At 74.3% G+C, this 111,623-nt stretch carries 101 protein-coding genes and 1 riboswitch (1 of these 102 running past the window's edge); of the genes, 47 read left to right on the forward strand and 54 right to left on the reverse strand.

Annotated elements, in window-relative coordinates; genetic code table 11:
* Positions 1–90 precede the first annotated feature (90 nt).
* Positions 91–282 carry a hypothetical protein gene (locus ACFWU6_RS09060; RefSeq protein ID WP_383812843.1) on the reverse strand — a complete coding sequence of 64 codons (192 nt, stop codon included), beginning with the start codon at positions 280–282 and terminating at the stop codon, positions 91–93.
* On the opposite strand from ACFWU6_RS09060, the gene ACFWU6_RS09065 reads away from it, so the two are divergent.
* Together ACFWU6_RS09065 and ACFWU6_RS09070 are read left to right on the forward strand one after the other, a co-directional pair.
* Positions 269–646, forward strand: a complete 378-nt coding sequence (locus tag ACFWU6_RS09065; protein ID WP_383979677.1) for a hypothetical protein — start codon at positions 269–271, stop codon at positions 644–646. The two genes, ACFWU6_RS09060 and ACFWU6_RS09065, sit on opposite strands and share 14 nt — an antisense overlap.
* 202 nt (positions 647–848) lie before the next feature.
* Positions 849–1,523, forward strand: a complete 675-nt coding sequence (locus ACFWU6_RS09070; RefSeq protein ID WP_383979681.1) for a pyridoxal 5'-phosphate synthase — start codon at positions 849–851, stop codon at positions 1,521–1,523.
* 142 nt (positions 1,524–1,665) lie between these two features.
* Here ACFWU6_RS09070 and ACFWU6_RS09075 read toward each other — a convergent pair whose 3' ends face one another.
* Positions 1,666–2,325, reverse strand: coding sequence for a TetR/AcrR family transcriptional regulator (locus ACFWU6_RS09075; protein WP_383812848.1), 660 nt, complete (start codon positions 2,323–2,325; stop codon positions 1,666–1,668).
* Between the two features lie 126 nt (positions 2,326–2,451).
* Between ACFWU6_RS09075 and ACFWU6_RS09080 the strand changes: the two genes are divergently transcribed.
* Complete coding sequence (locus tag ACFWU6_RS09080; RefSeq protein ID WP_383979685.1) at positions 2,452–3,396, forward strand: alpha/beta fold hydrolase; 945 nt, start codon at positions 2,452–2,454, stop codon at positions 3,394–3,396.
* 117 nt (positions 3,397–3,513) lie between these two features.
* On the opposite strand, the gene ACFWU6_RS09085 is transcribed toward ACFWU6_RS09080, so the two are convergent.
* Both ACFWU6_RS09085 and ACFWU6_RS09090 read right to left on the reverse strand, forming a co-directional pair.
* The gene (locus ACFWU6_RS09085; RefSeq protein WP_383979688.1) at positions 3,514–3,972 is read right to left on the reverse strand and encodes a Zn-ribbon domain-containing OB-fold protein; all 459 of its coding nucleotides are present in this window, start codon (positions 3,970–3,972) and stop codon (positions 3,514–3,516) included.
* Entirely contained in the window at positions 3,927–4,379 is a 453-nt protein-coding gene (locus ACFWU6_RS09090) for a DoxX family protein (RefSeq protein ID WP_383812852.1), read from the reverse strand. The genes ACFWU6_RS09085 and ACFWU6_RS09090 overlap by 46 nt, the downstream gene beginning before the upstream one ends.
* Positions 4,380–4,549: 170 nt before the next feature.
* Here ACFWU6_RS09090 and ACFWU6_RS09095 point away from each other — a divergent pair, with 170 nt between their 5' ends.
* The 3 genes from ACFWU6_RS09095 (at position 4,550) to ACFWU6_RS09105 (ending at position 8,961) form a co-directional block, all read left to right on the forward strand.
* Positions 4,550–5,728, forward strand: a complete 1,179-nt coding sequence (locus ACFWU6_RS09095; protein ID WP_383979693.1) for a flavin-containing monooxygenase — start codon at positions 4,550–4,552, stop codon at positions 5,726–5,728.
* 155 nt (positions 5,729–5,883) lie between these two features.
* Positions 5,884–8,118 carry an acetate--CoA ligase family protein gene (locus ACFWU6_RS09100; protein WP_383979700.1) on the forward strand — a complete coding sequence of 745 codons (2,235 nt, stop codon included), beginning with the start codon at positions 5,884–5,886 and terminating at the stop codon, positions 8,116–8,118.
* A 54-nt stretch (positions 8,119–8,172) separates the two neighbouring features.
* Entirely contained in the window at positions 8,173–8,961 is a 789-nt protein-coding gene (locus ACFWU6_RS09105) for an enoyl-CoA hydratase/isomerase family protein (RefSeq protein WP_383979705.1), read from the forward strand.
* Between the two features lie 191 nt (positions 8,962–9,152).
* Here ACFWU6_RS09105 and ACFWU6_RS09110 read toward each other — a convergent pair whose 3' ends face one another.
* Positions 9,153–9,938 (reverse strand): VOC family protein, encoded by a 786-nt coding sequence (locus ACFWU6_RS09110; protein WP_383801585.1) that lies wholly within the window; start codon positions 9,936–9,938, stop codon positions 9,153–9,155.
* A gap of 306 nt (positions 9,939–10,244) precedes the next feature.
* Here ACFWU6_RS09110 and ACFWU6_RS09115 point away from each other — a divergent pair, with 306 nt between their 5' ends.
* A complete protein-coding gene (locus tag ACFWU6_RS09115) occupies positions 10,245–10,868 on the forward strand; it encodes a flavin reductase family protein (RefSeq protein WP_383979948.1) in 624 nt (207 codons plus the stop codon).
* A gap of 107 nt (positions 10,869–10,975) precedes the next feature.
* On the opposite strand, the gene ACFWU6_RS09120 is transcribed toward ACFWU6_RS09115, so the two are convergent.
* From ACFWU6_RS09120 to ACFWU6_RS09130, 3 genes are read right to left on the reverse strand one after another with little or no spacing between them, the layout of a single operon-like run.
* The gene (locus ACFWU6_RS09120; RefSeq protein ID WP_383979709.1) at positions 10,976–12,043 is read right to left on the reverse strand and encodes a Zn-dependent alcohol dehydrogenase; all 1,068 of its coding nucleotides are present in this window, start codon (positions 12,041–12,043) and stop codon (positions 10,976–10,978) included.
* Positions 12,040–13,242, reverse strand: a complete 1,203-nt coding sequence (locus tag ACFWU6_RS09125) for an acyl-CoA dehydrogenase family protein (protein WP_383979730.1) — start codon at positions 13,240–13,242, stop codon at positions 12,040–12,042. The genes ACFWU6_RS09120 and ACFWU6_RS09125 overlap by 4 nt, the downstream gene beginning before the upstream one ends.
* Positions 13,243–13,299: 57 nt before the next feature.
* Entirely contained in the window at positions 13,300–14,220 is a 921-nt protein-coding gene (locus tag ACFWU6_RS09130; RefSeq protein WP_383979739.1) for an SDR family oxidoreductase, read from the reverse strand.
* A 109-nt stretch (positions 14,221–14,329) separates the two neighbouring features.
* Here ACFWU6_RS09130 and ACFWU6_RS09135 point away from each other — a divergent pair, with 109 nt between their 5' ends.
* Both ACFWU6_RS09135 and ACFWU6_RS09140 read left to right on the forward strand, forming a co-directional pair.
* Positions 14,330–15,256 carry a cyclase family protein gene (locus tag ACFWU6_RS09135; RefSeq protein WP_383801574.1) on the forward strand — a complete coding sequence of 309 codons (927 nt, stop codon included), beginning with the start codon at positions 14,330–14,332 and terminating at the stop codon, positions 15,254–15,256.
* A gap of 120 nt (positions 15,257–15,376) precedes the next feature.
* Positions 15,377–15,796, forward strand: coding sequence for a hypothetical protein (locus ACFWU6_RS09140; RefSeq protein ID WP_383801571.1), 420 nt, complete (start codon positions 15,377–15,379; stop codon positions 15,794–15,796).
* 295 nt (positions 15,797–16,091) lie between these two features.
* Here the strand turns inward: ACFWU6_RS09140 and ACFWU6_RS09145 are convergent, their stop codons facing one another.
* The 4 genes from ACFWU6_RS09145 to ACFWU6_RS09160 form a co-directional block, all read right to left on the reverse strand.
* Positions 16,092–16,556: an ATP-binding protein gene (locus tag ACFWU6_RS09145; RefSeq protein WP_383801568.1), complete on the reverse strand. Its 465-nt coding sequence runs from the start codon at positions 16,554–16,556 to the stop codon at positions 16,092–16,094.
* 362 nt (positions 16,557–16,918) lie between these two features.
* Positions 16,919–17,821, reverse strand: a complete 903-nt coding sequence (locus tag ACFWU6_RS09150) for an acyl-CoA dehydrogenase family protein (protein WP_383801599.1) — start codon at positions 17,819–17,821, stop codon at positions 16,919–16,921.
* Between the two features lie 5 nt (positions 17,822–17,826).
* On the reverse strand, positions 17,827–18,981 hold the full coding sequence (locus tag ACFWU6_RS09155) for an acyl-CoA dehydrogenase family protein (RefSeq protein WP_383979753.1): 1,155 nt from the start codon (positions 18,979–18,981) through the stop codon (positions 17,827–17,829).
* Complete coding sequence (locus tag ACFWU6_RS09160) at positions 18,981–20,177, reverse strand: amidohydrolase family protein (RefSeq protein ID WP_383801563.1); 1,197 nt, start codon at positions 20,175–20,177, stop codon at positions 18,981–18,983. Before ACFWU6_RS09160 ends, ACFWU6_RS09155 begins: the two co-directional genes overlap by 1 nt.
* A gap of 116 nt (positions 20,178–20,293) precedes the next feature.
* On the opposite strand from ACFWU6_RS09160, the gene ACFWU6_RS09165 reads away from it, so the two are divergent.
* Positions 20,294–21,841 carry an AMP-binding protein gene (locus tag ACFWU6_RS09165; RefSeq protein ID WP_383979759.1) on the forward strand — a complete coding sequence of 516 codons (1,548 nt, stop codon included), beginning with the start codon at positions 20,294–20,296 and terminating at the stop codon, positions 21,839–21,841.
* Positions 21,842–22,202: 361 nt separating this feature from the next.
* On the opposite strand, the gene ACFWU6_RS09170 is transcribed toward ACFWU6_RS09165, so the two are convergent.
* Positions 22,203–23,513: a zf-HC2 domain-containing protein gene (locus ACFWU6_RS09170; RefSeq protein WP_383979769.1), complete on the reverse strand. Its 1,311-nt coding sequence runs from the start codon at positions 23,511–23,513 to the stop codon at positions 22,203–22,205.
* Positions 23,510–24,088 (reverse strand): sigma factor, encoded by a 579-nt coding sequence (locus ACFWU6_RS09175; RefSeq protein WP_383801554.1) that lies wholly within the window; start codon positions 24,086–24,088, stop codon positions 23,510–23,512. Before ACFWU6_RS09175 ends, ACFWU6_RS09170 begins: the two co-directional genes overlap by 4 nt.
* Before the next feature lie 301 nt (positions 24,089–24,389).
* On the opposite strand from ACFWU6_RS09175, the gene ACFWU6_RS09180 reads away from it, so the two are divergent.
* A complete protein-coding gene (locus ACFWU6_RS09180; protein ID WP_383801551.1) occupies positions 24,390–24,908 on the forward strand; it encodes an EF-hand domain-containing protein in 519 nt (172 codons plus the stop codon).
* Positions 24,909–25,148: 240 nt separating this feature from the next.
* Here the strand turns inward: ACFWU6_RS09180 and purU are convergent, their stop codons facing one another.
* Positions 25,149–26,033: a formyltetrahydrofolate deformylase gene (gene purU, locus ACFWU6_RS09185; RefSeq protein WP_383801549.1), complete on the reverse strand. Its 885-nt coding sequence runs from the start codon at positions 26,031–26,033 to the stop codon at positions 25,149–25,151.
* 14 nt (positions 26,034–26,047) lie between these two features.
* Positions 26,048–26,494, reverse strand: a complete 447-nt coding sequence (locus ACFWU6_RS09190; protein WP_383801597.1) for a hypothetical protein — start codon at positions 26,492–26,494, stop codon at positions 26,048–26,050.
* Between the two features lie 209 nt (positions 26,495–26,703).
* On the opposite strand from ACFWU6_RS09190, the gene ACFWU6_RS09195 reads away from it, so the two are divergent.
* Positions 26,704–27,978 carry an ABC transporter substrate-binding protein gene (locus ACFWU6_RS09195; RefSeq protein ID WP_383979776.1) on the forward strand — a complete coding sequence of 425 codons (1,275 nt, stop codon included), beginning with the start codon at positions 26,704–26,706 and terminating at the stop codon, positions 27,976–27,978.
* 31 nt (positions 27,979–28,009) lie between these two features.
* Here the strand turns inward: ACFWU6_RS09195 and ACFWU6_RS09200 are convergent, their stop codons facing one another.
* Entirely contained in the window at positions 28,010–29,521 is a 1,512-nt protein-coding gene (locus tag ACFWU6_RS09200) for a hypothetical protein (RefSeq protein ID WP_383979786.1), read from the reverse strand.
* A 124-nt stretch (positions 29,522–29,645) separates the two neighbouring features.
* Complete coding sequence (locus ACFWU6_RS09205; protein ID WP_383801539.1) at positions 29,646–31,028, reverse strand: transcriptional regulator; 1,383 nt, start codon at positions 31,026–31,028, stop codon at positions 29,646–29,648.
* Between the two features lie 214 nt (positions 31,029–31,242).
* Here ACFWU6_RS09205 and ACFWU6_RS09210 point away from each other — a divergent pair, with 214 nt between their 5' ends.
* The 3 genes from ACFWU6_RS09210 (at position 31,243) to ACFWU6_RS09220 (ending at position 34,540) form a co-directional block, all read left to right on the forward strand.
* The gene (locus tag ACFWU6_RS09210; RefSeq protein WP_383801536.1) at positions 31,243–31,929 is read left to right on the forward strand and encodes a bifunctional DNA primase/polymerase; all 687 of its coding nucleotides are present in this window, start codon (positions 31,243–31,245) and stop codon (positions 31,927–31,929) included.
* Positions 31,930–32,057: 128 nt separating this feature from the next.
* Positions 32,058–32,900, forward strand: coding sequence for an ABC transporter ATP-binding protein (locus tag ACFWU6_RS09215; protein WP_383801533.1), 843 nt, complete (start codon positions 32,058–32,060; stop codon positions 32,898–32,900).
* Positions 32,897–34,540: a transporter gene (locus ACFWU6_RS09220; protein ID WP_383979797.1), complete on the forward strand. Its 1,644-nt coding sequence runs from the start codon at positions 32,897–32,899 to the stop codon at positions 34,538–34,540. Before ACFWU6_RS09215 ends, ACFWU6_RS09220 begins: the two co-directional genes overlap by 4 nt.
* A gap of 127 nt (positions 34,541–34,667) precedes the next feature.
* Here ACFWU6_RS09220 and ACFWU6_RS09225 read toward each other — a convergent pair whose 3' ends face one another.
* Both ACFWU6_RS09225 and ACFWU6_RS09230 read right to left on the reverse strand, forming a co-directional pair.
* Positions 34,668–35,624: an alpha/beta fold hydrolase gene (locus ACFWU6_RS09225; protein WP_383979810.1), complete on the reverse strand. Its 957-nt coding sequence runs from the start codon at positions 35,622–35,624 to the stop codon at positions 34,668–34,670.
* A 277-nt stretch (positions 35,625–35,901) separates the two neighbouring features.
* Complete coding sequence (locus ACFWU6_RS09230) at positions 35,902–36,594, reverse strand: metal-dependent transcriptional regulator (protein ID WP_383801524.1); 693 nt, start codon at positions 36,592–36,594, stop codon at positions 35,902–35,904.
* Between the two features lie 364 nt (positions 36,595–36,958).
* On the opposite strand from ACFWU6_RS09230, the gene ACFWU6_RS09235 reads away from it, so the two are divergent.
* Positions 36,959–37,714 carry an SIS domain-containing protein gene (locus ACFWU6_RS09235; protein WP_383801522.1) on the forward strand — a complete coding sequence of 252 codons (756 nt, stop codon included), beginning with the start codon at positions 36,959–36,961 and terminating at the stop codon, positions 37,712–37,714.
* Positions 37,715–37,731: 17 nt separating this feature from the next.
* On the opposite strand, the gene ACFWU6_RS09240 is transcribed toward ACFWU6_RS09235, so the two are convergent.
* On the reverse strand, positions 37,732–39,066 hold the full coding sequence (locus tag ACFWU6_RS09240; RefSeq protein ID WP_383801519.1) for a PAS domain-containing protein: 1,335 nt from the start codon (positions 39,064–39,066) through the stop codon (positions 37,732–37,734).
* A 440-nt stretch (positions 39,067–39,506) separates the two neighbouring features.
* A complete protein-coding gene (pdxH, locus tag ACFWU6_RS09245) occupies positions 39,507–40,178 on the reverse strand; it encodes a pyridoxamine 5'-phosphate oxidase (protein ID WP_383801516.1) in 672 nt (223 codons plus the stop codon).
* A 200-nt stretch (positions 40,179–40,378) separates the two neighbouring features.
* Here pdxH and ACFWU6_RS09250 point away from each other — a divergent pair, with 200 nt between their 5' ends.
* A complete protein-coding gene (locus ACFWU6_RS09250) occupies positions 40,379–41,485 on the forward strand; it encodes a citrate synthase 2 (protein WP_383801514.1) in 1,107 nt (368 codons plus the stop codon).
* 134 nt (positions 41,486–41,619) lie between these two features.
* Here ACFWU6_RS09250 and ACFWU6_RS09255 read toward each other — a convergent pair whose 3' ends face one another.
* From ACFWU6_RS09255 to ACFWU6_RS09285, 7 genes are all read right to left on the reverse strand, one after another.
* Positions 41,620–42,216: a TetR/AcrR family transcriptional regulator gene (locus ACFWU6_RS09255; protein WP_383801511.1), complete on the reverse strand. Its 597-nt coding sequence runs from the start codon at positions 42,214–42,216 to the stop codon at positions 41,620–41,622.
* Positions 42,204–42,941 carry an enoyl-CoA hydratase family protein gene (locus ACFWU6_RS09260; RefSeq protein ID WP_383979822.1) on the reverse strand — a complete coding sequence of 246 codons (738 nt, stop codon included), beginning with the start codon at positions 42,939–42,941 and terminating at the stop codon, positions 42,204–42,206. Before ACFWU6_RS09260 ends, ACFWU6_RS09255 begins: the two co-directional genes overlap by 13 nt.
* Before the next feature lie 300 nt (positions 42,942–43,241).
* The gene (locus ACFWU6_RS09265) at positions 43,242–44,402 is read right to left on the reverse strand and encodes an acyl-CoA dehydrogenase family protein (protein ID WP_383979836.1); all 1,161 of its coding nucleotides are present in this window, start codon (positions 44,400–44,402) and stop codon (positions 43,242–43,244) included.
* On the reverse strand, positions 44,399–46,315 hold the full coding sequence (locus tag ACFWU6_RS09270; RefSeq protein ID WP_383979859.1) for a biotin carboxylase N-terminal domain-containing protein: 1,917 nt from the start codon (positions 46,313–46,315) through the stop codon (positions 44,399–44,401). Before ACFWU6_RS09270 ends, ACFWU6_RS09265 begins: the two co-directional genes overlap by 4 nt.
* 8 nt (positions 46,316–46,323) lie before the next feature.
* Positions 46,324–47,922: an acyl-CoA carboxylase subunit beta gene (locus tag ACFWU6_RS09275; RefSeq protein ID WP_383801499.1), complete on the reverse strand. Its 1,599-nt coding sequence runs from the start codon at positions 47,920–47,922 to the stop codon at positions 46,324–46,326.
* Complete coding sequence (locus ACFWU6_RS09280; protein ID WP_383801594.1) at positions 47,919–49,658, reverse strand: acyclic terpene utilization AtuA family protein; 1,740 nt, start codon at positions 49,656–49,658, stop codon at positions 47,919–47,921. Before ACFWU6_RS09280 ends, ACFWU6_RS09275 begins: the two co-directional genes overlap by 4 nt.
* Positions 49,659–49,726: 68 nt before the next feature.
* Complete coding sequence (locus ACFWU6_RS09285) at positions 49,727–50,527, reverse strand: TIGR03084 family metal-binding protein (protein WP_383979863.1); 801 nt, start codon at positions 50,525–50,527, stop codon at positions 49,727–49,729.
* A gap of 340 nt (positions 50,528–50,867) precedes the next feature.
* Here ACFWU6_RS09285 and ACFWU6_RS09290 point away from each other — a divergent pair, with 340 nt between their 5' ends.
* A complete protein-coding gene (locus ACFWU6_RS09290; RefSeq protein WP_383979873.1) occupies positions 50,868–52,511 on the forward strand; it encodes a CocE/NonD family hydrolase in 1,644 nt (547 codons plus the stop codon).
* A 66-nt stretch (positions 52,512–52,577) separates the two neighbouring features.
* On the opposite strand, the gene ACFWU6_RS09295 is transcribed toward ACFWU6_RS09290, so the two are convergent.
* A complete protein-coding gene (locus ACFWU6_RS09295; protein WP_383801490.1) occupies positions 52,578–53,564 on the reverse strand; it encodes a DMT family transporter in 987 nt (328 codons plus the stop codon).
* A 53-nt stretch (positions 53,565–53,617) separates the two neighbouring features.
* Positions 53,618–56,404, reverse strand: coding sequence for an FAD-binding and (Fe-S)-binding domain-containing protein (locus ACFWU6_RS09300; RefSeq protein WP_383979879.1), 2,787 nt, complete (start codon positions 56,402–56,404; stop codon positions 53,618–53,620).
* A gap of 85 nt (positions 56,405–56,489) precedes the next feature.
* Here ACFWU6_RS09300 and serC point away from each other — a divergent pair, with 85 nt between their 5' ends.
* Positions 56,490–57,608 carry a phosphoserine transaminase gene (serC, locus tag ACFWU6_RS09305; RefSeq protein ID WP_383801485.1) on the forward strand — a complete coding sequence of 373 codons (1,119 nt, stop codon included), beginning with the start codon at positions 56,490–56,492 and terminating at the stop codon, positions 57,606–57,608.
* A gap of 383 nt (positions 57,609–57,991) precedes the next feature.
* Positions 57,992–61,135, forward strand: a complete 3,144-nt coding sequence (locus ACFWU6_RS09310) for a sacsin N-terminal ATP-binding-like domain-containing protein (RefSeq protein ID WP_383801591.1) — start codon at positions 57,992–57,994, stop codon at positions 61,133–61,135.
* A gap of 53 nt (positions 61,136–61,188) precedes the next feature.
* Here ACFWU6_RS09310 and ACFWU6_RS09315 read toward each other — a convergent pair whose 3' ends face one another.
* On the reverse strand, positions 61,189–63,654 hold the full coding sequence (locus ACFWU6_RS09315; RefSeq protein ID WP_383801483.1) for an HAD-IC family P-type ATPase: 2,466 nt from the start codon (positions 63,652–63,654) through the stop codon (positions 61,189–61,191).
* Positions 63,655–63,775: 121 nt separating this feature from the next.
* On the reverse strand, positions 63,776–64,090 hold the full coding sequence (locus ACFWU6_RS09320) for a DUF2530 domain-containing protein (RefSeq protein ID WP_383979885.1): 315 nt from the start codon (positions 64,088–64,090) through the stop codon (positions 63,776–63,778).
* A gap of 128 nt (positions 64,091–64,218) precedes the next feature.
* On the opposite strand from ACFWU6_RS09320, the gene ACFWU6_RS09325 reads away from it, so the two are divergent.
* Positions 64,219–65,673 (forward strand): NCS2 family permease, encoded by a 1,455-nt coding sequence (locus ACFWU6_RS09325; RefSeq protein ID WP_383801478.1) that lies wholly within the window; start codon positions 64,219–64,221, stop codon positions 65,671–65,673.
* A 28-nt stretch (positions 65,674–65,701) separates the two neighbouring features.
* On the opposite strand, the gene ACFWU6_RS09330 is transcribed toward ACFWU6_RS09325, so the two are convergent.
* Positions 65,702–65,884: a hypothetical protein gene (locus ACFWU6_RS09330; RefSeq protein ID WP_030010567.1), complete on the reverse strand. Its 183-nt coding sequence runs from the start codon at positions 65,882–65,884 to the stop codon at positions 65,702–65,704.
* A gap of 119 nt (positions 65,885–66,003) precedes the next feature.
* Here ACFWU6_RS09330 and ACFWU6_RS09335 point away from each other — a divergent pair, with 119 nt between their 5' ends.
* The 3 genes from ACFWU6_RS09335 (at position 66,004) to thpR (ending at position 68,580) form a co-directional block, all read left to right on the forward strand.
* On the forward strand, positions 66,004–66,441 hold the full coding sequence (locus ACFWU6_RS09335) for a MarR family winged helix-turn-helix transcriptional regulator (RefSeq protein ID WP_383801475.1): 438 nt from the start codon (positions 66,004–66,006) through the stop codon (positions 66,439–66,441).
* A 25-nt stretch (positions 66,442–66,466) separates the two neighbouring features.
* Positions 66,467–67,831 carry an MFS transporter gene (locus tag ACFWU6_RS09340; RefSeq protein ID WP_383801473.1) on the forward strand — a complete coding sequence of 455 codons (1,365 nt, stop codon included), beginning with the start codon at positions 66,467–66,469 and terminating at the stop codon, positions 67,829–67,831.
* A gap of 164 nt (positions 67,832–67,995) precedes the next feature.
* Entirely contained in the window at positions 67,996–68,580 is a 585-nt protein-coding gene (gene thpR / locus ACFWU6_RS09345) for an RNA 2',3'-cyclic phosphodiesterase (protein ID WP_383801470.1), read from the forward strand.
* Between the two features lie 207 nt (positions 68,581–68,787).
* Here thpR and ACFWU6_RS09350 read toward each other — a convergent pair whose 3' ends face one another.
* Both ACFWU6_RS09350 and ACFWU6_RS09355 read right to left on the reverse strand, forming a co-directional pair.
* The gene (locus ACFWU6_RS09350) at positions 68,788–69,777 is read right to left on the reverse strand and encodes an aldo/keto reductase (protein ID WP_383801467.1); all 990 of its coding nucleotides are present in this window, start codon (positions 69,775–69,777) and stop codon (positions 68,788–68,790) included.
* A gap of 59 nt (positions 69,778–69,836) precedes the next feature.
* A complete protein-coding gene (locus ACFWU6_RS09355) occupies positions 69,837–70,529 on the reverse strand; it encodes a GDSL-type esterase/lipase family protein (protein WP_383979891.1) in 693 nt (230 codons plus the stop codon).
* A gap of 76 nt (positions 70,530–70,605) precedes the next feature.
* Between ACFWU6_RS09355 and ACFWU6_RS09360 the strand changes: the two genes are divergently transcribed.
* The gene (locus tag ACFWU6_RS09360) at positions 70,606–71,625 is read left to right on the forward strand and encodes a WD40 repeat domain-containing protein (RefSeq protein WP_383979896.1); all 1,020 of its coding nucleotides are present in this window, start codon (positions 70,606–70,608) and stop codon (positions 71,623–71,625) included.
* A 7-nt stretch (positions 71,626–71,632) separates the two neighbouring features.
* Here ACFWU6_RS09360 and ACFWU6_RS09365 read toward each other — a convergent pair whose 3' ends face one another.
* Positions 71,633–72,550, reverse strand: coding sequence for a DUF3027 domain-containing protein (locus ACFWU6_RS09365; RefSeq protein WP_383801457.1), 918 nt, complete (start codon positions 72,548–72,550; stop codon positions 71,633–71,635).
* Between the two features lie 334 nt (positions 72,551–72,884).
* Here ACFWU6_RS09365 and ACFWU6_RS09370 point away from each other — a divergent pair, with 334 nt between their 5' ends.
* The 4 genes from ACFWU6_RS09370 to ACFWU6_RS09385 all read left to right on the forward strand — a co-directional run bounded on the left by ACFWU6_RS09370 (position 72,885) and on the right by ACFWU6_RS09385 (position 76,581).
* Positions 72,885–74,246, forward strand: coding sequence for an MFS transporter (locus ACFWU6_RS09370; protein ID WP_383801455.1), 1,362 nt, complete (start codon positions 72,885–72,887; stop codon positions 74,244–74,246).
* Between the two features lie 264 nt (positions 74,247–74,510).
* Complete coding sequence (locus ACFWU6_RS09375) at positions 74,511–75,002, forward strand: DUF2771 domain-containing protein (RefSeq protein WP_383801452.1); 492 nt, start codon at positions 74,511–74,513, stop codon at positions 75,000–75,002.
* Positions 75,003–75,014: 12 nt separating this feature from the next.
* A complete protein-coding gene (locus tag ACFWU6_RS09380; protein ID WP_383801449.1) occupies positions 75,015–75,740 on the forward strand; it encodes a futalosine hydrolase in 726 nt (241 codons plus the stop codon).
* The gene (locus ACFWU6_RS09385; RefSeq protein WP_383801446.1) at positions 75,727–76,581 is read left to right on the forward strand and encodes a 1,4-dihydroxy-6-naphthoate synthase; all 855 of its coding nucleotides are present in this window, start codon (positions 75,727–75,729) and stop codon (positions 76,579–76,581) included. Before ACFWU6_RS09380 ends, ACFWU6_RS09385 begins: the two co-directional genes overlap by 14 nt.
* Positions 76,582–76,662: 81 nt before the next feature.
* Here ACFWU6_RS09385 and ACFWU6_RS09390 read toward each other — a convergent pair whose 3' ends face one another.
* The gene (locus ACFWU6_RS09390; protein WP_383801443.1) at positions 76,663–77,046 is read right to left on the reverse strand and encodes a cold-shock protein; all 384 of its coding nucleotides are present in this window, start codon (positions 77,044–77,046) and stop codon (positions 76,663–76,665) included.
* Positions 77,047–77,224: 178 nt separating this feature from the next.
* On the opposite strand from ACFWU6_RS09390, the gene ACFWU6_RS09395 reads away from it, so the two are divergent.
* Complete coding sequence (locus ACFWU6_RS09395; protein WP_383801440.1) at positions 77,225–77,476, forward strand: hypothetical protein; 252 nt, start codon at positions 77,225–77,227, stop codon at positions 77,474–77,476.
* Positions 77,477–77,516: 40 nt separating this feature from the next.
* Here ACFWU6_RS09395 and ACFWU6_RS09400 read toward each other — a convergent pair whose 3' ends face one another.
* On the reverse strand, positions 77,517–78,134 hold the full coding sequence (locus ACFWU6_RS09400; RefSeq protein ID WP_383801437.1) for an HAD family hydrolase: 618 nt from the start codon (positions 78,132–78,134) through the stop codon (positions 77,517–77,519).
* A gap of 158 nt (positions 78,135–78,292) precedes the next feature.
* Positions 78,293–79,372, reverse strand: coding sequence for a hypothetical protein (locus ACFWU6_RS09405; RefSeq protein WP_383979900.1), 1,080 nt, complete (start codon positions 79,370–79,372; stop codon positions 78,293–78,295).
* Positions 79,373–79,457: 85 nt separating this feature from the next.
* On the opposite strand from ACFWU6_RS09405, the gene ACFWU6_RS09410 reads away from it, so the two are divergent.
* The 3 genes from ACFWU6_RS09410 to ACFWU6_RS09420 all read left to right on the forward strand — a co-directional run bounded on the left by ACFWU6_RS09410 (position 79,458) and on the right by ACFWU6_RS09420 (position 84,511).
* Positions 79,458–81,965: a helicase-associated domain-containing protein gene (locus ACFWU6_RS09410; RefSeq protein ID WP_383979905.1), complete on the forward strand. Its 2,508-nt coding sequence runs from the start codon at positions 79,458–79,460 to the stop codon at positions 81,963–81,965.
* A 67-nt stretch (positions 81,966–82,032) separates the two neighbouring features.
* A complete protein-coding gene (locus ACFWU6_RS09415; RefSeq protein ID WP_383801428.1) occupies positions 82,033–82,623 on the forward strand; it encodes a DUF4291 domain-containing protein in 591 nt (196 codons plus the stop codon).
* Between the two features lie 244 nt (positions 82,624–82,867).
* Positions 82,868–84,511: a DNA repair helicase XPB gene (locus tag ACFWU6_RS09420; RefSeq protein WP_383801426.1), complete on the forward strand. Its 1,644-nt coding sequence runs from the start codon at positions 82,868–82,870 to the stop codon at positions 84,509–84,511.
* Here ACFWU6_RS09420 and ACFWU6_RS09425 read toward each other — a convergent pair.
* Positions 84,477–85,346: a glycosyltransferase family 87 protein gene (locus ACFWU6_RS09425; protein ID WP_383801423.1), complete on the reverse strand. Its 870-nt coding sequence runs from the start codon at positions 85,344–85,346 to the stop codon at positions 84,477–84,479. The two genes, ACFWU6_RS09420 and ACFWU6_RS09425, sit on opposite strands and share 35 nt — an antisense overlap.
* Before the next feature lie 172 nt (positions 85,347–85,518).
* Entirely contained in the window at positions 85,519–85,704 is a 186-nt protein-coding gene (locus ACFWU6_RS09430; protein ID WP_383801420.1) for a hypothetical protein, read from the reverse strand.
* A gap of 389 nt (positions 85,705–86,093) precedes the next feature.
* On the opposite strand from ACFWU6_RS09430, the gene ACFWU6_RS09435 reads away from it, so the two are divergent.
* The gene (locus ACFWU6_RS09435; protein WP_383801588.1) at positions 86,094–88,070 is read left to right on the forward strand and encodes a HelD family protein; all 1,977 of its coding nucleotides are present in this window, start codon (positions 86,094–86,096) and stop codon (positions 88,068–88,070) included.
* 361 nt (positions 88,071–88,431) lie between these two features.
* Here ACFWU6_RS09435 and ACFWU6_RS09440 read toward each other — a convergent pair whose 3' ends face one another.
* Positions 88,432–89,118 (reverse strand): copper homeostasis protein CutC, encoded by a 687-nt coding sequence (locus tag ACFWU6_RS09440; RefSeq protein ID WP_383807064.1) that lies wholly within the window; start codon positions 89,116–89,118, stop codon positions 88,432–88,434.
* Positions 89,119–89,271: 153 nt separating this feature from the next.
* Between ACFWU6_RS09440 and ACFWU6_RS09445 the strand changes: the two genes are divergently transcribed.
* Both ACFWU6_RS09445 and ACFWU6_RS09450 read left to right on the forward strand, forming a co-directional pair.
* Positions 89,272–89,931, forward strand: coding sequence for a hypothetical protein (locus ACFWU6_RS09445; protein ID WP_383807066.1), 660 nt, complete (start codon positions 89,272–89,274; stop codon positions 89,929–89,931).
* A gap of 200 nt (positions 89,932–90,131) precedes the next feature.
* Positions 90,132–91,355, forward strand: coding sequence for a Cmx/CmrA family chloramphenicol efflux MFS transporter (locus ACFWU6_RS09450; protein WP_383979951.1), 1,224 nt, complete (start codon positions 90,132–90,134; stop codon positions 91,353–91,355).
* Between the two features lie 27 nt (positions 91,356–91,382).
* On the opposite strand, the gene ACFWU6_RS09455 is transcribed toward ACFWU6_RS09450, so the two are convergent.
* Together ACFWU6_RS09455 and ACFWU6_RS09460 are read right to left on the reverse strand one after the other, a co-directional pair.
* Positions 91,383–91,649, reverse strand: coding sequence for a DUF4031 domain-containing protein (locus ACFWU6_RS09455; protein ID WP_383979909.1), 267 nt, complete (start codon positions 91,647–91,649; stop codon positions 91,383–91,385).
* A 7-nt stretch (positions 91,650–91,656) separates the two neighbouring features.
* Positions 91,657–92,034 carry a hypothetical protein gene (locus ACFWU6_RS09460; protein ID WP_383979912.1) on the reverse strand — a complete coding sequence of 126 codons (378 nt, stop codon included), beginning with the start codon at positions 92,032–92,034 and terminating at the stop codon, positions 91,657–91,659.
* A 106-nt stretch (positions 92,035–92,140) separates the two neighbouring features.
* On the opposite strand from ACFWU6_RS09460, the gene ACFWU6_RS09465 reads away from it, so the two are divergent.
* The 4 genes from ACFWU6_RS09465 to ACFWU6_RS09480 all read left to right on the forward strand — a co-directional run bounded on the left by ACFWU6_RS09465 (position 92,141) and on the right by ACFWU6_RS09480 (position 96,351).
* A complete protein-coding gene (locus ACFWU6_RS09465) occupies positions 92,141–93,205 on the forward strand; it encodes a MurR/RpiR family transcriptional regulator (protein ID WP_383979955.1) in 1,065 nt (354 codons plus the stop codon).
* A complete protein-coding gene (gene murQ, locus ACFWU6_RS09470) occupies positions 93,202–94,125 on the forward strand; it encodes an N-acetylmuramic acid 6-phosphate etherase (RefSeq protein WP_383979917.1) in 924 nt (307 codons plus the stop codon). The genes ACFWU6_RS09465 and murQ overlap by 4 nt, the downstream gene beginning before the upstream one ends.
* A gap of 38 nt (positions 94,126–94,163) precedes the next feature.
* Positions 94,164–95,669 (forward strand): PTS transporter subunit EIIC, encoded by a 1,506-nt coding sequence (locus ACFWU6_RS09475; protein ID WP_383979920.1) that lies wholly within the window; start codon positions 94,164–94,166, stop codon positions 95,667–95,669.
* 94 nt (positions 95,670–95,763) lie between these two features.
* The gene (locus ACFWU6_RS09480) at positions 95,764–96,351 is read left to right on the forward strand and encodes a GNAT family N-acetyltransferase (protein ID WP_383979922.1); all 588 of its coding nucleotides are present in this window, start codon (positions 95,764–95,766) and stop codon (positions 96,349–96,351) included.
* Positions 96,352–96,418: 67 nt separating this feature from the next.
* Here the strand turns inward: ACFWU6_RS09480 and ACFWU6_RS09485 are convergent, their stop codons facing one another.
* Positions 96,419–97,156, reverse strand: a complete 738-nt coding sequence (locus ACFWU6_RS09485; RefSeq protein ID WP_383807083.1) for a beta-glucanase — start codon at positions 97,154–97,156, stop codon at positions 96,419–96,421.
* Between the two features lie 69 nt (positions 97,157–97,225).
* Positions 97,226–97,843 (reverse strand): phosphoribosylanthranilate isomerase, encoded by a 618-nt coding sequence (locus ACFWU6_RS09490; protein WP_383979926.1) that lies wholly within the window; start codon positions 97,841–97,843, stop codon positions 97,226–97,228.
* A 276-nt stretch (positions 97,844–98,119) separates the two neighbouring features.
* Here ACFWU6_RS09490 and ACFWU6_RS09495 point away from each other — a divergent pair, with 276 nt between their 5' ends.
* Both ACFWU6_RS09495 and ACFWU6_RS09500 read left to right on the forward strand, forming a co-directional pair.
* Positions 98,120–98,557 carry a Uma2 family endonuclease gene (locus ACFWU6_RS09495; RefSeq protein WP_383979929.1) on the forward strand — a complete coding sequence of 146 codons (438 nt, stop codon included), beginning with the start codon at positions 98,120–98,122 and terminating at the stop codon, positions 98,555–98,557.
* Positions 98,558–98,619: 62 nt separating this feature from the next.
* Entirely contained in the window at positions 98,620–99,045 is a 426-nt protein-coding gene (locus ACFWU6_RS09500; protein ID WP_383979931.1) for a GNAT family N-acetyltransferase, read from the forward strand.
* Between the two features lie 104 nt (positions 99,046–99,149).
* Here ACFWU6_RS09500 and groL read toward each other — a convergent pair whose 3' ends face one another.
* The 4 genes from groL to thrC all read right to left on the reverse strand — a co-directional run bounded on the left by groL (position 99,150) and on the right by thrC (position 103,298).
* On the reverse strand, positions 99,150–100,772 hold the full coding sequence (gene groL / locus ACFWU6_RS09505; RefSeq protein ID WP_383807094.1) for a chaperonin GroEL: 1,623 nt from the start codon (positions 100,770–100,772) through the stop codon (positions 99,150–99,152).
* Between the two features lie 335 nt (positions 100,773–101,107).
* Positions 101,108–101,314, reverse strand: a complete 207-nt coding sequence (locus ACFWU6_RS09510; RefSeq protein ID WP_003967346.1) for a cold-shock protein — start codon at positions 101,312–101,314, stop codon at positions 101,108–101,110.
* A 397-nt stretch (positions 101,315–101,711) separates the two neighbouring features.
* On the reverse strand, positions 101,712–101,990 hold the full coding sequence (locus tag ACFWU6_RS09515) for a MoaD/ThiS family protein (RefSeq protein WP_383807097.1): 279 nt from the start codon (positions 101,988–101,990) through the stop codon (positions 101,712–101,714).
* A gap of 33 nt (positions 101,991–102,023) precedes the next feature.
* Positions 102,024–103,298: a threonine synthase gene (thrC, locus tag ACFWU6_RS09520; protein ID WP_383807100.1), complete on the reverse strand. Its 1,275-nt coding sequence runs from the start codon at positions 103,296–103,298 to the stop codon at positions 102,024–102,026.
* Between the two features lie 17 nt (positions 103,299–103,315).
* Positions 103,316–103,472, reverse strand: a riboswitch (SAM riboswitch).
* 186 nt (positions 103,473–103,658) lie between these two features.
* On the opposite strand from thrC, the gene ACFWU6_RS09525 reads away from it, so the two are divergent.
* Together ACFWU6_RS09525 and ACFWU6_RS09530 are read left to right on the forward strand one after the other, a co-directional pair.
* Positions 103,659–104,609, forward strand: a complete 951-nt coding sequence (locus ACFWU6_RS09525; protein ID WP_383807103.1) for a glucosyl-3-phosphoglycerate synthase — start codon at positions 103,659–103,661, stop codon at positions 104,607–104,609.
* Between the two features lie 46 nt (positions 104,610–104,655).
* The gene (locus tag ACFWU6_RS09530) at positions 104,656–106,131 is read left to right on the forward strand and encodes a trehalose-6-phosphate synthase (RefSeq protein WP_383807106.1); all 1,476 of its coding nucleotides are present in this window, start codon (positions 104,656–104,658) and stop codon (positions 106,129–106,131) included.
* Between the two features lie 62 nt (positions 106,132–106,193).
* Here the strand turns inward: ACFWU6_RS09530 and otsB are convergent, their stop codons facing one another.
* The 3 genes from otsB to ACFWU6_RS09545 all read right to left on the reverse strand — a co-directional run bounded on the left by otsB (position 106,194) and on the right by ACFWU6_RS09545 (position 108,747).
* Positions 106,194–107,042: a trehalose-phosphatase gene (otsB, locus tag ACFWU6_RS09535; RefSeq protein ID WP_383807109.1), complete on the reverse strand. Its 849-nt coding sequence runs from the start codon at positions 107,040–107,042 to the stop codon at positions 106,194–106,196.
* 74 nt (positions 107,043–107,116) lie between these two features.
* Entirely contained in the window at positions 107,117–107,353 is a 237-nt protein-coding gene (locus ACFWU6_RS09540; RefSeq protein ID WP_383807112.1) for a DUF3263 domain-containing protein, read from the reverse strand.
* A 92-nt stretch (positions 107,354–107,445) separates the two neighbouring features.
* Positions 107,446–108,747 carry an extracellular solute-binding protein gene (locus ACFWU6_RS09545; protein ID WP_383807115.1) on the reverse strand — a complete coding sequence of 434 codons (1,302 nt, stop codon included), beginning with the start codon at positions 108,745–108,747 and terminating at the stop codon, positions 107,446–107,448.
* Positions 108,748–108,959: 212 nt separating this feature from the next.
* Between ACFWU6_RS09545 and ACFWU6_RS09550 the strand changes: the two genes are divergently transcribed.
* From ACFWU6_RS09550 to ACFWU6_RS09560, 3 genes are all read left to right on the forward strand, one after another.
* Complete coding sequence (locus tag ACFWU6_RS09550) at positions 108,960–109,892, forward strand: ROK family protein (RefSeq protein ID WP_383807179.1); 933 nt, start codon at positions 108,960–108,962, stop codon at positions 109,890–109,892.
* Positions 109,892–111,043, forward strand: a complete 1,152-nt coding sequence (gene nagA, locus ACFWU6_RS09555) for an N-acetylglucosamine-6-phosphate deacetylase (protein WP_383807118.1) — start codon at positions 109,892–109,894, stop codon at positions 111,041–111,043. The genes ACFWU6_RS09550 and nagA overlap by 1 nt, the downstream gene beginning before the upstream one ends.
* Positions 111,044–111,163: 120 nt before the next feature.
* On the forward strand, positions 111,164–111,623 hold the 5' portion of the coding sequence (locus tag ACFWU6_RS09560; protein ID WP_383979934.1) for a 1-phosphofructokinase family hexose kinase. It continues 506 nt past the right edge of the window; 460 of the gene's 966 nt are visible here — the first part of the coding sequence; the start codon lies at positions 111,164–111,166; its stop codon lies off the right edge, out of view.

Genomic DNA, 111,623 nt, shown 5'->3' on the forward strand with positions numbered 1-111,623 from the left:
ACTCCCCCCCCCCACCGCGCGCCGGGGGCGGGTGTTTGCGGGGCGCGCGCCCGGGCCCGGCCCCCGCCCCCCCCGCCTCCGGTCGGGGCGTCAGTACTGCCAGCGCGGCTGGCTGCCGTCCAGACGGCAGTTGATCGTGCGCCCGTTGGCGGCGCGCGTGGAACGGCCGAGGTCGGCCTTGCGGCAGAACTGGCCCGCGTTGTAGCAGTTGCCGGCGTTGGAGACGATCTCGCACTCGACCGCGGCCGGCCTGGTCGGCGCCGTGGTCGTGGGCTGCGCCACCGGCTTCGTCGCGGGCCTGGGCGCCTGGGTGGGGGCCTGGGTCGTGGCGGGCGGCTTCGGATCGGCGGCCGGGGCGGCACTGCGCGTGGGCGCCGGGGCCCGCGTCGTCGCCGCGGCCGCGGGACTCGCCACGGCCGTCGGCGAGGCCGGCTCCGCGGCGGGGGGCGTAGGCGACGGGGAGGGGGTCTCGGCCGTCGGCGACGGGGCCGCCGAGGAGGTCGTCGGCGGGGGCGGGTCGGCGGGCCCCCCGCCCCCCGTCGGCCCGCAGGCCACGGCCGCTCCCGCCACCAGCAGGGCGACCAGCGCCCGCCGGACGGGACCGCCCGTGCGTCTTCCGTCTCTCTTCATCGGTACCCCCACCTGAAGCCGTTCCCGTACGCGTACGCGCGTCCCCGCATGCGTCCGTACCCGCCCGCGAGGAGCCCGCAGCCGCTCGAATGGAGGGTCATCATATGAACGGACGCCCGTAGCGGATGGGTTTCTCCCAGATCGTGACCAACGGCCGGTGGCCCGAGTCGACCGCCGGATCGCGCCGGGCGCCGAACGGCAGCCTTTAGCCTGGCGCAATGACCGGTGAGACCAGCAGTGAAGACTTCCGCGCCACCCTGCGCTCCCTGCGCGTCTGGGACGGGCCGCTCCCCGCGTTCGACCCCGGCGCCGCACCGGACGAACCGGTGGCGCTGTTCCGCACGTGGTTCACGCACGCCGCCGGGGCCGGACAACCGGAGCCGCACACCATGAGCCTGGCGACGGCGGACGGCGAGGGCCGGCCCGACGTGCGCACCCTGATGCTGCACGACGTCGACGCCCGCGGCTGGCACTTCGCCTCGCACTCCACCAGCGCCAAGGGAGTACAGCTGGCCGGGCGGCCGGACGCCGCACTGGGCTTCTACTGGCCGGCCGTGGCCCGCCAGGTCCGCGTCCGGGGCCGGGTCACCGCGTGCGGCCCGGAGGAGAGCCGCGCCGACCTGGCGGTCCGCTCGCGGGGCGCGCTCGCCGCCGCGCTGACGGGACGCCAGAGCGAAGTGCTCGCCTCCGAGGAGGAGTTGACCCGGGCTTCGGCGGCGGCCTGGGAGCGGGCGGGGGCCGAGCCGGACGCCCCGGTGCCCACGTGGACCCGGTACGTCCTCGCCGCCGCCGAGGTCGAGTTCTTCCAGGGCGACCCGGCCCGCCGCCACACCCGGCTCCGCTACCGCCTCGCACCCGAGGGCGCCTGGACCCGCGAACTGCTCTGGCCGTAGGGCGAATCAGCGGAACGGGCCGACGCGAACGAGCCGAAGCGAACGGCCCGACGCGCACGGTACGGGTCCGGCACGCGACCGGTACGGGTCCGGCACGCGGCCGCCCCGACGAGCCGGGACCTCCGGGATCGCCGCGGCCGCCTCACCGGTTCCCGGCGTCCCGGTCGCGCTCCCGCGGACCGGCGGACCCGCCTCGCCCCGGCGTCGTGAAGATGCGGTCCAGGTGGTGGCGCAGGACCGCGACGGCCGACTCCGGACCCCGCTGTCCCACGAGGATGCTCGTACCCATCGTCGCCGTCATGGCGAGCAGGCTGATCGCCTCCGTGCGCGCATCGACGCCGGGGTCGGCCAGTCCGGTCTCCTGTGCCCGGACGAGGAGGCCGGCCAGGGCGTTCTCGGCGGCGTCGGGCTTCTCGACGAAGGGCTGGGCGGCCAGGGCCTCGTCGGTCACGGACAGGATCGAGTACGAGCTGTAGAGGAGGTGGAAGGTACGGCTCTCCTCGTCCGTGGGGAGGGAGGCCAGGAGCAGCGCCTCGACGGTGGCGCGCGGGCCGGGCTCCGGGCCGGCGGCGGCCAGGCGGGCGCCCACGCGTGCGGTGAAGCGGTCGGTCAGGTGCTGGAGCCCGTAGAAGAGCAGCTTCTCCTTGGTCTGGAAGTAGTACTGGACCAGCCGGAGTGACACTCCCGCCTCGGCCGCCACGTCGCGCATGCCGACCGCGTGCAGTCCGCGCCGTCCGGCGACCTGGATGAGGGCCTCGGCGATCTGGGCGCGCCGTTCCTCGTGGTCCACGCGCTTCGGCATGTGCCGGGCCTCCGCCTGTCGGTGGTGAGTTCGCGGTCCGGTCGTCCCGGACCCGTTCATGATACCGCCGTACCAACATCGTGATACGGTCGTACCACGAAGAACGGATCTTCCCGGAGGTGCCCCGTGCCCGAGAACACGACCCGAGTACGACGCGACATCGGCCGCTACGTGAACGACGAACTGCGCGACCGCTACTTCGCCACCTGCGACGTGCTCTACGCGATGGGTGCGCCCGCCCGCTCCGAGACGGACGTCGAGACGAGCTTCGGCACCACGCACGTCTACCGCTACGGCCCCACGGACCCGGCCGCCGAGGAGCGCACGCCGATCGTCCTGATCCACGGCTCCGGCTACTGCTCCGCGATGTGGTACCCCAACACCCCGGCGCTCAGCGCGGAGCGCCCCGTCTACGCACTCGACACCCCCGGCGACGCCGGCCGCAGCGTCCAGCGCGAGCCGATGTGGCAGCCCGAGCGGGCCGCCCAGTGGCTCGACGAGGCCCTCGACGCGCTGGGCCTGGACCGGGTCCACCTCGTGGGCGCCTCCTACGGCGGCTGGCTGGTCATCAACCAGGCGCACCTGCGGCCCGGCCGGATCGCCTCGGTCACCGCCCTCGACCCCGGCGGCCTGGAGAAGGTGGGCCTGCGCTTCTTCGTCTGGATCTTCGCCAGCCTGTTCGCGAGCTACGCGCCGAAGGCGCTGCGGCCGCGCCTGGCCTCCTGGCTGGAGCAGCCGGTCATCGTCGTGCCCGAGATGCGCGCGTGGATCCAGGCGGGCGCCCGCGCCTTCCGGATACGCCGCCCCGCGCCGCTGCCGCTGACCGATGCCGAGCTGGGTTCCATCCGGACGCCGTTCTACCTGGTCATGGGCAAGCGGAGCCTGCTCGTACACCCGAAGCGGCAGGTGGAGCGGGTGCCGCGGCTGATTCCCGGGGCCCGCGCCGAGATCATCGCCGCGACCGGCCACGGGCCGCAGATCGACCATCCCGACCTGGTCAACGCCCGGATGCTGGCCTTCATGGAGGACATCGACTCCCTCGACCCGGCCGGGGCCCGCGGCGCGGCGTAGAGCCTCCCGCGCACCCCCACCGCCCGGCACCGCCGGCACCCCCCACCGCCCCGCACTCCGGTAGGCCCCGGCACCCCCGGGCCCGGGGTGCCGCCGGGCCCCGGGTGCCGCCGGGGCCTACCGGGCCGCCGGGCGGAAGACCGCCACCGCCACCCCGGCCTCCGCTTCGCGGAAGGTCACCGCCAGCGGCATGCCGACCGCCAGGTCCGCCGCCTCGCAGTCGACGACCTCGGTCATCATCCGCGGCCCTTCCGCGAGGTCGACCACCGCCGCCGTGTACGGGACGCGGCAGCCGAAGGGCGGGAGGTCGTTCCGGTGGACCACCGACCAGGTGTAGAGCGTCGCGGCGCCGCTCGCCGCCTCCCACGCTACCTGCTCCTCCCCCGCCCAGCAGAAGGGGCAGAACTCGCGCGGGTAGTGGTGCGCGCGCCCGCACGCGGCGCAGCGCCGCACCAGCAGCCGGCCCTCCGCGGCCGCGTCCCAGTAGGGGCGGGTGAAGTCCTCCGCCTCCGGGAGGTCGTAGCGGGCGCTCACAGGAAGAGCCCGAGCGCCGCGTCGAGGGACCACGCCTGCCATCCCACGGCGAGGAGGGCGACGAGCGAGATGAGCGCCATCATCGCGTTCTGGCCCTGCTCGGCCCAGTCGTGGATCATCAGCACCAGGTAGAGCAGATTGAGCAGCAGGCCTCCCACCAGTGCGATCGGCGTCAACAGGCCGAGCACCAGGCCCAGTCCCAGGGCCAGTTCGGCGTAGACGACGACGTACGCCATCACCTTCGGCCGCGGTGCGACCACGGTGTCGAAGCCGCCCTTCACGAACGCCCAGCGGTGCTTGCCCGCGATGTCGGCGGCCCACGCGATGCCGGTGCCGCGCTCGAACCAGCCCTTCCTGTCCTTGTGCCGCCAGCTCTCCAGCCACCACAGGCCGAGGCCTATCCGGAGCACGGCGAGCCATTCGGCCCCACTGAGCCAGACGGTCTGCATCGGCAGCCCTCCACCCCTCGACCCCTCGACCACTTGATCTGACGGTACGTCAGTTGAGCGGATCGGGGGCGTTCCCGCAAGGCCCCCGCACCCCGGCCGTGATCGATCCGCAATCGATTCCCTCCTTGTCCGAGACCCATCAACCCAGCGTGGCGATACGCTCACACCTCATGCCCGAAGTCCCCGCAGCACCCGACATGACCACCCAGCCGCGCCCCGTGTACGTCATCGGCGCCGGCCCCGGCGGCCTCGCCGCCGCCGCCGCCCTGCGCGCCCGCGGCGTCCGCGCCGTCGTCGTAGAGAAGTCCGACGGGGTCGGCGCGTCGTGGCGGGGGCACTACGACCGGCTGCGCCTGCACACCACGCGCCGCCTCTCGGCCCTGCCGGGCCTGGCGATACCGCGCCGCTTCGGGCGCTGGGTCTCCCGCGACGACGTCGTGCGGTACCTGGAGGGGTACGCCGAGTTCCACGAGCTGGAGCTGGTCACCGGCGTCGAGGTGACCCGGGTCGAGCGGGCCGCCGAGGGCGACGGCTGGACCCTGCACGCCAGCGGCGGCCGCGTGCTCACCGCCGGGGCGGTGGTCGTCGCCACCGGCTACAACCACACCCCCGCGGTGCCCGAGTGGCCGGGGCGGGACGGCTACAGCGGGCGGCTGCTGCACGCGGCGGACTACCGCAACCCGCGGCCGTACGCGGGGCAGGACGTCCTCGTCGTCGGCGCCGGCAACACCGGCGCCGAGATATCCGCCGACCTCGCGGCGGGCGGGGCCGCGCGGGTCCGGCTCGCCGTCCGCACCGCCCCGCACATCGTGCGGCGCTCCACGGCGGGCTGGCCGGCCCAGCGCACGGGAATCCTCGTACGGCGCCTGCCCGTGCGCCTGGTCGACCGGCTGGGCGCGCTCGTCGCGAGGGTCTCGGTCCCGGACCTGTCGGCGCAGGGCCTTCCGCGCCCTGCGACCGGCCTCTACAGCAGGGTCAACGAGGGCGCCATCCCGGTGCAGGACGTGGGGCTGATCGACGCGGTCCGCCGGGGCGCGGTCGAGCCCGTCGCGGCCGTGGACTCCTTCGACGGCGCCGAGGTGGTGCTTGCGGACGGCTCGCGGATCGCTCCGGACACGGTGATCGCGGCCACCGGCTACCGGCGCGCCCTGGAGGGGCTGGTCGGCCACCTCGGCGTGCTCGACGCGCGGGGCCGGCCCCGCGCGCTCGGCGCCCGCACCCCGGCCGAGGCGCCCGGCCTGTACTTCACCGGCTTCTCCAGCCCCATCAGCGGCATGTTCCGGGAGATGGCCCGCGACGCCGAGAAGATCGCCCGAACCGTGGCGCGAGAGCAGCGCAGGACGGCCTGAACCGCACCCTGGACCCGATGCGCGGGGATCTGACACCGTTCACCACACCACCTCCACCACTTTCCCCGCGCAGGCCTGTTCCTGACGGCTCGTCAGTTCAGTAATCTGACTACGCGTCAGTTATTGAGGTTCATCGAGCAGGAGCGGGCGGAACGATGCTTGGATCTACTCACGGCACCCTCACCACCGACTTCCGCGCACGTGTCGAGGCCTGCGGGGAGACCCCCAGGACGGCCGTCCACTCGACGGCGACACCGTCCGCCGGGGCCGCCGCCGCGCTGGACGTCAGCGGGCGGCCCCTGCACTCCGATGTGCCCGACCTGGACCGGTTCTTCCGGCCCGAGTCCGTGGCCGTCATCGGCGCCTCCGACGCCGAGGGCAGACCCAACACCGGCATCACCCGCCGGCTCATCGCCTGGGCCGGGCGCGTCGGCGCCCGCATCCATCCGGTGCACCCCACCCGTCCGACCGTCTTCGGACTGGCCTGCCACGCCTCCGTCGCCGACCTGCCCGAACAGGTCGACCTCGCCGTCCTCCTCGTCGCCGACCCCCTCCCCGTCATCGAGGAGCTGGCCGAGACCAAGGTGAAGTTCGCCGTCGCCTTCGCCTCCGGCTTCGCGGAGACCGGGGACGCGGGCGCCGCCGCCCAGGAGCGGCTCGGAGCAGCCGTACGGCGCTCCGGACTGCGCCTGCTCGGCCCCAACACGAACCTCAACGCCTTCGAGGAGTTCCGCCAGGACCTCGACGGGCCCGCCATCGCCCTCATCACCCAGTCCGGCCACCAGGGCCGCCCCGTCTACACCCTCCAGGAGCTGGGCATCCGCCTCTCCCACTGGGCGCCGACCGGCAACGAGGCCGACCTGGAGACCTCCGACTTCATCTCCTACTTCGCCGAGCAGCCCGAGGTCGGGGCCATCGCCTGCTACGTCGAGGGCCTCAAGGACGGCCGCTCCTTCCTGCTCGCCGCGGACCGGGCCGCCCGCGCCGGCGTCCCCGTCGTCGCCGTCAAGGTCGGCCGCACCGAGACCGGCGCCCGGACGGCCGCCTCCCACACCGGCAAGCTGACCGGCGCCGACACCGTCGTGGACGCCGCCATGCGCCAGTTCGGCGTCATCCGCGTGGACGGGCTCGACGAGCTCCAGGACACGGCCGCCCTGCTCGCCCGCGCCCGCAAGCCCAAGGCCGACGGGGTCGTCGTCTACTCCATCTCCGGCGGCACCGGCGCCCACTTCTCCGACCTGGCCACCGAGGCGGGCCTCACCCTGCCCGCCCTCTCCGAGGCCAAGCAGCGGGAACTGCACCAGTGGATCCCCGACTACCTCGACGTCGCCAACCCCGTCGACAACGGCGGACACCCCGTCGGCGACTGGCGCGGCCGCAAGATCATCGACGCGATCCTGGCCGACCCCTCCGTCGGCGTCCTCATCTGCCCCATCACCGGCCCCTTCCCCCCGATGAGCGACAGGCTCGCCCAGGACCTGGTGGAAGCCGCCGAGGCCACGGACAAGCTGATCTGCGTGATCTGGGGCTCTCCCGTGGGCACCGAGGACGCCTACCGCACCACCCTCCTCGGCTCCTCCCGGGTGGCCACCTTCCGTACGTTCGGCAACTGCATCACCGCCGTCCGGGCCTACCTCGGCCACCACCGCTTCGCCGCCGCCTACCGCTCGCCCTTCGACGAGGCCCCCCGCACCCCCTCCCCCTCCTTCCGCAAGGCCCGGGCCCTGATGCGCCCCGGCCAGCAGCTCAGCGAGCACGCCGCGAAGCAGCTGCTGCGGGCGTACGGGATACGGGTGCCGCGGGAGCAGCTCGTGACCAGCGCGGCGGCCGCCGTCCGGGCGGCCGGCCTGGTCGGCTACCCCGTCGTCATGAAGGCCTCGGGCCCCCAGCTCGCCCACAAGACCGAACTCGGCCTGGTCAAGGTCGCCCTGACCTCGGCGAGCCAGATCCGCGACGCGTACCGGGAGCTCACCGACATCGCCCGCTACGAGAACGTCCCGCTGGACGGCGTCCTCGTCTGCCAGATGGTCGAGCGGGGCGTGGAGATGGTCGTCGGCGTCACCCAGGACGACCTCTTCGGCCCCACGGTCACGGTCGGCCTGGGCGGGGTCCTCGTCGAAGTCCTGCACGACGCGGCGGTCCGCGTCCCGCCCTTCGGGGAGGACCAGGCCCGCGCCATGCTGACCGAACTCCGCGGACACGCCCTCCTGGAGGGGGTCCGGGGCGCTCCCCCCGCGGACGTGGACGCCCTGGTGGAAGTGGTCCTGCGCATCCAGCGGATGGCACTGGAGCTGGGCGACGACCTGTCCGAGCTGGACATCAACCCCCTGATGGTCCTGCCGCGCGGCCAGGGGGCGGTGGCACTGGACGCCCTGGCCATCTGCCGCTGACCTCCGCGCGGCCCGACCCCGGTGCGGGCCGCGCCACCACGAACGGGAGTCACCATGACCCGAGAGATCCTCCACCGCACGGACAACGGCGTCTCCTGGATCACCCTCAACCGCCCCGAAGCCATGAACGCCGTCACCCGGGAGCAGCGCGAGCGCGTCATCGCACTGCTCGGGGAGGCCGACGCCGACCCGGCCGTCCGGGCCGTGGTCATCACCGCCACCGGCAAGGGGTTCTGCGCCGGCGCCGACCTCCGCGGCGCCCCCGCCGCCGGCGACCGGGTCGCCGGCGACGTGGCCCGCATGATCCGGCTCGGCGCGCAGCGCCTGATCAGCGCGGTGCTCGACTGCGAGAAGCCCGTCATCGCCGCCGTCAACGGCACCGCCGCCGGCCTCGGCGCCCACCTCGCGTTCGCCTGCGACCTCGTCGTCGCCGCGGAGCCGACCCGTTTCATCGAGGTGTTCGTGCGCCGCGGCCTGGTCCCGGACGGCGGGGGCGCGTACCTGCTGCCCCGCCTCGTCGGCCCGCAGAAGGCCAAGGAGCTGATGTTCTTCGGCGACGCCGTCCCGGCCGCCGAGGCCGAACGCCTGGGACTCGTCAACAAGGTGGTACCGGCCGAGGAGCTGGAGGAGACGGTCCGCGCCTGGGCCGAGCGGCTCGCCCAGGGCCCGACCAGGGCCCTCGCCCTGACCAAGCGGCTGGTCAACGCCTCCCTCGACGGCGACCGGGAATCCGCGCTGGCCGCCGAGGCCGCCGCCCAGGAGATCAACATGACCACGGCCGACGCCAACGAGGGCGTGGCCGCCTTCGTGGAGCGCCGCACGCCGAAGTACACGGGCCGCTGAGCGGGGGCGGCACGGCGGCGGCAGCGGCAGCGGCGCAACGGACCCGGGCGGCGGCCCCGCGGCACGGGGGCGTCCGCCCGGCGGCGGACCCGCGCCGCCCCACGGCGGACGGCCCGCGGCGGACGGCCCGGCCCGCCCCGAGCCCGGCCCGCCACGCCCCGCGCTGCCCGCGCCGCGCCGCGCCCGGGCCCCTACCCCTGCCGGGGATTCGGCTTCAGCAGCGCGAACACCGCCCCCGCCGGGTCCGCGGCCCAGGCGATCCGCCCGACCTCCGGCACGTCCGCCCCGGGCATCAGCACCGAACCGCCGTTGCGGTCCACCAAGTCCGTGGTGGCGTCCACGTCCGGGACGTTGAAGTACGGGACCCAGCGCGCCTCCTCCGCGCCCCCCTCCGACAGCGGTGCGACCCCGCCGAAGGACCCGTCCTCCTGGTCGCCGTCGGCGATGCTCAGGACCCGGTACGTCATTCCGGGCGCCTGCATCTCCGCGTGCCGCCACCCGAACAGCCCGGCGTAGAAACCGATGTCCGCGACCGGGTCGGGTACGTGGAGCTCCGCCCACACCAGCGTGTTGTCGGCCGAGGCGAGGTCCAGCCCGGCCGTCCTCCCGGGCTGCCAGCACGCGAACTGCGCGCCCTGCGGGTCGGTGAACTGCGCCAGCCACCCCTCGCCCATGACGTCCACCGGCTCCATCCGCACGGTCCCGCCGCCCGCGCGCACCGCGTCGGCGGTGGCCCGGACGTCGGAGGTCATGAAGTGCAGCATCCAGGCGGACGCGGCGCCCTCCTCGGTGAGTTGACCGATCGCGGCGACGGTCTTGCCGTCGAGCCGGAAGAAGCCGTAGCCGCCCGTGTCGGGTCCGGCCGGGACGAACTCCCAGCCGAAGACGGCTCCGTAGAAGGCCGTCGCCGTCCCGATGTCGGGACTGCCGAGGTCGAGCCAGTTGGGCGAGCCGGTACGGAAGTCGGTGCCGAGCATGGGGTCCTCCCGGAAGTACGGCGGTACGCGGTCGCAGCCACGATGCCCAGCCCCGCGACGGGACGGGCGTACGGGCCTCCCCCGGGACCCCAGGTTCACCCGTTCGACGGTATGCCGCCGCGCCGGGCCCGGCGCCGGTCCACCGCGCCGTTCCACCGCACCGGGTCCACCGCACCGGGTCCACCGCGCCGGCCCCGGCGCCACCCACCGCACCCGGCACGCACAGGGCCCGCCGCACCGGGGCCGCACCCCTTCCCATCTGACGATCCGTCAGCTTCAATCACGAGTGTGATGGGACATGCAGGGATGGCGGCCACCGTCGTCCGATACCTCAGGTCGGCCGGCACCTCCGCCCCCGCTCCGGCCGGACCGGGCGCGGGGGCCGGGCCCGTCGACGCCCTCCCGCGCCCCGAGCTGCGCGCGGTCGGGGCGGACGAGCGCGCGCCGGTGGACCCCGCGCAGTTCCGGGCCGTCCTGGGGAACTTCGCCAGCGGGGTCACGATCGTCACGGCGCCGCCCGGCGGGGACGAGGGCGGCCCGGCGGGCTTCGCCTGCCAGTCCTTCGCCTCGCTCTCCCTCGTTCCGCCGCTGGTCACCTTCATGGTGGCCCGCACGTCGACCACCTGGCCGCGGATCGCCCGCGCCGGGGTGTTCTGCGTCAACATCCTCGGCGCCGACCAGGGCGCCCTGTGCCGGTCCTTCGCCGTGAGCGGCACGGACAAGTTCGCCGGCGTGGAGCACACCCCGGCCCCCGTCACCGGATCACCCCTGCTCGACGCCGTGCCCGCCTGGATCGACTGCCGCATCCACGCGGTCCACACCGGCGGGGACCACCTGATCGTCGTCGGCCGCGTCGAGGCCCTGGGCGCGGCGGGCGAGGGCGATCCGCTCCTCTTCCACAAGGGCCGCTTCGGCCGCTTCACCGGCTGAACCGCGAGCCGCCGCCCCGGCCCCGCCGGGGCGGCCTCGTACGCCGCAGGCCCGGCAACGGGCCGGCAGGGGTCCCGCCGCGGCGGGACCCCTGCCCGCGCCTCCCGTCAGAAGCGGAGCACCCCGCGCGCCACCCGGCCGTGGCGGGCGTCGTCGACCGCCTTCGCGAAGTCCTCGACCGGGTAGACCTCCGTCACGAGCTCGTCCAGCAGCAGCCGCCCCTGGCGGTACAGCTCGGCGTACAGGGCGATGTCGCGCTGCGGCCGCGAGGACCCGTACCGGCAGCCCATGACCGTCTTGTCCAGGTACAGGGAGGAGACGAGGAAGGACGCCTCCTCCTTGAAGCCGGGCACGCCCAGCAGGACCGCCTGCCCGTGCCGGTCCAGGAGGTCGATCGCCTGGCGGATCAGCTGCACGCTGCCCACGCATTCGAAGGCGTGGTCGGCGCCGGTCGCCAGGACCTCCCGGACGGCGGCCGAGGTGTCGGTGACCGCCGAGGCGTCGATGAAGTGCGTGGCGCCGAACTGCCGGGCCACCGCCTCCTTCGCCGGATTCGCGTCGACCGCGACGATCGTCGTGGCGCCCGCGATCCGGGCCCCCTGGAGCACGTTCAGCCCGATGCCGCCCGTGCCGATGACGAGGACCGAGTCGCCGCGGTCCACCCGGGCCCGGTTCAGCACCGCGCCCACCCCCGTCAGCACCCCGCAGCCGATCAGCGCGGCCGAGGTCATCGGGATGTCGTCCGGGATCTTCACGGCCTGCACGGCCCTGACGATCGTGCGCTCCGCGAAGGCCGAGTTCGAGGCGAACTGGTAGAGCGGCTCGCCGCCCCGCGCGTAGGGCCGGCCGGGCATCCCGATCGCCTTGCGGCACATCGTCGGCCGGCCCCGGTCGCAGTCCGCGCACGTCCCGCAGTTGGCCAGCGTGGACAGCGCCACGTGGTCGCCGGGCACCACGTGCGCGACCCCCGGGCCGACCGCCTCGACGACGCCGGCGCCCTCGTGCCCCAGCACCACCGGAGACGGGAAGGGGATCGTCCCGTCGATCACCGACAGGTCGCTGTGGCAGAGCCCGGCCGCCGCTATCGCGACCAGCACCTCCCCCGGTCCCGGATCACGGATCTCCAGGTCGTCGACCACCCGGGCCTGCTTGCCGTCGAACACGACGCCTCTCACCTGGACTCCTTAGGCAGGCCGAGCACGCGCTCGGCGATGATGTTCCGCTGGATCTCGTCCGAGCCGCCGTAGATGGTGTCGGCCCGGGTGAACAGGAACAGCCGCTGCGCCTCGTCGAGCCCGAGCTCGTAGGGCAGTCCGGGCTCCCACGCCCGCGGCCCGGCGGTGGCCGCCGCGCCCCGCACGTCCACCGCCAGCTCTCCGAGCCGCCGGTGCCAGCCGCCCCACAGCAGCTTCGCCACGCTCGGCGCGCCCGGGCCGCCCGCGTCCCCCAGGGTCCGCAGCGCGTTCCACCGCATGGTGCGCAGCTCGGCCCACTGCCGTACGAGGCGTGCGCGCAGGACCGGGTCAGCGGCCTGCGCCGAAGCCGCGTACGCCGCGACGACCCGCTCCAGCTCGGCGGCGAACCCGATCTGCTGGACCAGGGTCGACACGCCCCGCTCCAGGGCGAGCAGGCCCATGGCCACGGTCCAGCCCCCGCCTTCCGGGCCGACGACCTCGTCCGCCACGGCCCCGTCGAAGAACACCTCGTTGAACTCGGAGGTCCCCGACATCTGCCGGATCGGCCGGACCTCGACGCGCCCCGGCTGGTCCATCCGCACGAGCAGGAAGGACAGCCCCCGGTGGCGCCGGGAGCCGGGCTCGGTGCGGGCCAGCACGAAGCACCGGTCGGCGTCGCGGGCCAGGGAGGTCCAGGTCTTCTGCCCGGTGACCCGGAACAGCCCGTCGGCCGGGTCGCGCACGGCGGCGGTGCGGATGCCCGCCAGGTCGGAGCCGGCGCCCGGCTCGCTGTAGCCCTGGCACCACAGCTCCTCGCCCCGCGCGATCCCGGGCAGGAAGCGCTCCTGCTGTTCCGTACTGCCGTAGGCGATCAGCGTGGGCGCCAGGAGGTTCTCCCCGATGTGCCCGACCCGGCCGGGTGCGCGCAGCGCGGCGTACTCCTCGGCCCACACCACCTGCCCGGTCAGCGAGAGCCGCTGCTGGCCGTAGGCCCCGGCGGGCACGTCCCAGCCCTGGCCGATCCAGCCGCCGCGGCCCAGTTCGCGCTCCCATGCGCGCCGCGCGCCGACCTCCTGGTGCTCGCTGCCCGGACCGCCGAGTCCGACCGCGCCGGCGTACGGGCCGGCGAGGCGCCCGGCGAGCCAGGCCCGGGCCCGGCCGCGCAGCTCCTCGTCCCCCGCCCCTAAGCTGAAGTCCACACGCTGCTCCCTCGGTCGTGTCCGCCCCGCCGGGTGCCGTCGGGCGCGGTCCCCGCACTAGGCGTTGGGCCGGTCCTTCGCCGCCGCCGCCCGTGCCATCGCCTCCAGTTGCGCCAGCATCGGCATGGGGTCGGTGCCCACCGTCCCCGGCAGGAAGTCGGCGATCTTCTCGGGCGTCCAGGAGCCTTCCGCGTACGCGGCGCGCAGTTCGCGCGGCTGCGCCCAGACGGCGATCTTCGGACCGGCGATCGTGTAGACCTGGCCGGTGATCCTCTCGCCCGTCGCGGCCACGGCCCGGTCGCTCAGCAGGTACGTCACGAGGGCGGCGACGTCCTCGGGCTCGCCGATCTCCTTGAGCTCCATGGGGACCCCGGCCGACATGCGGGTGCGCGCCACGGGTGCGACGGCGTTGGCCGTGACCCCGTACTTGGCCAGTCCCAGGGCGGCGGAGCGGACGAGCGAGATGATCCCGCCCTTGGCGGCGCTGTAGTTGGCCTGGGCGACGGAGCCCTGGTGGTTGCCGCTGGTGAAGCCGATCAGGGTGCCGCCACCCTGGCGCCGCATGACGGCGGAGGCGGCGCGGAAGACGGTGAAGGTGCCCTTGAGGTGGGTGGCGACCACGGGGTCCCACTCCTCTTCGGACATGTTGAACAGCATCCGCTCGCGCAGGATGCCGGCGACGCACACGACGCCGTCGACGCGCCCGTACCGCGCGAGGGCGGTGTCGACGACGCGCTGCCCGCCCGCCATGGTGGAGATGTCGTCCGCGACGGCGACGGCCTCCCCGCCCGCGGCCTGGATCTCCTTGACCACGCCCTCGGCTATCTCGCTGGCGGGCTCTCCGCCCCCGATCCCCACGCCGTGGTCGTTGACGACGACCTTGGCGCCCTCGGCGGCCGCGGCGAGTGCCACGGCCCGCCCGATGCCCCGGCCGGCGCCGGTGACGGCGACGACCCTGCCTGCCAAGAAGTTCCCCACGTCCGGCCCCTTCCCGCATTTTCTGACGGTCCGTTAGATTCTATGGGCAGTCAGTCGCACCTGCACAAGACCCGGTCGCGTCCGCGTTCGCAAGGAGCTGATGAGGTCCATGGCCCTGCCCCCCGAGTTCCACGACATCGCCAAGCGCGTCAACAACTGGGGCCGCTGGGGCGCCGACGACGAGACCGGCACCCTCAACCTCGTCACCGACGAGGTGGTGCGCGCCGCCGCGCGGGAGGTCCGGACCGGGCGGCGCGTCCCGCTCGCCCTGCCGCTCCACGAGGGAGGAGTGCAGGCCGGCATGATCCCCGGCCGGATCAACCCCCTGCACACGATGGTGCAGATCAACCAGGAGATCTTCGGCCCTGGCACGGTGGCCTGCAGCGACGACGCCGTGACCATGGGCCTCCAGGCGGGCACCCACTGGGACGCCCTCACCCACGTCTCGCACTCGGGGCGGATCTACAACGGCCGCCCGGCCTCCTCGATCACGGCGCACGGCCGCGCCGAGTTCAGCGGCATCGACAAGGCGGGGCACATCGTCTCGCGCGGCGTCCTGCTGGACGTGGCCCGGGCGAAGGGCGTGGACCGGCTGGCGGCGGGCCACGCCGTGACCCCCGAAGACCTCGCCGAGGCGGAGGAGTTCGGCGGGACCACGGTCCGGGCAGGCGACATCGTCCTCGTCCGCACCGGCCAGGTCCAGGTCTACCTGGCGGGCGACAGGCACGGGTACGGCTTCCCCTCGCCGGGCCTGTCGATCCGCACACCGGAGTGGTTCCACGCCCGGGACGTGGCGGCCGTCGCCAACGACACCCTGACCTTCGAGATCTTCCCGCCGGAACACGAGGACCTGTGGCTCCCCGTCCACGCCCTCCACCTGGTCGAGATGGGCATGCACCAGGGCCAGAACTGGAATCTCGAAAAGTTGTCCACAGCCTGTGCAGAAGTGGGCCGCTACACCTTCCTGCTCTCCGCGATGCCCGAGCCCTTCGTCGGCGCCGTCGGCACCCCGGTGGCCCCGGTGGCCGTCCTGTGACCCCGCCGCCGCGCCCCCGCTCCCGGCCGCCGCCCCCTGCCCCGCCCGGTCCGGGGACGGGCCGGTAGCCTGCGGTGCCCCCGACCGCCGGGGGCCTCGCCGTTCCGCTCAGGAGTCCCCATGGCCGTCAAGAAGGCCACCATGCAGCAGCAGGTGGCGGAAGCCATCGCCCTCATCAACCCGGCCGACCGCCCCCTGGTCACCCTCCACGTCGCCGCGGGTCCCAGCGTGTGGCTGATGTCCATGCTCGGCGCCCTCGGCCAGCTCTTCATCACGCCCTACTTCATCACCGTCACCGAGCAGGCCGTGGTGGTGCACAAGGCCAGCCGGTGGAGCAACCGCCCCCAGGAGATAGCCTTCGCGATCCCCGCGAGCCAGGCCGGCGGCCTGGTCTCGGGCATCAACCGGAACGCCATCTGGAGCAACTTCCGGCTCCAGCTCCCGAACCAGCCCAAGCCCACCCGCATGAACGTCCACCGCATCTGGCGCGCGGAGATGGACCAGGTCCTCACCACCCTCACGGCCCAGCCCGCCGTCTGACATCCACGGGAGCATCCCCTTCGCCGGCGCGGCCTTCCCCACCCGCGCCGGCGACGCGGTCCGGTGGCCGGAGCGGCGATGGGCGTCAGGCGAGCTCGCGGCGGCCCGCGCACGCCGTCCGGACGGGCGGCGGCGCCGGGGGCTGCGGGTGGCGGCGGCGCGCGTGCACGCCCCGAGCGCGGCACGGCAGCCGCCACCCCGCGACCCGCACTCGTCAAGGCGTACCCTTGGCGTCCCCTCGCGTCGAATCGCTCCCACCAGGGTGGTCAAAAGGTGACGGAACGTCAACACCTCGTTAGAGGTACACGCGCGGTTCCCGCCCCTGGGCGCGCATCTCGTGCGGCCCGGCCCCCGCGCAGGCGCCCGCCGCCTTCTCGGCCCGGTCGACCTCGCACCAGATCCGTTTGCCCGCACCCTCGCGCTGCCAGCCCCAGCGGTCCGCCAGGCCGTCCACCAGCTCCAGTCCCCGCCCGCCCGTGTCGTCCCCGGCGGCCTGCCGGGGCGCGGGCGCCCGGTCGCTGGCGTCCGCGACCTCGACCCGTACGCCCGGCTCCCCGAAGAGCATCCGCAGCACGGCCGGACAGCCCGTGTGCACGACCGCGTTCGTGACCAGCTCGGAGATCAGCAGGATCAGCGTCTCGGCGAGCGGCTCGTCGTCCCCTATGCCCGAGCCGGCCAGCCGGGAACGGGCCCACCGGCGCGCCCGGCCGACCTCGGCGGGATCGGGTCCTACCTCGAGCTGAACCTGAAGCACCTGCACCGCTCACACCATCCGAACCGGCGGACACTTCGCCTCGCGAAAGGGCGGGATCACCCACTGTGATCCCCTTGCCGAGGAGCATGGTTGACGTACAGTCACCACAACAAGCGCTTCGGGCATATTCCCGCGCGAAGGAGTAGGCGTGGTGCATACTGTGCGACGCCCTCGCCGCTCAACCGCTCGCATTCGTGGGAGCGTACCGGAGCAGGCCCCCGACTCCGGTCCGTAAGGAGTCGGGCGCAGGACACAAACCGATATCAACTCTCCGTAATCGGACATGCGTCCCGCACCGTCCCTCCCGTTGCCCCTCCCACCCCGCCCCGCCTCCCACGGCGCCCGCTCCCCGCCCCCGTCACGCCGGGCTACGGCGCCGACCCCGCCAGCAGCTCCTCGGCCAGCAGCTCCTCCGCCGCCGCCGCCGTGCACCACTGCTCGGCCCGCACCCACGCCCGCTTCAGGTGCAGGTGCACGTCCGCCTCCCAGGTGAAGCCCATCCCGCCGTGCACCTGGAGGCAGTCCCGGGCATTGCCCACGGCCGCCTCGTCCGCCAGCAGTTTCGCCGCCGCGACCTCTCCCGCGTCCGCCGTCACCGACGCCGCGTAGACCGCCGTACGGGCCACCTCCGCCCGCACCAGCATCCGCGCGCACAGGTGCTTGACCGCCTGGAAGCCGCCGATCGGCTGCCCGAACTGCTCCCGCTCCCCCGCGTACCGCACCGCCAGCTCCACCGTCCGCAGCGCGCTCCCGAGCTGGAGCGCCGCCGTCAGCAGCGCCCCCTCCCACCGGTGCTCCGACCCGACCCCGGGGGCGGCCGCCACCCGGTACAGCGGCGTCAGCGGGTCCGCCGAGCGCACCGGCGTCCCCGCGGGCACCCCGGGCGACCCCAGGACCGCGTCCGCCCCGCCCAGGTGCGCCACCAGGCCCCCGCCCAGGTCGAAGGCGGTCACCACCGCCTCCCCCGACGCGGCGCCCGCCACCGTCCCGGCGGCCAGGTGCGTGGCCACCAGCGGCCCCGGCAGCAGGACCCGCCCCGCCTCCTCGAAGACCAGCGCCGCCTCCGGCAGCCCCAGGCCGACCCCGCCCCCGGCCTCCGGCAGCCGCAGCGCGAAGAACCCGGCCTCGCCCAGCTCCCGCCACAGGGCCCGGTCCGGCACCGGCCCGGCGTCCACGGACGCCCGCAGCGCCTCGCGCCCGTACCGCCCCGCCAGGAGGTCCCGTACGCCCGCGCGCAGGGCCTCCTGGTCCTCGGTCGGCTGGAAGTGCACGCCGCTCACCGGCCCTTCGGGAGGCCGAGGATTCGCTCGGCGACGATGTTCCGCTGGATCTGCGAGGTGCCCGCCGCGATCGTGTACGAGAGCGAGGAGAGGCGGTCCCGCGTCCACTCCTCGTCCAGCACCAGCGAGTCCGCCCCCAGGACCTGCGCCGCCGCGTCGTACAGCTCCTGGCGGGCGTGCGAGTAGGCGAGCTTGAAGACCGAGCCGCCGACGCCGGGGACCCCGCCCGAGAGCTCCGCGCCGCTGACGTTCCACTGCGTGAGCCGCCACAGCGCGCCGAACTCGCCGTACAGCCGCCCCAGCCTGCGCCGCAGCACCGGGTCGTCCCAGCGGCCGTTCTCCTTCGCCGTACGGGCCAACTCGCCCAGGGTGCGGCGGCAGGCGACGACCTCACCGACGAAGGCGGTGCCCCGCTCGAAGGAGAGCGTGACCATGGTGACCCGCCAGCCGTCGTTCTCCGCGCCGACCCGGTGGGTGACCGGGACCCGCACCTCGTCGAGGAACACCTCGGCGAACTCGGTGGACCCGGCGAGGGTGCGCAGCGGCCGCACCGTCACCCCCGGCGCGTCCATCGGCATGGCCAGCCAGGAGATCCCGCGGTGCCTGGGGGCGTCCGGGTCGGTGCGCACCAGCAGCTCGCACCAGTCGGCCACCTCGGCGTGCGAGGTCCAGATCTTCGAGCCGGTGACCACGTACGCGTCGCCGTCCCGGACCGCCCGCGTCCGCAGGGAGGCCAGGTCGGAGCCCGCGTCCGGCTCGCTGAAGCCCTGGCACCACACCTCGTCGCCGCGCAGCACCGGCGGCAGCCAGCGCGCCCGCTGCTGCGCCGTGCCCTCGGCCGCGATGGTGGGTCCCGCGTGCAGCAGGCCGACGAAGTTCGCGCCGACGTACGGGGCCCCCGCGCGCTCCGTCTCCTCCAGGAAGATCAGGTGCTGGGTCGGGGTGGCCCCGCGGCCCCCGGCGTCCACCGGCCAGTGCAGGCCCGCGTACCCGGCGTCGTACAGCCGCCGCTGCCAGCCCGCGTCGTAGGCGCGCCGGGCCGGCCAGTCGTCCGGGGACGGCTTGGCGGGCAGTGCGGGCAGGGTCCGGGCGAGCCAGGCGCGCAGCCCCGCCCGGAAGTCCCGCTCCTCCTCGGTGCACGTCAGGTCCATCAGCGGTCCAGGTCGAGGCCGAGCATGCGGATGGCGTTGCCGCGCATCAGCTTGTGGACGGTCTCCTCGTCGAGGCCCTTGACGTGGTCGAGGGCGACCTCCTTGGTGTGCGGGAAGGTCGAGTCGACGTGCGGGTAGTCGGTCTCGAAGGTGGCGTTGTCGCGGCCCACGACGTCCAGCGAGGCGATGCCGTGCTTGTCCCGGAAGAAGCAGCAGAACATCTGCCGGTAGTAGTAGGTGGACGGCGGCTCGGGGATCAGGTCCCTGACCCCGCCCCAGGCGCGGTGCTCCTGCCACACGTCGTCCGCGCGCTCCAGGGCGTAGGGGATCCAGCCCATCTGGCCCTCGCTGTAGGCGAGCTTGAGGGTCGGGAACTTCACCAGCACACCGCTGAAGAGGAAGTCCATCATCGAGGCCATCGCGTTGTTGAAGCTGAGCGCGGCCTGGACCGCGGGCGGCGCGTCGGGGGAGGCCGCGGGCATCTGGGAGCTGGACCCGATGTGCATGTTGACCACCGTGGCGGTCTCCTGGCAGACGGCGAAGAAGGGGTCCCAGTAGCCGGAGTGGATCGACGGCAGCCCGAGGTGGGTGGGGATCTCGGAGAAGGTGACCGCCCGCACCCCGCGGGCCGCGTTGCGCCGGATCTCCGCCACCGCGAGGTCGATGTCCCACAGCGGGATGATGCACAGCGGGATCAGCCGGCCGCCGCTGTCGCCGCACCACTCCTCGACCATCCAGTCGTTGTAGGCGCGCACGCAGGCGAGCGCCACCTCCTTGTCGCGGGCCTCGGCGAAGGTCTGCCCGCAGAAGCGCGGGAAGGTCGGGAAGCACAGGGAGGCCTCGACGTGGTTGAGGTCCATGTCCAGCAGCCGCGCCGTGGGGTCCCAGCAGCCGCGGCGCATCTCCTCGCGGGTGATCCCCTCCAGGGTCATGTCGTCGCGGTCGAAGCCGACGGCGGCGATGTTCCTCTTGTACGGGAACTTCAGGTCCTCGTAGATCCACCAGTCGGTCGGCGGGCCGTCCGGGTCCATGGAGATGACGTACTTGCCTCCCGTGTACTGGAGCTCCCCGATGCCGGCGGTGAGCGGCTTGGGCCCGCGGTCGCGGTACCTGGCGGGAAGCCACACGTCGAACAGGTGGGCGGGCTCGATCACGTGGTCGTCGACGCTGATGATCCGAGGCAGTTCCACAGGCATCCCCAATCTGATGGATCGTCAGAAACAAGCTAGCCCCGCCACCCCTGGACCGACAAGCGCCGGAGCCCTACGCTCTGCGCTGGATCTGACTGTCCGTCAGTTAAGGGAGGTCTGGGATGCCGGACACCGCGACAGAACTGAGCCGGTCCCGCACCCTGTGGGAACTGATCGACCGCCGGGCCGCGCTCACCCCGGACACCACCGTCCTCATCGAGGCCGCCGAGGACCCCGCGCACGACCGCCGGCTGACCTTCGGCGAGCTCCGCGACCGCTCCGAACGCGTGGCCGCCGGACTCCACGCCATGGGGGTGCGCCCCGGCACGGTCGTCGCCTGGCAGCTCCCCACCCGCATCGAGACCGTGCTGCTGTCCGTCGCCCTCGCACGGATCGGAGCCGTCCAGTCCCCGGTCATCCCCTTCTACCGGGACCGGGAGGTCGGCTTCGCGCTGCGCGAGTCCACGGCCGAGTTCTTCGCCGTCCCCGGCGTGTGGCGGGGGCACGACTACCCGGCGATGGCCGAGCGGCTCGGCGCCCGCGGGGTCTTCGAGGCGTACGCGGACCTCCCGGAGGGCGACCCCGCCGTCCTCCCCCCGCCCCCCGCCTCCGGCACCGACGTCCGCTGGATCTACTGGACCTCCGGCACCACCTCAGACCCCAAGGGCGTCCTGCACACCGACCGCTCCCTGATCGCGGGCGGCTCCTGCCTCGCCCACGCCCTGCACCTGACCCCGGCCGACGTCGGCTCGATGGCCTTCCCCTTCGCACACATAGCCGGGCCGGACTACACCGTCATGCTCCTGCTGTACGGCTTCCCGGCGGTCCTCTTCGAGAAGTTCGCGATGCCCGACGCCCTGGACGGCTACCGCCGCCACGGGGTCACCGTGGCCGGCGGCTCCACCGCCTTCTACTCCATGTTCCTCACGGAGCAGCGCAAGGCCCCCGGCACCCCGCTCATCCCCACCCTCCGCCTCCTGGCGGGCGGCGGCGCCCCGAAACCGCCGGAGATCTACCACGCGGTCGTACGGGAGATGGGCTGCCAGCTGACCCACGGCTACGGCATGACCGAGGTCCCGATGATCACCATGGGCGCCCCGGACGACACGGCGGACCACCTCGCCACCACCGAGGGCCGCCCTCCGGCCGGCATGTCCATCCGCATCACCTCCCCCGACGGCACCCCGCTGCCCCCGAACACGGACGGGGAGGTCCGGCTGCGCGGCGAGGCGGTCTGCCGGGGATACCTGGACCGGGAGCAGTCCGCCGAGGTCTTCGACGCCGACGGCTACCTGATCACCGGCGACCTCGGACACCTGACGCCCGACGGCTACCTGGTCCTCACCGGCCGCAGCAAGGACGTCATCATCCGCAAGGGCGAGAACATCTCCGCCAAGGAGATCGAGGACCTCCTGCACCGCCTCCCGTCCGTCGCGGACGTGGCCGTCGTCGGCCTCCCCGACCCGGAACGGGGCGAGCGGGTCTGCGCCGTCGTGGAACAGCCTCCGGGGGCGGCCCCGCTGACCCTGCCGCAGCTGACGGCATACCTCCGGTCCGAGGGCCTGGCGCCCCACAAGCTGCCCGAGCAGCTCGAACTCCTGGAGTCACTGCCCCGCAACGAGGCCCTGCGCAAGATCCTGAAGTACCGCCTCCGCGAACGCTTCGCCTGACCCCGCCCGGGGGGCGCGGGGGCCGCGCCACTCCGGCCTCCCCGGCCCGGGACCCGGCTGGGGCCGCTCCGAGCACGGCCCGGGACCCCGGCAGCAGTCCGCCCCCGCCCCGCCCGCACGGGGCCCCGGCAGCGCCGCTCCCACGCCGGCCCGTGACCCCGGCAGCGGTCCGCCCCCCGCCCCGGTGCCCGGCGCCCGCCCCTGACCCCGGCGGCGCCGCTCCCGCCCCGGCGCCGATGCCCGCTCCGGACAACCCCGCCGGGAGGCCACGGCCCGCGCCGACCACCCGCCGGATGGCCACTGCCCGCGCCAACTACCCCGCCGGGAGGCCACTGCCCGCGCCAACTACCCCGCCGGAAAGCTACAGCCGGCTCAGCGACGCCGCCGCGAACAGCACGTCCCGGATCGCCTCCCGGTCGCCGTGCTGCCCGGCGGCCGCCTCCTCCGGCGGGATGCGGCCCGCGGCCAACTGGCAGAACTCCACGCCGTCCAGCGCGATCTCCGCCACCGTCCGCTCCGCCGACGGCGCGGCCGCCGGCGAGTCCAGCGCGATGTCCCAGCCCCCGCCGCCCGCACCCTCGATTTCCAGGCGCAGCGTCCGCCCCGGCGTCCCCGCGGCGACCAGCCCCCGCGCCGGCGCGGCCAGCCCGGCCCTGCGGCGCTCCGCGAGCGCCCCCGGCAGCAGCCTGGCCGCCAGGTCGATCATGCGGTGCAGGTCCGGTCCGGACGGCGGCCCGTACGGATAGTCCACCGCCTCCGCGATGTCCCCCGCGTGGATCCAGCACTCGAAGGCCCGCTCCAGGAGCGCGTCCCCGAGCGGCAGCTCGAAACCCCCGTACCCCACGGCCAGTTCCGCCACGCCACGGCCCGCGAAGGACACCGTACGGACCAGGGTGTGGCTCTGCTCCCGCCACGGGTCGCGGACCTCGCGCGTGACCGGCTGCCCCGAGGCGTTCCAGAACCGCTGCGTCCGCCCGGCCGGGCCGGCGCCCGGCGGCGCGTCCGCCCCCAGCGGGTCGTCCAGCCCCAGGGCCGCGGCGACCAGCCCGTCCACCGTCAACAGGTGCCCGATCACCCCGGCCACCGTGGTCCGCTGCGAGCGGCTCCGCTCCTCCTCGAACCACTTCAGCCGCACCGGGGTGTGCCACTCCGCGTCGCCGAAGTCCTGGAGCAGCGCGTCCAGCCGCGCGGTCTCGGTGTCGTACGGACCAGCCCACGACGGCACCGGGATGCGGGGCGGGCGCTTGCCCAGGCAGTCCTCCAGCACCCGCGACCGCAGCAGCGGCTTCAGGTCGAGGTTCTCCTGCGGGTGCAGCAGCCCCACCGCGTCGCGCAGGCGCAGGGCCTCCTCCGCGCAGGGCGCGCACTCGGTGAGGTGCTCCTCCACCGCCTGCGTCTCCTCGGCGGAGCACGCGGCCAGCGCCCACGCCCCCAGCAGGGACTTCAGCACGGCGTGCGTGGGCCGGAGCACCACCCGGGCCGCTTCCGGGGCGGGCTCCGGGGCGGGCTCCGGAAGCGGCGGCGGGCCCGGCGGCGACTCCGGGAGCGGCTCCGGCATCCGGGGCGCGTGCTGCGGGTCCAGATCGTCCGCGGGTCCGCGCGGACCGGGTATCCGGGCGGGTCCGTCCGGCCGCCGGTATCCGTCCCCGGGCCACTCGGCGGGCCCGCTCACCGGTCCGTCCCGTAGTCGCGCGGGCCGTATCCGGGGCGGGCGGAGTCCTCCTGCGGGAGCGTGTTGGCGGTCGACAGCAACTGCAGCCCGAGCCGCAGCCGGCGCCGTGCCTCGTCCTCGCTGATCCGGAGGTCGGCGGCGGCCTGCCGGTAGTCGCGCCGCTTGAAGTAGGCCAGTTCGAGCGCGGCGCGCAGCGGCGCGGGCATCGAGGTGACGATGTAGTCCGCGCGGGCGGCGGCGTTGGCGGTGCGCACCTTCTGCTCCAGTTCCTCGCGCGAGCCCCGGCCCAGCTCGACCTGGCGCAGCCGGGCCACCGCACGGCCCTGGGTGACACGGGCGACCCACGCGCGCATGGACCCCTGCTTGGGGTCGTAGGCGTCCGGGTTCTCCCAGATGTAGCCGAAGACCTCGCGGGTGATCCGGTCCGCGCCCTTCTCGTCGCCGAGGACCCGGTGCGCCAGGCCGTGCACGAGCGAGGCGAAGCGGTCGTACAGCTCTCCGAGCGCGGCGGCCTCGCCGCGCGCGAGTCGCTGCTGCATGCGGCGGTCCCAGCGCGGTGGTACGTCCTTCGGCATCGTGCCCCCAGCCGTGTGTCGACACATCGAATGTAGTGGGCACATGGCCTTGTGCGCCTGTTTTGGGGGAAGCGGGCCTCGCAAACACGCCCAGCGTGCTAGAGGCGTGACGGGGCGTGAAGGCCGGTGCGGCCGGGAGCACATGGGTACAGGCGTACGCGCCCCACCGCGCTCCCCGTGCGCGGGTTCGATGTCGCCACCTCCTTGACCGCTTCGCTTAACGCGCAGGCCACGTAGGCCGTACGCTCCTGCATTGTCTTGATCTGAACTCCACCGCACACGTGAAGGCGGAACGCCGAACATGGACAGCGCAGCATACGAGCGCAAGATCGCCGCCCGATTCGCCACCTTCGACCAGGACGGGTCCGGCTATATCGACCGGGAGGACTTCAGCGCGGCCGCCAAGGCGGTACTGGCCGAATTCGGCACCACCGCCCGGTCCGACAGGGGTCAGGCCGTCTTCGCGGGCGCCGAGGCGTTCTGGCAGGGGATGGCCGGCATCGCGGACGTGGACGGGGACCAGCGGGTGTCCCGGGACGAGTTCATCACCGGGGCGGCGAAGCGGCTGCGGGACAGCCCGCAGCGGTTCGCGGAGATCGCCCGGCCGTTCCTGCGGGCCGTGATCGCGGTTGCGGACGAGGGCGGCGCCGGCGCGACGCCGGCGGCGACCGCGCGGGTGCTGCGCGTGCTCGGCACCGACCCGGAGCGGGCCGAGCGGGTGGCGGCGGCCCTGGACACCGACGGCGACGGGCGCATCTCCGAGGAGGAGATCCTGGCGGCGTTCGCGGGGTACTGCGGGGTAGAGGCCCCGGACGCCTGAGGGGACGCCCCGCAGCGGCCCCGGCCCCCGGGACCCCCGGGACCCCCGGCGGGCCGCCCGGGTCCCCGGCGGGTGGGGGGGCGGGGACGCTGTGGGGCGTCCCCGCCGGACGAGCGAACCAACCCCGCCCCGCCCACCGGCCCGGCCCGAGGTTCGCGAGCCGAGGAGACGCCCCGCAGCGGCCCCGCCCCACGCCCGCCCCGCCCCGGCCCCCGGGCCCCCCGGGCCCCCCGGCAGGGGTCAGGCGAAGACGACCGTGCGGGCGCCGTTCAGGAGGACGCGGTGCTCGCTGTGCCACTTCACGGCCCGCGCCAGCGCCTGGCACTCCACGTCCCGCCCGACCGCCACCAGCTGGTCCGGCGTCACCTCGTGACCCACCCGCTCGACCTCCTGCTCGATGATCGGCCCCTCGTCGAGGTCGGCCGTCACGTAGTGGGCGGTCGCGCCGATCAGCTTCACACCGCGCGCGTGCGCCTGGTGGTACGGCTTCGCGCCCTTGAAGCTCGGCAGGAAGGAGTGGTGGATGTTGATGATCCGCCCGCTCAGCTCCTTGCACAGCGTGTCCGACAGCACCTGCATGTACCGGGCCAGCACCACCAGCTCGACGTTCTCGGTGCGGACCAGCTCCAGCAGCCGGGCCTCGGCCGCCGCCTTCGTGTCCTTCGTCACCGGGATGTGCACGAAGGGGACGTCGTAGGAGCCCACGAGCTCGGCGAAGTCCGTGTGGTTGGAGACCACCGCCGCGATCTCGACCGGCAGGGCCCCGATGCTGGAGCGGAACAGCAGGTCGTTCAGGCAGTGGCCGAACTTCGACACCATCAGCACGATCCGCATGCGCTCGTCGGAGCGGTGGATCTGCCAGTCCATCCGAAACGAGTCGCCGATCGCCGCGAAGCTGGCCCGGAGCTTCTCCAGGGTGACGCCGGACTCGGCCTCGAAGTGCACCCGCATGAAGAAGAGCCCGGTCGCCCGGTCTCCGAACTGCTGGCTGTCCACGATGTTGCAGCCGGTCATGAAGAGGTAACTCGACACGGCGTGCACGATGCCCTGCTTGTCCGGGCATGACACGGTCAGTACGTACTGCTGGGGTTGGGCCTGGGCCTCGGGCTGCGGGTCGTCGCTCATGACCCGACAGCCTTTCACACCGCGCGGGTGAGCATCCTCAGCACGTCCAGCGACCGGGGCCGCACGTCGGGGTCGTCCCCGTCCGCCGAGGCCAGGCGTACGTGCGCCTCGCGCGCCGCCCGCACCGCCTCCGGCCAGGCGTGGTGCTCCAGGTACGCGGAGACCGGGGCGTCCGGGCCGACCTGGTGCAGAATCCGCAGCACCCGCAGCACGGCGAGGTCGACCAGGGCCGCCTCCTGCGAGTCGCGGAAGATCGTGCCGACGTACTTCTCCGCGGACCAGCTGTCGAGCCAGGTGTCCTCGACGAGCCGGTACACCGCGTCGGTGATGTCTCCGTACCCTTCGACTCCGGCCAGCCAGACCTCCTCGTGGAAGACGGGGTCGGAGATCATGTGCAGCGCCGAGCGCACGTTGCCGCGCCAGCGCCACCACGGCATGTCGTTGAGGGGCATGCCGCCCATGGTGGAGGAGCGGCCGCCGCGGCGGGAAGAGTTCTTCGAACCTTGGGCGAATGTCACGCTTTCGATCGTACGTTCCAGCCCGGGGCGATCTTGAGGCGCCCGCACACCGACGGGCACGGCCGCACGCCCCGGCCGTTCACCTCGATGTCGCCGAATGTTGTGTACACCTCATACCCCCAGTTCCCCGGGGGGCGGAATGGTGCGTGGACATGACCGACCGGCGACGTGCAGCGACCCTTACCCGCACCCTCCTGGCCACGGCGCTGGGTGCGTGTCTCGTCACCGCGTGCGGGGTGGTCCCCGGAGGCCCGGGGGGCTCCGGGGACACCATCACCGTCATGACCTTCGCTCCCGAGGGGACCAAGGCGACCAACATGCCGGGCATGACCGGCATGGCCAAGGCGTACGAACGCTGGGTGAACGCCAAGGGCGGCGTCAACGGCCGCAAGCTGCGGGTGCTGACCTGCAACGAACACAACACGCCCACCGGCGCCGCCGACTGCGCCCGCCAGGCCGTCGCCCAGAGGGCCGTGGCCGTCGTCGGCTCCTACAGCCAGCACGGACGCGCGTTCATGGCCCCCCTGGAGGCCGAGCGCATCCCCTTCATCGGCGGGTACGGGGTCTCCTCGGAGGAATTCCAGTCCACGCTCTCCTACCCCGTCAACGGCGGCCAGCCCGTCCTGCTCGCCGGCGCCGGCCACCAGCTCGGCCGGGCCTGCAGCCAGGTCGCCCTGGTCCGCCCCGACACCCTCGCGGGCGACTCGCTGCCGGTCCTGCTCAACGCGGGACTGCGCGCCAACAAGATGGGCGACGCCGCCGACATCCGGGCCGCCGAGGACTCCGCCGACTTCTCCCTCCAGGCCCGCGAGGCCCTCTCCCGCACCAGCGGGGGCAAGGAGAAGGGCTGTGTGACCGCAGTGCTGGGCGAGCGCACGGAGACGTTCTTCGACGCCTTCCGGCGAGCCGACGCCCAGCACAAGAACCCGCAGATCTCCTCGGTCCTGGGCAGCGTCAGCCAGGCACTGGTGGACCGCACCGGCGGCCGGGAGAGCCCCTTCGAGGGCGCGTACCTGACCAGCTGGTACCCGGTGTCCACCGATCCGCTCTGGACACCGATGCGCAAGGTGATCTCCGAGCACGCCTTCGGCGACGACGGCGTCGACCCCGACGACAGCGGGACGCAGACCACCTGGATCGCGTACACCGTGCTCAACGAGGTCCTGAGCCGCTTCCGGCCGGACGAGGAGGTCACCGCCCGCAAGGTCACGCGCGTGCTGAACCAGTCCGAGGCCGTCGAGACCGGCGGCCTCACCCCGGACCTGAGCTGGCGCTACCAGGACATGCGGGCGGTCGGCGGCTTCCCCCGCATCGTCAACGGACGGGTCTCCTTCCAGGTCGTCCAGTCCGGCCGCCTCGTCGCCCAGCAGGGCGAGCAGGCGATGGACATGACCCCGACGCTGGAGCAGGCCCCCCGGGCGGCCTGAGCCGCCGCCCGGCCGGCACCGGGACGGCGGCTCACAGCTGCGACTTGTCCCGTTTGGTGAGGGAGTACTTGGCCGCGATCCGGTTCCACAGGACCGCGGCCTGCTCCTTGGACTTCGTCGCCTCGCCGCTCGCCTTGTTGGCCGCGGAGGCGTTGTCGGTGGACTTCGCCTTCCCGTCCTTGCAGCCCTTGTCGCCGCTCACGTCCTGCGCCCAGGCCGCATAGCTGTTGTCGGCCGACGCCGACGACTGCCAGGCCTTGGTGAGGGCGGCGCTCAGCTTCGCGTGGTCCGGGAGCTGGTCCAGTTTCAGTTCCTTCAGGCGCGTGACGAGCTCCTGGCGCTGGCGGGCCGCGTCGCGCAGGTCGCCGGCGGCCTGGTCGAGGTTGGCGCAGACCTTGATGTCCTCCACGGCCTTGATCACCGCGGCCCGGCTGTCGTTGCTGTCCGCGAGGAGCTTGTCCAGCTGGGCCGCCTGGGGGCTGCCCGGGTCGACGTGCGCCTCGCCGCCCGGGGCGGCGGGGGCACCGGACGACGACGGGGCCACGGGGACGGCGCCCGGATCGGAGTTCTTCGGCTTCCCGTCACCGAGCAGCGCACCGACCCCGAGCCCGACGACGGCCAGGCCGATGACCACCGCGGCGATGACCCCCGGCGAGATGCCGCGCGGAGCCTCCGGCGGCGGGGGCGGCGCGAACTGCGGGTGCGGCTGCGGGTGCGGCTGCGGGTGCGGCTGCGGGTGCTGGGGATGCGGTACGGGGCCCTGCGCGCGCGGCGGGTGGGGGCGCGGGCGCGGCTGCTGCCGCAGCACGGGCTCCTGCACGGGCGGCAGTTGCCGGGTGTGCCCGGCGGATTCGCCCCCGTCGCGGAACAGGCCCTCGAACTCGGCACCGGGGCCCGCGGGGACGGGCGGGATGTGCTGCGTGGGCGCCTCGTGCCGCGCGGGGGCCGCGGGCACCGGCGGAATGTACTGCGTCGCGTCCTCACCCGGACCACCCGGACCGGCCGGCACCGGCGGAATGTACTGCGTCGCCGCCTCGTGCTGCGCCGGAGCCGCGGGCACCGGCGGAATGTACTGCGTCGCGTCCTCACCCGGACCACCCGGACCGGCCGGCACCGGCGGCATGTACTGCGTGGCCGCCTCGTGCTGCGCCGGAGCCGCGGGCACCGGCGGAATGTACTGCGTCGCGTCCTCACCCGGGCCGGCCGGCACCGGCGGGATGTACTGGGTGACCGCGTCGGGCAGCGGCGGGTAGCCGTAGCCGTGCGGATCGCCCGGCCCCTCGTACCCGGGGCCCACCACGTGGCCGGAGCCCGTCGGCCCCGGCTGCGGATAGCCGTAGCCCGGCGCGGGATAGCCGTACGCGTCCTCCACCCGGCCCCCGGGCTGCGGGTAGCCGTACGCGGGCCCGCCCGGCTGCGCGGGCTGCCCCCCGGGGTCGGGGTACGCCTGGGCCGGGTCGGGGTCCGGCTGCGCCGGGTAGGCGGGGTCCGGACCCCACGGGGCACCCGGCTGGGGGGTGCCCCCTCGTCCGCTCTCCGACACCGGGACTCCTTCTCCGACTCGCCCGAACCTACGGAACCGTCGGCTCACGCTACCCGGTCGCCCGGGGCTACCGTCAGGCCACCCGGCATCCCGCCCGAGATCGTCGCGGGCCGCCGGGCGGCGGTCAGGCGGCGCTGGCCTCCAGCCGGGCCCCGAACGCGCGGACCGCCGCCTCCTCCCGGTACGGCACCAGCCGCGAACGGAAGTCGTCCAGGTACTCCGCACCCCGCGTCGAGCGGAGCCCCTCCAGCAGCTCCGCCGCCTTCGTGGCCGTACGGCAGGCCTCCTCCACCTCCCGCTGCTGGACCCGCGCCGCCGCCAGCAGCAGCAACCCGATCGCCCGGCGGCGCGCCTTGCCCTCGGGCAGCCCCCGCAGCGCCTCCTCGGCCCGCAGGGCCGCCGCGTCCGCCTGGCCCAGGTCCCGGTGGCAGTGGGCCAGTTCGTCCGCGAGGTACGCCTGGTCGAAGTGCCGGATCCACGCCGGGTCGTCGCCCGATTCCGGCTCCGCCCGCTCCAGCGCGGTCACCGCCCGTCCGGACAGCACCGCCGTGGCCCGGGTGTCGCCCAGCATCGCGTGCCCCCGCGCCTCGGCCGCGTAGAACATCGCCTCCACCCGCGGGGTGACCTGACCCCGCGTCCCCTCCTGCGCGGCCCGCGCCAGCTGCGCGATCTCCCGCGGATTGCCCAGCTCGGCGGCGAGGTGGCTCATGGACGCCGCCAGCACGTACCCGCCGTACGCCCGGTCGCCGGCCGCCTGGGCGAGGCGCAGCGCCTGGATGTAGTAGCGCTGCGCGAGGCCGGGCTGGCCCGTGTCCACCGCCATGTACCCCGCGAGTTCGGTCAGCCGGGCCACCGCCGCGAACAGGGCGCGCCCCACCGGCTCCCGGTACGCGCCGCCGATCAGCCCGGACACCACCGAGTTCAGGTAGTGCACGACCACCGGCCGCACGTGCCCGCTGCCGAAGCGGTGGTCGAGCTCCTTGAGGGCCTCGGTGGTGGCCCGTACCGCCTCCACGTCGGACATCCCGACCCGCGCGCCGCCGCTGCGCGCCACCTGCACGTCCGCGCCGGTGACCAGCCAGTCGCGGCTCGGTTCGACCAGCGCCGAGGCGGCCACGCTGGACCCCGTCAGGAAGTCCCGGCGCCCCACGTCGCTGCGCCACAGCTCGCTGACCTGCTCGATCGCGCCGACGACGGTCGGGGAGAACTGCAGGCCGATGCCGGAGGCCAGGTTCTTGCCGTTGGCCATGCCGATCTCGTCGATGGTGACGGTCCGGCCCAGCTTGCGCCCGAGCGCCTCGGCGATGATGCCGGGGGCCCGGCCCCGCGGCTGCTGGCCGCGCAGCCAGCGCGCCACGGAGGTCTTGTCGTAACGGAGATCGAGACCGTGTTCGGCCCCGCACATGTTCACGCGCCGGGCGAGTCCGGCGTTGGAGCATCCGGCTTCCTGGATGAGCGCCTGCAGCCGTTCGTTCGGCTGGCGGGCGACGAGAGGCCTGGCTGCCATGAAAACCCCCTGTGGCCGCGGGTGATCGTAGGAATGATCACTTCCCGCCTGATGTGCGGGGAATCTTCCGCTCTGCGGGGTGTCGCTACCCAACTCCCGCGCCCCGGGCTCCTACGCGCCCCCACGCGTGCACCGGTGCGCCCCGTATGCAGGATCGATGCTCCGCCCACGGGCCGGTTCACGCCCGTAACCCCGGGTGACGCGGGCAGTTGTGATGGGCGTGGAAGAGACCATCGGAGTCACCGAGACCGCACCCCCCGTCCCCGTGCAGCGCGGCGAGCAGCTGCTGGACCATGCCGTGCGGTACACGGAGGAACGGCACTGGGACGTCTTCGCCGGCACCTGGCTGGAGTCCGCGGACGGGCGGGAGGTCTGCTCCTGCGGGGCGGCGGACTGCGCGGCGCCCGGCGCGCACCCCGCCGTGAAGGACTGGGCGGCGCAGGCCACCGGCAGCGCGGTGCAGGTCCGCCGGATCTGGGCGAAGCACCCGCAGGCCTCGATCCTGATGCCGACGGGCCGTACGTTCGACGCGCTGGACGTGCCGGACTCGGCCGGGTTCCTCGCGCTGGCGCGGTTGGAGCGGATGCAGCGCACGGTCGGGCCGGTCGTCCTGAGCCCCGACCACCGGATGCTGTTCTTCGTCCTGCCGGGCGGCGGGGCCAAGGCGGCGGACCTCGTGCGGAAGCTGGGCTGGTCGCCGGCCTCGATCGACCTGGGCGCGCGGGGCGAGGGCGAGTACGTGGCGGCCCCGCCCACCCGTTTCGGCGGCCGGGGCGCGGCCCAGTGGGCGCGGCGCCCCACCCCGGCCAACCGGTGGCTGCCGGACACCGAGGAGCTGATCGACGCGCTGGCGTACGCCTGCGGGCGCGAGGCGGCGGCGGCGCGGGCCCGCAAGGGCTGACCGGTTGACCGGCTGACCACGGCGGCCTTCGCGGCCGCACATTCATGACATACGTAATGGCCCCGCCCCCTCCCCGCCCTCCTATGGTGAAGAAGAACGACCAACGGGGACCAACGGGAGGCGGGCGCATGCCGGACCAGGGCAATGCGACGGGCGGGACGTACGGGACGGGTGGTGCGCGATCCGCGCCGGCCGCCGTGCGGGTGGAAGGACTGTGGAAGCGCTTCGGCGAGCAGGTGGCGGTCGCGGGGATCGACCTGGAGCTGCCCGCGGGCCAGTTCATCGGACTGGTCGGCCCCAACGGCGCCGGCAAGACGACGACCCTGTCGATGGTGACCGGGCTGCTCCGCCCGGACATGGGGCGGGTCGTCGTCGCCGGGCACGACGTGTGGGCGGACCCGGCCGAGGTGAAGTCCCGGATCGGCGTCCTGCCGGAGGGGCTGCGCCTCTTCGAGCGGCTGTCCGGCCGTGAACTCCTCGGCTACATGGGCCGCCTGCGGGGGCTGCCGGGCCCCGAGACCGACAAGCGGGCGACGCAGCTGCTGGAGGTCCTGGACCTGGCGGGCTCCCAGCACAAGCTGGTCGTCGACTACTCGACGGGCATGCGGAAGAAGATCGGCCTGGCGGCCGCGCTGCTGCACAACCCGGAAGTCCTCTTCCTCGACGAGCCGTTCGAGGGCGTCGACCCGGTGTCGGCGCAGACCATCCGCGGTGTCCTGGAGCGCTACACCGCGTCCGGCGCCACCGTCGTCTTCTCCTCCCACGTGATGGAGCTCGTCGAGTCCCTGTGCGACTGGGTGGCCGTCATGGCCGCCGGGCAGATCCGCGCCGCGGGCCCGCTGGCCGACGTACGGGGCTCCGCGCCCTCGCTGCAGGCCGCCTTCCTCGAACTGGTCGGCGCGCACGGGCGCGACGCGGCCGGCGACTCCCTGGACTGGCTCGGCGGCGGCGCCGGGGCGGTGTCCCGATGACCGCGCCCGCCGCTTCCGCAGCCGCCTTCGCGCCGGCGGCCGTCGCCGCGGCGCCCGTCCCCCTCACCCCGGTCTTCGTCCGGCTGAAGCTGTCGCTGCTGCGCAACGGCCTGAAGGGCTCCTCGAAGCGCAAGGCCGTCTGGATCACCACCCTGGTCTTCGCGCTGGTCGTCGCCTTCTTCACCACGCTCGGCCTGGCCCTGCTGCACGGCCACGCCCACGCGGGCACCGTCGTCGTCCTGCTCGCCGCGATCCTGGCGCTGAGCTGGACCTTCATGCCGCTGTTCTTCCCGACCGGGGACGAGACGCTCGACCCGAGCCGGCTGGTGATGCTGCCGCTGCGCCCGCGCCCCCTCGTACGGGCGCTGCTCGCCTCCTCCCTGGTCGGCATCGGCCCGCTGTTCACCCTGTGCCTGGCCGCCGGCTCGGTCATCGCGGTCGCGCGGGGCGCGGCCGGCGCGGTGGCCGCGGTGGTGGGCGCCCCGCTGCTGCTGCTCGGCTGTGTGACGCTGGCCCGGGCGGTCGCCACGGCCAACGTCCGGCTGCTGTCCAGCCGCAAGGGGCGCGACCTGGCGCTGCTGAGCGGCCTGCTGATCGCGGTGGGCGCGCAGGTGGCCAACTTCGCCAGCCAGCGGCTCTTCGAGTCGGGCGGGCTGTCCCGGCTGGAGCCGGCCGAGGCGGTGGTGCGGTGGCTGCCGCCGGCGACCGCCGTCGGCATGGTGGACTCGGTGAGCCGGGGCTCGTACGGGGTGGCGGCGGCTCAGCTCGCCCTGACGCTGGGCGCGCTGGCCCTGCTGATGTGGTTCTGGGAGCGGAGCCTGACCAAGCTGATGGTCACCCCGGACGGTTCGACGATCGCCGCCTCGGCGCCCGTCAAGGAGCGCGGTGCGGGCGGTGTCTGGTCGCTGCTGCCGGAGGGCCGCACGGGCGCGGCCGTGCAGCGCACGCTGCGGTACGCGGTGCGCGATCCGAAGACGAAGTCGGCGTGGGTGAGCGCACTCGCCATCGGCATGATCATCCCGGTGTTCAACGCCCTCCAGGGCAGCGGCTCCCTCTATCTCGCCTGTTTCGGCGCGGGGATGCTCGGCGTGCAGATGTACAACCAGTTCGGGCAGGACACCTCCGCGTTCTGGATGGTCGCGCAGACCATCTCGACCCCGCGCGACGCGTACATCGAGCTGCGGGCCCGGGCCTTGGCCCTGGGGCTCGTCGCGGTCCCGTACACGGTCCTGGTCACCGCGGTCACCGCGGCGCTGCTCGGCGACTGGGACACCTTCCCCGCGGCCCTGGGACTGGCGATTGCCCTGGTCGGCGCGATGATGTGCACGGGGGCGCTGGCCTCGGCCCGCTTCCCGTACTCGATCCCGACGGAGGGCGCGTTCAAGAACGTCGCCCCGGGGCAGGCCGGACTCGCCTGGCTGGGCATCTTCGGCGGCATGGCGGTATCGGCGCTGATCTGCGCCCCGGTGATCGCCCTGACGGTCTACCTCAACGTGGCGGACCACCACGACCTGACGTGGGCCCTGCTCCCCCTGGGCGTGGCTTGGGGTGCCCTGGCCACGTGGGCGGGGCTGCGGCTGGCGGCGCCGACCGTGGCCCGCAAGCTCCCGGAGATCCTCCACGCGGTGAACAAGGGCTGACGCCCGCCGCCGGATCAGACGGACGGAGCCCGCCCGGGACCCCCGGGCGGGCTCCGGCGTCCCCGGGCCCGCGCATACCCGGTCCCCGCGTCCCGGGGGCGGGGGCGCCCCGCGGGCGGTCGGCGCGTCAGCCCGCCTTCGCCCGGATGCCGTCCAGGAAGGGTTCCAGGGCCGCCCGCAAGGCCGCGGGCTGGTCGTAGTGGAGGTAGTGGCCGGCGTCGGGGACCTCCGCGTACGCACCGGCCGGGAGGACGCGGACCATCTCCTGGGCCTCCGCCCGGCCCAGCTCGCCGTCCAGGCCGCGGACCACCAGCGTCGGGCAGCGGACCTGGGCCAGCTCCTCCCAGTGGGCGTCGTGCACCCAGGTCTCGCGGGCCGTCAGCATCTGGCGCCGGGAGAACAGCGGGCGCCAGCCGTCCTGGGCCTCGTGCATGACCTCGGCGAAGAAGGCGCCCCGGCCGGGGTCGGGGCGCTCGACCCGGGGGTCGTCCTCGCCGAACCAGCGGCGGGCCGCGTCCTGGGTGGGGAAGGGCAGGGGCCAGCGGTGGAACCAGTCCTCCCACTCCTGCTGGGAGGCCTCCCCGAGGGCCGAGGCGCGCATGTCGCAGATGACCACGGCTTCGACCAGATCCGGACGCCGGGCGGCGAGCTGCCAGGCGGTGAGCGCCCCCATGGAATGGCCGATCAACGTCACGGGGGCAAGGCCCAACTGCTCGACGACGGCCTCGGCATCCGCCACGAACGCCTCGCGGCCCAGGGAGGTCAGGATGCCCGGACCCGGGGGCGGACGGTCGCTCTGGCCGTGGCCGCGCTGGTCCAGGGCCACCACGCGGCGGTCCTCGGCGAGCCAGCGGGCGGTGCCGGCCCAGTGGAAGGCCCGCCCCATGAGGCCGTGCAGTAAGAGGACCCCGGGGCGCTCGGGCCCGGGGGCGGCGCCGTCGGCGGCCCCGGCGCCGTCGTGCGCGTCGGCGGGCGTGGTCTCGGAGGGTGGAGCGGTTCCGGCGGGCTCCGGGCGCGGTTCGCGGAACTCCCAGGCGGCCAGGCGCACTCCGTCGGCCCCCGTCACATCGATGCGCTGTACCACCGCGGACGCACCCCCTTCGCTCCCGGCCAGAGTATCGAACCTGCATTCGAAAGCGGGGGTCTGGCCGAGAACACCCCTCTTTCGAGTGACCTTGCTCAAGGATTGGCTGCCGCGGCCGATGGAGATCCTTTCACCAGGGAGGCGGGCCGCTCGGGGAAGACGGTCCGAAGGGGACGACCTTGAGAGCTCGGGGCTCCAGGTCACCAGGGGAGGACCGGTCCCGGCGCCGTGCGGCGCCGGGACCGTCCGCATCCGGAAACTGAACGGCCGGGGTGGATCAGCGCTTCGCCACGAACACGTGCGAGGCGATCTCCTCGTCGAGCTCGGCCGCCTCGCCGCCGCTGCCGACCAGCACCCCGCCCGGGGACTCCGTCACGCTCACCACCGAGCCGGGCTGCACGCCGGCCCGCCGCAGCGTGTACATCAGCTGGGCGTCCGTCTGGATCGGCTCGCCGATCCGGCGCACGACCACGGTCTTGCCCTCGGTGCCCGGGTCGAGCTCGGACAGGCTGACCATCCCCTCCTCCAGGAAGGGGTCCGCCTCGGCCTTCTCGCCCAGCTCCTCCAGCCCCGGGATCGGGTTCCCGTACGGCGACTCGGTCGGGTGGCGCAGCAGCTCCAGCACCCGCCGCTCCACCGCCTCGCTCATCACGTGCTCCCAACGGCACGCCTCGGCGTGCACGTGCTCCCACTCCAGGCCGATGACGTCGACGAGCAGGCACTCGGCGAGACGGTGCTTGCGCATCACCCGCGTCGCCAGCCGCCGCCCCTCGTCCGTCAGCTCCAGGTGCCGGTCGCTGGCGACGGCCACCAGGCCGTCCCGCTCCATCCGCGCCACCGTCTGGCTCACCGTCGGGCCGCTCTGGTCGAGCCGCTCGGCGATACGGGCGCGCATGGGCACCACACCTTCCTCTTCCAGCTCGAGGATGGTGCGGAGATACATCTCCGTGGTGTCGATCAGTCCGGACATTCGTGCCCCTCGGATTGCGTGCGCTGGCCCTGCCCCCAATTCTGACGCATCGGGCCCACAACCGTCCCGTACCGGGGGTGAGGCGGCTCCAGGACATGTCCGCGACACCCGCGGGTCATCCGGCGGGCCGCCGGCGGGCGGCCACCCGGCGCCGCGCCCCCGCCCTCCCCGCCCCTCCCGGTGGTCCCCCGCCGCCGCCGGGTGATCCACGGGAGCCCACGCCCGGACAACCCGGGACATCCCCCCGGGGCCGTCCGTCCCGGGATTGACGTTCGTATTGACACGCCCTTGGTCCAGACCGCACGGTGAGCGGCGGACACCGACGCACCCCACCCCACCCCACCTCCGGAAGGGCCCTCGGCGTATGAGCGAGAGCAAGCTGGCCGGTCAGTTCTTCGACGCCGCCATCGGCCTGCTGGAGCGGGTCCGGGACGAGGAGGGCTCGCACATCGCCGAGGCCGGCTCCCTCCTCGCCGACGCCGTGGCCGCCGGCAACCGGCTCTTCGCCTTCGGCGCCGGACACTCCTCGCTGCCCGCCCAGGACGTGGTCTACCGGGCCGGGGGACTGGCCCTGATGAACTTCCTCGCCGTCCCCGGCACCGTCGGCATCGACGTCATGCCCGCGACGCTGGGCAGCGCCCTGGAGCGCGTCGGCGGCCTGGCCGGAGCCGTCCTCGACAGCAGCCCCGCGTCCGACGGCGACGTCCTCGTGATCATCTCCCTCTCCGGGCGCAACGCCCTTCCGGTCGAGATGGCCATGAACGCCCGCGCGATCGGCCTGAAGGTGATCGGCGTGACCTCGGTGGCGTACGCGACGGAGACCAGGTCCCGCCACGTCTCCGGCACCTTCCTGAAGGACCACTGCGACGTCGTCCTCGACAGCAAGATCGCCGTCGGCGACGCCGAGCTGACCCTCGACGGCATCGACGCCCCCTTCGCCCCCGCCTCCACCGTCGTGACCAGCGCGATCATGCAGGCGGTCATGGCGGCCGCGGCCGGCGAACTCGCCGCCCGCGGGGTCGAGCCCCCGCTGCTGCGCTCGGGCAACGTCGACGGCGGCCACGAGTGGAACGGCCGCGTGATGCGGGAGTACGGGGACCGGATCTTCTTCCGCCACTGACGGGCGGCGATGAGCCCTCAGTCCGCCCCCGGCGCGACCGGGCCGCCGCCACCCGCCGCCGCCAGGTCGAGATCGGCCGCGACCCGGGCGGCGACCTCCTCCGCGTAGGCCGCGTCCGGGCGCTCGAAGGCCTCGCGCGCGGTCCCGCGCAGGAAGGTCAGCGTGCCCAGGGTCCGCCCCCGGCTGCGCAGCACCGCGCACAGCGCGTGGGCGGCGTCCGCGGGCCACTGGCGGGCCCGCGCCCACGCGGCGTCGGCCGCACCGAGCGGGGCGCTCGTCCGCACCGAGCCGATCCGGTCCAGGGCCTGCAGTGCCGGGTGCCCGGCCCCGTACCGCACGGGGATCGACCCCGGTCCGGGCAGCGCCGGCGGCGACGCGGCGGACCGTACGAGCCGGGGCCCCCCAGGACCGGCCGAGGGGTCCAGTACGTCCAGCAGCACGTGGTCGGCGAAGCCCGCGAGGGCGAAGTCCAGGCGCAGGGCGGCCGCCTCGGCCGGGTCCTCGCACTCGGCGGCGGCGCGCCCCGCGCGGTACAGCTGGTGGGACCGGAACCGCAGCCGGGAGGTCTCCAGCTGGGCCTGCCGGGCCTCGGTGACGTCCTGGAACAGCCAGCCCACGCCGAGCGGCACCGGCTCCTCCGCGAGCGGCGAGGCCAGGCGCAGGAATCCGCACCGCCAGCAGCGCCGCCGCAGCCCCTCCGCCGTGTGCACCGACACCCACAGCTCCACCGGCGCGGGCGGCGCCCCCTCGGCGAGCACGTGCTGGAGGGCGCCCTCCAGCTCCTCCACGCCCTGGGCCAGCAGCTCCCCCAGCGGCCGCCCGAGGAGGGCGCCGGGGCCGGCGGCGAAGGCGCGCGCGGCGTGTGCGTTGACCACGGCGGGCCGGAGGTCGACGTCGACGAGGACCACGCCCCACGAGGCGTCCTCCATCAGGGCCTCGCTCAGCGCGATGGACCGCTCCAGGTCGATCTGGGCGTGCACCTCGGTGAAGGCGCAGTACACCCCGGAGGGTTCGCCGTCCGCGCCGGGAACCGCGGCGGACTGGGTGCGCACGAGGACGCGCCCGCCGTCCTTGGTCAGCAGCGCGAACTCGTGGACCTGTCGGCCGGTCCCGTCCTGGGCGCCCATCAGCCGGTCCTGCACGTCCTGGGCGTCGGCGTCCCGGGCCGCCCACCCGGCGAAGCCCTTGCGGCCCACGGCCTCGGCGGCGGACCAGCCCAGGATGCGCTCGGCCTCGCGGTTCCAGTGGGTGACCACCCCGTCGGAGTCGAAGGCGCACAGGGCCGCGTCCATCCCGTCCAGCAGCGCTGCGAGCAGGTCGTCGGTGGTCTCGTCCCGTCCGGAAGCACTCACCTGGCACCCCCCGCAGGTGTTCGCGTGTGCGGCACGTCAGATCATTGAACTGGAACGTGACGGAGCACACACGGTGTTCCCCCGATTACCCCGGAATGTTCCGGTTTCGACCGGGGGTGCCCGTACGGCGATCCGTCGCCGTAATTCGATTGAACGGCGGGCCGGGGCCTGCCTACAGTGGTCGCACACTGAAAGGAGGTGGTCCCGGAAATGTACGAACTCCGGACGCGTGAGGTGACTGCGGGCTAAGCGCCCGTCGTCGCACGCACCCAGTGCGGTGCCCGGCGGTCGCCAGGCGCCAATCCACAGCAGTCACCCGACCCGCGGGCTCGCCGGTACGTCCGGCCGGCTCCTCTCACTGCAGGAGAGGAACCCGAGCCCGCGGGTCGCCTGTTTTCCCGGCGCGCCGCACGCGGGACCCGCCGGCCCGCGCCCCGGCCCTACGGGCACAGGCGCTCGACGCGCCACTCCCCCGCGGCCGAGGCGTCCCTGGCGTAGCGCAACCGGTCGTGCAGGCGGTTCTCGTGGCCCTGCCAGAACTCCACCTCGTGCGGGGTGACCCTCAGGCCGCCCCACTGGGGCGGGACCGGGACCTGCTCGCCCTCCGGGTAGCGGGCGGCGAGCTCGGCGTAGCGGCGGTCCAGCTCCTCGCGGGAGCCGATCACGCTCGACTGCTCGCTCGCCCAGGCGCCCAGCTGCGATCCGTGCGGGCGGGAGCGGAAGTACGCCGCCGTCTCGTCGCGGCCGATGCGGGCGGCGGTGCCGGTGACGACGACCTGGCGGGCGATGGGGTGCCAGGGGAAGAGCAGCGCGACGTGCGGGTTCTCCGCCAGTTCCCGGCCCTTGCGAGATGCGTAGTTGGTGAAGAAGACGAAGCCCCGCTCGTCGAACTGCTTCAGCAGCACCGTGCGCGAGCTGGGGCGGCCGCCGGGGGTCGCCGTCGAGACGACCATGGCGTTCGGCTCGAAGAGGTGCGCGTCCGCGGCCTGCTGGAACCAGCGGGCGAACTGCCCCATCGGGTCCTCGGCGAGGCTGCGCTCGTCGACGATCTCCGAGCGGTACTGCTTGCGCATGACGGCGGGGTCAAGGTCCTGAGGGGTCACGTCCGCCATCCTGCCGCAGACCGCGCGACGAGGGTGTGCCGTATGTCACGCTTCCGCAGTCCACCGGGAACGGACAAAATCTTGGGGCCGGTCCGAGAGCCCCCGCACGGGTGACCATCGACCGTGCCGGGCATCAACGGGGATGACCGCGCCGGGCCGCGAATCACGCCGGGAGCCGCGCGTGTTCGCACTATTTGAGGAGCCGCCTGATGTCCGACTTCGTACCCGGGCTCGAAGGGGTCGTCGCGTTCGAGACCGAGATCGCCGAACCGGACAAGGAAGGCGGGTCGCTCCGGTACCGCGGTGTCGACATCGAGGACCTCGTCGGCCACGTCTCCTTCGGCAACGTGTGGGGCCTGCTCGTCGACGGCGCCTTCAACCCCGGCCTGCCCGCCGCCGAGCCCTTCCCCATCCCGGTCCACTCCGGGGACATCCGCGTCGACGTCCAGTCCGCGCTCGCCATGCTCGCCCCCGTGTGGGGTCTGAAACCGCTCCTCGACATCGACGAGCGGACCGCGCGCGACGACCTCGCGCGGGCGGCCGTCATGGCGCTCTCGTACGTCGCCCAGTCCGCCCGCGGCCAGGGCCTGCCGATGGTGCCGCAGAAGGAGATCGACAAGGCCGAGTCCGTGGTCGAGCGGTTCATGATCCGCTGGCGGGGCGAGCCCGACCCGCGCCACGTCAAGGCCGTCGACGCCTACTGGACCTCGGCCGCCGAGCACGGGATGAACGCCTCGACGTTCACCGCGCGCGTCATCGCCTCCACGGGGGCGGACGTGGCCGCTGCCCTGTCCGGCGCCGTGGGCGCCATGTCCGGGCCGCTGCACGGCGGTGCGCCGTCCCGCGTCCTCGGCATGATCGAGGAGATCGAGCGCACCGGCGACGCCGTGGCGTACGTGAAGAAGGCCCTCGACAAGGGCGAGCGGCTGATGGGCTTCGGGCACCGCGTCTACCGCGCCGAGGACCCCCGGGCCCGCGTCCTGCGCCGCACCGCCAAGGAGCTGGACGCCCCGCGCTACGAGGTGGCCGCGGCGCTGGAGAAGGCCGCGCTGGAGGAGCTGCACGCGCGCCGCCCCGACCGGGTCCTCGCGACGAACGTGGAGTTCTGGGCGGCGATCATGCTCGACTTCGCCGAGGTCCCGGCGCACATGTTCACCTCCATGTTCACCTGTGCCCGCACGGCGGGGTGGTCGGCGCACATCCTGGAGCAGAAGCGCACGGGCCGCCTGGTCCGCCCCTCGGCCCGCTACACCGGGCCGGGCGCGCGGGACCCCCGGGAGATCGAGGGGTACGGCGAGATGGCCGAGACCGCCTGACCGGTCCTGGGGCCTGACCGGTCGGGCCCCAGGGCCGGGCCGGCCTGCCTCGGGCGACGGGCGCCGCACTCCTGCCGGGGTGCGGCGCCCGCGTGCGTCCCGGGTCGGGCGGGCGTCGGGTCGGGCGTGGCGGGTCAGGCGGGGCGGGTCAAGGTGGCCTCGACGATCCGGGACCACTGGGCCACCACGCGGTCGCGACGGGCCGCGTCGTCGGTCAGCAGATTGGCCAGGCCCAGGCCCCGGGCCATGTCGAGGAGGCCCTGCACGGTCTCCCGTACGCCCGGTACGGACTCGTCCGCGCCCAGCAGCTCGACGGCGATGCGGTGGGTCTCGCGGCCGACTCGGGCCTCCAGTTCCGACACCCGGGGGCGCAGCTGCTCCTCGTTGGAGGCGGCCACCCACAGTTGGAGGGCGGCCCGGAAGAGGATGCCGGTGTACATGTCCACGAGGGCGGCCACGACCTCCGGGCGGGCGGCCGGGCGGGCGTGGAACAGCTCCCGCAGCGCCGTGGACCGTTCCTCGGCCACGTACTCGACGGCGGCCGTGAAGAGGTCCTCGCGGGTGGGGAAGTGGTACTGGGCCGCGCCGCGGGACACGCCGGCCCGTTCGGCGACGACGGAGACGGTCGAGCCCGCCCAGCCCTGTTCGGCGAGGCAGGACACGGCCGCCTCCAGCAGGTGGCGGCGGGTGACGCGGCTGCGCGCCTGCTTGGGGCCGGTCACAGCGCCCATGCGGGGTCCCGGCGCTCGAAGCGGGCGGTGATGCCCTCGCGGGCGTCGGCGGAGGCGAAGAGCCCGGCGGACAGTTCCGTGAGGCGGGCGCCGTCGCGGTCCAGGGCTTCGCGCACGGCGGCGGCGGTGAGCGCCTTGGTGGCGGCCAGGGCCTGCGGGGAGGCTTTGCGGAGGCCGTCGAGGACGGGGGCGAGGGCCTGGTCGACGTCCTCGGCGTGCAGGGTGAGGAGGCCGATGCGGGCGGCCTCGGCGGCGTCGAACCGCTCCGCGGTGAGGAAGTAGCGGGCCGCGGCGCGCGGGTCGAGGCGCGGGAGCAGCGGCATGGAGATCACCGCGGGAGCGAGGCCGAGGTGGGTCTCGGTGAAGGCGTACGAGGACCGCGGCCCGGCGGCGGCGATGTCGCAGGCGCCGAGCAGGCCGAGGCCGCCGGCCCGGACGTGGCCGGTGACGCGGGCGAGGACGGGCTTGGGCAGCCCGGCGACCTCCCGGAGCAGGGCGACGAAGTCGGCGGGGTCGCAGGGGGACGTGAGGTCGGCGCCGGAGCAGAAGGTGGTGCCGGTGTGGGTGAGGACGACGGCCCGGACCGCCGGATCCGCCGCGGCCTCGGCGAGCGCGGCGCGCAGCGTTGCGACGAGGGCGGCGGAGAGGGCGTTGCGGTTGGCCGGGGAGTCGAGGGTGAGGGTGGTGACGCCGGTCGCCTGGGCGGCGTGCACGAGTGGTGCCATGTCTCCTCCGGAGGGGGTGCGGGGTCGGGTGGGGTCCCCTCCGGGGAGGGTATGCGGGGCGCCTCCGGCGGGGGTGGGCAGGTGGGGAACGTCCCCCGTGCGGGTACCCGTGCCGGGGGCTTGGCGGGGGTGGTGCGGGCGCGGGTACCCGTGCCGGGCGGCCAGGCAGGGGGTGGGGCGGGGCCGTACAGGTCCCGTGCGGGTACCCGTGCCCGGGGCTTGGAGGCGGGGCGGCTCCCGGGCCCGGCTTGGGGTGGGGTGGGATGAGGCGGGGGCCGGGACGGGTCGGGGTGGGCGGGGTCAGTAGGACTTGGGGAGGCCCAGGGTCTGGTGGGAGATGAAGTTGAGGATCATCTCCCGGCTGACCGGGGCGATCCGGGCCACGCGCGAGGCGGTGATGAGGGAGGCCAGACCGTACTCGCGGGTGAGGCCGTTGCCGCCGAGGGTGTGGACCGACTGGTCCACCGCCCGGACGCAGGCCTCGGCGGCGGCGTACTTGGCCATGTTCGCCGCCTCGCCCGCCCCCGCGTCGTCGCCCGCGTCGTACAGCGCCGCGGCCTTCTGCATCATCAGGCGGGCCAGTTCCAGCTCGATGTGGGCGGCCGCCAGCGGGTGGGCGATGGCCTGGTGGGCGCCGATGGGGTCCTTCCACACCTGGCGGGTCGTGGCGTAGTCGACGGCCTTCGCGAGGGCGTGGCGGCCCATGCCGATCGCGAACGCCGCGGTCATGATGCGTTCGGGGTTGAGTCCGGCGAAGAGCTGGAGCAGGCCCGCGTCCTCGTCGCCGACGAGGGCGTCGGCGGGCAGCCGGACCTCGTCCAGGGTCAGTTCCCACTGCTTCTCGGCGGCCTGGAGCTCCATCTCGATGAGGGAGCGGGAGAAGCCGGGGGTCTCCCGGGGGACGATGAACAGACAGGGCTTGAGACGGCCGCTCCTCGCGTCCTCGGTGCGGCCGACGATGAGGGTGGCGTCGGCGATGTCCACGCCCGAGATGAAGACCTTGCGACCGGTCAGGACCCATGCGTCGCCGTCGCGGCGGGCCGTGGTGGTGATGCGGTGGGAGTTGGAGCCGGCGTCCGGCTCGGTGATCCCGAAGGCCATGGTGAGGCTGCCGTCGGCGAGGCCGGGGAGCCATGCCTGCTTCTGGTCCCCGGTGCCGAAGCGGGAGATAACCGTGCCGCAGATGGCGGGTGAGACCACCATCATCAGGAGCGGACAGCCGGCCGCCCCCAGTTCCTCCAGGACGATGGAGAGTTCGGCGATGCCGCCCCCTCCGCCGCCGTACTGCTCGGGGAGGTTGACCCCGAGGTAGCCGAGCGCGGCGGCGTCCGCCCACAGCTCGTCCGGGTGGCCGCCCTCGCGGGCGACGCGGGCGAGGTACTCGCGGCCGTACTTCCGGCCGAGGGCGGCGACCGCCGCGCGCAGGGCCTTGTGTTCCGGGGTCTCTATGACGGAGCTCATGCGTGCGGTTCCTCCTGGACTACGGCGAGCAGGGCGCCGAACTCGACCTGTTGGCCGGTGGCGGCGTGGAGCGCGGTGAGCGTGCCGGAGGCGGGCGCGAGGATGCGGTGTTCCATCTTCATCGCCTCCAGCCAGAGCAGGGGCTGCCCGGCGGTGACCGGGGTGCCGGGGGCCAGGCCCTCGGCGACGCGGACGACGGTGCCCGGCATGGGGGCGAGCAGGGAGCCCGGTTCGGTGCGGTCCTGGGGGTCGGCGAACCGGGGGACGGGGGTGAGGGTGTGGGCGCCGAGGGCGGAATCGACGTGGACCTCGGCGGTGTTCGGATGGTGTTTCACGTGAAACCGGCGGCGGACGCCCTCGACTTCGAGGGTGACGAGGTCCGGTTCGGCCGCCAGGACGCGGACGCCGGGGTGGTTCACGGGTGCGTACTGGACCTCGTACTCGGCGCCGGCAGCGGTATAGCGGCGGGTCTGCGGCTGGGAGCGGACGTTGCGCCAGCCGCCGAGACGGCGGGCGAGCGGGGCTCCCGGGGCCGGGGCGGAGCCGGCGAGGGCCGCGGCGAGGGCCGCCAGGGCCGCGTCGGGGGCGCCTTCGGTGAGGGCGGCGAGGTGGCGGTCGTAGAAGCCGGTGTCGGGCTGCCCGGTGGTGAACTCCGGGTGCCCCAGGGACCGTACGAGGAGTTCGCGGTTGGTGGTGAGGCCGTGGATGCGGGCCGTGGCCAGGGCGTGGGCGAGGGTGCGGACGGCCTCGGCGCGGGTGGGGGCGTGGGCGACGACCTTGGCGAGCATGGGGTCGTAGTGGACGGACACGGTGTCGCCGTCGGTGAAGCCGGTGTCCACGCGGACCGCGCCGGAGACGGCGAGGGTCTGCAGGACGCCGGTCTGGGGGCGCCAGTCCCGGGCGGGGTCCTCCGCGTAGAGGCGGGCCTCGACGGCGTGGCCGGTGGGCTCGGGCGGGGTCAGGGGCAGGGCCGCGCCCTCGGCGACGCGCAGTTGGAGGGCGACGAGGTCGAGGCCGAAGACGGCCTCGGTGACGGGGTGTTCGACCTGGAGGCGGGTGTTCATCTCCAGGAAGTAGGGGCGCCCGTCGGCGGTGACGAGGAATTCGACGGTGCCCGCGCCCTGGTAGGAGACGGCTCGGGCGGCGGCGACGGCCGCCTCGTGGAGGGTGGTGCGCAGGGTCTCGGGGAGGCCGGGTGCGGGAGCCTCCTCGATGACCTTCTGGTGGCGGCGCTGGAGGGAGCAGTCGCGGGTGCCCAGGGCCCACACGGTGCCGTGGGCGTCGGCGAGGATCTGTACCTCGACGTGGCGGCCCCGCTCGACGTAGGGCTCGGCGAAGACCTCCGCGTCGCCGAAGGCGGAGAGGGCCTCGGCGCGGGCGCCGTCGAGGGCTTCCGGGAGGCCGGCGAGGTCGCGGACCACGCGCATGCCGCGGCCTCCGCCGCCGGCGGCGGCCTTGAGCAGGAGGGGGAGGTCGGCGGGGGTGGCCGCGGCCGGGTCCACGGGGTCGAGGAGCGGGACCCCCGCGGCGCGCATCAGCTCCTTGGCCCGGGTCTTGGAGGCCATGGCCTCGATGGCGGCGGGGGGCGGGCCGATCCAGGTGAGGCCGGCGTCCTCGACCTCCCGGGCGAAGGCGGCGCTTTCGGAGAGGAAGCCGTAGCCGGGGTGGACGGCGTCGGCCCCGGCGGCCAGCGCTGCCTTGATGACGAGGTCGCCGCGCAGGTAGGTGTCGGCGGGGGCGGAGCCGGGCAGGCGGACGGCCGCGTCTGCCTCGCGTACGTGCAGGGCGTGCTCGTCGGGGTCGGAGTGGACGGCGACGGTGGCGAGGCCGAGGGCGCGTGCGGTGCGCATGACGCGTACGGCGATCTCGCCGCGGTTGGCGACGAGGAGCGAGTGCAGGGTCTTGTCGGTCATGTGGGCGCTCACATCCGGAAGATGCCGAAGCCGCCGCGGGCGCCCTCGACGGGGGCGTTGTGGACGGCCGACAGGCACAGGCCGAGGATGGTGCGGGTGTCGCGCGGGTCGATGACCCCGTCGTCGTACAGCCGCCCGGACAGGAACATCGGCAGCGATTCGGACTCGATCTGCGCCTCGACGAAGGCGCGCATCCCGGCGTCGGCCTCCTCGTCGTAGGGCTGCCCCTTGGCCGCCGCGGACTGCCGGGACACGATGGACAGCACGCCGGCGAGTTGCTGGGCCCCCATGACGGCGGATTTGGCGCTGGGCCAGGCGAAGAGGAAGCGGGGCTCGTAGGCACGTCCGCACATGCCGTAGTGCCCGGCGCCGTAGCTGGCCCCGATGAGGACGGAGAGGTGCGGGACGCGGGAGTTGGAGACCGCGTTGATCATCATCGAGCCGTGTTTGACGATGCCGCCCTGCTCGTACTCCCTGCCCACCATGTAGCCGGTGGTGTTGTGCAGGAACAGGAGCGGGATGTCGCGCTGGTTCGCGAGCTGGATGAACTGGGCGGCCTTCTGGGACTCGGCGCTGAACAGCACGCCCTGGGCGTTGGCGAGGATGCCGACCGGGTAGCCGTGGAGGGTGGCCCAGCCGGTGACCAGGCTGGTGCCGTAGAGGGGCTTGAACTCGTCGAAGTCGGAGGCGTCGACGATGCGGGCGATGACCTCGCGCGGGTCGAAGGGGGTTTTGAGGTCGGGCGGGACGATCCCGAGGAGCTCTTCGGGGTCGTACAGCGGGTCCTGTGCCTTCGGCGGGTCCGCGTGCGGCTTGCGGTGGTTGAGGCGGGCGACGATGCGGCGGGCCTGGCGGATGGCGTCGTGCTCGTCGAGGGCGTAGTGGTCGGCGAGGCCGGAGGTGCGGGCGTGCATGTCGGCGCCGCCGAGGGATTCGTCGTCGCTCTCCTCGCCGGTGGCCATCTTGACCAGCGGCGGACCGCCGAGGAAGACCTTGGAGCGGTCCTTGATCATGACGGTGTGGTCGGACATGCCGGGGATGTACGCGCCTCCGGCGGTGGAGTTGCCGAAGACGACGGCGACGGTCGGGATGCCGTCGGCGGAGAGCCGGGTGATGTCGCGGAAGACGGCCCCGCCCGGGATGAAGATCTCCTTCTGGGAGGGGAGGTCGGCGCCGCCGGACTCGACGAGGCTGATGCAGGGCAGGCGGTTCTGCCGGGCGATCTCGTTGGCGCGCAGGGCCTTCTTCAGGGTCCACGGGTTGCTGGCCCCGCCACGGACCGTGGGATCGTTGGCGGTGACCAGGCATTCGACGCCCTCGACGGTGCCGATGCCGGTGACCATGGAGGCGCCGACGGGGTAGTCGCTGCCCCAGGCCGCGAGCGGGGACAGCTCCAGGAAGGGCGTGTCCGGGTCGAGGAGCAGCTCGATGCGCTCGCGGGCGAGGAGCTTGCCGCGCTCCTTGTGCCGGGCGGTGTACTTCTCGCCGCCGCCCCGCAGGGCCTTGGCGTGCTCGGCGTCGAGGGCGGCGAGGCGTTCGAGGGCGGCGGTACGGGCCTGCGCGTGCTCGGGGGCGCGGGGGTCGACGGTGGTGCCGAGGCGGGTCATGGTCCGACCTCCGGGTCGTGGGTGCCCCGGGCGGGGGCTTCGGTTTCGGTCGGCGGGAGCAGGTGGGTCGGGATGTCGAGGTGGCGGGCGCGGAGCCATTCGCCGAGGGCTTTGGCCTGGGGGTCGAAGCGGTGGCCGGAGGCGACGCCGTCGCCGAGGATTCCGGTGACGGTGAAGTTCAGGGCGCGCAGGTGCGGGAGTTCGTGGCGGGCGACGGGCAGGTCCCGGGTCTCCGGGAGCAGCGCACGGAAGGCGTCGACGGTCAGGGTGCGGTGCAGCCACTCCCAGGCGGGGGCCGATTCGACCCACACGCCGACGTTGGCGTCGCCGCCCTTGTCGCCGCTGCGGGCCCCGGCCAGTGCGCCCAGGGGGGCGCGGGCGGTGGGTCGGCCCCGGTCACCTTCGGGGGCTCCGCCCCCCGGCCCCCGTGCTTCGAACGCCGGCGGGACTGGCGGGACCGGGGGTGCGGCGGCGGGTGCGGGTCGGGTGGCGGTGGGCGCCGCCGGTGGGGGTGCGGCGGCGGGTGCCGGTGGGGGGACGGGGTGGCGGGTGCCGTCCGGGAGGACCGCCGTGTGGGGGACCGCGGCCGCGGGGACCAGGGCGGAGGTGAAGACCCCGTACGGCTGGGCGGGGCCCGGCGGGGCCGTCACGTGGAAGCCGGGGTAGCTGGCGAGGGCCAGTTCGATCGCCGCCGAGGTCAGGGCGCGGCCGACCCGGTCCGGTGAGGGGTCGCGGACCACCAGGCGCAGCAGGGCGCTCGCCGTCTCCTGCGTCCCGGCGTCCTCGTGGTCCGTGCGGGACAGGGTCCACCGCGCCGACGCCACCTCGCTCAGGGCCTCGGCGAGTTGGGACCGGACCAGGGCGGCCTTCGCCTCGATGTCGAGGCCGGTCAGGACGAAGACCACCTCGTTGCGCCAGCCGCCGATGCGGGTGACGCCCACCTTGAGGGTGTCGGGCGGTGCCTCGCCGCGCACGCCCGAGACCCGGACCCGGTCGGGGCCGTCCCCGGAGAGCCGGACCGTGTCCAGCCGGGCGGTGACGTCGGGGCCCAGGTAGCGGATGCCCTGGGTCTCGTAGAGGAGCTGGGCGGTGACCGTGCCGGTGGTGACGGCCCCGCCCGTGCCCGGGTGTTTGGTGATCACCGCGGAGCCGTCCTCGGCCACCTCCGCCAGCGGGAAGCCGGGACGGCGGACGTCGTGCCGCCCGAAGAACGCGTAGTTGCCGCCGGTGGCCTGGGTGCCGCACTCCAGGACGTGGCCGGCGACCACCGCTCCCGCCAGCCGGTCGTAGGCGTCCGGCGCCCAGTCGAACCACCAGGCCGCCGCCCCGCTGACCAGGGCCGCGTCCGTGACCCGGCCCGTGACGACCACGTCGGCCCCGGCGCGCAGGCAGGCCGCGATCCCGGCGCCGCCCAGGTAGGCGTTGGCCGTGAGCGCCCCCTCCTCGTACGGCATCAGGTCGTCGCCCTCGACGTGCGCGACGCAGACCGGTACGCCCGTCTCGGCCGCGAGCGTCCGCACGGCGGCGGCGAGTCCGGCGGGGTTCAGGCCGCCGGCGTTCGCGACGATGCGCACGCCCCGCTCCCGCGCGAGCCCGAGCACGTCCTCGAGTTGGCGCAGGAAGGTCCTGGCGTAGCCGAGGTCCGGGTCCTTCAGGCGGTCGCGGCCGAGGATGAGCATCGTCAGCTCGGCGAGGTAGTCCCCGGTCAGCACGTCCAGCGGGCCGCCGGTCAGCATCTCGCGCGGGGCGTCGGCGCGGTCCCCGTAGAAGCCGGAGGCGTTGCCGATGCGCAGCGGCCGGCGCGTCACCGGGAGGTCCGCGGCGTGCGGCCGGCGCCCGGCGGGCCCGCGAAGGCCTGGGCGATGTCGAGCCAGCGGTCCGCGTCGGGGCCGGTGGCGGTCAGGGCCAGGTCGGCGCGGTGGGCGCGTCGGGTCACCAGGAGGCAGAAGTCCAGGGCCGGTCCGGTGATCCGCTGCGGGGCGTCGGCGGGGCCGTACGCCCACTCCCCCGCGCCGCCGGGGGCGGTCAGCTCCAGCCGGAACTCCTCGGAGGGCGCGGGCAGTCCGCGGACCGCGTGGGCGTAGTCGCGGGCCCGGACGCCGATCCTGGCCACGTGCCGCAGCCGGGCGGTCGGGGTGCGGTGCACGCCGAGGGCGTCGGCCACGTCCTGGCCGTGCGCCCAGGTCTCCATCAGCCGGGCGCTCGCCATCGAGGCGGCCTTCATCGGCGGCCCGTACCAGGGGAAGCGGGTGTCGGGGGACGCGGCGGCCAGGGCTTCGCCGAGAGCCGCGCGCCCGGCCCGCCAGCGGGTCAGGAGCTCGGCGGGCGCCCACCGCGCACCCTCCTGCGCGCCCTCGTCGACGAAGGTGTCGGGGGCCTTCAGGGCCGCCTCGGCCATGGCCGCGAAGCCGTCGGCGTCGGTGAGGGAGAGGAGCGCGGCCCGGTCGGTCCAGTGCAGGTGGGCGATCTGGTGCGCGATGGTCCAGCCGGGCGCGGGGGTGCCGCGGGCCCAGTCGGGACCGGGCACGTCCCCCACCAGGGAGTCCAGTTCGCGGCTCTCCTGGGCAAGATCGGTGAAGACGGCGGCGGCGGACGGATCGGGCACGGTGCGCTCCCCTCTCGGCGTGAGGGGAAGACTGGCAGCCGCCACCAAAACAATCAAGCATGCTTGCATGATTTTCTCGCTCGACGGCGCCTTCCCGCCAGTGGACCCAACCCGGCCGCGGGAAAGGCGACTTGGCGTGCCGTGCGGCCGCCCGCAGGTCCGGGGGGCCGCCGGCCGGACTGCGGGCGGGGGCGATTCAGGCCGTACGCCGCAAACCCCCAGAACGTCCCTGCATGTCCGGTCGATACTGGACGTTCCGCTCCGGGCCCGGGCGAGCGCACGACCCACCACCCACCACGTTCATGTCACTCGACGCACTCGACGAAGAGGATGAACCGACGTGACCCCTACCCCTGCTCCCCGCCCCGCCGCCCCCGCCGCCCCGCGCTCCCTCTACCCCGAACTCGACGCGACCGCCCTCGGCGCCTTCGTCACGGCGCTGGAGAGCGGCGACACCACCGGACTCGCCCCCGCCCGCGTGGCGGAGGTCGATGAGGTCCGCTCCGTGGCCGTCTTCTCCCGCGGCAAGGTGGCCGGCGCCGAAGGGGACATGCTCGACGCCGCCCTGTGGCGCCGCACCGGCGCCGCGCCGCGGCCGGTCGTCGTGATGCCCTCGCCCTGGACCGACCTGGGCTGGCTCGCGTACGCCGTCCAGGCCACCCTCTTCGCGGCCCGCGGCTACGACGTGCTCGCCTACAGCACCCGCGGCTTCGCCGGATCCGAGGGCCGGGTCGACGTGGCGGGCCCGCTCGACGTCGCGGACGGCAGCCGCGCCCTGGACCACCTCGTCGAGCGCTCCGCAGGGCCGGTCACGAAGATCGGCTTCCTCGGGGACTCGTACGGCTCGGGCATCAGCCAGCTCGTCGCCGCGCACGACACCCGTGTGGACGCCGTGGTCGCGCTCAGCACGTGGGGCGACCTCGGGGAGGCCTTCTACGAGAACTCCACCCGCCACCTCGCGGCCGTACGGGCCCTGCTCGGCGCGGCGTCGAAGGCGCGGCTGAGCCCGCAGACGCAGAGCGTCTTCGACAACGTCCTCGCCGGCCGTGACGTGCTGGGCACCCTGCGGTGGGCCGAGGCGCGCTCGCCCTTCAGCCACATCAAGGAGCTCAACCGGCGCCAGGTGCCCGTCTACTTCGCGCACGCCTGGCACGAGACCCTCTTCCCGGCCAACCAGACGCTCAAGATGTTCAACGAGCTGACCGGGCCCAAGCGCATCGCCCTCTCCATCGGGGACCACTCCGGCCCGGAGATGACGGGCATGCTCGGCCTGCCCAACCGGATCTGGACCGACGCCCACCGCTGGTTCGACCACCACCTCAAGGGCCTCGACAACGGCATCGCCGACGAAGGCCAGGTACTCGGCGAGGTGATGTGGAACAAGACCCTCGAACCGCGTCCCACCTGGCACTCCTTCACCGAGCGGGTACACCGGCTGCACCTGGCGGGCAGCGGGGAACTCGCGCCGGAGCCGGAGGCCGGCTGGACCGCGGGGGTGCTGTGCGGGGTCGACACCCCGGCCACCGTCGCCGACGCGGTCGTCACCGGGGGCTACGCGGAGATCGCCGGGCGCCCGAAGGCCTATCCGACCGGCGACATCGACCGCGCCGTCGCCGCGGTGTGGGCCGCGGCCCCGGCGGACCACACCACCCGGCTGCGCGGCACGCCGAGGCTGCGCGTCACCTACCGGGCGGCGAACCCGGGCTCCGCCTTCGTGGCGTACCTCCTCGACACGGCGCCCGACGGCACGGCGCACCTCGTCACGCACGCCCCGTACACCGATCTCGACTCGGCGCCCGACAGCCTGATCAGCGCGGACATCGACCTCCAGGCCACCGCGTACGACGTCCCGGCCGGCCACCGGCTGATGCTGGTCATCGACGCCCGCGACCCCTTCTACGCGGACGCCAACCTGCCCCGCGCGACGCTGTCCTTCACCTCCCCGGAGGCGACGCCGTCCTACCTCGACCTGCCGCTCGGCTGAGTCGGCGCGCCCGTCCGCCCCGCCGGCCGGTGACCGGCGGGGCGGACGGGCGGACGGGCGCGTGCGTCAGTCGGGCTGCCGGCGGGTCTGGGAGCGGACCGCGCCCATGCTGGCCGCGATCACCAGGGCGATGGCCAGGGCGTCCAGCACGGACAGGGCCTGGCTCAGCACGAGGAAGCCCGCGGTGGCGGCGATGGCCGGCTCCAGGCTCATCAGGATCGCGAAGGTGGGGGACGGCAGCCGGCGCAGGGCCAGCAGTTCCAGGGTGTACGGCAGTACGGAGGACAGCACGGCCACCCCGAGGCCCAGCGCCAGGGTGCTCGGCACCAGCAGGTCGGAGCCGGCCTCGGCGATGCCCAGCGGCAGCGACAGCACCGCGGCCACGGCCATCGCGAGGGCCAGGCCGTCCGCCTGCGGGAAGCGGCGGCCGGTGCGCGCGCTGAAGACGATGTACGCCGCCCACATCACGCCCGCCCCGAGCGCGAAGGCGGCGCCCGCCGGGTCGAGGGAGCCGAAACCGAGCCCGCCCCCGCCGTGCCCGGAGAGCAGGACCACGCCGGCGAGGGCGAGGCCGGCCCACAGCACGTTGACCAGGCGCCGGGAGACGACCACCGAGAGGGCGAGCGGGCCGAGGACCTCCAGGGTGACGGCCGGGCCCAGCGGAATGCGGTCCACGGCCTGGTAGAAGAGGCCGTTCATCCCGGCCATGGTGACGCCGAAGGCGAGCACCGTGCCCCAGTCGGCGCGGGAGTGACCGCGCACTGCGGGTCGGCACAGCAGCAGCAGGACGAGCGCGGCCGCCGCCAGGCGCAGGGTGACCACGCCCGCCGCCCCGGCCCTCGGCATGATCGTGACCGCGAGCGCGGCGCCGAACTGCACCGAGACGCCTGCCGAGACCACCAGGGCGACCGGGCCGAAGCGCGTCGCGGCCGTGGCGCCCCGCGGGGGAACGACGGGGGCGCCGGCGGGTCCGGGGCCCGGGCCGGCGCCGGGGCCGCTGGCGGACGGGGAGGGGGACGGGGTCGTCGGCGGGCGCGGGGAGGGGGCGGTCATCTCTCCAGACTAAGGGGTTCGGTAAGGAGTGTCTCGGCCGGTGTTGCCTTACCTCAGGGTGCTTGAACGGTGCCGGTGAGTCCCTCGGCGAGCAGTTCGGCCAGGTGGCGGGCCCGGACCCCGCCGAGCTGCGCGATCTGCGTCCGGCAGGAGAAGCCGTCCGCCTGGACCGCGGCTCCCTCCGGGGCCTCCCGCAGGGACGGGAGCAGCTGCTCCTCGGCGCAGGCGACCGACACGTCGTGGTGACCGGGCTCGAAGCCGAAGTTCCCCGCCAGGCCGCAGCAGCCGCCGCTGAGCTCGCCGGCCAGGCCGGCGCGCCCGCGCAGCCGGCGGTCGGCCGCGTCGCCGAGGACGGCGTGCTGGTGGCAGTGGGCCTGGCCGGCCACCGGCCGGTCGAGGCGGGGCGGCTGCCAGTGGGGGGCGAACTCCTCCAGGGTCTCGGCGAAGGTGCGGACGGCCGCGGCGAGGCGGTGGGCGCGGGGGTCCTCGGGGAGGAGGGCGGGGAGTTCGGTGCGCAGGGCCGCGGCGCAGCTGGGTTCCAGGACCAGTACGGGGGCGCCGACGGCCCCGCCGGAGGCGTCGAAGGCGTCCAGGGTGCGGCGCAGGACCGCGCGGGCGCGGTCGAGGCGGCCGGTGGAGACGTACGTGAGGCCGCAGCAGACCGGACCCCGGGGCACAGTGACGGCGAACCCGGCCGCCTCCAGAACGCGGACGGCCGCGCGGCCGGTCTCGGGGGCCAGGTACTCGGTGAAGGTGTCGGGCCACAGGGTGACGGTCCCGCTGGGGGTGGCGGTGGCCGCGGGCCCGCCGCCCCCCGGGCCGGTCGCGGCGGGGGCCCGGCGGGTGCGCCACCAGCGGGTGAAGGGGTCGCGGGACACCGGGGGGAGGGGGCGGGCGCGGGTCAGGCCCGGGAGGGGGAGCCGGCGGGCCGCCGCGTTGACGACGGCCGCCAGCCGCAGCCGGGCGACCAGGCGGAGCCAGTACGGGAGGCCGCCCAGGAGGTAGTGGGCGAGCGGGCGGACCCGGCCGGCCCAGTGGCGGTGCAGGAACTCCGCCTTGTACGCGGCCATGTCCACACCCACCGGGCAGTCGCTCAGGCACCCCTTGCAGCCGAGGCACAGGTCCAGCGCCTCGGCGACCTCCGTCGAGCGCCAGCCGTCGGTCACGATCTCCCCGGCCAGCATCTCGTGCAGCAGCCGGGCCCGCCCGCGCGTGGAGTGGCGCTCCTCGCCCGTGACCCGGTACGAGGGGCACATCACGCCGGACCCGCCGGGGTCCGCGGACCGGCACTTCGCGACGCCCACGCACCGGGCGACCTCCCGCGCGAAGGCGGTGTCCGGCAGCACCGCGAAGCGGAGGTCCTCGTCCAGCCGGGACGGCCGCACGAGCATCCCCGGGTTCATGCCGCCCGCCGGGTCCCACACGTCCTTGTACGCGCCGAAGAGCGCGATGACGTCCGCCCCGTACATCCTCGGCAGCAGCTCCGCCCGCGCCTGGCCGTCCCCGTGCTCCCCCGACAGGGAGCCGCCGTGCGCGACGACCAGGTCGGCCAGCTCCTGCGAGAAGGTCCGGAAGCGGGCCACGCCCTCCCGCGTGACCAGGTCGAAGTCGATCCGCACGTGCACGCAGCCCTCACCGAAGTGCCCGTACGGCGATCCGTGCAGGCCGTGCGCCGCCAGCAGGGCGCGGAAGTCCCGCAGGTACGCCCCCAGCCGGGCCGGCGGCACCGCGCAGTCCTCCCAGCCCGGCCAGGCCATCGCGCCCGAGGGCAGCCGGGTGGCCGTGCCCGCCGCGTCCTCGCGGATCCGCCACAGGGCCCGCTGCGCGGCCGGGTCCGCCACCAGCAGCGCGTCCACGGCGTCGGCGCCCCGCAGCAGCACCCGCGCCGCGCCCTCGTCCGGCATCTCCGCGAACAGCCAGGCCCCGCCCCGCGGCAGGCCCGCGGCGAAGCCCCCGACGAGGTCGTGCGCCATGCCCTCCACCGTGAGCGGCCCGTACGGGAGCAGGCCCGCGGCGGCCTCGGCGGCCGCGCTCTCGTCGGCGTACCCGAGGACCGCCAGGACGGGCGCGGGCGGCAGCTCCACCAGGCGCACCACCGCCTCCGTCACCACCCCGAGGGTGCCCTCGCTCCCGCAGAAGGCCCGGGCGAGCTGCGTGCCGCGCTCGGGGAGGAGGGCGTCCATGCCGCCGTAGCCGGAGATCCGCCGCGGGAAGTCCCCGAAGGGGCCGTACAGCCCGGTGCGGAGCACGGCGAGGTTCCCGGCGACCAGTTCGCGCAGCCCCGCCGGGGCGCCGGACCAGCCGGTGCCGAGGCGGTGCGGGACTCCCCCGTACGTGGTGACCGCCAGCTCGGCGACGTTGTCGGCGGTGGTTCCCCAGGCCACCGAGTGGGCCCCGCACGCGTTGTTGCCGATCATGCCGCCGAGGGTGCAGCGGGAGCGGGTGGAGGGGTCCGGCCCGAAGGTCAGGCCGTACGGGCGCACGGCGGCCCGCAGCCGGTCGAGCGCGAGTCCCGGCTGGACCACCGCGGTGCGGGCCGCCGGGTCCACGGACACCAGGGCGTCCATGTGGCGGTTCAGGTCGAGGACGACGCCGGTGCCGGTGGCCTGGCCCGCGATCGAGGTGCCGCCGCCGCGCGGGACGACCGGGACGCCGGCGTCGGCGCACACGCGCAGCGCGGCGGCCACGTCCTCGGCGTCGCGGGGGGACGCCACGCCGAGCGGGACGCGGCGGTAGTTGGAGGCGTCCATGGTCACCAGGGCGCGGGCGGCCGCGCCGAAGTCGACCTCCCCGCGCAGGTTCGCCCGCAAAGTCCGCTCGAGTTCCCCGGGAGACGTCACGGTGTCCACCCTGCCACCGTCTCGGCGCGTCTCACCGGGTGGACGCGGCTCCGACGCGCGGACCGGGACCCGATACGCTCCGATCGTGGCCGAGATCCAGATTCCCGCTGACATCAAGCCCGCCGACGGACGCTTCGGCGCGGGCCCCTCCAAGGTGCGGACCGAGGCGCTGGACGCCCTCGCCGCCACCGGTACCTCCCTGCTCGGAACCTCTCACCGCCAGGCCCCGGTCAAGAACCTGGTCGGCTCGGTGCGCCAGGGCGTCCGGGACCTCTTCTCCCTTCCCGAGGGGTACGAGGTGATCCTGGGCAACGGCGGCTCCACCGCCTTCTGGGACATCGCGACCGCCGGGCTCATCGAGCGGAAGTCGCAGCACCTCACCTTCGGTGAGTTCTCCTCCAAGTTCGCCAAGGCCGCGAAGCTCGCGCCGTGGCTGGACGAGCCGTCCGTGATCGCCTCCGAGCCGGGGACGCACCCCGACCCGGTGGCCGAGGCGGGCGTGGACGTGTACGCGTACACGCACAACGAGACCTCGACGGGCGTCGCGGCGCCGGTCAAGCGCGTCGCGGGCGCCGACGCGGGGTCGCTCGTCCTGGTGGACGCGACCTCGGGCGCCGGCGGTCTGCCGGTGGACATCACCGAGGCGGACGTCTACTACTTCGCCCCGCAGAAGTCCTTCGCCTCGGACGGCGGCCTGTGGCTGGCGGCGTTCTCCCCCGCGGCCCTGGAGCGCGCGGCCCGCGTGCACGCGTCGGGCCGGCACATCCCGGAGTTCTTCTCGCTGCCGACGGCGATCGACAACTCCCTGAAGAACCAGACGTACAACACCCCGGCGCTGTCCACGCTGTTCCTGCTGAACGAGCAGCTGGAGTGGCTGAACGGCCAGGGCGGCCTGGAGTTCGCGACCGGCCGCACCGCGGCCAGCGCGCGCCACCTGTACGGCTGGGCCGAGGCCTCGAAGTACGCGAGCCCGTTCGTCGTGGACGCCGACAAGCGCTCCGCGGTCATCGGCACGATCGACTTCTCGGACGACATCGACGCAGCGGCCGTCGCCAAGGTGCTGCGCGCCAACGGCGTGGTGGACACCGAACCGTACCGCAAGCTCGGCCGCAACCAGCTGCGTGTCGCGATGTTCCCCGCGATCGACCCGGCGGACGTGCAGGCGCTGACCGCGTGCGTCGACTACGTGATCGAGAAGCTGTAGCCCTCTGGCCGCGGCCGCGGCCGTACCGCTCCAGGAGCCCCCGGCGACGTCGTGTCGCCGGGGGCTCCGGCGTTCCCCCGGGCCCTGCCCGCCGGGACCTCGGTCCCAAAAATCGGGGCAAACACTCCGCAAAGGGAAGTACCGCGGGCGGCCCGCGACCTGCGGCTTCCCGCCGCGGGACCTTCGCCGGGCCCGCCCCCGACACCCGCGGCGCGGCCGGACTCCGCCTGATCACCTGCGGCGGCGGCCTCACCGCGGACCGCCACCGGGACGCCGACGTCGTGGTGTTCGCCCACCTCACGGGCAGGGACTGATCCCGTACGCGATACCTTCAGGGCTCGGCATTCCCGAATGCAGTACGGCTTGGAGGCAGCGGCGTGAACGTGCGAGTGACGGCGGCCCGGAACGGCGTGGACCCCTTCGGCACGGCCCGGCTGCGGCGCGGCGTGCTCGACGCCTGGGGCGCGGGCCCCGCCCGGTTCCGCGAGGACGCCAACGCCGAGGAGGACCTGGCGCTCGGCGGCTACCGCGACCGGCTCGTCGTCGAGCTGGCGCAGAACGCCGCCGACGCCGCGGCCCGCGCCCAGGTGCCCGGCCGGCTCCGGCTGACCCTGCACCCGGGCGAGGACGGCCACCGGGTGCTGGCCGTCGCCAACACCGGCGCCCCGCTGGACGCCACGGGCGTGGAGTCGCTGAGCACCCTGCGCGCCTCCGCCAAGCGGGAGTCCACCGGATCGGGTGACACGGTCGGCCGGTTCGGCGTCGGCTTCGCGGCCGTCCTCGCGGTCTGCGACGAGCCCGCGGTCCTCGGCCGGCACGGCGGCGTCCGCTGGTCCCTGGCCGAGGCGCGCGAGCTGGCCCGGGACGCCGCCGTCGGCAGCCCCGGCCTCGGCGACGAACTGCGCCGCCGCGACGGGCACGTGCCGCTGCTGCGCCTCCCGCTGCCCGCCGAGGGCACCGCGCCCGACGGCTACGACACCGTCGTGGTCCTCCCGCTGCGCGACGCCGCCGCCGAGGACCTCGTCGAGCGGCTCCTCGCCTCCGTCGACGACGCCCTGCTGCTCACCCTCCCCGGGCTGCGCGAGGTCGTCATCGAGACACCGGGCGGCGGCGCCCGCACGCTCGTGCGCCGCGACGAGGGCCCGTACACGGTCATCGAGGACTCCGCGGCGGGGACCAGCCGCTGGCGCACCGTCCGCCACGGCGGCCCCCTCGAACGCGCCCTGCTCGCCGACCGCCCGGTGGAGGAGCGGCTGCGGCCCACCTGGGCGGTGTCCTGGTCCGTGCCCGTCGACGCCGACGGCGCCCCGCTGCGCCCCGCGACGGCGCCCGTGGTGCACGCCCCGACCCCCACCGACGAGCCCCTGGGCATCCCCGCCCTGCTCATCGCGACCCTGCCGCTGGACACCACCCGCCGGCACCCCGCGCCCGGGCCGCTGACCGACTTCCTGGTGGAGCGCGCGGCCGACGCGTACGCCGAACTCCTCGGCGCCTGGGACCCGGTGACCACCGCCCTGGTGGACCTCGTACCCGGACCGCTCGGCAAGGGCGAGCTCGACGGCTCCCTGCGCGCCGCCGTGCTGCGCCGCCTTCCCCGTACGGCCTTCCTCGCCCCCGCCGCGCCGCCCGAGCGCGAGGACGGCTCCGGCGACCGCGGCGAGGAGCGGGCCGCCCTGCGCCCCTTCGAGGCCGAGGTCGTCGAGGGCGCGGGCGCCGACACCGTGCGGGTCCTCGCCGAGGTCCTGCCGACCCTGCTCCCGGCCGGCCTGGAGCGCCGCGCCGAGCTGCGCACCCTGGGCGTCGGCCGGCTCCCGCTCGGCGACGCCATCGAGCGGATCGCCGGCATCGAGCGCACCCCGGACTGGTGGCACCGGCTCTACGACAGCCTCGCCGGGGTGGACCCCGACCGGCTGTCCGGGCTGCCCGTGCCGCTGGCCGACGGCCGCACCGCCATCGGGCCCCGGCACATCCTGCTGCCCTCCTCGGACACCCCGGCCAACCTGGCCCGGCTGGGACTGAAGGTCGCCCACCCCGACGCGGCGCACCCGCTGCTGGAGAAGCTCGGCGCCCTCCCGGCCACCCCCCGGGCGATCCTGACGACCCCGCAGGTACGGGCGGCCGTCGCCGCCTCCCTGGACGCCGGGGACGTCTGGGACGAGGACGCGGACGCCCTGGACGCCGACGAGCTGGCCGAGGTGGTCCTGGGCCTGGTGCGCGACGCCGATCTGGCCCCGGGGGACGAGCCCTGGCTGGGCGCGCTGGCCCTCCCGGACGAGGACGGCGAGCCGACCCCGGCGGGCGAACTGCTGCTGCCCGGCTCGCCGCTGGCCTCGGTGGTCCGCGAGGACGAGATCCCCTACGTGGACGCCGAGCTGGTGGACCGCTGGGGCCCCGACCCGCTCACCGCCTGCGGGGTGCTGGCCGCCTTCCAGCTGGTGCGCGCCACCGACGTGGTCCTGGACCCGGACGAACTGGAGCCCCGCGAAGGGGACTTCGCCGAGCCCGACGACGCGGGCCTGCTGGACGCGGTCGACGTGTGGTGCGAGGACCTGCTCGACCAGCTCCCCGACACCCCGGTGCCGCCGGTGGCGACCGAGCTCGTCGCGGTGCGCGACCTCGACCTGGTCGACGACGACTGCTGGCCGCAGGCCCTGGCCATGCTCGCGCAGCCGCCGCTGCGCGACGCGCTGACCCAGCCGGTACGGGTCCTGCTCCCGGACGGCACCACCCGGTCGGTGCGCCCGTACACCGCCTGGTGGCTGCGCGACCACCCGGTCCTCGACGGCCGCCGCCCGGCGGGTCTGCGCGCGGCGGGCGGCGACCCGCTGCTGGCGGGGCTCTACACCTCGGCGGACGCCACCGGCTTCGAGGACGAGCAGGTGCTGCGGGCCCTGGGCGTACGGACCACCGTGGCCGCCCTGCTCGAGGAGCCCGGGGGCGCGGCCGAGCTGCTGGGCCGGCTGGCCGATCCGGACCGGGAGGTCACCGACCGGCAGCTGCACGGCCTGTACGGGGCGCTGGCGGACCTCGACCCCGAGCAGGTCACCCTGCCGGACGAGCTGCGCGCGGTGGTGGACGGCGAGGTGCGGGTGGTGGACGCGGCCGACGCGGTCATCGCCGACGCACCGGACCTGCTGCCGCTGACGGCGGGCCTGCCGCTGCTGCCGGTCGCGCCGTCCCGGGCGGCGGACCTCGCGGAGCTGCTCCAGGTCCGCCGGCTGTCGCTGACGGTTCCGGCGGAGGTGAGCACGCCCGGCGAGGAGCACGAGGTCCCGGAGTCGGTGCGGGTCCTGCTGGGCCCGGCCACGCCCGCGGTGTACCTGGAGCACGAGGAGCTGATCGCGGGCGGCACCGAGCTGGACTGGCGCCGCACCCCCGACGGCGCCGTGCACGCCGCCACCCTGGAGGGCGTGGCGGCGGGCCTGGCCTGGGCGGCCGGCCAGTGGCCCCGCCGCTTCGAGGTGGCGGCCCTCCTGGAGGACGCCTCCCGCACGGCGGAACTGGCCCGCGACCGCTGGTTCGACTGACGCGGGACTGCGGCGCTGCGGCGCTGCGGCGCTGGGGGTCTGCGGGACAGCCCTCAGGCGGGGACCTTCCTGTCGACCCACCGGAAGGTGAACTCGATCAGGGCCGACGCGCCGGCCGCGACGGCCACCGCCGTCCACGGCATCGCGGCGCCCTCCAGCTTGAGCTGGAAGAAGTCCTGGAGCCACGGCACGACGAGGACGATCAGGAACGCCCCGCCCATCGCCCCGACCAGGCCCACGCGCCACCACGTGTAGGGCCGGGCGATGATCGCCAGGACCCACATGGAGGTCAGGAACAGCGCGAGCGTCGCCGCGCTGGTCTCGGCCTTGAGGGCGTCCGGGCCGGTGTAGTGGTGGCGGGCGATCACGTACGTCACGAAGGTGGCGGTCGCCGCGATGACCCCGCCGGGGATCGCGTAGCGCATCACGCGTTTGACGAAGTGCGGCCTGGCCCGCTCCCTGTTCGGGGCGAGGGCCAGGAAGAAGGCCGGGATGCCGATCGTGAGCGTGGACAGCAGGGTCAGGTGGCGGGGCAGGAAGGGGTACTCGACCTGCGAGCAGACCACCAGGACGGCCAGCAGCACCGAGTAGACCGTCTTCGTGAGGAAGAGGGTGGCCACCCGGGTGATGTTGCCGATCACCCGCCGCCCCTCGGCGACGACCGAGGGCAGGGTGGAGAAGCTGTTGTTGAGGAGCACGATCTGCGCGACCGCGCGGGTGGCCTCCGAGCCCGACCCCATGGCGACGCCGATGTCGGCGTCCTTCAGCGCGAGGACGTCGTTGACCCCGTCGCCGGTCATGGCGACCGTGTGGCCCTCGGACTGGAGGGCCGCGACCATGTCCCGCTTCTGCTGCGGGGAGACCCGCCCGAAGACGGCGTTCTCGCCGAGGACCCGCGCCATCTCGGCCCGCTCGGTCGGGAGCCTGCGGGCGTCGACCGCGGTGCCGGCGCCCTGGAGCCCCAGCTTTCCGGCGACCGCGCCGACGGAGACCGCGTTGTCACCTGAGATCACCTTCGCGCTGACGTCCTGCCGGTCGAAGTAGCGCAGGGTGTCGGCGGCGTCGGGGCGCAGCCGCTGCTCCAGGACGATCAGGGCGGTGGGCCGTACGTCGGCGGCGACGGCCGCGTCGTCCAGCTCCCGGGCGGAACGGGCCAGCAGCAGCACCCGCAGGCCCTGCTCGTTGAGCCCGTCGACCTCGCCGAGGGCGGGATCGCCGGCCGGGAGGAGGACGTCGGGGGCGCCGAGCAGCCAGGTGTTGTTCTCGCCGTCGCCCTCGCTGAAGCTGGCGCCGCTGTACTTGCGGGCGGACGAGAAGGGCAGGGACTCGGTGCAGCGCCACTCGGCGCTGTCGGGGTAGGCGTCGATGACGGCCTGGAGGCTGGCGTTGGGGCGCGGGTCGGACTCGCCGAGCGCGCCGAGCACCTTCTTGACGTACGCCGGGTCGGCGCCGCCGAGCGGCCGCAGCTCGGTGACGTCCATGCCGCCCTCGGTGAGGGTGCCGGTCTTGTCGAGGCAGACGACGTCGACGCGGGCGAGCCCCTCGATGGCGGGGAGCTCCTGGACCAGGCACTGCTTGCGGGCGAGCCGGATGACGCCGATCGCGAAGGCCACGGAGGTGAGGAGGACCAGCCCCTCGGGGATCATCGGGACGATGCCGCCGACGGTGCGGGCGATGGCGTCCTTGAGGTCGTTGTCCTTGACGATCAGCTGGCTGATGATCAGGCCGATCGAGGTCGGGACCATCATCCAGGTGACGTACTTGAGGATGGTGGAGATGCCGGAGCGCAGCTCGGAGTGGACGAGCGTGAAACGGGAGGCCTCTTCGGCCAACTGGGCGGCGTAGGCCTCGCGGCCGACCTTGGTGGCGGTGAAGGAGCCGCTGCCGGCGACCACGAAGGAGCCGGACATGACCGGGTCGCCGGGCTTCTTCAGGACGGGGTCGGCCTCGCCGGTGAGCAGGGACTCGTCGATCTCCATGCCGTCGGCCTCGCCGACCGCGCCGTCGACGACGACCTTGTCGCCGGGGCCGAGCTCGATGACGTCGCCGAGGACGATCTCGGAGGTGGAGATCTCGGCGGTCCGGCCGTCGCGGCGGACGCTGGGCTTGGCCTCGCCGATGAGGGCCAGGCCGTCGAGGGTCTTCTTGGCGCGCAGCTCCTGGATGATGCCGATGCCGGTGTTCGCGATGATCACGAAGCCGAAGAGGCTGTCCTGGATGGGCGCGACGCACAGCATGACCACCCACAGCACGCCGATGATCGCGTTGAAGCGGGTGAAGACGTTGGCCCGGACGATCTCGGTGACGGAGCGCGAGGAGCGGACGGGGACGTCGTTGACCTCGCCGCGCGCGACGCGCTCGGCGACTTCGGCGGCGGTCAGCCCGCCCGGCTTGAAGCGGGGGGCGGGTGGCCGCATCGGGTGCACCGGGTCGAGCTCGGCCCCCGCGTCGATGGCGGTGCCGGCGGCCGGGCCGCCCGGCTCCGGCCCCTCGGATTCGATACTCGCCCGCTGCGTCATGCTCTCGACGGTAGAGGGCCTTCGAACGCCGCACGCGCCGAGCGGACCGAAGATCCGACTTCAGGATGACCGGAATCGTCCCCTGGTCGCGTCACCGCCGTCCGGGGGCGGGGGCGGCGCCCTAGCCGGCCTGCGGGTTCCCGTCCGGGCCGGGGCGTTCGGCCCGCTCGGTCCGGGCGGCGGCCTCGGCTGCCTCGGCGTGGCGCTTGAGGGCGGCCTCGCGGCCGCGGACGTACCAGACGCCGATCAGGCCGAGGACGCCGCCGGCGGCGCAGGTCCACACCCACCACAACTGGCCGCGGTCGGAGAACCACCCGTAGAAGGGGAGCTGGACGAGGAAGAGGGCGAACCAGATGATCGTGCCGCCGGTGACGGTGGCGACGACCGGGCCCTCCAGGGGCTCGGGCGCCTCGTGCTTCGCAGTCCATTTCGCCATGGGTCGAGTCTAGGCCGGTCGTCATGGGGTCTACGCGCGGAGATGGACGGCCCTTCGTTCATGTGTTCATACTGAAACGATGTGGGCGTGGCCCATTTTATTCGTATGAACCACCCAATGAGGACCGCATGAGCAGCCCGGCCCCCGCCCCCACGCCCACCGCCCCGGAGCCTTCGCCCCGCGGCTCCTCGGGAGTGGACCGCTACTTCAAGATCTCCGAGCGCGGCTCGACCCTCGCCCGCGAGGTCCGCGGCGGCTTCGCGACCTTCTTCGCGATGGCGTACATCATCGTGCTGAACCCGATCATCCTGGGCAGCGCGAAGGACATGTACGGGAACCAGCTCGACGGCGGCCAGCTCGTCACCGCCACCGTCCTGACGGCCGCGTTCTCCACCCTCCTCATGGGCGTCATCGGCAACGTCCCCATCGCACTGGCGGCCGGCCTCGGCGTCAACACCGTGGTCGCCCTCCAGCTCGCCCCGCGGATGAGCTGGCCCGACGCCATGGGCATGGTGGTCCTGGCCGGCTTCGTGGTGATGCTGCTCGTCGCCACCGGTCTGCGCGAGCGCGTGATGAACGCCGTCCCGGTGGGGCTGCGCAAGGGCATCGCGATCGGCATCGGCCTGTTCATCATGCTGATCGGCCTGGTCGACTCGGGCTTCGTCTCCCGCATCCCGGACGCGGCGCACACCACGGTCCCGCTCCAGCTCGGCAGCGACGGCCACCTGCACGGCTGGCCCGTCCTGATCTTCGTCATCGGCGTACTGCTCACCCTCGCGCTGATCATCCGCAAGACGCCCGGCGCGATCCTGATCTCCATCGTGGCCATGACCGTCGTCGCGGTCGTCGTCCAGCTGCTCACGTCGCTGCCGGCCCAGGCCTGGGGCCTGACCGTCCCCGCCTGGCCGGGCAATCCGGTGGCCGCCCCCGACTTCGGGCTGGTCGGCCAGGTCAGCCTGTTCGGAGGCTTCGGGAAGGTCGGCATCCTGACGGGCGTCCTGTTCGTCTTCACCGTGCTGCTGTCCTGCTTCTTCGACGCCATGGGCACGATCCTCGGTGTCGGCGACGAGGCCAAGCTGATCGACAAGGACGGCAACTTCCCCGGCATCAACCGGGTCCTGCTGGTCGACGGCCTGGCCGTCGCCTCGGGCGGTGCGACCTCGTCCTCCGCGACCACCTGCTTCGTGGAGTCCACGGCCGGTGTCGGCGAGGGCGCCCGTACCGGGCTGGCGAACGTCGTGACGGGCGGCCTCTTCGCCGTGGCGCTGTTCCTCACGCCGCTCGCCACCATGGTCCCGTCCCAGGCCGCGACACCCGCCCTGGTGGCGGTGGGCTTCCTGATCCTGGCGGGCTCGGTCAGGGACATCGACTGGAGCGACTTCACCATCGCCGTCCCGGCCTTCCTGGCCATGGTGATGATGCCCTTCACGTACTCGATCACCAACGGCATCGGCATCGGCTTCGTGAGCTTCTGCGCGCTGCGGCTGGCGACCGGCCGGGGCCGCGGGGTCCCGGTGGCCATGTACGTCGTGGCGGCGGTCTTCGTCTTCTACTACGCGATGCCCGCCCTCGGCCTCACGTGACCGGCCCCACCCGATCGGGTGCCCCTGATCAGGTGAGCCCGTAGAACTTCTCCGTCTCGTCGACGGCCGCCTTGAAGCGCTCGTCGAAGTCGTCGCGAATGAGCGTCCGGACCACATAGTCCTGGACGCTCATTCCGCGTTTTGCGGCGTGGATCCGGAGCCGGTCGAGGAGCTCCCCGTCTATGCGCATGCTCAGCACATGTGTCCCCATGCCGAAAGAGTCGGGGCACAGGGCGTGGACGTGTGTCACTTTCGGCCGCCGACTCACCCGTACGAGTGACGCGAAACCACCGGTTTTCCTTAGCGAGAGTAATGAGTTACTCTAAGGACATGCATGACCTCTCCCATGGCGACGACGCTGCCGCCGTGAACGATCTCCGCTCCGCCGTCATGCGACTGGGCCGGCGCCTGAAGCACCAGCGCGTCGACGAGTCGCTGAGTCCGACCGAGATGTCGGTCCTCGGCACCCTCGCCCGCTGCGGCCAGGCCACCCCTGGCGAGCTGGCCCGGCGCGAGCACGTCCAGCCGCCGTCGATGACACGCATCGTCGCGCTGCTGGAGGCCAAGGGACTGGTCACGCTGGAGCCGCACCCCGACGACCGCCGCCAGAAGGTGGTCCGCCAGACCGAGCAGGCCGAGGCGATGCTCGAAGAGAGCCGCCGCAAGCGCAACGCCTTCCTGGCCGGGCTCGCGGCCGAGCTGACCGAGGACGAGTGGGCCAAGCTGCGCGAGGCCGCACCCGTCCTGGAGAAGCTCGCCCACGTGTAGGAACGACGCCAGGAGGCGAACGCTTTTGAGTACGGGAACCGGAGCAGACTCCGCACCCGGCCACATATCCACCCCCTCTACCGCCGCCGGGGCCACCGCCGCCGGCGCACCCGCGGGCAAGAACTCCATGTTCAGCTCGCTCAAGATCCGCAACTACCGGCTCTTCGCGACCGGCCAGGTCGTCTCGAACACCGGCACCTGGATGCAGCGCATCGCCCAGGACTGGCTGGTCCTCTCCCTGACCGGCTCCGCCTCCGCGGTGGGCGTCACCATCGCCCTGCAGTTCCTGCCGATGCTGGTCTTCGGCCTCTACGGAGGCGTACTCGCCGACCGGCTGCCCAAACGGCCGCTGCTGATCGTCACCCAGAGCGCCATGGGCCTGACCGGCATCGCGCTGGCCGTGCTCACCCTCGCGGGACACGTACAGGTCTGGCACGTCTACCTCGCCGCCTTCCTCCTCGGCCTCGTCACGGTCGTCGACAACCCGGCCCGGCAGACCTTCGTCCCTGAGATGGTCGGCACGGACCAGCTGGCCAACGCCGTCAGCCTGAACTCCGCCAACTTCCAGTCCGCGCGGCTGGTCGGCCCCGCGATCGCCGGCGTGCTGATCACCGCCGTCGGCTCCGGCTGGGCCTTCCTGCTGAACGGACTGTCCTTCGCCGCGCCCATCGCCGGCCTGCTGATGATGCGCACCGGCGAACTGCACCCGGTCACACCGCGACCCCGCGCCAAGGGCCAGCTGCGCGAGGGCCTCCAGTACGTCGCCGGGCGGCCCGAGCTGGTCTGGCCCATCGTGCTGGTCGGCTTCGTCGGCACCTTCGGCTTCAACTTCCCCATCTGGCTGTCGGCGTTCGTCAGCGAGGTCTTCCACGGGGACGCGGGGACGTACGGGCTGTTCAACACCCTGATCGCCGCCGGCTCCCTCGCGGGCGCCCTGCTCGCGGCCCGGCGCGGACACTCCCGGCTGCGGCTGCTGGTGGCCGCCGCCGTGCTGTTCGCGGGGCTGCTGGTCGTGACGGCCTTCGCACCCGGCCTCTGGCTTTTCGCCGCGCTGCTCGTCCCCATCGGGGTCTTCGGCCTGACGGTCAACGTCACGGCCAACTCCAGCGTGCAGATGGCGACCGACCCCGAGATGCGGGGACGGGTCATGGCCCTGTTCATGATGGTCTTCACCGGCGGCACCCCGCTCGGCGCGCCGCTGCTGGGCTGGATCACGGACACGTACGGGGCCCGGATCGGGATGGCGGCGGGCGGTGCGATCTCGCTGGTCGCGTCCCTGGCGATCGCCGTGGTCCTGGCCCGCGTCGGAAACCTGCGCCTGCGGGTCGACCGCCGCGGGGTGGCCTTCGTCGCGTCGTCCCGCCCGCGGGAACTGGTCACCGCGGCCTGACCCCTCCGGGGCGGTCCCGCCGGGTCGCGACCACCGGGGCCGGCCCGGGGGCTCCGGAGGGCGGCGCGGCACGAGGGCCCGGCCACCGGCACCGGTTGCCGTTCCGGGGCGGTCCCGCCCGGTCCGGCCCCCGGCCGGGGAGCGGCAGCGCCTACCCTCGGGGCATGAGACTGTTCGCCGCCGTGCTCCCGCCCCCGGCAGCCGTGGCCGAGTTGGCCGGTGCCGTGCGTCCGCTGCGCGACGACCGGCTGACGTGGACCGCGGAAGCCGGCTGGCACTTCACCCTCGCCTTCATGGGCGAGGTGCGCGAGGACGTGCTGCCGGACCTGCACGCCCGCCTCGCCCGCGCGGCCCACCGCACCGCCCCCTTCGACCTCCGCCTGCACGGCTGCGGCCACTTCGGCGACCGCGCCCTGTGGGCCGGCGCGGCCGGAGGGCTCGACGCCCTGCGGATGCTCGCCGAACGGGCCGACGCCGCCGCCCGGCGGGCCGGCGTACCGATGGACCGGCACCACCGCTACACCCCGCACCTCACCCTGGCCCGGAGCCGCGACGCCGCGACGCCCCTGCGCCCGTACCTGGACGCCCTCTCGGGCTTCGAGGGCGCCCCCTGGCGGGCCGACACGCTCAGCCTCGTCCGCAGCAACCTCCCGGTGAGCGGGGTGCCGGGCGAGCAGCCCCGCTACGAGACCGTCGGAGCCTGGCCGCTCGCCGGGGCCCCTGCGGGACCCGGCGGCGGGGCGGGTTAGTCTCGACGGGTGGATCCCAAGACCAGAAACCGCGTCATGGCCGGTGTGCTCGTGCTGATGTTCGTCGTCGTGGCCGTGGCGGCGGCCGTCGGGCAGTAGCCCGGCCGCCGCCGCCCGGACCCGGACCGCCCGGACCCGGACCGCACGCCCGGACCCCGGCCGCCGTCCGGCCCGGACCGCTGCCCGGCCCCGGTGGGGGCCTCCCCGCTACCAGGCGAAGGCCTCCGGCGAGGGGCCCGGCCCCGGGAAGACCTCGTCGAGGCCCGCCAGGACCTCCTCGGACAGCTCCAGCTCCACCGCGCGCAGCGCCGAGTCGAGCTGCTCCCGCGTCCGCGGCCCGACGATCGGCCCGGTGATCCCGGGCCGGGTCAGCAGCCAGGCCAGGGCGACCTCGCCCGGCTCCAGGCCGTGCTTGTCGAGCAGGTCCTCGTACGCCTGCACCTGCGACCGCACCGCGCTGTTGGACAGCGCGTCCGCCGAGCGCCCGGTGGCGCTGCGGCCCGACTCCGCGGCCTTGCGGATGGCGCCGCCGAGCAGCCCGCCGTGCAGCGGGGACCACGGGATGACCCCGAGGCCGTACTCCTGCGCGGCCGGGATGACCTCCATCTCCGCACGCCGCTCGGCGAGGTTGTAGAGGCACTGCTCGCTGACCAGGCCGAGCCGTCCGGCGCGCGCCGCCGCCTCGTTGGCCTGGGCGATCTTCCAGCCCGGGAAGTTCGAGGAGCCGGCGTAGAGGATCTTGCCCTGCTGGATCAGGACCTCGACGGCCTGCCAGATCTCCTCGAAGGGGGTCTGCCGGTCGACGTGGTGGAACTGGTAGACGTCGATGTAGTCCGTCTGGAGCCGCTTGAGGCTCGCGTCGACGGCCCGCCGGATGTTCAGCGCGGACAGCCGGTCGTAGTTGGGCCAGGTCTCGCCCTCGGGGGCCATGGAGGCGTAGACCTTGGTGGCGAGGACGGTCTTCTCGCGCCGGCGGCCGCCCTGGGCGAACCAGGTGCCGATGATCTCCTCGGTGCGGCCCTTGTTCTCGCCCCATCCGTAGACGTTGGCGGTGTCCACGAGATTGAGACCCGCGTCGAGGGCGGCGTCCAGGATTCCGTGGCTGGTCGGTTCATCTGTCTGCGGACCGAAGTTCATCGTGCCGAGTACAAGTCGGCTGACCTTGAGTCCGGTGCGTCCGAGCTGCGTGTACTTCATGGGTCACCACCCAACTGCCTGGAGTGGACTCGAAGCAAGACCCCGCGGTGAAGGGCGTGTTACAGCCCCGCGTGGCGCCCCCGGTACGGGCCGCCGATCCCCCAGGCCTGGTGCAGGACCGCCGCGAACTCGCCGGCGAGGCGGTGCTCCCCGGAGGCGTTCGGGTGCGTGCCGTCGTAGGTGTCCCGGTCGATGTCGTACGAGGCCGGGCGCGCGGCCAGCAGGATCGGCGAGGCGCCGGTCGTCAGGTCGGCCACGGCCTTGGCCAGCAGCTCGTTGAACCGGTCGACCTCGGCCGCGAAGGGGGCGTCCTGCCGGGCCCGGACGTTCGGGATGACGGGCAGCAGCACCATCCGCACGGCGGGCCGGGCGGCGCGGGCGGCCGCGACGAACCGGCGGACGTTGTCGGCGGTCTGGTCGGCGCGGGTGTAGAAGCCGAGGTCGATCAGGCCGAGGGAGACGAGCAGGACATCGGCCCCGGCGGCGCCGGCGGCGGGGCCGATCAGGGGGGCCATGTGCTGCCAGCCCTCGCCCCAGCCGGCCAGGTGGCGGCGGGACTCCTGCGGGAAGTCCGGGTCGGCGTACGCGTGGTGGGCGGGCGCGGCGGCGTCGTCGTACAGCCCGGTGCGCGGGCCGACTATCTCGAAGGGGCCGCCGAGGGTCGCGCCGAGGTGCTGCCACATCCGGTAGCGCCAGGTGTAGTCGCCGGCGCGTCCGATGGTCATGGAATCGCCGACGAACATGAAACGCATCCGGTCATCATCGCGGATCACGCCAAGGGCGCCCCTGTGATGCCGGACACGCCGTCCGGGCTGGCAGGCTGGGGGGATGCGCATGCCGTCGCCGCCCGCCGCCCTCGCCGCCCTCGCCGGCGGACTCCTCCTCCTGCCGAGCGCGGCCGCCGCCGCGGAGCCGCCCGCGGCGGCCTCGTTCACGATCGCCGATCCGCGGATCAGGGAGTCGAGCGGACTGGCGGCCAGCCGCGTCCACCCCGGCATGTACTGGACGCACAACGACAGCGACGACGGCCCGTACGTGTACGCCGTGGACGCCGCGACGGGCAGGACGGTGGCCCGGCTGACGCTGACGGGCATCGGCACGCCGCGGGACGTGGAGGCGATCTCGGTGGGTCCGGACGGGCGGTTGTACGTCGGGGACGTCGGGGACAACCTGGGCGGGACCTGGGACCACGTGTGGATCTACCGCTTCCCGGAGCCGGGGGAGCTGCGCGACGCGACCGTCAGGGCCGAGCAGATAACGGTGACGTACGCCGACGGCCCGCGGAACGCCGAGGCGCTGATGGTGCATCCGGTGACGGGCCGGGTGTACATCGCCAGCAAGGACGAGTCGAAGGGCGGCCTCTACGAGGGCCCGGAGCGGCTGGTGCCGGGCGGGAGCCGCAACGTGTTCCGGCGCGTCGCCGCCGTCCCGTGGGTGACGGACGGGGCGTTCTCGCCGGACGGCACCCGGCTGACGCTGCGGGGGTACTTCACGGCCCGGACCTACGGGTGGAGGGACGGGCGGCCGCAGGGCGAGGGCGAGCGGGTGGACGCGCCGTGGCAGGGGCAGGCGGAGTCGGTGACGTACACGGCGGACGGCAGGGCGCTGATGTTCGGCTCGGAGGGGGCGGGCAGCCGGGTCGTCGCGGTCCCGGCGGCCGCGGCCGCCACGGGGGCGCCGGCCGCCTCCGCGGCCCCGTCCGCGGCCCCGGAGCCGGGGGCCCCGGCGGCGGCCGATCCGCCGGCGGGCGCGGACGGCAGCTTCACGAACGGCGCGCTGGTCCTGGCCGCCGGCATCCTCATCGTCGTCGCCGCCAAGCGCCTCTTCCGCCGCCGCGCCCCGAAGTAGCCCGGGGCTACGAGTGGCCGAGGTCCGCGGCCGGGAAGTCCGAGACAGGGACCGAGCCCGTGTCCGCGGCCGGCCGCAGCGGGAACTCGTCCGAGGCCACCGAGTCGAGGACGTGCGGCGCCGGCCGCATCGGCTTCGGCATGACGGCGGCCTCCGAGTGGCCGCCGCACCCGTACGAGAGGGAGACCAGGCGGCCGTCCGCCGGGCCGAACTCGTTGGCGCAGACTCCGAAGGCCTGGCCCAGCGAGCCGCCGATCGCGACGAGGAACCCGCACGACACGCACGAGGCGGGTGCGGCCTGCGCCATCGGCGTCTTCGCGCCGAAGGACTCGTCCCAGCGGTCGGCCGCGCTGTGCAGTCCGTACCGGGAGAGCACCCGGGCGCGCCGCATGCCGAGTTCCTCGGCGACGGAGGTGATGGACCCGCGGACCGGGACCACGGCGCGGTCGGTGACGTCGGCGTCCTCGGCCTCGACCAGTTCGGCCATCTCGGTGGAGACCACCGAGTTCGGCGGCGGGGCGTCCTCGCCCGACCAGCCCGCCTCCAGCCGCAGGTCCTCGGCGTCGGTGGGCAGCAGGTCGCCGGGGCCCATGTCGCCGGGGCGCAGTCGCTCGCTCCACGGCACCCATTCGGGTGCGAGCAGCGCGTCGTCGCCGGGCAGCAGCACCGTTTCGTCGAGGGTGATGTTCTTCGCGCGGGAGGCGCGGGTCACGGTGACGGCCCAGCGCCAGCCGCGGTAGCCCGGTTCCTTGCACTCGAAGAAGTGGGTGACGACCCGGTCGCCCTCCGCCACCGCGGTCACGTGCTCGCCCACCACTCCGGGGTAGGCGGCATCCTCCGCCGCCGCCCGGGCCAGTTCCACCGCCTCGACGCACAGGCGGTCCGGGGTACGCGGGGTACGGCTTCGCGTCGTCGCAGCACTCACTGGTCTCGTTCTCTCCTACGCCGTCTCACGAGTGCGCCGTCCGTACTGTCGTCCACAACGACCCGTCGGTCCTGTCCGTACGTGGCGCGGGCGGAGCGGACCAGAGGGCCGCGTCGACGTCCGCACCCGATCGGCCTCGGGCGCACCTAACTGCGATCCATTCTGCGGGATCGCGAAGAGGCGCGCGGCCAAGAGCAACCGCCGGTGGCGCGCTACGCACGCTACCTCCTCTGACGGCCTGGGCCCACATGCAAGGTCCGATTCGCGGACAAGCCATCGGCCCGCGACGCGCCGATGGGCGTTCGAAGGGGGCCGAGTGGGGCACTATGGCGAGATGGCACCCGTACGGTCGTCCGACGACGGCTCGGGACCGGCCAGGCGGGCCGGCCGGGCCCTGGGGCGTGCCCTGCACCTTCCGTTCACCGGTACGGCCCGGGGAATCCGGCGGGCCACGCACGCGCACGGCGCGGGCGAGTCGGGTCTCGGCAAGCTGATCGAGCTGCACGCGATCAACGGCGCCGGGGACGTGATGATCACGGTGGCGCTGGCCTCGACGGTGTTCTTCTCCGTACCCACGGACGAGGCGCGCGGCCGGGTCGCGCTGTACCTGGCGATCACGATGGCCCCCTTCACCCTGTTGGCCCCGGTGATCGGTCCGCTGCTGGACCGGCTGCCGCACGGGCGGCGGGCCGCGATGGCGGCGGCGATGCTCGCCCGGGCGCTGCTGGCGGTGATGATGTCGGGCGCGGTGGCCACGGGCGGACTGGAGCTGTACCCGGCGGCGCTGGGGGTGCTGGTGGCGTCCAAGGCGTACGGGGTGGTCCGCAGCGCGGTGGTGCCGCGCCTCCTCCCGCCGAACTTCTCACTCGTCAAGGCGAACTCCCGGGTCACACTGGCGGGTCTGCTGGCCACGGGCGCGGCGGCGCCGGTCGGGGCGGGGCTCCAGATGATCGGTCCCCCGTGGCCGCTGTACGGCGCCTGCGCGATCTTCATCTGCGGGACCTTCGCGGCGTTCACGCTGCCGCACAAGGTGGACGAGGCGAAGGGTGAGCGCCGGGCCCGGCTCTCGACGCACGAGGCGCACTCCCCGAAGCCGGGGCTGCGGACGGTGGGCCCCTCCGTGCTGTGCGGGCTCCTCGCCAACGCCTCGATGCGCGGCCTGTCCGGCTTCCTCATCTTCTTCCTGGCGTTCCTGCTGCGCGAGCACCCCCTGGCGGGGCAGAGCGCGGCCGTGTCGCTGGGCATCGTGGGCGTGTCGGCGGGCGTGGGCAACGCGTGCGGCACAGCGGTCGGCGCGTGGCTGCGGGCGCGGGCCCCGGAGGCCATCATCGCGGCGGTGCTCTCCCTCACCCTCGGGGTGGCGGTCCTGGCGACGGTGCTCTTCAGCGGCCTGTTCATGGCGGTGCTCGCGGGTACGGCGGGCTTCTGCCAGGCGCTGGCGAAGCTCTCGCTGGACGCGATGATCCAGCGGGACGTGCCGGAGGCCGTGCGGACCTCCGCCTTCGCCCGTTCGGAGACGCTGCTCCAGATGGCGTGGGTGCTGGGGGGTGCGATCGGCATCGTCCTGCCGCTGAACGGGGCCCTGGGGATGGGCGTGGCGGCGGTGGTCGTCGCCCTGGGCACGACGATGGCCCTGCGCGGCCTGCTCTCCGCCCCCCGCCACCAGCACGGGTCCTCCCGCCCCAGGGTCGCCTGACCCGCGGGCGTGACCGCCTTCTACCTGACCCGCCGGCGCGTCCGGCCCGGCCGGCGCGCCGCCGCCGCACTGCCGCGCGCCCGCCCGGTCCCGTCGCCCCCGCCCGACCGAATCCGTCGGCGCGTCCGCCCGGTCCCGTCGGGGCGTCCGGCCGCGGGCCCGGGGACCCCCCGCGGGGCCGCTCGGCCGAACCGCGCCGCGCCGCGGGCGCCGGGCAGGACCCCGTGCGGCGGCCCGGCCCACCGGCCCGATAGCCTTCGGCTCATGACCGCACCGCTTTTCTCGGGTAGGGCCCGCCGCAGCGTCGCGGCCCTCGGAGCCGTTTCCGCCGGCCTCCTCCTCCTCTCCGCCTGCGACAAGCCGACGCCGCTGGCGACCGTGACGGTCGGCACCGCGTCGGTGTCCGCCGAAGCCGCCTGCCACGACGGCACCGAGCTGTCCATGGAGAAGGTCCAGGGCTGCCTGACCGACCTCAAGGACGCCAAGACCGTCGAGTACCGCCGCGGCGACACCCTGCGCCTGGGCGTCGAGCCCGAGGTCGTCGAGGGCGGCAAGCAGTGGCAGGCGGTCCTCGACGGGCAGCCGATCACCGAGCCCTCCTCGAACACCTACCGCAGCTTCCCGGGCGCGGACGTCTTCGCCACCGGTGGCGAGGGCACGGCCCCGGAGTCCAAGAAGCTCTCCTTCGTCCAGGTCAGCGAGGAGGGCAAGCCCCTCGCCGTCTGGGCCTTTAACCTCAAGCTCGACGACAAGTAACCCGGCGGCCCGGTGCGTGCGCTGGTGGTGACCGCGGTGGCGGCGGAGGCGGACTCCGTCGTCTCCGGCCTGACCCCCCATCCGGACGCCCCCGGCCCCGAGCCGCGCACCCTGCCCGGCGGGTACCCGATCACCCGCCGGGACCTGCCGGGCATCGCCTTCGACGTGCTCGTCGCGGGCGTCGGACCGGCGGCGGCCGCCGCCGGCACCGCCACCGCCCTGGCACTCGCCGGGTACGACCTCGTCGTCTCCGCCGGGATCGGCGGCGGGTTCGCGCCCGCCGCCCCGCCCGGCTCCCTCGTGGTCGCGGACGCGATCGTCGCCGCCGACCTGGGAGCCGAGACCCCCGAGGGGTTCGTGGACGTCCGGGCCCTCGGGTTCGGGCACAGCGTGCACCTCCCGCCCGCCGAGCTCGCCGCCCTGGCCTCCGAGGCCACCGGCGCGCTGCTCGCGCCCGTGCTGACCGTCTCCACCGTCACCGGGACCGCCGCCCGCGCCGCCGAGCTCGCCGCCCGGCACCCGCAGGCCGGGGCCGAGGCGATGGAGGGGTTCGGCGTCGCGGAGGCGGCCGCCGCGCACGGGCTGCCCGTACTGGAGCTCCGCGCCGTGTCCAACGCCGTGGGTCCGCGCGACCGCGACGCCTGGCGGATCGGGGAGGCCCTCGCCGCCCTCGCGGACGGCCTCCGCGCGCTGGGACCCGTACTCGTCCATTGGGGAGAACGCCATGAGCACCGGTGACGGCCCGCTGCGGATCGCGTATTCGCCGTGCCCGAACGACACCTTCGTCTTCGACGCCTGGGCGCACGGCCGGGTGCCGGGCGCGCCCCGCCTCGACGTCACCTTCGCCGACATCGACATCACCAACGGCATGGCCGAGCGCGGCGAGCTGGACGTGCTGAAGGTGTCGTACGCGGTCCTCCCGTGGGTGCTGGAGGAGTACGCGCTGCTGCCGTGCGGCGGGGCGCTGGGCCGCGGCTGCGGCCCGCTGGTCCTCACCCGCGAGCCGGGTGTGGACCTGACCGGCCGGACGGTGGCCGTGCCGAGCGAACGCTCCACCGCCTACCTGCTGTTCCGGCTGTGGGCGGCCGACGTGCTGCCCGGCGGGGTCGGCAAGGTGGTCGTGCTGCCGTTCCACGAGATCATGCCGGCGGTGCGCGACGGCCGGGTGGACGCCGGACTGGTCATCCACGAGGCCCGGTTCACCTACCGGGACTACGGGCTGCACCGCCTGGCGGACATGGGCGAGCACTGGGAGTCCACGACGGGCCTGCCGATCCCGCTCGGCGCGATCATCGCGAAGCGCTCGCTGGGCGCGGAGCGGCTGCGCGCCCTGGCCGACTCGGCCCGGACGTCGGTCCGGATGGCCTGGGACGATCCGGAGGCCTCCCGCCCGTACGTGCGTGCGCACGCCCAGGAGCTGGACCCGGCCGTCGCCGACCAGCACATCGGGCTGTACGTCAACGAGTTCACCGCAGACCTCGGCGACGCGGGCTACGCGGCGGTGCGCGGACTGCTGACCAGGGCGGCCGCCGAGGGGCTGGTACCGGCCATCGCGGCCGGCGCGCTGGACTTCCCGTAGCCGCTCCCGGCCGCTCCGGCCGCTGCGACGACGGTGCCCCGCCGCTCTTGCGAGGGGCGGGGCACCGGTGCGCGCGAGCGCTCAGACGTCGAGCTGGTCGGCCACCGCGCGCAGCAGGCCGGCGATCTTCGTGCCGTGCACCCGGTCGGGGTAGCGGCCGCGCTCCAGCATGGGGGTGATGTTCTCCAGCAGGGTCGTGAGGTCCTGCACGATCGAGGCGAGCTCGTCCGGCTTGCGCCGCTGCGCGGCCGCGACGGACGGCGCCGGATCCAGCACCGTCACCGAAAGTGCCTGGTCACCGCGCTGGCCGGCCACGACACCGAACTCGACGCGCTGGCCGGGCTTGAGCGAGTCGACTCCGGCAGGGAGCACCGACGAGTGGACGAAGACGTCGCCGCCGTCGTCGCGGGAGAGGAAGCCGAAGCCCTTCTCATTGTTGAACCACTTGACCTTGCCGGTAGGCACGTCCGTCCTCTGTCCTTGTGCTCGTCGGGGGCCCGGAGCGGTGCGAACGGCTCCGGACAACAGCGCAGCGGGCCCTGTGCGACCCGCCACCTCAAGGCTAATGGCCGGGGCCCGGGTGACAAGTCGTTACCCGGTCCTTCGCCGTCGGCTGCTTCGGCCAGGGAACTACCCTGGTGGAGTGACTGTTACTCCTCATTCCGACGAAGCGCGGCCCGGCGACGGACTCGTCAAGGCCGGCGGCATCGTGTTCATCGCCGGCGCCGCTGCCACTCTGGCCACCATGGCCCCGCTGTTCCTGGACGTCGACCCGTTCCCGTCGTACGCGTGGGCCGTGTGCATGCTGATGGGGGTGGGCTTCGCGATCTCCGCGGCGGGCGTGCTGCGTTCGGCCGCGGCGCAGCGCCGGGCGGCCCGGGCCTCGCAGGCCTGAGCCGCCCGGCCGCTCAGGCCGCCTGCCCCGGCCGGACCGCTCAGGCCGCCTGCCCGGCCACGTACTCGGCGAGCCACTGCGGCAGCGCCGTGAGGTCCGGCAGCACCACGTCCGCGCCCGCCGCCCGCAGTTCGGGCTCCGGGCAGGGGCCGGTCGGCACGGCCACCGACAGCGCGCCGGCCGCCCGGGCGCCGCGCACGTCCCCGACGTGGTCGCCGACGTACACCTGCGCCCCGTACTCGCGCAGCGCCCCGGCCTTGGCCTCCGCCCAGAGCCAGCCGATGACCGCGTCCGGCTCGATGCCGAGGTGCGACAGGTGCAGGCGGGCGTTGGGCTCGTGCTTGGCGGTGACGACGATCGCCCGCCCGCCGAGCGCCCGCACGGCGGCCACGGCCTCGCGGGCCCCCGCCATGGCCGGGGTCGGCTCTATGGCGTGTGTGGGATAGATCTCCCGGTAGCGGTCCGCCACGGCCGGAATCCCGGCCGCCGGGAACCAGTGCGCGAGCTCCTCCTCCAGCGGCGGCCCGAGCCGGGTGACGGCCGCGTCGGCGTCGATGAACGTACCCGTTTCGGCCGAGAGCGCCTGGTAGGCGGCCTTGATGCCGGGGCGCGAATCGATCAGGGTCATGTCGAGGTCGAAGCCGACGGTGAGGTTCATACCGGCCATTGTGCCGAGCCCGGCGAACGCCGGACCCGGGAGGCGGCCCGTCGGGCCGCACCACCCGGACCCGCCCGGTCGGGACCGCGCCGGAGGCAGACCCCGGCCGCCCGTCCCCGCCGGTCGGCGCCGCGCCGGAGGCGGACCCCGGCGACCCGTCAGCGCCTGCGGGCCCGCCACACCAGGTACAGCGCGGAGGCCGCGCCCGCCGCCCGCAGCAGCCAGGGCCACATCCCGTGCAGGGCCCCGCCGAGCTGGTCCTCGGCCAGCGCCTCGCCCCACCGGCCGTTCATCCGGCCCCACAGCCACACCCCGGCGCCCGCCAGCACCGCGCCGGGCGGCCCGAAGACCGCCCACTTGTGCTCGCCCGGCCGCAGCGCGCGGGAGGCGTACGGCAGCAGCCAGCCGACGATCAGCAGCAGCCACTGGCCGCTGACCACGCCGGCGACCAGGACGGCGGCCGCCAGCAGCAGGAAGGCGTTCGGCCTGGGCCGTGCCGGGGCCGCCGCGGCGACCGGCTCCGCCACCGGCGCGGCGGCCTTCGCCACCCGCTTCGCGCGCCGCCGCTCGCGCAGGAACCGTACGAGGGTCTGCGCCCGCCCGTCGGACCCGCCGGCCGGGGCCTTGCCCGCCGCGCCGCCCGCGCCGGCCGTGCCGGCCGCGCCACCCGCGCCGTCCTTGCCGTCCTCGGCCCGCTCGTCGTCCCGCGGGTCCTCCGGGAACAGGTCCGGGACCTCGATCCCGCCCGCGAAGCCGTCCACCTGCGGGCCCGCCCCGTACGTGCCCGGAGTGACGCGCCACCAGTCGGGCTCGACCCCGTCGGACGGGCCGAGTTCGTCGAGGCCGGCCAGGTGCGGCGGCACGTTCCGCGGCTCCGCCTCCGCCTCCGCCTCCGGGCGCGGCAGGGGCACCTTCCCGCGCCGCGGCCGGCCGGGCCCCCGCTGCTCGGGCACCCCCGGACCGGGGTCGGTGAACGCCGGGACCCCCCGCTCCGCGGGCGCCGCGCCGGACCGCGTGCCGAGGGTGTCCAGGACCTCCTCGGGCGTGCCGATCCGCTCCAGGATGCGGCGCACGGCCGCCGGGGTGTCCGGGTCGTACTTGGCGCGCCGACGGTCGATCTCGTCGCGCAGCCCCGCCACCAGCCGCATCCGGTCCCCGGAGTCGAGGTGCCTGCGCTGCGCCAAGTCCCCTACACGGCTCAGATATTCGTAGACCAGATGGTCGCTTTCGATCCCCACGCCCGGCTCCTCCCGTACCGCCTGTGCCGAAGGTAGCGCGTGCGCCCGTGGAGTTGCCGGGGGCGCAGCGGATACCGTTGACCGGATGGGGACCGGCCGACTGACCGGCCGACGCGACCAGGAGGCGACCGTGCCCGAGGCAAGCACCGCGGTGGGAGACACTGCCGGCGGCTCCACGGCGAGAACCGGGGCAGCCGCCCCGCGTTCCCTCGCCGAGGCGTTGCGCTCCCGCGACGACACCGCGCTCGCCGCCCTGCTGCACGCCCGCCCCGACCTGCTCAGCCCCGTCCCGGGCGACGTGACCCAGCTGGCCGGACGGGCCGGCACCCGGGCCTCGGTGGTGCGCGCGCTGGAGCGCCTCGACCGGTTCGCGCTGCAGACCGCCGAGGCACTGGCGGTGGCCCCCGACCCGTGCCCGTACCCGGTGCTGGAGTCGCTGCTGACCGGCCAGACGGGCACCACCGGGGAGGACAACGGGGCCCGTGCCGCGCTTCCCCGGGCCCTGGCCACCCTGCGGGACCAGGCCCTGGTGTGGGGCGACGAGGAGCGGCTGCGGCTGGTGCGCACCGCCCGGGAGCTGCTCGCCCCCTCGGCCCAGCGGCCCTCCCCGACCGGCCTCGGGCCGACCGTCGCGGAGGCCACGGCCGGGATGTCGCCGACCCGGATCCAGGAGATCGTTTCCGCGGCCGGGCTGCCCGCCACGCACGACGCGGTGTCCGCGGTGTCGGCGCTGACCGGGCTGTTCACCGACCCGGAGCGGATGTCCGCCCTGTTGGACGAGGCCCCGGCCGAGGCCCACCAGGTGCTCGGCCGGCTCGTGTGGGGGCCGCCGTACGGGGAGGTGACCCCGAATCCGACCGCGCCGGTGCGCTGGCTGCGCGACCGGGGGCTGCTGCTGCCCGCCTCGGCGCGGACCGTCGTACTGCCCCGCGAGGTGGCGCTGCACCTGCGCGGCGGGCTCGCGCACCGTGACACGGCGCCGCTGGCGCCGCCGGTACCGGCCCACCGCGAGCACCGTCCCCAGCTCGTGGACGCGAACGCCGCGGGGCAGGCGCTGGCCGCGCTGTCGACCGTCGAGGAGCTGGTGAAGTCCTGGGAGTACACCGGCCCGCCGGTACTGCGGGCCGGCGGGCTGTCCGTACGGGACCTGAAGCGGGCCGCGGCAGCCCTGGACGCCACCGAGGCCGCTGCGGCGTTCTGGATCGAGCTCGCCTACGCCGCCGGGCTGGTGGCCGGCGACGGCGAGGCCGACGAGCGGTACGCCCCCACCCCGGCCTTCGACACCTGGCGCGAACTCCCGCCCGCCGAGCGGTGGTCGGTCCTCGCGGCGGCCTGGCTGCCCGCCACCCGCACCGCCGGGCTGGTCGGCGAGCAGGACGCCAGGGGCCGCACCCTGTCGGTGCTCGGCCCCGAACTCGACCGGTCCGCCGCGCCCGAGGTGCGCCGGCGCGTCCTCGAACTCCTCGCCGGGCTCCCCGAGGGCTGCTCCGCCGCCCCGGACGCCCTGCTCGACCGGCTCGCCTGGGAGCGCCCCGTACGCGGTACGAGCCACCTGCGCGCCCGCCTCGCGCACTGGGCGCTGACCGAGGCGGAGGTCCTCGGCGTGACCGGCCGGGGCGCGCTGTCCGGACCCGGCCGCGCCCTGCTGGAGCACCGCGACCCCGCGCCGCTGCTCGACCCGCTGCTTCCGGAGCCGGTGGACCACGTCCTGCTCCAGGCCGACCTGACGGCGGTGGCCCCCGGACCGCTGCGGCGGCCGCTGGGCGACACCCTGGCGGTGCTCGCGGACGTGGAGTCCAAGGGCGGGGCCACGGTGTACCGCTTCACGCCGGGCTCGGTGCGGCGCGCCCTGGACGCCGGGCACACCGCCGTCGACCTGCACGCCTTCCTCAAGGAGCACAGCCGCACCCCTGTCCCGCAGCCGTTGGCGTACCTGATCGACGACGTGGCCCGGCGGCACGGGCACCTGCGGGTGGGCGCGGCCTCCTCGTACGTCCGGTGCGACGACGACGCCATGCTGGGCGAGATCCTGGCGGACAAGCGCTCGGCCGGTCTGGGCCTGCGCCGCCTCGCCCCGACCGTGCTGGCCTCGCACGCCGAACCGGGCGCCCTGCTCGACGGGTTGCGCGCGATGGGGTACGCGCCGGCCGCGGAGTCCCGTACCGGCGACGTCCTGGTGTCGCGGGCCGACGCCCACCGCACTCCGGCGCGCTCGGCGCCCGTACCGGTGCCGGACGGCCCGCCGGTGCCGGACGCGGTCCTGCTGGGGGCTGCCGTACGGGCCATCCGCGCGGGCGACCTGGCGGCGACGGCGGTCCGCAAGGAGCCCGCCCCCTCGACGGGCCGGCCGGGCGACCTGCCGCGCACGAGCGCCGCGGAGACCCTGGCGACGGTCCAGGCGGCGGCGCTGACGGGCGCGGCGGTGTGGATCGGCTACGTGAACGCGGACGGCGCGGCGAGCCAGCGGGTCATCGACCCGGTACGGGTGGAGGGCGGCTTCGTGACGGGCTACGACCACACGGCGGACGAGGTCCGCACGTACGCGCTGCACCGCATCACGGGCGTCGCGGAACTGGCCGACGACCAGGTGTAGGCGCCGCAGGAGACGCACCGGGCGAAAACCCGTGGCGGGTGCGGACCCGGCCCCGCACCCTGGGTCCATGCCCGACGTACCGAACCGCGCGATCCGCGCGGCGCACACCGGCACCACGATCACCGTCTACCAGGCGTACGCCCCCGCGCTCGGGCTGCCGGCCGCCCGCGACGGGCGCTTCCCGCCCGCCTGGAAGCGGGAGCGGATGACGTGGGTCAAGCCGTCGTTCCTGTGGATGATGTACCGCTGCGGGTGGGCGACCAAGCCGGACCAGGAGACGGTGCTGGCGGTCGAGATCACCCGCGAGGGCTTCGACCGGGCACTGGCCGGCGCCTGCCTGTCCCACTACTCCCCCGGCGTCCACGCCGACCGCGCGGCCTGGCAGCGCGCCCTGCGGGAGTCCTCGGCCCGGGTGCAGTGGGACCCGGAGCGCGACGTGCACCTGAACCCCCTCCCGTACCGCTCGCTCCAACTCGGCCTGTCCGGACCCTCCGCGCGCGCGTACGCCGACGCGTGGACGGTGTCCGTCCGCGACGTGACCCCGCTGGCCCGGGAGATCCACGGCCTGCTGCGTGCGGGCGACGGCGCGGCGGCGCGGGCCCTGCTGCCCGCCGAAACCCCTTACCCGACCGCCCCGTTGCCCCACCTGGACGCCTGAGGGCCGTCCCGTAGGGCGCCGCGCGCAGATCCGTCCGGCGCCGGGTCGGCCGCGCGGCGACCCGTCCGGCGCCGCGCACAGGCCCGGCTCGCGCCGGGTCCGCCCCTCCTCCGGCCGGGCCCGCCGGCGCGCACCGCGGCTCGGGGGTACGGCACGGAACCGCCCCGCCCGCGCGGGGATGCGGCAGACTGGAGGTTTGGCCGTCCGCGCCCGGACTGCCACCCCACGCCGGAAAGGGACGTGTGTGAACGGGCCTCTCATCGTCCAGAGCGACAAAACCCTCCTCCTCGAGGTCGACCACGAGCTCGCCGGCGCCGCGCGCCGCGCCATCGCTCCCTTCGCCGAGCTGGAGCGTGCTCCCGAGCACATCCACACCTACCGGATCACCCCGCTCGGCCTGTGGAACGCCCGGGCCGCCGGACACGACGCCGAGCAGGTCGTCGACGCCCTCGTCGAGTTCTCCCGCTACCCCGTCCCGCACGCGCTGCTCGTCGACGTCGCCGAGACCATGGCCCGCTACGGCCGCCTCACCCTCTCCAAGCACCCCGTGCACGGACTGGTCCTGACCAGCACCGACAGGCCCGTGCTGGAGGAGATCCTGCGGTCCAAGAAGGTCGCCCCGCTCGTCGGGGCCCGGCTGGACCCCGACACCGTCGCCGTGCACCCCTCCGAGCGCGGGCAGATCAAGCAGACGCTGCTCAAGCTCGGCTGGCCCGCCGAGGACCTCGCCGGGTACGTGGACGGCGAGGCGCACCCGATCGACCTGGCCGAGAACGGCTGGGCGCTGCGCCCGTACCAGCAGCAGGCCGTCGAGGGCTTCTGGCACGGCGGCTCCGGCGTGGTCGTGCTGCCCTGCGGTGCCGGCAAGACGCTGGTCGGCGCGGGCGCCATGGCGATGGCCAAGGCGACCACGCTGATCCTGGTCACGAACACCGTCTCGGCCCGCCAGTGGAAGCACGAGCTGGTCAAGCGGACCTCGCTGACGGAGGAGGAGATCGGCGAGTACTCCGGTACCCGCAAGGAGATCCGGCCCGTCACGATCGCCACGTACCAGGTCCTCACGACGAAGCGGAAGGGCGTCTACCCGCACCTGGAGCTCTTCGACTCCCGGGACTGGGGCCTGATCGTCTACGACGAGGTGCACCTGCTGCCCGCGCCGGTCTTCAAGTTCACCGCCGACCTCCAGGCGCGGCGCAGGCTCGGCCTGACCGCCACGCTCGTGCGCGAGGACGGCCGCGAATCGGACGTCTTCTCGCTCATCGGGCCGAAGCGCTTCGACGCCCCGTGGAAGGAGATCGAGGCGCAGGGCTACATCGCGCCCGCCGACTGCGTCGAGGTCCGCGTCAACCTCACCGAGTCGGAGCGGCTCGCCTACGCGACCGCCGAGACGGAGGAGAAGTACCGCTTCTGCGCGACGACCGCGACCAAGCGGAAGGTCACCGAGGCGCTCGTCGCCAAGCACAAGGGCGAGCAGACCCTGGTCATCGGCCAGTACATCGACCAGCTCGACGAGCTGGGCGAGCACCTGGACGCGCCCGTCATCAAGGGCGAGACCTCCAACGCGCAGCGCGAGAAGCTCTTCAACGCCTTCCGCGAGGGCGAGATCAGCGTGCTGGTCGTCTCGAAGGTCGCCAACTTCTCCATCGACCTGCCCGAGGCGACCGTCGCCATCCAGGTGTCCGGCACCTTCGGCTCCCGCCAGGAGGAGGCCCAGCGCCTGGGCCGGGTGCTGCGCCCGAAGGCGGACGGCCACGAGGCGCGCTTCTACTCGGTCGTCGCCCGCGACACGATCGACCAGGACTTCGCGGCGCATCGCCAGCGCTTCCTCGCCGAACAGGGCTACGCCTACCGGATCATGGACGCCGACGAGCTCCTGACGAGCGACTGACCCGTCCCTCCCGCCGCACTCCGGCGGGGGTCCCCGGGGCCGGTACGGACACCGGGGCCCCGGGGGCGGGGGCCCCGGGGGCGGGGCCGCCGGGGGCGGGGGCCCCGGCGGCCGGGGCGCGCACCGCGGCGATCAGGACGGCCAGCACCGGGACGCACCAGATCCACAGCTGCGGCCAGCCCGGCAGCAGGGTCCGGCCGGCGGCGGGCAGGTGGCGGGTCCAGAACTCCTCGGAGGCCTCCGGGAGCACCAGCAGCCCCATCAGGGCGGTGCCGGCCAGGGCGGCCAGCGCCGTCAGCCCGTCCCGGACGCGGTGGGTCAGCAGCAGGTACGGGATGAAGACCGCCGGGGCCAGGGTGCTCCCGGCGGCGATCCCCAGGGCGAAGCCCTTGCCGAGGGCGGCGCCGGGCCGGCCGAGGTCCCACAGCACCAGGCAGGCCAGGGCCAGATCGACCTGGCCGGGCAGCGGGTCCTGGAAGAGGGTCTCCAGCCACAGCCCGCCGATGGTGGCGGCCAGCACGGGACCGCGCCGGGGCCGGAGCCCCGCGAGGCGGCAGGAGAGCAGGACCAGCAGGGCGAACAGGCCCGCGGTACCGAGGACGACGACGGCCTTGAGCACGCCGGCCGGCAGCCAGGCGGCCGGGGTGAGCAGGATCGCCGCGAACGGCGGGTACGCGGCGGGCGGACGCCACTCGGCGGCGCTGAAGCCGCGCAGGAGCGCGTCGGCCATCGGAAGGCGCAGGGCGACGCACAGCACGCCCAGCACGAGCAGCGAGCCCGTGACCACTCCGCCGACGAGGGGCGACGGCGAACGGTGGGGAGCGGGGCGGGTCACGCGCGTGACCCTAGTGGATCAGCCGCACCCCGCGCGGGCCCCCGGGCGCGAGCCGCACCCCGGGGTACCGGCCGCCTGCCGGGGGCTGCGGTCGGCGAGCCGGCGGTCGGCGATGGTCGGCTGCGGGCGGCGGCGGTCGGCTGCGGGCCGCAGTCGCCCGCGCCGCGGACGGTCAGCGGCGTATGACGCCCGCGTCCTCGGCGTACTCGCCCAGGACGACGACGCTCACGGCGGTCGTCGCGAAGACCTTCGCGGCGCGCAGGACGTCGCCGAAGACGTGGCGGGGGTGGGAGTCGGAGGTGGCGGTGGCGCCGCTCGGGCGGCCGCCCCGGATCGGGGTGGAGGTTGCGGTGCTCATGTATCCATGGTGCGTTCCCTCCCCCGATCCCACATCGCCCCGGGGGCGGAACCGGGCGGCTCCCGCCTCCTCCTCCCGGCCCATGCCGCCCCCCGGCGCCTCTGCCCCAGGTCTGACACCCGCGCCACGACACCCGTACGGGGGGCCCGGTCCGGGGGGACTTCCGGCTCCGGAATCCGTTCGCGCCGCCCTGCGCCGGTGGCTACAATCTCCGCTCTTGCCGCCTCCCGCCGCCACACCGGGGAGAGCCGCCCGCCGTTCGGAAACCGGCGGGCTCCCGTTCCGCACCAGCAGCTGGAGGCAGTCCCGTGCCCGCGCACGCCCCCGAACCGGACCCGCTCGCCCGCGAACGGTCCCACCTCGCCTCCTCCCGCGCCGCGCTCCGCGCCATGCGCGAGGACGTCGAGGCCCTCGACATCCGCGACGTCACCGCGAACTGGGTCAACGCGATCGTCCTCCAGGCCCAGATCGACGACCGCATCAAGGCGCTCGCCGACCTCTCCCACACCCCCCTCTTCTTCGGGCGGCTGAACTACCTGCACGCCCCGGGCGCGGAGCTCGCCGAAGGCGCGGAGGGCGAGCAGTTCTACATCGGGCGCCGCCACGTCCACGACGCGGGCGGCGACCCGATGGTCGTCGACTGGCGCGCGCCGGTCTCCCAGCCCTTCTACCGGGCCTCCAGGAACGACCCCCAGGACATCGCGCTGCGCCGCCGCTTCGGCTACACCGGCGGCGAGCTCACGGCGTACGAGGACGAGCACCTCTGCGACCCCTCGGAGACGACGACCGCCGTCAGCAAGCTGCTCCAGCAAGAGATCGAGCGGCCCCGCGTCGGCCCCATGCGGGACATCGTCGCGACGATCCAGCCCGAACAGGACGAGATCGTCCGCACCGGCCTGTCCGGCTCCGTCTGCGTGCAGGGCGGCCCCGGCACCGGGAAGACGGCCGTCGGCCTGCACCGCGTGGCGTTCCTCCTGTACGCCCACCGCGACCGTCTCGCCCGTACGGGGACGCTGGTCATCGGGCCGAACCGGTCCTTCCTGCACTACATCGAGCAGGTCCTCCCGGCCCTGGGCGAGCTGGAGGTCAAGCAGGCCACCGTCGACGACCTGGTCGCCCGAGACGGCCTGGAGGTACGCGCCGCGGACACCGCCGAGACCGCCGTGGTCAAGGGCGACGCCCGGATGGCGCAGGTGCTGCGGCGCGCGCTCGACTCCCACGTCACGCCGCCCGCCGAGCCGCTGATGGTGGTCCGCGGGTCACGCCGCTGGCGGGTGCCGGCGTACGAGCTCGCCGAGATGGTCGAGGAGCTCCAGCGGCGCGACATCCGCTACGGGGCCGCCCGCGACGCGCTGCCGCAGCGGATCGCGCACGCGGTGCTCGTACGGATGGAGCAGGCGGGCGAGGCGCCGGACGACCGCGTCCAGGACGCGGTGGCGCGCAACGCCGCGGTGAAGGCGGTGGTGAAGCAGGTCTGGCCGCCGGTCGAGCCGGCGAAGCTGGTCCTGCGGCTCCTGTCCGACGCGGACTTCCTGGCCGCCCACGCCGAGGGGGTCCTCACCCAGGACGAGCAGAAGCTGCTGCTGTGGCCGAAGCCCTTCCGGAGCGTGCGGTCGGCGCAGTGGACGGCGGCGGACCTGGTCCTGATCGACGAGGCGGCCGACCTGGTGGAGCGGACGCACTCACTGGGACACGTCGTCCTCGACGAGGCCCAGGACCTGTCGCCGATGCAGTACCGGGCGGTGGGCCGGCGCTGCACGACGGGCTCGGCGACGGTGCTGGGCGACCTCGCGCAGGGCACGACCCCGTGGGCCACGCGCAGCTGGGACGAGGCGCTGGCCCACCTGGGCAAGCCGCAGGCGGTGCTGGAGGAGCTGACGGCGGGGTTCCGCGTGCCGCGCGAGGTGATCGCGTACGCCTCCCGCCTGCTGCCGGCGATCTCCCCGGGGCTCGCCCCGGTCTCCTCGGTGCGCGAGACGCCGGGCTCGCTGCGGATCGCGGAGGTCGCCGACCTGCCGGCGGCGGTGATCGGGGCGTGCCGGGACGCGCTGGCGCACGAGGGTTCGGTCGGCGTGATCGCGGCGGACGCCCGCGTCCCCGTGCTGGCGCAGGCCCTGCTGGCGGCCGGCCTGCCGTACCTGTCGCCCGGCGAGGAGACGACGGCGGAGTCCCGGCTGACGCTGGTGCCGGCGTCGCTGGCGAAGGGTCTGGAGTACGACTACGTGGTCCTGGACGAGCCGGCGGCCATCGTGGACGGCGAGCCGGACGAACGGACCGGGCTGCGCCGGCTGTACGTCTGCCTGACCCGCGCCGTGTCGGGCCTGACCGCCCTCCACACGGCCCCCCTGCCGCCCGCCCTGTCCTGACCCCTCCCCCCGCCCCGGCGAAGCCGGACGCCCGGACCGGCGGGCGGCCGGGCGGGCGGGGCGCGGCCCGCTCAGCCCGCACCCGCGCCCGGCACCACGCCCGGCCGACCGGGCCTGCGGCGGCGGCGCGGCCCGACGCGGTGCGGCGGGGTGCGGCGGGGTGCGGCGGGGTGCGGCGGGGTGCGGGGCGGTGGGCGCAGCCCGCGGTGGGCGCAGCCCGGCCCGGGGCCGGCGGGCGCGGCGCGGACCCGGCGGGGGCGGGCGCAACCCTGCCGGGCGGGCGCGGCCCCCCGCCGGGACGGACGCGGCCCGGCCCGGCCGGCCCGTGCCGACGGGCCCCGGCAGGGGCTCGGCGGGTTCGTCAGTCCAGCGCCTCGCGCCAGCGCGACACCGCGGCCGCCGACACCGGGCCGCCCCACCCGTCGGGACGCGCCGCCCCGCCGATGTGGAAGGCATCCGCGCCCCCTTCGCGGAGCACCGGCAGGTGGGTCAGCGCCAGGCCGCCGCCGACCAGAATCCGTGCCCCGTACCCCGGCTCGCCGCGCCGGGCGACCTCCGCCAGCAGGACCGGGGCGCCCTCGTCCACCCCGGCCGGCGAGCCGGCCGTCAGGTACGTGTCCAGCCCCGGCAGCTCGGCCAGCGCCTTGCGCAGCCCGTCGCGGTCCGCCGACCGGTCGATCGCCCGGTGGAAGGTCCACGGGCAGCCGTCGAGCTCCGCCACGACGGCCTCGACCGCCGCGAGGTCGGGGGTGCCGTCGGGGTTCAGGAAGCCCAGGACGAACTCCGTCGCACCCTCCGCCCGCAGCTCCCGCGCCGCCACCAGCAGGGCGTCGAGGTCGCCGGCCGCGAACCCGTCGGCCGTGCGGAGCATCACGCGCAGCGGGATGTCGACCGCGTCCCTGATCGCCGCGAAGGTCTCGCGCGGCGGGGTCAGCCCGTCGGCGGCCATGTCGGCGACCAGTTCGAGTCGGTCCGCCCCACCGGCCCGGGCCGCGACCGCGTCCTCCACGTCGAGGGCGATCACCTCCAGGAGCGCACGGTTGCTCATTCGATCCCATCCTTCGGAAAACGGCTCGTATGACCCGGGTGGCCACGGGAGGCCACGGGCGGTCACTCAGGCAAATAGGTCTAGTCCAATATGCAGGGTACGGTCCCGGACCCCGGCCCACCAGCACCATCACGCCACCCCCACAATGTGCGCATGGACACAGGGACCCCGCACCCCGACACGGCCGGCCTCCGGGCCCGCTGGCGCGCGACCACCGCCGCCGCCGGCGCCCCCGTCGGCCGCGACCCCGAGCCGTACGCCGACCGGCTCCTCGCCGCCTGGGCGGAGCCCCAGCGCCGCTACCACAGCACCGCGCACCTGGCCGACGTACTCGCACGTATCGACCTACTGGCCCCGCACGCCGCCGACCCGGCCGCCGTGGAACTCGCCGCCTGGTTCCACGACGCCGTCTACCGCCCGGACCGCTCCGAGAACGAGGAGCGCAGCGCCGCGATGGCCGAGCGCGCCCTCCCCGAGCTCGGCATCGGCGCGGACCGCACCGCCGAGGTGGCCCGGCTGGTCCGGTTGACGGTCACCCACGACCCCGCCCCGGGCGACACGAACGGCGAGACCCTCTGCGACGCCGACCTCGCCGTCCTGGCGGGCGACGGTCCGGCCTACGCCGCCTACGCCGCCGCCGTCCGCGCGGAGTACGGGTTCGTCCCGGACGAGGCCTTCCGCGCCGGGCGCGCCGACGTCCTGCGCGGGCTCCTGGACCTGCCCCGGCTCTTCCGGACCCCGTACGGGGCGGCGCACTGGGAGGCACCGGCCCGCGCCAACCTCGCCGCGGAACTCGCCGGGCTCGCCCCCTGACCCCCGCCGGAGGGGCGCCCGGGCGGCACGCGGAGCGGAGCCGCACGGCACGCGGAGCGGAGCCGCACGGCGCCCCCTCCGAACCCCTGCCGGCGCCGACACCGCCACCCGCTGTCACGCGCCCGACACACGGGCGGGGAATATGCGCCCGTTCGCGCAGGTTGGTGAAGGGCATGCCCGCAGCCGCCGCACGCCCCCGCATGCCCGTCGCCGTCTACGTCCTCGGCCTGTCCGTCTTCGCACTCGGCACCAGCGAGTTCATGCTCTCCGGGCTGCTGCCACCCATCGCCGAGGACATGGGCGTCACCATCCCGCAGGCCGGCCTGCTCATATCCGCCTTCGCGATCGGCATGGTCGTCGGGGCCCCGCTGCTGGCCGTGGCCACCCTGCGCCTCCCCCGCCGCACCACCCTGGTGTCCCTCATCAGCCTCTTCGGCCTGGGCCAGGTCGCGGGCGCGCTCGCCCCCTCGTACGAGCTCCTCTTCGCCTCCCGCGTGGTCTCCGCCCTCGCGTGCGCGGGCTTCTGGGCGGTCGGCGCGGCCGTCGCCATCGCCATGGTCGACAAGGACCAGCGGGCACGCGCCATGGCCGTCATGATCGGCGGTCTCTCCATCGCCAACGTCCTCGGCGTCCCCGCCGGAGCCTTCCTCGGCGAGCACCTCGGCTGGCGCTCCGCCTTCTGGTCGGTCGGCGCGGCCTCCGCGATCGCCCTGGTGGGCATCCTGGCGCTGATCCCGAAGATCCCGCTGCCCGAGGAGAAGCCCTCGCTCGGCCGCGAGCTGCGCATCTACCGCGACCGCCAGGTGTGGCTCTCCATCGGCATCACGGCCCTGGCCGCGGGCGGCGTCTTCTGCGCCTTCAGCTACCTCTCGCCGCTGCTCACGGACGTGGCCGGGCTGGACTCGCAGTGGGTCCCGTGGATCCTCGGCCTCTTCGGCCTCGGCGCGCTCGCCGGCACCACCGTCGGCGGCCGGGTCGCCGACGCGCACCTGTTCGGCGTGATGATCTGGGGCGTCACCGCCTCGACCGTCTTCCTGAGCGCGCTCGCGCTGCTCGCCTCGACCGCCGCCGCGGCGATCGCCCTGTCCTTCCTGCTCGGCTTCTCCGCCTTCTTCACCGCCCCGGCGCTCAACGCCCGCATGTTCAACGTGGCGGGCGCCGCCCCGACCCTGGCGGGCGCCACCACCACGGCCGCGTTCAACCTCGGCAACACCGGCGGCCCCTGGCTCGGCGGCACGGTGATCGACGCGGGCCTCGGCTTCTCCGCCACCGCCTGGGCGGGCGCCGCCATGACGGTCACCGCCATCGCCCTCACCGTGATCGCCCTCCGGCTGGACCGCCGTACACCGGCCCGCGCCCGCGTGGTCGCCTCGGGCACGGGGGCCGCATCGCCGGCCCCGGCGGAGCAGTCCGCCCGCGCCTGACCCGCGCGGCGCCGGCGCCGGCCCCCGTCAGGCCGAGCGCCCCTTCGGGCGGCGCAGGCCGGCTTCCGTGAGGCGGCGGACCAGCTCCTTGCTGCCGATCTCCACCGCGCCCGCCCCGACCGCGTCGGCGTACCGGTACGACGGCACGTCGTAGTGGTCGCGCTCGAAGGCCCGGGCCGGGCAGCCGATGGAGGCCGCGAAGGCGTGCAGTTCCTCGTACGAGACGTCACTGACCAGGTGCGACCACATGCGGCCGTGGCCCGGCCAGGTGGGCGGATCGATGTAGACCGTCACCGGCGGCTCACCGGCCCGGATGCAGGACGGGGCCCAGGCCGCCGACCGCGGCCACCCGTACGCCCGCCTCCGAGCACACCCAGTGCGGCTCGGGGCCCAGCTCCGGCTCGACGTCCAGCGCGTGCGGCTCGCCGTGCCCGCACACGGGGCACAGCGGCCAGCGACCGTACTTCTCCAGCAAGGCGTCCTGTACGTCCTGAGCGACGAGTCCGGCGAGGTAGTCGACCCCCTCGGGCCACTGCTCCACCCACCACCGGCGGTGCGTGACCGAGTCCTCGACGAGGGAGACGACACCGGCATCGGCGACCTCGCCGGCGGCGAGGTCGGCGAGAACGAGGGCGCGGGCGACGTGCAGCGCCTGCTCCAGGGGGGGTGCGTGGTCCATGCGCCCATTGTGGCCCCGTACGGGTGCCGTGGTGAAGGTCCTCTTCCCGGAGGGACCAGCGGACCTTGACGCAGACCCCGGCCGAAAATAAGTTTCGGCCGTGAGCATGAACGCGAAGGAAACTTTCACACCCGGCAGCGCCCCCACCGACGCCCCGGCCGACGCCCCCGGTGACGCCCCGGAGCCCGCCCCCGCCGGCCGGGCCCCCGCGGACGGTCCGCGGCCCGGGCCGCTCACACCGGCGCCGCCGGTCCCGGCGCCCGCCGCCCTCCGGGCCCGGGTCCGCAGCCTCGGCCCCTCCATGACCCGCTCCATCCAGATCGTCGCCGAAGCCGTCGCCGCCGACCCGGCCGGCTGCGCCCAGCTCACCGTCACGGCCCTCGCCGAGCACACCGGCACCAGCGAGGCCACCGTCGTGCGCACCGCGCGCCTCCTCGGCTACCCCGGCTACCGCGGCCTGCGCCTCGCGCTCGCCGCGCTCGCCGCCCAGCAGGAGTCCGGCGCCGCTCCCGCCGTCACCGTGGACATAGCCGTCGACGACCCCCTCGCGGACGTCGTCGCCAAGCTGGCCCACGAGGAGGCGCAGACCCTCGCCGACACCGCCGCCGGACTCGACCTCACCCAGCTGGCCGGCGCCGTCGCCGCCCTCTCCACCGCCCGCCGCATCGACGTCTACGGCGTCGGCGCGTCCGCGCTCGTCGGCCGGGACCTCGCCCAGAAGCTGCTGCGGATCGGCCTGATCGCCCACGCGCACAGCGACCCCCACCTCGCCGTGACCAACGCCGTCCTGCTGCGCCCCGGCGACGTGGCCGTCGCGATCACCCACTCCGGCTCCACGGGCGACGTGATCGAGCCCCTGCGCACCGCCTTCGAACACGGCGCCACCACCATCGCCCTCACCGGCCGCCCGAACGCCCCCGTCGCCCACTACGCCGACCTCGTCCTCGCCACCTCCGCCGCCCGCGAGACCCAGCTGCGCCCGGCCGCCATGTCCAGCCGGACCAGCCAGCTCTACGTCGTCGACTGCCTGTTCGTCGGCGTGGCGCAGCGGACGTACGCCACCGCCGCCCCCGCCCTCGCCGCCTCGTACGAGGCGCTCGCCCCCCGGCACCACACCGCCGTGCCCGGCAGCAAGCGCACCGGCCCCACCCGCCAGGAGTCCCGCCCATGACCGCGTACGCCGATCTCCGCGCCCAGTTGGAGACGCTGACCACCGAGGCCTTCCGCCCGGAGCTCGCCGAGATCGACCGCCTGCCCACCCTGGAGATCGCCCGCCTGATGAACGCCGAGGACGCCACCGTCCCGGCCGCGGTCGCCGCTCGACTCCCGCAGATCGCCGCGGCGGTCGACGCGATCGCGGAGCGGATGGCGCGCGGCGGCCGGCTCGTCTACGCGGGCGCCGGCACCGCCGGCCGGATGGGCGTACTGGACGCCAGCGAGTGCCCGCCCACCTTCAACACCGACCCGGCGCAGGTCGTCGGCCTGATCGCGGGCGGCCCCCCGGCCATGGTCCGGGCCGTCGAGGGCGCCGAGGACTCCCGGGAGCTGGCCGCCGCGGACCTCGCCGCGCTGGACCTCGGCCCCGACGACACGGTCGTGGGCGTCTCCGCCTCCGGGCGCACCCCGTACGCGATCGGCGCCGTCGAGTTCGCCCGTACGCGCGGCGCCCTCACCGTGGGCCTGTCCTGCAACTCCGGCTCCGCGCTCGCCGCGGCCGCCGAGCACGGCATCGAGGTGGTCGTGGGGCCCGAACTGCTCACCGGCTCCACCCGTTTGAAGGCCGGCACCGCGCAGAAGCTCGTGCTCAACCTGATCTCGACGGTCACGATGATCCGGCTCGGGAAGACGTACGGGAACCTGATGGTCGACATGCGCTCCTCGAACGAGAAGCTGCGCGCCCGCGCCCGCCGCATCGTGGCCCTGGCCACCGGCGCCCCCGACGCGGAGATCGAGGCCGCGCTGGCGGCCACCGGCGGCGAGGTCAAGGACGCCGTGCTCGTCATCCTCGGCGGTGTCGACGGCCCCCGGGCCGCCGAGCTGCTGGCCTCCTCGGGCGGGCACCTGCGCGCCGCCCTCGACGCATCCTCCTGACCCCCGCCCCGCACCCCCGACGCAAGGCGACGCCCAGCATGTCCACTGACAAGAACCGCGCCACAGCAGCCGCGATCCTTCCCCTGGTCGGCGGCCCGCACAACATCACCTCGATCGCGCACTGCATGACGCGCCTGCGCATCGGCCTGCGCGACCGGAGCCTGGTCCAGGAGGAGGCCCTCAAGGCCGTCCCCGCCGTCATGGGCGTGGTCGAGGACGACACGTACCAGATCGTGCTGGGGCCGGGCACGGTCGCCCGCGTCACCCCGGAGTTCGAGGCGCTGGTCGAGGAGGGCCGCTCGGCGCCCCCCGCGCCCGGTGACCGTCCCGTCACCGCCGACGGACTGGCCGCCCAGGGCGCGGCGCTGAAGGAGGCCCGGAAGGCGAAGAACTCCACTCCGTTCAAGCTGTTCCTGCGCCGCATCGCCGACATCTTCGTACCGCTGATCCCCGCGCTGATCGGCTGCGGTGTCATCGCGGGCCTGAACGGCGTGCTGACCAACGCCGGCTGGCTGCCGGGCATCGTCCCCGCGCTCGCCGCTATCGCCTCCGGCTTCATGTCGCTGATCGCGGTCTTCGTCGGCTACAACACGGCGAAGGAGTTCGGCGGCACGGCGATCCTGGGCGGCGCGGTCGCCGCCGTCATCGTCTTCCCGGGCGTCGCGAAGATCACCGCCTTCGGGCTGGAGCTCAAGCCCGGCCAGGGCGGCGTCCTCGGTGCGCTCGCCGCGGCCCTGCTCGCCGTGCACGTGGAGAAGTGGTGCCGCCGGTGGGTCCCCGAGACCCTCGACGTGCTGGTCACCCCCACCCTCACGGTCCTGGTCACGGGCCTGGTCACCCTCTTCGGCCTGATGTTCCTCGCGGGCGGGGCCTCCACCGCCATCGGCACCTTCGCCAACTGGCTGCTCGCCACCGGCGGCGCCTTCGCCGGGCTCGTACTGGGCGGGCTGTTCCTGCCGCTGGTCATGCTGGGCCTGCACCAGGCCCTGATCCCCATCCACACCACGCTCATCGAGCAGTCCGGCTACACCGTCCTGCTGCCGATCCTCGCGATGGCGGGCGCGGGCCAGGTCGGCGCGGCGGTCGCCGTCTACGTCAAGCTCCCGCGCAACGGCTCGCTGCGCGCCACCATCAAGTCAGCGCTCCCGGCCGGCTTCCTGGGGGTCGGCGAGCCGTTGATCTACGGCGTCTCGCTGCCGCTCGGCCGCCCGTTCGTCACCGCGTGCGTCGGGGGCGCGGCCGGCGGGGCCTTCGTCGGCCTCTTCCACCAGCTCGGCGTGGCCTTCGGCTCCACCGCCATCGGCCCCTCGGGCTGGGCGCTCTTCCCGCTGCTGGACGGGGGGCCCGGCATGGGGACCACCCTCGCGATCTACGCGGGCGGCCTGGCGGTGGGGTATCTGGTGGGCTTCGCCGCCACCTCCTTCTTCGGCTTCACCCGGCAGATGCTCACCGACCTGAACACGGACCCGGACCCGGCGGACCCGGCTCCGCCGTCCGGTCCCGCGCAGGAGCCCGGGGAGCCGAGGGAACCGGCGATGGCGTAGCACCCCGGCGCCTGCGGCCCGGCCCCGCGGCCGCTCCCGCCGACAGCGGCCGCCCGGCGGCAACCCGGTACGGCGGGTCCGGCAGGATGCGGGAATGAGCGACGCGATACCCCCCGTGGTCCCCGCCGGCCGGCTGGCCTCCCTCCCCCAGCCGGAGTTCCACCTCCCCGGCACCGGCGGACTGCGGCTGCGCCCCTGGACCGCGTACGACGCACCCGCGCTGGTCGAGGCCTGCCACGACCCGGACATCCGGTACTGGAACCGCCCCAGCCTGCTCGACGAGGCCGGGGCCGTGGCGCGGATCGTCCGCTGGGAGGCGCGGCGGCGGGCCGAGGAGGGCGTCGTGTGGGCCGTGGCCCCGGCCCCGGGCGGCCGGGCCGTTGGCCTGATCGGCCTCGGGGACGTCGACCTCGCGGGCGGCAGCGCCGAATTCCTGTACTGGCTGCTGCCCGCGGGCCGCGGCCGCGGCGCCATGGCGCGGGCCACCGACCACGTCGGCCGCTGGGCCTTCGAGGACCTCGGCCTGCACCGCCTGCGCATCACCCACTCCGTGGCGAACCCGGCGTCCTGCGCCGTCGCGGTCCGGGCCGGCTACCCCCTGGAGGGCACGATGCGCGCCGCCCTCCTGCACGCGGACGGCTGGCACGACGAACACCTCCACGCCCGCCTGCGCACCGACTGACCCGTCGGGCGCCTGAGCACCGACTGACCCGCGGGCCGGGCGCCGCGACCCCGTGCACGTCGCCTGCCTAGCGCCGGTACACCCGCAGCTGCGACACCTCGTAGGACATCTCCGTCGCTCCCGGATCGGGCGCCGGGTGGTACCTCCCAGCCGAGACCGAGAGGTTGACGATGAGGTACGCGTGCCAGTTGCGGCCCACGCCCCGGCCGTCGCTGAAGACCCGGGCGCCGTTCACCCACCAGACGACCGAGCTCCGGCCGAACTCGACCTTCAGGTCGACCCAGCCGCCCGGCCGCACCGACGGGTCGCGGTGGTAGCGGTGGCCCTGGCGGACGTGGTTGGACAGCTCCAGCAGGTCCGGGTTGTCGGGGTGGTACTCGAAGACGTCGATCTCCTGGCCGCCGTCCCGCCAGGTCCAGATGGCGGGCCAGGCGCCCTTCTCGGTCGGCAGTTTCACCCGGGCTTCCAGCACGTCGCCGGTGCGTGCCTGGAAGCCCCCGTCGCTGCCCTCGGTGGTGAGGAGCCCGGCGTCCCAGTTGCCGTCGGGACGCAGCGTCGCGCGGAAGACCCCGCCACGGCTGTAGGCGGGATCGGCGACGAGGTGGTCGAGCTTGTTGTCGTTCGGGTTGACCGGGCCGCCGCCGGGATACGCCCAGGAGCGGCCGGCGACCCACTGGGAGGTGGAGGCGAAGTCGGCGGTGAAGACGGGAGTGCGGCGCGGCGCGAACACGGGCACGCCTCCACCGCCGTCGGGAACGAGGCGGCTTGTCAGGCGCCGCAGCCATCCGAGCGTGTCCGAGAGCATGACTGTGATCTGCCCGCCGGGAACCGGACCAACCGCCGGTTCTCGCTGAGAGTAATCGCACGAACGCGTTCAGCCATCGACGGCGTGCGCCGCGCGCACGAAGGCGCGGATCAGCTCGGGGGACTTCACCCCGCGCTCCCCCTCCACCCCGCTGGAGACGTCCACGCCCCACGCGCCCGTGGTCTCGACGGCCTCCCGGACGTTCGCCGGGGTCAGACCGCCCGCCAGCAGCCACCGGCCGGCCGGCGCGGTGAACTCGGCGGAGCCCCAATTCCACGGCTTGCCGGAGCCCGGGTCCGGCGCGTCGATCAGCAGCAGGTCCTCGCCGTACTCCCCGCACCGCCGGACGTGCTCCGCGGTGGCCCGCAGCAGCGTCCGGCCCTCGGCCGCGAGCGCGGCGAAGTCCTCGGGGCCCTCCTCGCCGTGCAGCTGGACGCCCCGCACGCCGCTCTCCTCGGTGAAGCGGCGGATCTCGGCGACCGACTGCCCCCGGAACACCCCGACGGTCAGCACCCGGGGCGGCACCTGCGCCGCGAGGGCGCGCGCGGTCGCGGCGTCGACCGTACGCGGGCTGCCCGGGGCGAAGACGAACCCGACGGCGCCGGCCCCCGCGGCCACGGCCGCCTCGACGTCGCGCGCGTTCTTGAGGCCGCAGATCTTGACGAAGGGTGTGCTGCTCTCGCTCATCCCCCGAGTCAACCAAACCCGCCCGCCCCACGGCACTCCGTCCCGAGGATCAGGCACGGCCCCGGCCCCGGCGCTAGCCTGATCCGAGACACGGGCCCCGGCCCGGTACAGCACGCACGCCATGCGGAGGACCACCGTGACCGAGCGGGCCACACCCATGGAATCCGCGCTGTCGGCGCCCGCGACATTCGAGTGCCTCCTGCGCACCGTCGAGGAGATGAACACACCGGACGGATTCAAGGCCGAGCTCATCCGGGGAAAGATCGTCGTGTCACCGTGGCCCGATCCGCACTGCTACCGACGCATGCGGGCGCTTCGCGAGCAGCTCCGCAACCATGCTCCGGACGGGCACATCGTGGAAAGCGCGCCCTTCCTCTTCCAATCCCGGCGGCGGCCCGCGCCTACGGACCCGGTCTCTTCGTCGCCGACGCAGCGGCCTTCGAAGCGGACGGCCGCCATGCAGACGGGGCGGCCCTGTCCCTGGTCGGGGAGTTCACCTCCGTCTCCGCGCAGGACGCGGGCTGGACCGACAAGCTCGACGTCTACGGCCTGCTCGTCCCCGTCTACCTGGTCGTCGACATGCAGGGCTCGGAGATCACCTGCTTCTCGGACCCCTCCCCGCACGGCTACCGCTCCCGTACGACGGTGTCCTTCGGCGAGCCCCTGCACGTACCGGAACCGTTCGGCTGCGTCATCGATTCGTCCGGGTTCTGACCGACCCGGGGGCTCCGGAAACCCGTTCGTGGCGGCGCGGCGGCGGGCCGCAGAATGGGCCCATGAACGACAACGGGGTGGAGATCGCCACAGGCGGCGCGGACGCCGAGCTCGACGCGCGGCTGAACAAGGAGCTCGACGCGTTCAACCAGGCGGCGACGACGGGACACGAGCAGTCCGAGTTCACCGTCCGGGTCACCGACGCGGACGGCGCGCTCGTCGCCGGGCTCAGCGGCTGGAGCTGGGGCGACCGGGCGGGCATCGCAATGACCTGGGTCCGTGAGGACAGCCGCGGCGACGGCTGGGGCGGCAGGCTGCTGGCCGCCGCCGAGGACGAGGCCCGCCGGCGCGGCTGCGCGACCGTCCTCGTCTCGTCGTTCACCTTCCAGGCCCCGGCCTTCTACGCCCGTCACGGCTACGCGGAGACGGCCCGCGTCCCCGGCTTCCCGGGCGGCCACGAGGACGTGTACTTCCTCAAGCAGCTCTGACCGGGCCGCCACGGTCCCGGCCCTGCGGCCGGAGAAACGCCCGAGGGCGGCACCCCCGTGGGGGTGCCGCCCTCGTTCGAGAACAGCCGATCAGCCGGGGCCGATCAGAAGTCCATGTCACCACCCGGCATGCCGCCGCCCGCGGGGGCACCGGCCTTCTCGGGCTTGTCGGCGATGACGGCCTCGGTCGTCAGGAACAGCGCGGCGATCGACGCGGCGTTCTGCAGCGCGGAGCGCGTGACCTTCGCCGGGTCGATGATGCCCTCGGCGATGAGGTCGACGTACTCGCCGGTGGCCGCGTTCAGACCCCAGCCCGGGGTCAGGTTGCGGACCTTCTCCACGACGACGCCACCCTCGAGGCCGGCGTTGACGGCGATCTGCTTCAGCGGGGCCTCGAGGGCGAGCTTGACGGCGGCAGCGCCGGTCGCCTCGTCACCCGTGAGCTCCAGCTTCTCGAAGACCGCGGAGGCCTGCAGCAGGGCGACGCCGCCACCGGCGACGATGCCCTCCTCGACGGCGGCCTTCGCGTTGCGAACGGCGTCCTCGATGCGGTGCTTGCGCTCCTTGAGCTCAACCTCGGTCGCGGCACCGGCCTTGATGACGGCCACGCCGCCGGCCAGCTTCGCGAGGCGCTCCTGGAGCTTCTCGCGGTCGTAGTCCGAGTCGGAGTTCTCGATCTCGGCGCGGATCTGGTTAACGCGACCGGCGACCTGGTCGCTGTCGCCGGCACCGTCGACGATGGTGGTCTCGTCCTTGGTGATGACGACCTTGCGGGCGCGGCCCAGCAGGTCGAGACCGGCGTTCTCCAGCTTGAGGCCGACCTCCTCGGAGATGACGGTGCCGCCCGTGAGGATGGCGATGTCACCGAGCATGGCCTTGCGGCGGTCGCCGAAGCCCGGGGCCTTGACGGCGACGGACTTGAAGGTGCCGCGGATCTTGTTGACGACCAGGGTCGACAGGGCCTCGCCCTCGACGTCCTCGGCGATGATCAGCAGCGGCTTGCCGGACTGCATGACCTTCTCCAGGAGCGGCAGCAGGTCCTTGACCGAGCCGATCTTGGAGTTGACGATCAGGACGTACGGGTCGTCGAGGGACGACTCCATGCGCTCCATGTCGGTGGCGAAGTACGCCGAGATGTAGCCCTTGTCGAAGCGCATGCCCTCGGTGAGCTCGAGCTCCAGACCGAAGGTCTGGGACTCCTCGACCGTGATGACGCCTTCCTTGCCGACCTTGTCCATCGCCTCGGCGATGAGCTCGCCGATCTGGGTGTCGGCGGCGGAGATGGAGGCCGTGGAGGCGATCTGCTCCTTGGTCTCGACGTCCTTGGCCTGGGCCAGCAGGGCGGCGGAGACGGCCTCGACGGCCTTCTCGATGCCACGCTTGAGGGCCATCGGGTTGGCGCCGGCGGCTACGTTGCGCAGGCCCTCGCGGACGAGCGCCTGGGCGAGCACGGTCGCGGTGGTCGTACCGTCGCCGGCGACGTCGTCCGTCTTCTTGGCGACTTCCTTGACCAGCTCGGCGCCGATCTTCTCGTACGGGTCCTCGAGCTCGATCTCCTTGGCGATGGAGACGCCGTCGTTGGTGATCGTGGGCGCGCCCCACTTCTTCTCAAGGACGACGTTGCGACCCTTGGGGCCAAGGGTGACCTTGACGGCGTCGGCGAGCTGGTTCATCCCACGCTCGAGACCGCGCCGGGCCTCCTCGTTGAACGCAATGATCTTGGCCATCTGAAGTGGTCCTCCCGGACAGCGGTGGATTGCTCCGGACCGCGCCCGCGCCCGCGACGGACGGCCTGCGTGCCCGGCGGTTCCTTCCCGCCGGACCCTGCGGGCCTCACCGACCCGGTCCTCGTTTCAGTAGCACTCTCCACTGGAGAGTGCTAACGCCAATGATTAGCACTCGACCCCCTCGAGTGCAAGCGGCTTCGACCAAGACCCGGCCAACGGTCAGTCGCCGCACGGGTCGCGCGGGCCCGGCGCACGAGGGGCCCACACCCCGTGTCCGGGATGTGGGCCCCTCGTGGTGCCTGGTGCGTACGCGTCGGTGGTCGATCGCGCTCGGACTAGCCGACCGCCAGCTTGACCATGTCGGCCTGCGGCCCCTTCTGGCCCTGCGAGATCTCGAACTCGACCCGCTGACCCTCTTCAAGGGTGCGGTAACCGTCCATCTGGATGGCGCTGTAGTGGACGAACACATCCGCGCCACCGTCGACCGCGATGAAGCCGTAGCCCTTCTCCGCGTTGAACCACTTGACGGTGCCCTGAGCCATGCCTAACTCCCCTATTACTGGCCCTTGCGCAGGAACGCACTTCGCGATCCCGGGTCAGAACTTGCGTCGGAACGCGTCGACCGAGGCTGAATGTATCCGCGCCGGTGCTGTCTGCAACAGGTCAATCCGACGAGAATTCAGGACACCCGAAAAGATTGAAAAAGAGTGAAAATTTGACATATTCCAGGGCAACTCGGGCCCGGCATATCTCGCCAAAGCCTCATACGGCACGTGCACATTGACCCGATGTCGACCCTGACGCGGCCCGTTCATATGCGGCGGGCAAGAACAGCGGAGGGGACTTCCCCAACCTTACCGCGCCCAATCAAGCAGAATTGCCCCCTCCGCTTATGAGCGGAGGGGGCAATTTCGGTTTTCGCGTGTCACCTACAGGTGATCAGCAGCCGCCCGCGACGGCCGGGATGATCGAGACGCCGGCGCCGTCCGGGGTCACGGCCTCCAGACCGCCCTCGAAGCGCACGTCGTCGTCGTTGACGTACACGTTGACGAAGCGGCGCAGCTTGCCCTGGTCGTCCAGGACGCGCGCGGCGATGCCCGGGTGGCTCTTCTCCAGCGACTCGATGACCTCGGCCAGGTTCGCGCCCTCGGCGGGGACCTCGGCCTTGCCGCCGGTGTAGGTGCGCAGGATGGTGGGGATGCGGACGTTGACGCTCATGGCGCTACTGCCTTTCCGGGGTACGGGGGAGGGTCACGCCAGGTTGGCGGCGCGGAACGCGTCCAGGCTCGGGCGGATGGTGGCGGTCTGCCCGCTGTCCGCGGCCACCGCCTCCAGCGTCTTGAGGCCGTCGCCGGTGTTCAGGATGACCGTGGTCAGCGCCGGGTCGAGCCGGCCGTCCTCCACGAGCTTCTTCGTGACGCCGACGGTCACGCCGCCCGCCGTCTCGGCGAAGATGCCCTCGGTCTGCGCCAGGATCTTGATGGCCTCGACGACCTGCTCGTCGTTGACGTCCTCGACGAAGCCGCCGGTGCGCCGCGCGATGTCCAGGACGTAGGGGCCGTCCGCCGGGTTGCCGATGGCCAGCGACTTGGCGATGGTGTTCGGCTTCTGCGGGCGGACCACCTCGTGGCCGGCCTTGAAGGCGGTCGAGACCGGGGAGCAGCCCTCGGCCTGGGCGCCGAAGATCTTGTACGGCCTGTCCTCGACGAGACCGAGCTTGATCAGCTCCTGCAGGCCCTTGTCGATCTTCGTCAGCTGGGAGCCGGACGCGATCGGGATCACGATCTGGTCGGGCAGCCGCCAGCCGAGCTGCTCGCAGATCTCGTACGCGAGGGTCTTGGAGCCCTCGCCGTAGTACGGGCGCAGGTTGACGTTGACGAAGCCCCAGCCCTCGCCCAGCGGGTCGCCGATGAGCTCGGAGCAGAAGCGGTTGACGTCGTCGTAGTTGCCCTCGATGCCGACGAGGTCGCCGCCGTAGACACCGGCCATGACGACCTTGCCCTGCTCCAGGTCGTGCGGGATGAACACGCAGGAGCGGAAACCGGCCCGGGCGGCCGCGGCGCCGACGGCGCCGGCCAGGTTGCCGGTGGAGGAGCAGGAGAGGGTGGTGAAGCCGAAGGCGCGGGCCGCCTCGACGGCGATGGCCACGACGCGGTCCTTGAAGGAGTGCGTCGGGTTGCCGGAGTCGTCCTTGACGTAGAGCTTGCCGGTGAAGCCGAGCTCCTTGGCCAGGTTGGCGGCGTCCACGAGCTTGGTGAAGCCCGGGTTCAGGCTGGGCTTGGAGGCCACGTCCGCGGGGACGGGCAGCAGCGGCGCGTAGCGCCAGATGTTGTCGGGACCGGCCTCGATCGCGGCGCGCAGGGCCTCGGGGTCGCCGGTGGGGAGGTCGTAGGCGACTTCCAGCGGTCCGAAGCACTCGGCACACGCGAAGACGGGTCCGAGGTCGAACCGGGTGCCGCACTCGCGACAGGAGAGGCCGGTGGCAGGTCCGAGATCAACAGAGGTGGCGACAGTCTGTGCAGCCATGATGGCGAGGCCCTTTCTCCTCATCTTCCCCATGGCGCACTTCGCCATGAGACGGAATTGGCACCTTCCCTAGCCGGGGACCTCGCGGGGTGTGCGCAGAACGCATCGCGAGAACCGACTGGAGGGTTGCCGGGGCTTCAACGGGCCGTGTCCCTCTGCCCCTCTGGATGAGCGGTATGGCACCGGGCCGCGCGCTCCATGGCACGTCCGGGCGTTTGTCGGCGAGCACCCCCGGCATGCGGTGGTGCTTCGCGTTGTTCAAGACTGTAACCGAAGGTCCGTGTGGTTGAGACAGCCGTCCGAACCGCGAGATGGATCACTTTTCGGCCCATACCGCCGAGTAACCAGGGAGTGCTGAACGTGCTGGAAGAGGTGGAGCGCTGGCTGGCCGACCGCTCCTGGGCCGCCGCCGACCGACCGCTCGCCCGGCTCCTGGACCTGAAGCGGGCGACGGGCACCACGGTCAGCGTGGTGCTGCCCGCGCTCGACGAGGAGCCGACGGTCGGCGCCATCGTCGAGGTGATCCGGCGCGACCTGATCGAGGGGCTCCCGGTACCCCTGGTGGACGAGCTCGTCGTGATCGACTCCGGCTCCGCGGACCGGACCGCGGAGGTGGCCGCGAAGGCCGGCGCCCGGGTGGTGCACCGCGACGAGATCCTGCCGCGCCTCCCGGCGCTGCCCGGCAAGGGCGAGGTGCTGTGGCGTTCGCTGCTGGCCACGAGCGGGGACGTCGTCTGCTTCGTCGACGCCGACCTGCGGGACTTCTCGGCCTCCTTCGTCTCCGGCATCGTGGGACCGCTGCTGACCGAGCCGGACGTGCAGTTCGTCAAGGCGATGTACGACCGCCCGCTGGGCGACGCCCCCGGCCAGGGCGGCCGGGTCACCGAGCTCGTCGCCCGCCCCCTGCTCAACCTCCACTGGCCGCAGCTGGCCGGCTTCGTCCAGCCGCTGGGCGGCGAGTACGCCGTCCGCCGCTCGCTGCTGGAGCGGCTGCCCTTCCCCGTCGGGTACGGCGTCGAGCTCGGCCTGCTCGTGGACGCCCTGCACACGGTCGGGCTGGACGCGCTGGCCCAGGTGGACGTGGGCGTACGGCTCCACCGCCACCAGGACGGGCAGGCGCTCGGCCGGATGGCCGCGGCGATCTACCGCACGGCGCAGCTGCGGCTCTCGCGCGGGCACCTCGTACGGCCGGAGCTGACGCAGTTCGAGCGGGGCCCGCAGGGTTTCGTGGCGCGCACCCACGCGGTGGACACCGAGGAGCGGCCGCCGATGCGGGAGGTCGAGGAGTACGCGGTGCGCCGCGTGGCGTGACGAATCGGACGGTTTGAGGGGGCCCGGGCCCGGCTAGGTTGGCGGCATGGCTTCTCAGGTGCTCGTCGCAGCGAACCGCGGACCCCTTTCCTACGCCCTCTCCGACGACGGCGGGCTCAGCGCCCGGCGCGGCGGGGGCGGCCTCGTCTCCGGCCTCTCCGCGGCCCTCGCGGAGCAGCCGGACACGGTGTGGATCTGCGCGGCCCTGTCGGACGCGGACCGGGAGGCGGTGCGCCGGGGCGTCTCGGAGCCCGGCGTCCGGATGCTGGACATCGATCCCGCGGTGTACGACGACGCGTACAACGGCATCGCCAACTCCGTCCTGTGGTTCACCCACCACCACCTCTACGAGATCCCGCGCGAGCCCGTCTTCGACGCGCGGTTCCACGCACAGTGGGCCTCCTACACCGCCTACAACCGCGCCTTCGCGCAGGCCCTCGCGCAGGAGGCGGCGCCGGGCGCCCGCGTCCTGGTGCAGGACTACCACCTGGCGCTGGTGCCGGGGCAGCTGCGGGAGCTGCGGCCGGACCTGCGGATCGCGCACTTCACGCACACGCCGTGGGCCTCGCCCGAATTCCTGCGGATGCTGCCCGACGCCATCCGCGAGGAGCTGGTGTGGGGAATGCTCGGGGCGGACGTCCTGGGCTTCCACACCGAGGGCTGGGCGGCGAACTTCGTCGCGGGAGCGGACGTCGACTCCCCCGCGGGGGCCGCGACGGCGACCCCGGCCCGCGGGGGCCGCCCGGCCGTGGTGGCGCACCGCAGGACGCCCGCGGACGGCGGCGGGCCGGGGCCGACGCGGGAGACCACGGTGACGGCCTTCCCGCTGGGGGTGGACGCCGAGGACCTGCGGGCGCTCGCCCACCGGCCCGAGGTCGACGCGAAGCTGGAGCAGCTGCGGACGGAGGTCGGGGACCGCAAGGCGATCGTCCGGGTGGACCGCACCGAGCTGTCGAAGAACATCCTGCGGGGCCTGCTGGCCTACCGCGAGCTGCTGACGGTCCACCCCGAGTGGCGGGGCCGGGTGGTGCACCTGGCCTCCGCGTACCCGTCCCGGCAGGACCTGGCGGTGTACCGGGAGTACACCGCGTCGGTGGCGGAGCTGGCGGCGGAGGTCAACGCGGAGTTCGGCACGCAGGACTGGCAGCCGGTGCTGGTGTCGGTCAAGGACGACTTCACGCGCTCGCTGGCGGCGTACCGGCTGGCGGACGTGGCCCTGGTCAACCCGGTGCGGGACGGGATGAACCTGGTCGCGAAGGAGATCCCGGTGGTGTCGGAGGCGGGCTGCGCACTGGTCCTGTCGACGGGCGCGGGGGCGTACGAGGAGCTCCACGAGCACGCGGTGACGGTGAATCCGTACGACGTCACGCAGACGGCGCAGGCCCTGCACCAGGCGCTGTCGATGCCGGACGCGGAGCGGGCGGAGCGCACGAAGCGGCTGGCGGCGGCGGCCACGGCGCTGCCTCCGGCGCAGTGGTTCACCGCCCAGCTGGACGCGCTGTCCGCTCCCGGCCGCGCCTGAGACGCCCGGCCCCACCCGGCCCTGCGCCCGCGGGAGACCCCGCCGGCGCAGGGCCGGGCCGGTCAGGTGCGCAGGGCTCGGGCCAGGGTGGCGAGCAGGGCCACGACCTGCTCGGGGCCCGCCAGGACGATGTCGGCCCGCGAGGCCAGCTCCGGGACCTCCGCCGAGCCGCTGCACACCAGCAGCCCCGGCCGCCCCTCGGCCCTGCGCTTCTCGACGGCCGCGTAGGCGGCCAGGTCCCCCAGGTCGTCGCCGGCGTACAGCACCGCCTCGGCGTCCGTCTCCTCCAGGAACTCCGTCAGCGCAACGCCCTTGTCGATGCCCGGGGGCCGCAGCTCCAGCACGGCCCGGCCCGGTTCCACCATCAGCCCGTGCCGTGCGGCCAGGGCCGCCAGCGGCTCCCGCAGGGCCTCGAAGGCCGCCGAGGGGTCGGCCGCGCGCCGGGTGTGGACCGCCAGGGCCCGGCCCTTCTCCTCGATCCACGTGCCCCGCCAGGCCCCGATCGAGTCGAGGAAGCCGGGCAGCTCCGCCCGGACCGCCGCCACCCCGGGATGCTCGGCGGGGGCGTGGACGATGCCGGTGACGGCGTCCCACCGCTCGGCTCCGTAGTGGCCGAGGACGACCAGGTGCTCCAGCCCCGGAACCCCGGCGAAACCGCCGTAGCGCACGGCCACGCCCGCCGGGCGGCCGGTGACCACGGCCACGGAGGCGACTTCGGGGGCCAGCGCGGCCAGGGCGGGCACGGCGCCGGGATGGGCGCGGGCCTGGTCGGGGTCGGGGACGATGTCGGCGAGGGTGCCGTCGAAGTCCAGGGCGACCACCGACCGGCGGGGGGCGCGGAGCAGGGCTTCGAGTCCTTCGCGCCCGGCTGCGGTGTCGGGTATCGGGAGGTCGTGCGGATGGGTCCCCATACGGTCGACCCTAACGGGCCCGCCGGGTGACGGCTACGGCGCGGGTCGCGTCCGCGCGGATCGGCGGGGAGCCGTCACCGCCGCGCCCGCTGGGCCTCGCGGACGCGCCGCAGCCGGTTCACCGTGCCCGGGGCGTGGGCCAGCGCCCGGGGGTCGTCCATCAGTGCGTTGAGCAGCTGGTAGTAGCGGACCGGGGTCATCCCCAGGCCCTCGCGCACCGCCCGCTCCTTGGCCCCGGGCCCGGGCCAGGTGCGCGCCTCGTACGCGAGCACCGCGGCCTCCGCGGCCGTCAGCTGCCCCTCGTCCGTCATACCGCCAGATTAACGCCGCCCACCGACACCCGGCCCGGCCCGCCCCCTGCCCGGTGCGGGCCGGGGGCGGGCCGCACCGGGCCGGGGCGGGCTCAGCGCGGGTCGGCCTTGCGCGCCGCCGCGGCGATCTCCTCCAGCACCTTCGACGGCTGGCCGCCCGGCTGCACGCTCTTGCCGATGTTCTGCTTGATCTCCTCGCTCACGCCCGCCCAGGACTTCTTGCCGACGGGGTACAGCCGCGAGCTCGGCAGCGCCGCCAGGAACGTCTTGAGCTGCGGGGAGGAGCCTCCCGCGCCCGCCTCCGCCGCCCGGTAGCCGCTCGTGGTGACCGGCAGCAGGTCGTACTTGTCCGTGAAGGCCGTCACGTTCTTCGCCTCGTACAGGAAGTCGAGGAACTTGCCGGACTCCTTGCGGTGCCCGTTCTTGAAGGCCATCACCCAGTCCGCGACGCCCATCGCCGGGTGATCGGTGCCGTCCGCGGCCGGCAGGGGCACCATGCCGTACTTCACACCCTTGTCGCCGGCCTGCTTGAGCAGCGTGGGGTGGCCGTTGAGCATGCCGACCTCGCCGCGCGCGAAGGCGTCGAAGGCGGCCTGCCGGTCCAGCTTGGCGGGCTCGACGGGGCCGGTCAGCCCCTGTCCGACGAGCTTGTCGCGCAGGAACTCCAGCGTCTTGACGTTCTCGGCCGAGTCGATGGAGTAGTTCTCCTCGTTGTCGGTGTAGCCGCCGCCGCCCGCGAGCATCCACATCATCGTCTCGGCCTGGGCCTCCTCGCGGCCCAGCGGCAGCGCGAAGGGAGTCGGGACGCCGGCGCCCTTGAGCTTCTTCGCGGCCGCTTCGAGCTCGCTCCAGCTCTTCGGGTTCCAGGCGGTCCTGCCGTCCTTGGGGACGACACCGGCGTCGGCGAGGAGCTTCTCGTTGTAGAAGAGCAGCCGCGTACTGGCGACGAAGGGCAGGCCGTACTGGATCCGCTTGACCTTGCCCGCCTCGGCGAGGGGGTCGAGGAAGTCCGCCTCGGTCTTCACGGAGAGCAGCTCGTCCGCGGTGTAGAGCTTGCCGTCGGCCGCGTAGTCGGCGTAGGCGCCGATCTGGGCTATGTCGGGTGCCTTGCCCGCCTTGACCATCTCGGCGACCTTGGCGTCGACCTCCGACCAGGAGTAGACGCTGACCTCGACGTTGATGCCGGGGTGGTCCTTGGTGAAGGCGGCGCCGAGGTCCTTCCAGTACGCGGCGGAGGAGTTCTGCGGATTGTCCCCGTAGTCGGCCGCCACGACCCGCAGGGTCACCTCGTTGTCCCCGGTGAGTCCGCCGAGGGCTCCGCAGCCCGTCAGCACGGCGGCCGTGAGGCACAGGGCGGCGCCGGAGGCGGCCAGGCTCAGGTGTCGGCGCTTCACAGTTCTCTTTCCACCCCTTGTTGTACGTACGATCCACGTAAGGTCTACACCACTTTGGCGACGCGTTCACATCCGGGCGGGCCCGCGGGCCGGGTCCGTGTCCGCTTCGTGTCCGGACTCGGGGGCGCGATTTTGTATGGCCACTCAACAATCCCTCCCAATGGACTAGACCTTTCCCCGTCGAGCACGCGAGACTGTCACCTGTGAAACCCGTGAAACACGTCATCGCCCTGGATGTGGGCGGCACCGGGATGAAGGCCGCCCTCGTCGCCGACGACGGCACCCTGCTGCACGAGGCGCGCCGCGCCACCGGCCGCGAGCGGGGCCCCGACGCCGTCGTCGAGACGATCCAGGACTTCGCCGCCGAGCTGCTGCGCACCGGCGAGGAGCGCTTCGGGCGGCCCGCGTCGGCCGCCGGTGTCGCCGTCCCCGGCATCGTCGACGCCGAGAACGGGACCGCCGTCTACGCGGCGAACCTGGGCTGGCGCGACGTCCCGCTGCGCGCCCTGCTCACCGGTCGCCTCGGCGGCATCCCGGTGGCACTCGGCCACGACGTCCGCACGGGCGGACTCGCCGAGGGCCGCATCGGCGCCGGCCGGGACGCCGACCGCTTCCTCTTCGTCCCGCTCGGCACCGGCATCGCCGGCGCCATCGGGATCGCCGGCCGGATCGAGGCCGGCGCCCACGGGTACGCGGGCGAGATCGGCCACATCGTGGTCCGCCCCGGCGGTCCCGCCTGCGGCTGCGGCCAGTACGGCTGCCTGGAGACCCTCGCCTCCGCCGCCGCCGTCTCCCGCGCCTGGGCGGCCGCCTGCGGCGACCCCGGGGCGGACGCCGCGCAGTGCGCCGAGGCCGTCGAGGCCGGCGACGCCCGCGCCCGCGAGGTCTGGCTGGCGGCCATCGGCGCGCTCGCCGACGGGCTGGTCACGGCGATCACCCTGCTGGACCCGCGCACGCTGATCATCGGCGGCGGGCTGGCCGAGGCCGGAGACACCTTGTTCACACCGCTACGGGCGGCCGTCGAGGAGCGCGTGACGTTCCAGCGGCTGCCCCACATCGTTCCGGCCGCCCTCGGGGACACGGCCGGATGCCTGGGCGCAGGGCTGCTCGCCTGGGACCTACTCGCCACGGAGGTACCCGCCTGATGTCCGCAAGCGCAGACAGCACCGTCCTCTCCGGTGCCAGGGTGGTGCTGCCCACCGGGACCGTCGCCAACGGCCGGGTCATCGTCGACGGCGACCGCATCGCCGGGAGCGCCCGCGAGGGCGCCCGGGTCGTCGACCTCTCCGGACACTGGGTCGTCCCCGGCTTCGTGGACATGCACAACCACGGCGGCGGGGGAGCCTCCTTCACCTCCGGCACCCCCGAGGAGGTCCTCAAGGGCGTACGGACCCACCGCGAGCACGGGACCACCACCCTGGTCGCCTCCACCGTCACCGGGGACCTGGACGAGCTGGCCCGGCGCGCCGCACTGCTCGCCGAGCTGACCCAGCAGGGCGAGATCGCCGGCATCCACTTCGAGGGGCCCTTCATCAACCCCTGCCGCAAGGGCGCGCACAAGGAGGAACTGCTCCGCGACCCCGACCCGGCCGAGGTGCGCAAGCTGATCGACGCCTCGCACGGCGCCGCCCGCATGTTCACCCTCGCCACCGAACTCCCGGGCGGCCTGGACTCCGTACGCCTCCTCGTCGAGCACGGGGTCATCGCCGCCATCGGCCACACCGACTCCACGTACGAGCAGACGCGCCAGGCCATCGACGCGGGCGCGACCGTCGCCACCCACCTCTACAACGCCATGCCCGGCCTGGAGCACCGCGCGCCGGGCCCCATCGCGGCGCTGCTGGAGGACGAGCGGGTCACCGTCGAGCTCATCAACGACGGCACCCACCTGCACCCGGCCATGCTGGAGCTGGCGTTCCACCACGCGGGAGCGCACCGCGTGGCGCTGATCACCGACGCGATGGACGCGGCCGGCTTCGGCGACGGGACCTACCACCTCGGACCGCTGGAGGTCCGGGTCAAGGACGGGGTGGCCCGGCTCGTGGAGGGCGGCTCCATCGCCGGTTCGACGCTGACCCTGGACACCGCCTTCAAGCGGTCGGTGACGGTGGACCGGCTGCCGGTGGAGTCCGTGGTCCAGGCGATCTCCGCCAACCCGGCCAAGCTGATCGGCCTGTACGGCGAGATCGGTTCGCTGGAGCCGGGCAAGTACGCGGACCTGGTCGTCCTCGACGCCTCCTTCGACGTCAAGGGCGTCATGCGGCGCGGCGAATGGGTCGTCACCCCCGCCGTGTGAGGTGCTTCCTGACGGTGCGTGACGGCCCACGGGTGGTGCGCGGACGGCGGCCGGACCCCGGGACCGGGACGGCCGCCCCCCGTTTGGCATGATCCCGGCAGCAACAGACCGGGGGTGCCCATGATCCTGACCGTGACGCTCAACAGCGCGCTCGACCTCACGTACCGCGTGCCGCGCGTGCTCCCGCACGCCTCGCACCGGGTCGCGGACGTCCGCGAGCGGGCCGGCGGCAAGGGGCTCAACGTCGCGCGCGTCCTGGCCGCGCTCGGCCACCGGGTGACGGCGACGGGCTTCGCGGGCGGCCGCACCGGCGCCGACGTGCGCGAGCTGCTGGCGGGCTTCGCGGGCGGCCGCACCGGCGCCGACGTGCGCGAGCTGCTGGCGGGCTCCCCGGGGGTGGTGGACGCCCTGGTGCCCTGCGCGGGCACCACCCGCCGCACCGTGGCCGTGGTCGACGCGGCCTCCGGCGACACCACGCAGTTCAACGAACCGGGCCCGCTGATCACCGCCCCTGAGTGGTCGCGGTTCCTGTCCCGGTACGAGGAACTGGTGGCCGGCGCCCGCGCGGTGGCGCTGTGCG

It is taken from the genome of Streptomyces sp. NPDC058674 (assembly GCF_042716505.1).
GTDB lineage: Bacteria > Actinomycetota > Actinomycetes > Streptomycetales > Streptomycetaceae > Streptomyces.

Excerpts from the sequence above, each read along its gene's own strand:
- ACFWU6_RS09070 (WP_383979681.1), top strand. The coding sequence starts at position 849 with ATGACCGGTGAGACCAGCAGTGAAGACTTCCGCGCCACCCTGCGCTCC.
- ACFWU6_RS09075 (WP_383812848.1), bottom strand. The coding sequence starts at position 2,325 with ATGCCGAAGCGCGTGGACCACGAGGAACGGCGCGCCCAGATCGCCGAG.
- ACFWU6_RS09085 (WP_383979688.1), bottom strand. The coding sequence starts at position 3,972 with ATGGCAGGCGTGGTCCCTCGACGCGGCGCTCGGGCTCTTCCTGTGAGC.
- ACFWU6_RS09090 (WP_383812852.1), bottom strand. The coding sequence starts at position 4,379 with ATGCAGACCGTCTGGCTCAGTGGGGCCGAATGGCTCGCCGTGCTCCGG.
- ACFWU6_RS09095 (WP_383979693.1), top strand. The coding sequence starts at position 4,550 with ATGCCCGAAGTCCCCGCAGCACCCGACATGACCACCCAGCCGCGCCCC.
- ACFWU6_RS09100 (WP_383979700.1), top strand. The coding sequence starts at position 5,884 with ATGCTTGGATCTACTCACGGCACCCTCACCACCGACTTCCGCGCACGT.
- ACFWU6_RS09105 (WP_383979705.1), top strand. The coding sequence starts at position 8,173 with ATGACCCGAGAGATCCTCCACCGCACGGACAACGGCGTCTCCTGGATC.
- ACFWU6_RS09110 (WP_383801585.1), bottom strand. The coding sequence starts at position 9,938 with ATGCTCGGCACCGACTTCCGTACCGGCTCGCCCAACTGGCTCGACCTC.
- ACFWU6_RS09115 (WP_383979948.1), top strand. The coding sequence starts at position 10,245 with ATGGCGGCCACCGTCGTCCGATACCTCAGGTCGGCCGGCACCTCCGCC.
- ACFWU6_RS09135 (WP_383801574.1), top strand. The coding sequence starts at position 14,330 with ATGGCCCTGCCCCCCGAGTTCCACGACATCGCCAAGCGCGTCAACAAC.
- ACFWU6_RS09140 (WP_383801571.1), top strand. The coding sequence starts at position 15,377 with ATGGCCGTCAAGAAGGCCACCATGCAGCAGCAGGTGGCGGAAGCCATC.
- ACFWU6_RS09155 (WP_383979753.1), bottom strand. The coding sequence starts at position 18,981 with ATGGACCTGACGTGCACCGAGGAGGAGCGGGACTTCCGGGCGGGGCTG.
- ACFWU6_RS09160 (WP_383801563.1), bottom strand. The coding sequence starts at position 20,177 with ATGCCTGTGGAACTGCCTCGGATCATCAGCGTCGACGACCACGTGATC.
- ACFWU6_RS09165 (WP_383979759.1), top strand. The coding sequence starts at position 20,294 with ATGCCGGACACCGCGACAGAACTGAGCCGGTCCCGCACCCTGTGGGAA.
- ACFWU6_RS09175 (WP_383801554.1), bottom strand. The coding sequence starts at position 24,088 with ATGCCGAAGGACGTACCACCGCGCTGGGACCGCCGCATGCAGCAGCGA.
- ACFWU6_RS09180 (WP_383801551.1), top strand. The coding sequence starts at position 24,390 with ATGGACAGCGCAGCATACGAGCGCAAGATCGCCGCCCGATTCGCCACC.
- purU (WP_383801549.1), bottom strand. The coding sequence starts at position 26,033 with ATGAGCGACGACCCGCAGCCCGAGGCCCAGGCCCAACCCCAGCAGTAC.
- ACFWU6_RS09190 (WP_383801597.1), bottom strand. The coding sequence starts at position 26,494 with ATGGGCGGCATGCCCCTCAACGACATGCCGTGGTGGCGCTGGCGCGGC.
- ACFWU6_RS09195 (WP_383979776.1), top strand. The coding sequence starts at position 26,704 with ATGACCGACCGGCGACGTGCAGCGACCCTTACCCGCACCCTCCTGGCC.
- ACFWU6_RS09205 (WP_383801539.1), bottom strand. The coding sequence starts at position 31,028 with ATGGCAGCCAGGCCTCTCGTCGCCCGCCAGCCGAACGAACGGCTGCAG.
- ACFWU6_RS09210 (WP_383801536.1), top strand. The coding sequence starts at position 31,243 with ATGGGCGTGGAAGAGACCATCGGAGTCACCGAGACCGCACCCCCCGTC.
- ACFWU6_RS09215 (WP_383801533.1), top strand. The coding sequence starts at position 32,058 with ATGCCGGACCAGGGCAATGCGACGGGCGGGACGTACGGGACGGGTGGT.
- ACFWU6_RS09220 (WP_383979797.1), top strand. The coding sequence starts at position 32,897 with ATGACCGCGCCCGCCGCTTCCGCAGCCGCCTTCGCGCCGGCGGCCGTC.
- ACFWU6_RS09230 (WP_383801524.1), bottom strand. The coding sequence starts at position 36,594 with ATGTCCGGACTGATCGACACCACGGAGATGTATCTCCGCACCATCCTC.
- ACFWU6_RS09235 (WP_383801522.1), top strand. The coding sequence starts at position 36,959 with ATGAGCGAGAGCAAGCTGGCCGGTCAGTTCTTCGACGCCGCCATCGGC.
- pdxH (WP_383801516.1), bottom strand. The coding sequence starts at position 40,178 with ATGGCGGACGTGACCCCTCAGGACCTTGACCCCGCCGTCATGCGCAAG.
- ACFWU6_RS09250 (WP_383801514.1), top strand. The coding sequence starts at position 40,379 with ATGTCCGACTTCGTACCCGGGCTCGAAGGGGTCGTCGCGTTCGAGACC.
- ACFWU6_RS09255 (WP_383801511.1), bottom strand. The coding sequence starts at position 42,216 with ATGGGCGCTGTGACCGGCCCCAAGCAGGCGCGCAGCCGCGTCACCCGC.
- ACFWU6_RS09260 (WP_383979822.1), bottom strand. The coding sequence starts at position 42,941 with ATGGCACCACTCGTGCACGCCGCCCAGGCGACCGGCGTCACCACCCTC.
- ACFWU6_RS09265 (WP_383979836.1), bottom strand. The coding sequence starts at position 44,402 with ATGAGCTCCGTCATAGAGACCCCGGAACACAAGGCCCTGCGCGCGGCG.
- ACFWU6_RS09270 (WP_383979859.1), bottom strand. The coding sequence starts at position 46,315 with ATGACCGACAAGACCCTGCACTCGCTCCTCGTCGCCAACCGCGGCGAG.
- ACFWU6_RS09275 (WP_383801499.1), bottom strand. The coding sequence starts at position 47,922 with ATGACCCGCCTCGGCACCACCGTCGACCCCCGCGCCCCCGAGCACGCG.
- ACFWU6_RS09280 (WP_383801594.1), bottom strand. The coding sequence starts at position 49,658 with ATGCTGACCGGCGGCCCGCTGGACGTGCTGACCGGGGACTACCTCGCC.
- ACFWU6_RS09295 (WP_383801490.1), bottom strand. The coding sequence starts at position 53,564 with ATGACCGCCCCCTCCCCGCGCCCGCCGACGACCCCGTCCCCCTCCCCG.
- ACFWU6_RS09315 (WP_383801483.1), bottom strand. The coding sequence starts at position 63,654 with ATGACGCAGCGGGCGAGTATCGAATCCGAGGGGCCGGAGCCGGGCGGC.
- ACFWU6_RS09320 (WP_383979885.1), bottom strand. The coding sequence starts at position 64,090 with ATGGCGAAATGGACTGCGAAGCACGAGGCGCCCGAGCCCCTGGAGGGC.
- ACFWU6_RS09325 (WP_383801478.1), top strand. The coding sequence starts at position 64,219 with ATGAGCAGCCCGGCCCCCGCCCCCACGCCCACCGCCCCGGAGCCTTCG.
- ACFWU6_RS09330 (WP_030010567.1), bottom strand. The coding sequence starts at position 65,884 with ATGGGGACACATGTGCTGAGCATGCGCATAGACGGGGAGCTCCTCGAC.
- ACFWU6_RS09335 (WP_383801475.1), top strand. The coding sequence starts at position 66,004 with ATGCATGACCTCTCCCATGGCGACGACGCTGCCGCCGTGAACGATCTC.
- thpR (WP_383801470.1), top strand. The coding sequence starts at position 67,996 with ATGAGACTGTTCGCCGCCGTGCTCCCGCCCCCGGCAGCCGTGGCCGAG.
- ACFWU6_RS09350 (WP_383801467.1), bottom strand. The coding sequence starts at position 69,777 with ATGAAGTACACGCAGCTCGGACGCACCGGACTCAAGGTCAGCCGACTT.
- ACFWU6_RS09355 (WP_383979891.1), bottom strand. The coding sequence starts at position 70,529 with ATGCGTTTCATGTTCGTCGGCGATTCCATGACCATCGGACGCGCCGGC.
- ACFWU6_RS09360 (WP_383979896.1), top strand. The coding sequence starts at position 70,606 with ATGCGCATGCCGTCGCCGCCCGCCGCCCTCGCCGCCCTCGCCGGCGGA.
- ACFWU6_RS09370 (WP_383801455.1), top strand. The coding sequence starts at position 72,885 with ATGGCACCCGTACGGTCGTCCGACGACGGCTCGGGACCGGCCAGGCGG.
- ACFWU6_RS09375 (WP_383801452.1), top strand. The coding sequence starts at position 74,511 with ATGACCGCACCGCTTTTCTCGGGTAGGGCCCGCCGCAGCGTCGCGGCC.
- ACFWU6_RS09385 (WP_383801446.1), top strand. The coding sequence starts at position 75,727 with ATGAGCACCGGTGACGGCCCGCTGCGGATCGCGTATTCGCCGTGCCCG.
- ACFWU6_RS09400 (WP_383801437.1), bottom strand. The coding sequence starts at position 78,134 with ATGAACCTCACCGTCGGCTTCGACCTCGACATGACCCTGATCGATTCG.
- ACFWU6_RS09410 (WP_383979905.1), top strand. The coding sequence starts at position 79,458 with ATGGGGACCGGCCGACTGACCGGCCGACGCGACCAGGAGGCGACCGTG.
- ACFWU6_RS09415 (WP_383801428.1), top strand. The coding sequence starts at position 82,033 with ATGCCCGACGTACCGAACCGCGCGATCCGCGCGGCGCACACCGGCACC.
- ACFWU6_RS09430 (WP_383801420.1), bottom strand. The coding sequence starts at position 85,704 with ATGAGCACCGCAACCTCCACCCCGATCCGGGGCGGCCGCCCGAGCGGC.
- ACFWU6_RS09435 (WP_383801588.1), top strand. The coding sequence starts at position 86,094 with ATGCGCGAGGACGTCGAGGCCCTCGACATCCGCGACGTCACCGCGAAC.
- ACFWU6_RS09440 (WP_383807064.1), bottom strand. The coding sequence starts at position 89,118 with ATGAGCAACCGTGCGCTCCTGGAGGTGATCGCCCTCGACGTGGAGGAC.
- ACFWU6_RS09445 (WP_383807066.1), top strand. The coding sequence starts at position 89,272 with ATGGACACAGGGACCCCGCACCCCGACACGGCCGGCCTCCGGGCCCGC.
- ACFWU6_RS09450 (WP_383979951.1), top strand. The coding sequence starts at position 90,132 with ATGCCCGTCGCCGTCTACGTCCTCGGCCTGTCCGTCTTCGCACTCGGC.
- ACFWU6_RS09460 (WP_383979912.1), bottom strand. The coding sequence starts at position 92,034 with ATGGACCACGCACCCCCCCTGGAGCAGGCGCTGCACGTCGCCCGCGCC.
- ACFWU6_RS09465 (WP_383979955.1), top strand. The coding sequence starts at position 92,141 with ATGAACGCGAAGGAAACTTTCACACCCGGCAGCGCCCCCACCGACGCC.
- murQ (WP_383979917.1), top strand. The coding sequence starts at position 93,202 with ATGACCGCGTACGCCGATCTCCGCGCCCAGTTGGAGACGCTGACCACC.
- ACFWU6_RS09475 (WP_383979920.1), top strand. The coding sequence starts at position 94,164 with ATGTCCACTGACAAGAACCGCGCCACAGCAGCCGCGATCCTTCCCCTG.
- ACFWU6_RS09480 (WP_383979922.1), top strand. The coding sequence starts at position 95,764 with ATGAGCGACGCGATACCCCCCGTGGTCCCCGCCGGCCGGCTGGCCTCC.
- ACFWU6_RS09485 (WP_383807083.1), bottom strand. The coding sequence starts at position 97,156 with ATGCTCTCGGACACGCTCGGATGGCTGCGGCGCCTGACAAGCCGCCTC.
- ACFWU6_RS09490 (WP_383979926.1), bottom strand. The coding sequence starts at position 97,843 with ATGAGCGAGAGCAGCACACCCTTCGTCAAGATCTGCGGCCTCAAGAAC.
- ACFWU6_RS09500 (WP_383979931.1), top strand. The coding sequence starts at position 98,620 with ATGAACGACAACGGGGTGGAGATCGCCACAGGCGGCGCGGACGCCGAG.
- groL (WP_383807094.1), bottom strand. The coding sequence starts at position 100,772 with ATGGCCAAGATCATTGCGTTCAACGAGGAGGCCCGGCGCGGTCTCGAG.
- ACFWU6_RS09510 (WP_003967346.1), bottom strand. The coding sequence starts at position 101,314 with ATGGCTCAGGGCACCGTCAAGTGGTTCAACGCGGAGAAGGGCTACGGC.
- ACFWU6_RS09515 (WP_383807097.1), bottom strand. The coding sequence starts at position 101,990 with ATGAGCGTCAACGTCCGCATCCCCACCATCCTGCGCACCTACACCGGC.
- thrC (WP_383807100.1), bottom strand. The coding sequence starts at position 103,298 with ATGGCTGCACAGACTGTCGCCACCTCTGTTGATCTCGGACCTGCCACC.
- ACFWU6_RS09530 (WP_383807106.1), top strand. The coding sequence starts at position 104,656 with ATGGCTTCTCAGGTGCTCGTCGCAGCGAACCGCGGACCCCTTTCCTAC.
- otsB (WP_383807109.1), bottom strand. The coding sequence starts at position 107,042 with ATGGGGACCCATCCGCACGACCTCCCGATACCCGACACCGCAGCCGGG.
- ACFWU6_RS09540 (WP_383807112.1), bottom strand. The coding sequence starts at position 107,353 with ATGACGGACGAGGGGCAGCTGACGGCCGCGGAGGCCGCGGTGCTCGCG.
- nagA (WP_383807118.1), top strand. The coding sequence starts at position 109,892 with ATGTCCGCAAGCGCAGACAGCACCGTCCTCTCCGGTGCCAGGGTGGTG.